The organism is Actinoplanes philippinensis, from assembly GCF_900113015.1.
GTDB lineage: Bacteria > Actinomycetota > Actinomycetes > Mycobacteriales > Micromonosporaceae > Actinoplanes > Actinoplanes philippinensis.
This window is the reverse complement of sequence record NZ_FONV01000001.1, coordinates 1-113,684: the sequence shown is the minus strand read 5'-3', so window position 1 is coordinate 113,684 and position 113,684 is coordinate 1. Positions and strand designations below refer to the sequence as shown.

Annotated in this window: 106 protein-coding genes and 1 rRNA gene (1 of these 107 running past the window's edge); 47 read left to right on the top strand and 60 right to left on the bottom strand. The window is 71.4% G+C overall.

Features of this window, described 5'->3' with window-relative positions; genetic code table 11:
• The 10 genes in view from BM290_RS49400 to BM290_RS00475 are tightly spaced (at most 19 nt apart) and all read right to left on the bottom strand, a layout consistent with a single transcriptional unit that may run on beyond the window.
• Positions 1-1,412: the 5' portion of a 2Fe-2S iron-sulfur cluster-binding protein gene (locus tag BM290_RS49400; RefSeq protein WP_239143351.1), read on the bottom strand. It extends 1,342 nt beyond the left edge of the window; 1,412 of the gene's 2,754 nt are visible here — the first part of the coding sequence; it begins with the start codon at positions 1,410-1,412; its stop codon lies beyond the left edge, outside the window.
• Positions 1,409-1,651 carry a sarcosine oxidase subunit delta gene (locus BM290_RS00515; RefSeq protein WP_093608811.1) on the bottom strand — a complete coding sequence of 81 codons (243 nt, stop codon included), beginning with the start codon at positions 1,649-1,651 and terminating at the stop codon, positions 1,409-1,411. Before BM290_RS00515 ends, BM290_RS49400 begins: the two co-directional genes overlap by 4 nt.
• Positions 1,652-1,667: 16 nt before the next feature.
• On the bottom strand, positions 1,668-2,915 hold the full coding sequence (locus BM290_RS00510) for a sarcosine oxidase subunit beta family protein (protein ID WP_093608809.1): 1,248 nt from the start codon (positions 2,913-2,915) through the stop codon (positions 1,668-1,670).
• Positions 2,900-3,862: an ABC transporter substrate-binding protein gene (locus BM290_RS00505; protein WP_093608807.1), complete on the bottom strand. Its 963-nt coding sequence runs from the start codon at positions 3,860-3,862 to the stop codon at positions 2,900-2,902. The genes BM290_RS00510 and BM290_RS00505 overlap by 16 nt, the downstream gene beginning before the upstream one ends.
• Positions 3,859-5,811 carry an ABC transporter permease subunit gene (locus BM290_RS00500; protein ID WP_093608805.1) on the bottom strand — a complete coding sequence of 651 codons (1,953 nt, stop codon included), beginning with the start codon at positions 5,809-5,811 and terminating at the stop codon, positions 3,859-3,861. Before BM290_RS00500 ends, BM290_RS00505 begins: the two co-directional genes overlap by 4 nt.
• Positions 5,811-6,848 (bottom strand): quaternary amine ABC transporter ATP-binding protein, encoded by a 1,038-nt coding sequence (locus BM290_RS00495; RefSeq protein ID WP_093608803.1) that lies wholly within the window; start codon positions 6,846-6,848, stop codon positions 5,811-5,813. The genes BM290_RS00500 and BM290_RS00495 overlap by 1 nt, the downstream gene beginning before the upstream one ends.
• Positions 6,849-6,867: 19 nt before the next feature.
• Complete coding sequence (locus BM290_RS00490) at positions 6,868-8,295, bottom strand: aldehyde dehydrogenase family protein (RefSeq protein WP_093608801.1); 1,428 nt, start codon at positions 8,293-8,295, stop codon at positions 6,868-6,870.
• Positions 8,292-9,950: a choline dehydrogenase gene (betA, locus tag BM290_RS00485; protein ID WP_093608799.1), complete on the bottom strand. Its 1,659-nt coding sequence runs from the start codon at positions 9,948-9,950 to the stop codon at positions 8,292-8,294. Before betA ends, BM290_RS00490 begins: the two co-directional genes overlap by 4 nt.
• Complete coding sequence (locus tag BM290_RS00480; RefSeq protein WP_093608797.1) at positions 9,947-10,288, bottom strand: bifunctional 3-phenylpropionate/cinnamic acid dioxygenase ferredoxin subunit; 342 nt, start codon at positions 10,286-10,288, stop codon at positions 9,947-9,949. The genes betA and BM290_RS00480 overlap by 4 nt, the downstream gene beginning before the upstream one ends.
• Positions 10,288-11,376, bottom strand: coding sequence for an NAD(P)/FAD-dependent oxidoreductase (locus BM290_RS00475; RefSeq protein ID WP_093608795.1), 1,089 nt, complete (start codon positions 11,374-11,376; stop codon positions 10,288-10,290). Before BM290_RS00475 ends, BM290_RS00480 begins: the two co-directional genes overlap by 1 nt.
• Positions 11,377-11,522: 146 nt before the next feature.
• Here BM290_RS00475 and BM290_RS00470 point away from each other — a divergent pair, with 146 nt between their 5' ends.
• From BM290_RS00470 to BM290_RS00460, 3 genes are all read left to right on the top strand, one after another.
• Positions 11,523-12,299 carry an IclR family transcriptional regulator gene (locus BM290_RS00470; protein WP_093608793.1) on the top strand — a complete coding sequence of 259 codons (777 nt, stop codon included), beginning with the start codon at positions 11,523-11,525 and terminating at the stop codon, positions 12,297-12,299.
• A gap of 96 nt (positions 12,300-12,395) precedes the next feature.
• Entirely contained in the window at positions 12,396-14,798 is a 2,403-nt protein-coding gene (locus BM290_RS00465; protein ID WP_093608791.1) for a GcvT family protein, read from the top strand.
• Positions 14,799-14,808: 10 nt separating this feature from the next.
• Entirely contained in the window at positions 14,809-15,915 is a 1,107-nt protein-coding gene (locus BM290_RS00460) for an aromatic ring-hydroxylating oxygenase subunit alpha (RefSeq protein WP_239143352.1), read from the top strand.
• 20 nt (positions 15,916-15,935) lie between these two features.
• Here BM290_RS00460 and BM290_RS00455 read toward each other — a convergent pair whose 3' ends face one another.
• Positions 15,936-16,520, bottom strand: coding sequence for a TetR/AcrR family transcriptional regulator (locus BM290_RS00455; RefSeq protein WP_093608787.1), 585 nt, complete (start codon positions 16,518-16,520; stop codon positions 15,936-15,938).
• Positions 16,521-16,604: 84 nt separating this feature from the next.
• Between BM290_RS00455 and BM290_RS00450 the strand changes: the two genes are divergently transcribed.
• Positions 16,605-17,486: an SDR family oxidoreductase gene (locus tag BM290_RS00450; RefSeq protein ID WP_093608785.1), complete on the top strand. Its 882-nt coding sequence runs from the start codon at positions 16,605-16,607 to the stop codon at positions 17,484-17,486.
• A gap of 6 nt (positions 17,487-17,492) precedes the next feature.
• On the opposite strand, the gene BM290_RS00445 is transcribed toward BM290_RS00450, so the two are convergent.
• From BM290_RS00445 to BM290_RS48000, 3 genes are read right to left on the bottom strand one after another with little or no spacing between them, the layout of a single operon-like run.
• A complete protein-coding gene (locus BM290_RS00445) occupies positions 17,493-17,864 on the bottom strand; it encodes a hypothetical protein (protein WP_093608783.1) in 372 nt (123 codons plus the stop codon).
• On the bottom strand, positions 17,864-19,402 hold the full coding sequence (locus BM290_RS00440; RefSeq protein WP_093608781.1) for a hypothetical protein: 1,539 nt from the start codon (positions 19,400-19,402) through the stop codon (positions 17,864-17,866). Before BM290_RS00440 ends, BM290_RS00445 begins: the two co-directional genes overlap by 1 nt.
• Positions 19,399-19,701, bottom strand: a complete 303-nt coding sequence (locus BM290_RS48000) for a hypothetical protein (RefSeq protein WP_093608779.1) — start codon at positions 19,699-19,701, stop codon at positions 19,399-19,401. Before BM290_RS48000 ends, BM290_RS00440 begins: the two co-directional genes overlap by 4 nt.
• Before the next feature lie 217 nt (positions 19,702-19,918).
• On the opposite strand from BM290_RS48000, the gene BM290_RS00430 reads away from it, so the two are divergent.
• Positions 19,919-22,051 carry a DUF4153 domain-containing protein gene (locus tag BM290_RS00430; protein WP_093608777.1) on the top strand — a complete coding sequence of 711 codons (2,133 nt, stop codon included), beginning with the start codon at positions 19,919-19,921 and terminating at the stop codon, positions 22,049-22,051.
• A gap of 21 nt (positions 22,052-22,072) precedes the next feature.
• On the opposite strand, the gene BM290_RS00425 is transcribed toward BM290_RS00430, so the two are convergent.
• The 3 genes from BM290_RS00425 to BM290_RS00415 form a co-directional block, all read right to left on the bottom strand.
• Positions 22,073-23,065 carry an HTTM domain-containing protein gene (locus BM290_RS00425; protein ID WP_093608775.1) on the bottom strand — a complete coding sequence of 331 codons (993 nt, stop codon included), beginning with the start codon at positions 23,063-23,065 and terminating at the stop codon, positions 22,073-22,075.
• Positions 23,055-23,639 carry a DUF5819 family protein gene (locus tag BM290_RS00420; protein ID WP_093608773.1) on the bottom strand — a complete coding sequence of 195 codons (585 nt, stop codon included), beginning with the start codon at positions 23,637-23,639 and terminating at the stop codon, positions 23,055-23,057. Before BM290_RS00420 ends, BM290_RS00425 begins: the two co-directional genes overlap by 11 nt.
• A gap of 81 nt (positions 23,640-23,720) precedes the next feature.
• Complete coding sequence (locus tag BM290_RS00415; RefSeq protein WP_093608771.1) at positions 23,721-24,116, bottom strand: thiol-disulfide oxidoreductase DCC family protein; 396 nt, start codon at positions 24,114-24,116, stop codon at positions 23,721-23,723.
• Positions 24,117-24,160: 44 nt separating this feature from the next.
• Between BM290_RS00415 and BM290_RS00410 the strand changes: the two genes are divergently transcribed.
• Positions 24,161-25,255 carry an FAD-dependent monooxygenase gene (locus BM290_RS00410; RefSeq protein ID WP_093608769.1) on the top strand — a complete coding sequence of 365 codons (1,095 nt, stop codon included), beginning with the start codon at positions 24,161-24,163 and terminating at the stop codon, positions 25,253-25,255.
• Between the two features lie 10 nt (positions 25,256-25,265).
• A complete protein-coding gene (locus BM290_RS00405) occupies positions 25,266-26,765 on the top strand; it encodes a hypothetical protein (RefSeq protein ID WP_093608767.1) in 1,500 nt (499 codons plus the stop codon).
• Here the strand turns inward: BM290_RS00405 and BM290_RS00400 are convergent.
• From BM290_RS00400 to BM290_RS00390, 3 genes are read right to left on the bottom strand one after another with little or no spacing between them, the layout of a single operon-like run.
• Entirely contained in the window at positions 26,749-27,522 is a 774-nt protein-coding gene (locus BM290_RS00400; RefSeq protein ID WP_093608765.1) for an IclR family transcriptional regulator, read from the bottom strand. The genes BM290_RS00405 and BM290_RS00400 overlap by 17 nt on opposite strands.
• Before the next feature lie 44 nt (positions 27,523-27,566).
• On the bottom strand, positions 27,567-28,367 hold the full coding sequence (gene kduI / locus BM290_RS00395; protein WP_093608763.1) for a 5-dehydro-4-deoxy-D-glucuronate isomerase: 801 nt from the start codon (positions 28,365-28,367) through the stop codon (positions 27,567-27,569).
• Positions 28,367-29,875 carry a sodium:solute symporter family protein gene (locus BM290_RS00390; protein ID WP_093608761.1) on the bottom strand — a complete coding sequence of 503 codons (1,509 nt, stop codon included), beginning with the start codon at positions 29,873-29,875 and terminating at the stop codon, positions 28,367-28,369. Before BM290_RS00390 ends, kduI begins: the two co-directional genes overlap by 1 nt.
• Positions 29,876-30,048: 173 nt before the next feature.
• Between BM290_RS00390 and BM290_RS00385 the strand changes: the two genes are divergently transcribed.
• Both BM290_RS00385 and BM290_RS00380 read left to right on the top strand, forming a co-directional pair.
• Positions 30,049-30,240, top strand: coding sequence for a tautomerase family protein (locus BM290_RS00385; protein WP_093608759.1), 192 nt, complete (start codon positions 30,049-30,051; stop codon positions 30,238-30,240).
• Between the two features lie 106 nt (positions 30,241-30,346).
• Entirely contained in the window at positions 30,347-31,132 is a 786-nt protein-coding gene (locus BM290_RS00380) for a polysaccharide lyase family 7 protein (RefSeq protein ID WP_093608757.1), read from the top strand.
• Between the two features lie 27 nt (positions 31,133-31,159).
• Here BM290_RS00380 and BM290_RS00375 read toward each other — a convergent pair whose 3' ends face one another.
• The 3 genes from BM290_RS00375 to BM290_RS00365 form a co-directional block, all read right to left on the bottom strand.
• Positions 31,160-32,326, bottom strand: a complete 1,167-nt coding sequence (locus tag BM290_RS00375) for a 4-hydroxybenzoate 3-monooxygenase (protein ID WP_093608755.1) — start codon at positions 32,324-32,326, stop codon at positions 31,160-31,162.
• A 67-nt stretch (positions 32,327-32,393) separates the two neighbouring features.
• Positions 32,394-33,380, bottom strand: coding sequence for a pectinesterase family protein (locus tag BM290_RS00370; RefSeq protein ID WP_093608753.1), 987 nt, complete (start codon positions 33,378-33,380; stop codon positions 32,394-32,396).
• A gap of 104 nt (positions 33,381-33,484) precedes the next feature.
• Positions 33,485-34,192 carry a GNAT family N-acetyltransferase gene (locus tag BM290_RS00365; RefSeq protein WP_093608751.1) on the bottom strand — a complete coding sequence of 236 codons (708 nt, stop codon included), beginning with the start codon at positions 34,190-34,192 and terminating at the stop codon, positions 33,485-33,487.
• A gap of 148 nt (positions 34,193-34,340) precedes the next feature.
• Between BM290_RS00365 and BM290_RS00360 the strand changes: the two genes are divergently transcribed.
• Entirely contained in the window at positions 34,341-35,960 is a 1,620-nt protein-coding gene (locus BM290_RS00360) for a methyl-accepting chemotaxis protein (protein ID WP_093608749.1), read from the top strand.
• A gap of 70 nt (positions 35,961-36,030) precedes the next feature.
• On the opposite strand, the gene BM290_RS00355 is transcribed toward BM290_RS00360, so the two are convergent.
• The 6 genes from BM290_RS00355 to BM290_RS00330 form a co-directional block, all read right to left on the bottom strand.
• Positions 36,031-36,651 carry a GTP-binding protein gene (locus BM290_RS00355; protein WP_093608747.1) on the bottom strand — a complete coding sequence of 207 codons (621 nt, stop codon included), beginning with the start codon at positions 36,649-36,651 and terminating at the stop codon, positions 36,031-36,033.
• A complete protein-coding gene (locus BM290_RS00350; RefSeq protein ID WP_093608745.1) occupies positions 36,629-37,096 on the bottom strand; it encodes a DUF742 domain-containing protein in 468 nt (155 codons plus the stop codon). Before BM290_RS00350 ends, BM290_RS00355 begins: the two co-directional genes overlap by 23 nt.
• Positions 37,093-37,542, bottom strand: a complete 450-nt coding sequence (locus tag BM290_RS00345; RefSeq protein ID WP_203779150.1) for a roadblock/LC7 domain-containing protein — start codon at positions 37,540-37,542, stop codon at positions 37,093-37,095. The genes BM290_RS00350 and BM290_RS00345 overlap by 4 nt, the downstream gene beginning before the upstream one ends.
• Before the next feature lie 33 nt (positions 37,543-37,575).
• The gene (locus BM290_RS00340; protein WP_093608743.1) at positions 37,576-39,972 is read right to left on the bottom strand and encodes a sensor histidine kinase; all 2,397 of its coding nucleotides are present in this window, start codon (positions 39,970-39,972) and stop codon (positions 37,576-37,578) included.
• The gene (locus tag BM290_RS00335) at positions 39,962-41,092 is read right to left on the bottom strand and encodes a hypothetical protein (protein WP_143133548.1); all 1,131 of its coding nucleotides are present in this window, start codon (positions 41,090-41,092) and stop codon (positions 39,962-39,964) included. Before BM290_RS00335 ends, BM290_RS00340 begins: the two co-directional genes overlap by 11 nt.
• A gap of 317 nt (positions 41,093-41,409) precedes the next feature.
• A complete protein-coding gene (locus tag BM290_RS00330; protein ID WP_143133547.1) occupies positions 41,410-42,966 on the bottom strand; it encodes a GGDEF domain-containing protein in 1,557 nt (518 codons plus the stop codon).
• Positions 42,967-43,113: 147 nt separating this feature from the next.
• Here BM290_RS00330 and BM290_RS47990 point away from each other — a divergent pair, with 147 nt between their 5' ends.
• Entirely contained in the window at positions 43,114-43,287 is a 174-nt protein-coding gene (locus tag BM290_RS47990; protein ID WP_177319521.1) for a hypothetical protein, read from the top strand.
• Positions 43,288-43,306: 19 nt separating this feature from the next.
• Here the strand turns inward: BM290_RS47990 and BM290_RS00325 are convergent, their stop codons facing one another.
• From BM290_RS00325 to BM290_RS00315, 3 genes are read right to left on the bottom strand one after another with little or no spacing between them, the layout of a single operon-like run.
• Positions 43,307-44,587, bottom strand: a complete 1,281-nt coding sequence (locus tag BM290_RS00325) for an MFS transporter (protein WP_093608737.1) — start codon at positions 44,585-44,587, stop codon at positions 43,307-43,309.
• 53 nt (positions 44,588-44,640) lie between these two features.
• The gene (locus tag BM290_RS00320; protein ID WP_093608735.1) at positions 44,641-46,125 is read right to left on the bottom strand and encodes a chemotaxis protein CheW; all 1,485 of its coding nucleotides are present in this window, start codon (positions 46,123-46,125) and stop codon (positions 44,641-44,643) included.
• A complete protein-coding gene (locus BM290_RS00315; protein WP_093608733.1) occupies positions 46,122-48,230 on the bottom strand; it encodes a methyl-accepting chemotaxis protein in 2,109 nt (702 codons plus the stop codon). Before BM290_RS00315 ends, BM290_RS00320 begins: the two co-directional genes overlap by 4 nt.
• A gap of 206 nt (positions 48,231-48,436) precedes the next feature.
• On the opposite strand from BM290_RS00315, the gene BM290_RS00310 reads away from it, so the two are divergent.
• On the top strand, positions 48,437-49,060 hold the full coding sequence (locus tag BM290_RS00310; RefSeq protein WP_093608731.1) for a carbonic anhydrase: 624 nt from the start codon (positions 48,437-48,439) through the stop codon (positions 49,058-49,060).
• A 45-nt stretch (positions 49,061-49,105) separates the two neighbouring features.
• Here the strand turns inward: BM290_RS00310 and BM290_RS00305 are convergent, their stop codons facing one another.
• From BM290_RS00305 to BM290_RS46975, 3 genes are read right to left on the bottom strand one after another with little or no spacing between them, the layout of a single operon-like run.
• A complete protein-coding gene (locus BM290_RS00305; protein WP_143133546.1) occupies positions 49,106-50,116 on the bottom strand; it encodes a hypothetical protein in 1,011 nt (336 codons plus the stop codon).
• On the bottom strand, positions 50,116-50,667 hold the full coding sequence (locus tag BM290_RS00300) for a SigE family RNA polymerase sigma factor (RefSeq protein WP_093608727.1): 552 nt from the start codon (positions 50,665-50,667) through the stop codon (positions 50,116-50,118). The genes BM290_RS00305 and BM290_RS00300 overlap by 1 nt, the downstream gene beginning before the upstream one ends.
• The gene (locus BM290_RS46975) at positions 50,664-50,882 is read right to left on the bottom strand and encodes a hypothetical protein (RefSeq protein ID WP_143133545.1); all 219 of its coding nucleotides are present in this window, start codon (positions 50,880-50,882) and stop codon (positions 50,664-50,666) included. Before BM290_RS46975 ends, BM290_RS00300 begins: the two co-directional genes overlap by 4 nt.
• A gap of 63 nt (positions 50,883-50,945) precedes the next feature.
• On the opposite strand from BM290_RS46975, the gene BM290_RS00295 reads away from it, so the two are divergent.
• The 3 genes from BM290_RS00295 (at position 50,946) to BM290_RS00285 (ending at position 53,712) form a co-directional block, all read left to right on the top strand.
• Positions 50,946-51,674, top strand: a complete 729-nt coding sequence (locus tag BM290_RS00295; RefSeq protein ID WP_093608725.1) for a hypothetical protein — start codon at positions 50,946-50,948, stop codon at positions 51,672-51,674.
• A 17-nt stretch (positions 51,675-51,691) separates the two neighbouring features.
• Positions 51,692-53,029 (top strand): copper amine oxidase, encoded by a 1,338-nt coding sequence (locus tag BM290_RS00290; protein ID WP_177319520.1) that lies wholly within the window; start codon positions 51,692-51,694, stop codon positions 53,027-53,029.
• A gap of 65 nt (positions 53,030-53,094) precedes the next feature.
• Positions 53,095-53,712, top strand: coding sequence for a DUF305 domain-containing protein (locus BM290_RS00285; protein ID WP_093608723.1), 618 nt, complete (start codon positions 53,095-53,097; stop codon positions 53,710-53,712).
• Here the strand turns inward: BM290_RS00285 and BM290_RS00280 are convergent.
• Positions 53,702-54,334 carry a TetR/AcrR family transcriptional regulator gene (locus BM290_RS00280; RefSeq protein WP_093608721.1) on the bottom strand — a complete coding sequence of 211 codons (633 nt, stop codon included), beginning with the start codon at positions 54,332-54,334 and terminating at the stop codon, positions 53,702-53,704. The genes BM290_RS00285 and BM290_RS00280 overlap by 11 nt on opposite strands.
• A gap of 80 nt (positions 54,335-54,414) precedes the next feature.
• On the opposite strand from BM290_RS00280, the gene BM290_RS00275 reads away from it, so the two are divergent.
• Positions 54,415-55,062, top strand: a complete 648-nt coding sequence (locus BM290_RS00275) for an NAD(P)-dependent oxidoreductase (RefSeq protein ID WP_093608719.1) — start codon at positions 54,415-54,417, stop codon at positions 55,060-55,062.
• A gap of 60 nt (positions 55,063-55,122) precedes the next feature.
• Complete coding sequence (locus BM290_RS50520; RefSeq protein ID WP_093608717.1) at positions 55,123-58,425, top strand: TIR domain-containing protein; 3,303 nt, start codon at positions 55,123-55,125, stop codon at positions 58,423-58,425.
• A gap of 16 nt (positions 58,426-58,441) precedes the next feature.
• Here the strand turns inward: BM290_RS50520 and BM290_RS00265 are convergent, their stop codons facing one another.
• Positions 58,442-60,451 carry a M6 family metalloprotease domain-containing protein gene (locus tag BM290_RS00265; protein ID WP_093608715.1) on the bottom strand — a complete coding sequence of 670 codons (2,010 nt, stop codon included), beginning with the start codon at positions 60,449-60,451 and terminating at the stop codon, positions 58,442-58,444.
• Between the two features lie 59 nt (positions 60,452-60,510).
• Between BM290_RS00265 and BM290_RS00260 the strand changes: the two genes are divergently transcribed.
• On the top strand, positions 60,511-62,280 hold the full coding sequence (locus tag BM290_RS00260; protein WP_093608713.1) for a CocE/NonD family hydrolase: 1,770 nt from the start codon (positions 60,511-60,513) through the stop codon (positions 62,278-62,280).
• 19 nt (positions 62,281-62,299) lie between these two features.
• On the opposite strand, the gene BM290_RS00255 is transcribed toward BM290_RS00260, so the two are convergent.
• A complete protein-coding gene (locus tag BM290_RS00255; protein WP_093608711.1) occupies positions 62,300-62,947 on the bottom strand; it encodes an ArsR/SmtB family transcription factor in 648 nt (215 codons plus the stop codon).
• A gap of 150 nt (positions 62,948-63,097) precedes the next feature.
• On the opposite strand from BM290_RS00255, the gene BM290_RS00250 reads away from it, so the two are divergent.
• Together BM290_RS00250 and BM290_RS00245 are read left to right on the top strand one after the other, a co-directional pair.
• Complete coding sequence (locus tag BM290_RS00250) at positions 63,098-63,289, top strand: hypothetical protein (protein WP_143133544.1); 192 nt, start codon at positions 63,098-63,100, stop codon at positions 63,287-63,289.
• 3 nt (positions 63,290-63,292) lie between these two features.
• Positions 63,293-64,675: a radical SAM/SPASM domain-containing protein gene (locus BM290_RS00245; RefSeq protein ID WP_093608707.1), complete on the top strand. Its 1,383-nt coding sequence runs from the start codon at positions 63,293-63,295 to the stop codon at positions 64,673-64,675.
• Here the strand turns inward: BM290_RS00245 and BM290_RS00240 are convergent.
• From BM290_RS00240 to BM290_RS00215, 8 genes are all read right to left on the bottom strand, one after another.
• Positions 64,630-66,375: an ATP-binding cassette domain-containing protein gene (locus tag BM290_RS00240; protein ID WP_093608705.1), complete on the bottom strand. Its 1,746-nt coding sequence runs from the start codon at positions 66,373-66,375 to the stop codon at positions 64,630-64,632. The two genes, BM290_RS00245 and BM290_RS00240, sit on opposite strands and share 46 nt — an antisense overlap.
• Entirely contained in the window at positions 66,368-68,116 is a 1,749-nt protein-coding gene (locus BM290_RS00235; RefSeq protein ID WP_177319519.1) for an ATP-binding cassette domain-containing protein, read from the bottom strand. Before BM290_RS00235 ends, BM290_RS00240 begins: the two co-directional genes overlap by 8 nt.
• Positions 68,117-68,198: 82 nt before the next feature.
• Positions 68,199-68,354 carry a hypothetical protein gene (locus tag BM290_RS47985; RefSeq protein ID WP_177319518.1) on the bottom strand — a complete coding sequence of 52 codons (156 nt, stop codon included), beginning with the start codon at positions 68,352-68,354 and terminating at the stop codon, positions 68,199-68,201.
• An 81-nt stretch (positions 68,355-68,435) separates the two neighbouring features.
• Positions 68,436-68,582 (bottom strand): hypothetical protein, encoded by a 147-nt coding sequence (locus tag BM290_RS47980; RefSeq protein WP_177319517.1) that lies wholly within the window; start codon positions 68,580-68,582, stop codon positions 68,436-68,438.
• 61 nt (positions 68,583-68,643) lie between these two features.
• The gene (locus tag BM290_RS00230) at positions 68,644-70,419 is read right to left on the bottom strand and encodes an alpha/beta hydrolase family protein (protein ID WP_143133543.1); all 1,776 of its coding nucleotides are present in this window, start codon (positions 70,417-70,419) and stop codon (positions 68,644-68,646) included.
• Positions 70,416-73,079, bottom strand: coding sequence for a class IV lanthionine synthetase LanL (lanL, locus tag BM290_RS00225; protein ID WP_177319516.1), 2,664 nt, complete (start codon positions 73,077-73,079; stop codon positions 70,416-70,418). The genes BM290_RS00230 and lanL overlap by 4 nt, the downstream gene beginning before the upstream one ends.
• A gap of 262 nt (positions 73,080-73,341) precedes the next feature.
• Entirely contained in the window at positions 73,342-74,010 is a 669-nt protein-coding gene (locus BM290_RS00220; protein WP_143133542.1) for a hypothetical protein, read from the bottom strand.
• Positions 74,011-74,610: 600 nt separating this feature from the next.
• Positions 74,611-75,168, bottom strand: coding sequence for a hypothetical protein (locus BM290_RS00215; protein ID WP_093608695.1), 558 nt, complete (start codon positions 75,166-75,168; stop codon positions 74,611-74,613).
• Between the two features lie 189 nt (positions 75,169-75,357).
• Between BM290_RS00215 and BM290_RS00210 the strand changes: the two genes are divergently transcribed.
• Complete coding sequence (locus BM290_RS00210; RefSeq protein ID WP_239143353.1) at positions 75,358-75,834, top strand: radical SAM protein; 477 nt, start codon at positions 75,358-75,360, stop codon at positions 75,832-75,834.
• Here BM290_RS00210 and BM290_RS00205 read toward each other — a convergent pair.
• Complete coding sequence (locus BM290_RS00205) at positions 75,789-76,424, bottom strand: Uma2 family endonuclease (protein WP_239143359.1); 636 nt, start codon at positions 76,422-76,424, stop codon at positions 75,789-75,791. The genes BM290_RS00210 and BM290_RS00205 overlap by 46 nt on opposite strands.
• Positions 76,425-76,641: 217 nt before the next feature.
• Between BM290_RS00205 and BM290_RS00200 the strand changes: the two genes are divergently transcribed.
• On the top strand, positions 76,642-77,955 hold the full coding sequence (locus BM290_RS00200) for a TIGR04013 family B12-binding domain/radical SAM domain-containing protein (protein WP_093608693.1): 1,314 nt from the start codon (positions 76,642-76,644) through the stop codon (positions 77,953-77,955).
• On the opposite strand, the gene BM290_RS00195 is transcribed toward BM290_RS00200, so the two are convergent.
• A complete protein-coding gene (locus tag BM290_RS00195; protein ID WP_177319515.1) occupies positions 77,898-78,512 on the bottom strand; it encodes an NAD(P)H-dependent oxidoreductase in 615 nt (204 codons plus the stop codon). The genes BM290_RS00200 and BM290_RS00195 overlap by 58 nt on opposite strands.
• Before the next feature lie 63 nt (positions 78,513-78,575).
• On the opposite strand from BM290_RS00195, the gene BM290_RS00190 reads away from it, so the two are divergent.
• Complete coding sequence (locus BM290_RS00190; protein ID WP_177319514.1) at positions 78,576-79,337, top strand: hypothetical protein; 762 nt, start codon at positions 78,576-78,578, stop codon at positions 79,335-79,337.
• A gap of 29 nt (positions 79,338-79,366) precedes the next feature.
• Positions 79,367-79,972 carry a holin gene (locus BM290_RS00185; protein ID WP_177319513.1) on the top strand — a complete coding sequence of 202 codons (606 nt, stop codon included), beginning with the start codon at positions 79,367-79,369 and terminating at the stop codon, positions 79,970-79,972.
• Here BM290_RS00185 and BM290_RS00180 read toward each other — a convergent pair.
• The gene (locus BM290_RS00180; protein WP_093608685.1) at positions 79,895-81,061 is read right to left on the bottom strand and encodes a 4-hydroxybenzoate 3-monooxygenase; all 1,167 of its coding nucleotides are present in this window, start codon (positions 81,059-81,061) and stop codon (positions 79,895-79,897) included. The two genes, BM290_RS00185 and BM290_RS00180, sit on opposite strands and share 78 nt — an antisense overlap.
• A 40-nt stretch (positions 81,062-81,101) precedes the next feature.
• Positions 81,102-81,848 (bottom strand): IclR family transcriptional regulator, encoded by a 747-nt coding sequence (locus BM290_RS00175; protein WP_093608683.1) that lies wholly within the window; start codon positions 81,846-81,848, stop codon positions 81,102-81,104.
• A 75-nt stretch (positions 81,849-81,923) separates the two neighbouring features.
• Here BM290_RS00175 and pcaH point away from each other — a divergent pair, with 75 nt between their 5' ends.
• From pcaH to BM290_RS00150, 5 genes are all read left to right on the top strand, one after another.
• A complete protein-coding gene (gene pcaH, locus BM290_RS00170; protein ID WP_093608681.1) occupies positions 81,924-82,673 on the top strand; it encodes a protocatechuate 3,4-dioxygenase subunit beta in 750 nt (249 codons plus the stop codon).
• Complete coding sequence (gene pcaG / locus BM290_RS00165) at positions 82,670-83,233, top strand: protocatechuate 3,4-dioxygenase subunit alpha (protein WP_093608679.1); 564 nt, start codon at positions 82,670-82,672, stop codon at positions 83,231-83,233. The genes pcaH and pcaG overlap by 4 nt, the downstream gene beginning before the upstream one ends.
• Positions 83,234-83,325: 92 nt before the next feature.
• On the top strand, positions 83,326-84,534 hold the full coding sequence (locus BM290_RS00160) for a lyase family protein (RefSeq protein WP_093608677.1): 1,209 nt from the start codon (positions 83,326-83,328) through the stop codon (positions 84,532-84,534).
• A gap of 16 nt (positions 84,535-84,550) precedes the next feature.
• A complete protein-coding gene (gene pcaDC, locus BM290_RS00155; RefSeq protein ID WP_093608675.1) occupies positions 84,551-85,663 on the top strand; it encodes a bifunctional 3-oxoadipate enol-lactonase/4-carboxymuconolactone decarboxylase PcaDC in 1,113 nt (370 codons plus the stop codon).
• Between the two features lie 30 nt (positions 85,664-85,693).
• Positions 85,694-86,566, top strand: coding sequence for an SCO6745 family protein (locus BM290_RS00150; protein WP_239143354.1), 873 nt, complete (start codon positions 85,694-85,696; stop codon positions 86,564-86,566).
• Between the two features lie 312 nt (positions 86,567-86,878).
• Here BM290_RS00150 and BM290_RS00145 read toward each other — a convergent pair whose 3' ends face one another.
• Both BM290_RS00145 and BM290_RS00140 read right to left on the bottom strand, forming a co-directional pair.
• Positions 86,879-87,424: a hypothetical protein gene (locus tag BM290_RS00145; protein ID WP_093608671.1), complete on the bottom strand. Its 546-nt coding sequence runs from the start codon at positions 87,422-87,424 to the stop codon at positions 86,879-86,881.
• Positions 87,425-87,975: 551 nt separating this feature from the next.
• A complete protein-coding gene (locus tag BM290_RS00140) occupies positions 87,976-89,070 on the bottom strand; it encodes a lytic polysaccharide monooxygenase auxiliary activity family 9 protein (protein WP_093608669.1) in 1,095 nt (364 codons plus the stop codon).
• 195 nt (positions 89,071-89,265) lie between these two features.
• On the opposite strand from BM290_RS00140, the gene BM290_RS00135 reads away from it, so the two are divergent.
• On the top strand, positions 89,266-89,841 hold the full coding sequence (locus BM290_RS00135; RefSeq protein ID WP_093608667.1) for a DUF2087 domain-containing protein: 576 nt from the start codon (positions 89,266-89,268) through the stop codon (positions 89,839-89,841).
• A 29-nt stretch (positions 89,842-89,870) separates the two neighbouring features.
• On the top strand, positions 89,871-90,704 hold the full coding sequence (gene nadE, locus BM290_RS00130) for an ammonia-dependent NAD(+) synthetase (RefSeq protein ID WP_093608665.1): 834 nt from the start codon (positions 89,871-89,873) through the stop codon (positions 90,702-90,704).
• Positions 90,705-90,772: 68 nt separating this feature from the next.
• On the opposite strand, the gene BM290_RS00125 is transcribed toward nadE, so the two are convergent.
• Together BM290_RS00125 and BM290_RS00120 are read right to left on the bottom strand one after the other, a co-directional pair.
• Complete coding sequence (locus tag BM290_RS00125; protein ID WP_093608663.1) at positions 90,773-91,954, bottom strand: MFS transporter; 1,182 nt, start codon at positions 91,952-91,954, stop codon at positions 90,773-90,775.
• A 104-nt stretch (positions 91,955-92,058) separates the two neighbouring features.
• On the bottom strand, positions 92,059-92,988 hold the full coding sequence (locus tag BM290_RS00120; RefSeq protein WP_093608661.1) for a LysR family transcriptional regulator: 930 nt from the start codon (positions 92,986-92,988) through the stop codon (positions 92,059-92,061).
• A gap of 112 nt (positions 92,989-93,100) precedes the next feature.
• On the opposite strand from BM290_RS00120, the gene BM290_RS00115 reads away from it, so the two are divergent.
• Genes BM290_RS00115 through BM290_RS00095 form a run of 5 tightly spaced genes read left to right on the top strand, consistent with a single transcriptional unit; the run spans position 93,101 to position 98,190 of the window.
• A complete protein-coding gene (locus tag BM290_RS00115) occupies positions 93,101-94,219 on the top strand; it encodes an FAD-dependent monooxygenase (protein WP_093608659.1) in 1,119 nt (372 codons plus the stop codon).
• A gap of 11 nt (positions 94,220-94,230) precedes the next feature.
• Entirely contained in the window at positions 94,231-95,172 is a 942-nt protein-coding gene (locus BM290_RS00110; protein ID WP_093608657.1) for a VOC family protein, read from the top strand.
• The gene (locus BM290_RS00105; RefSeq protein WP_093608655.1) at positions 95,169-96,089 is read left to right on the top strand and encodes a fumarylacetoacetate hydrolase family protein; all 921 of its coding nucleotides are present in this window, start codon (positions 95,169-95,171) and stop codon (positions 96,087-96,089) included. Before BM290_RS00110 ends, BM290_RS00105 begins: the two co-directional genes overlap by 4 nt.
• Positions 96,090-97,232: an alpha/beta hydrolase family protein gene (locus BM290_RS00100; RefSeq protein WP_093608653.1), complete on the top strand. Its 1,143-nt coding sequence runs from the start codon at positions 96,090-96,092 to the stop codon at positions 97,230-97,232. It begins immediately after the preceding gene.
• Complete coding sequence (locus BM290_RS00095) at positions 97,216-98,190, top strand: cyclase family protein (RefSeq protein ID WP_093608651.1); 975 nt, start codon at positions 97,216-97,218, stop codon at positions 98,188-98,190. Before BM290_RS00100 ends, BM290_RS00095 begins: the two co-directional genes overlap by 17 nt.
• 45 nt (positions 98,191-98,235) lie before the next feature.
• Here the strand turns inward: BM290_RS00095 and BM290_RS00090 are convergent, their stop codons facing one another.
• The gene (locus BM290_RS00090; RefSeq protein ID WP_093608649.1) at positions 98,236-98,550 is read right to left on the bottom strand and encodes a DUF3817 domain-containing protein; all 315 of its coding nucleotides are present in this window, start codon (positions 98,548-98,550) and stop codon (positions 98,236-98,238) included.
• 122 nt (positions 98,551-98,672) lie between these two features.
• On the opposite strand from BM290_RS00090, the gene BM290_RS00085 reads away from it, so the two are divergent.
• On the top strand, positions 98,673-99,227 hold the full coding sequence (locus tag BM290_RS00085; protein WP_093608647.1) for a hemerythrin domain-containing protein: 555 nt from the start codon (positions 98,673-98,675) through the stop codon (positions 99,225-99,227).
• Between the two features lie 216 nt (positions 99,228-99,443).
• Positions 99,444-100,220, top strand: coding sequence for a DUF6082 family protein (locus BM290_RS00080; protein ID WP_093608645.1), 777 nt, complete (start codon positions 99,444-99,446; stop codon positions 100,218-100,220).
• Between the two features lie 22 nt (positions 100,221-100,242).
• Here the strand turns inward: BM290_RS00080 and BM290_RS00075 are convergent, their stop codons facing one another.
• Together BM290_RS00075 and BM290_RS00065 are read right to left on the bottom strand one after the other, a co-directional pair.
• Positions 100,243-100,479: a hypothetical protein gene (locus tag BM290_RS00075; RefSeq protein WP_177319512.1), complete on the bottom strand. Its 237-nt coding sequence runs from the start codon at positions 100,477-100,479 to the stop codon at positions 100,243-100,245.
• Positions 100,480-100,925: 446 nt separating this feature from the next.
• Entirely contained in the window at positions 100,926-101,714 is a 789-nt protein-coding gene (locus BM290_RS00065) for an SAM-dependent methyltransferase (RefSeq protein ID WP_239143355.1), read from the bottom strand.
• 77 nt (positions 101,715-101,791) lie between these two features.
• On the opposite strand from BM290_RS00065, the gene BM290_RS00060 reads away from it, so the two are divergent.
• Positions 101,792-104,098: a PAS domain S-box protein gene (locus tag BM290_RS00060; protein WP_093608637.1), complete on the top strand. Its 2,307-nt coding sequence runs from the start codon at positions 101,792-101,794 to the stop codon at positions 104,096-104,098.
• 3 nt (positions 104,099-104,101) lie between these two features.
• Here the strand turns inward: BM290_RS00060 and BM290_RS00055 are convergent, their stop codons facing one another.
• Positions 104,102-104,560, bottom strand: coding sequence for a hypothetical protein (locus tag BM290_RS00055; RefSeq protein ID WP_093608635.1), 459 nt, complete (start codon positions 104,558-104,560; stop codon positions 104,102-104,104).
• Between the two features lie 240 nt (positions 104,561-104,800).
• Between BM290_RS00055 and BM290_RS00050 the strand changes: the two genes are divergently transcribed.
• From BM290_RS00050 to BM290_RS00020, 7 genes are all read left to right on the top strand, one after another.
• Positions 104,801-105,862: a sporulation protein gene (locus BM290_RS00050; protein ID WP_093608633.1), complete on the top strand. Its 1,062-nt coding sequence runs from the start codon at positions 104,801-104,803 to the stop codon at positions 105,860-105,862.
• Between the two features lie 258 nt (positions 105,863-106,120).
• A complete protein-coding gene (locus BM290_RS00045) occupies positions 106,121-107,143 on the top strand; it encodes an ABC transporter substrate-binding protein (protein ID WP_093608631.1) in 1,023 nt (340 codons plus the stop codon).
• The gene (locus BM290_RS00040; protein ID WP_093608629.1) at positions 107,140-107,940 is read left to right on the top strand and encodes an ABC transporter ATP-binding protein; all 801 of its coding nucleotides are present in this window, start codon (positions 107,140-107,142) and stop codon (positions 107,938-107,940) included. Before BM290_RS00045 ends, BM290_RS00040 begins: the two co-directional genes overlap by 4 nt.
• Complete coding sequence (locus BM290_RS00035) at positions 107,933-108,754, top strand: ABC transporter permease (RefSeq protein WP_093608627.1); 822 nt, start codon at positions 107,933-107,935, stop codon at positions 108,752-108,754. The genes BM290_RS00040 and BM290_RS00035 overlap by 8 nt, the downstream gene beginning before the upstream one ends.
• An 11-nt stretch (positions 108,755-108,765) precedes the next feature.
• Positions 108,766-109,662: a TauD/TfdA dioxygenase family protein gene (locus tag BM290_RS00030; protein ID WP_093608625.1), complete on the top strand. Its 897-nt coding sequence runs from the start codon at positions 108,766-108,768 to the stop codon at positions 109,660-109,662.
• Positions 109,662-111,020 (top strand): LLM class flavin-dependent oxidoreductase, encoded by a 1,359-nt coding sequence (locus tag BM290_RS00025; protein ID WP_093608623.1) that lies wholly within the window; start codon positions 109,662-109,664, stop codon positions 111,018-111,020. Before BM290_RS00030 ends, BM290_RS00025 begins: the two co-directional genes overlap by 1 nt.
• Before the next feature lie 301 nt (positions 111,021-111,321).
• Positions 111,322-111,552 carry a hypothetical protein gene (locus BM290_RS00020; RefSeq protein WP_093608621.1) on the top strand — a complete coding sequence of 77 codons (231 nt, stop codon included), beginning with the start codon at positions 111,322-111,324 and terminating at the stop codon, positions 111,550-111,552.
• Positions 111,553-111,615: 63 nt separating this feature from the next.
• Here BM290_RS00020 and BM290_RS00015 read toward each other — a convergent pair whose 3' ends face one another.
• Together BM290_RS00015 and BM290_RS00010 are read right to left on the bottom strand one after the other, a co-directional pair.
• Complete coding sequence (locus BM290_RS00015) at positions 111,616-112,422, bottom strand: 2'-5' RNA ligase family protein (protein ID WP_093608619.1); 807 nt, start codon at positions 112,420-112,422, stop codon at positions 111,616-111,618.
• A 28-nt stretch (positions 112,423-112,450) separates the two neighbouring features.
• Complete coding sequence (locus tag BM290_RS00010) at positions 112,451-113,056, bottom strand: hypothetical protein (protein WP_093608617.1); 606 nt, start codon at positions 113,054-113,056, stop codon at positions 112,451-112,453.
• Positions 113,057-113,610: 554 nt separating this feature from the next.
• Between BM290_RS00010 and BM290_RS00005 the strand changes: the two genes are divergently transcribed.
• Positions 113,611-113,684: ribosomal RNA gene (locus BM290_RS00005) — 16S ribosomal RNA — on the top strand; the annotation flags it as partial.

Sequence of the window (113,684 nt, the reverse complement as noted above, 5' to 3'; positions counted from 1 at the left end):
CGCTTCACGTGCTCGGCCGAGCGCATCCCGGTGCCGGTCGCGCGGGCCAGATCGGCGACCGTCACGTCCCGCTGCAGGTCCACGAACTGCGTCGCCGCGTCCCCGCCGGGCAGCGTCCAGACGGCGGCCGGCGGCGTCCCGGCCGGGTCCAGCGTCTCCGGCAGGACGATCGCGCGGGCGGTGAATCCGGCGGCGTCCGCGGCGCGCTCACCCGCTGCGGCGCCTTCGGCGAGGCAGACCCCGATATCGTACGAGCCACCCGCGGCCCCGGCTACCAGGAGGGCCTGCCGGCAGTTCCCGTCCGGACGGAACGCGCCCAGCTCCGGGTCGTAGGCGAGACGCCCGCCGGCCTGGCTGTACAGCGCGCCCACCGGGTTCCACCCGCCGGACACGAGCAGCAGATCGGCGTCGACCTCCCGCTCGGTCCCGTCCTCGTTCCGCAGGACGACCGCCGACACCCGTTCCTCGCCGTGCACCCGGGCCACCGTCCACCCGTCCGCGCCGGGCCGCAGGTCGGCGATCGCGGCGATCTCCACCCCGGCCGCGGCCAGGTCCCGGGCCGCCGCGTAGGCGCTGTCGTTCGTGGTCAGCACCACGGCCCGGCGGCCGGGCAGCACGCCGTACCGGTTCACGTAGGTGCGCGCCGCCCCGGCCAGCATCACGCCCGGCCGGTCGTTGTCGGCGAACGCGAGCGACCGCTCGTGCGCGCCGGTCGCCAGCACCACCTGCCTGGCACGGATCCGCCAGACCCGCTCCCGCGACAGGTGCGCCGGGGCGAGCGCGCCGAGGTGGTTGGTGCGCCGCTCGACCGCGACGACGTGGTTGTCGTCGTAGTAGCCGAACGCCGTGGTCCGGGTCAGCACCCGGGTCTCGTCCGCGGCGGCCAGCCCGGCGGCGACGGTGTCGACCCAGTCCAGGTGCTCGCCGGCGCCGAGCAGGCTGCCGCCGAGGCGGGGCTGGTCGTCGAGCAGGATCACCCGGGCGCCCGACGACGCGGCGGTGGCGGCCGCGGCCAGGCCGGCCGGGCCGCCGCCGATCACGAGGACGTCGCAGTGCGCGTGCGTGGAGTCGTAGCGGGCCGGGTCGGGACGGTCGGCGAGCCGCCCGTGCCCGCGCAGCGACCGTGCCACGAGACCGTCGTACAGCTCGACGGTGGTGGCCGTCAGCATCGGCTCCGGGAACGGCTCCTCGATCTGCACGATCGCGTTCGGCTCCTCGATCCCGGCCGCGAAGATCCCGCGCGGCCGGCCGAGCCGGAGGCTGTCGGCGACCCGCAGCACCCCGTTGGCCAGCAGCGCCGACGCCAGGGTGTCACCCCGGAAACCCTGGTACTCGCGCCCGTCGAACCGGAAGCTCAGCGGCGTCCCCCGGTCGACGAGCCCGCCCTGCGCGGTGCGGAACTCCTGGCTCATCCGAGCACCTCGTTCGTGACCGTGTCGCGGACCAGGTTGAACCAGCGACGGCACCCGGCGCTGTGGCTCCACCGCTCCCGGAACGGCCCTTTCGGATTGTCCCGGAAGAACAGGTACCTCGCCCACTCCTCGTCGGACAGGGCGGCCGGGTCGGCCGGGTAGGCGACGCCGGCCTGCCCGCCGTAGTGGAACTCGGACTCGTCGCGGGGCCCGCACCACGGGCAGGGGATGAGCATCATGGGTTGTCCTCGTGTCTCAGTGGGCGACCGCGGCGGCGCCGTGCTCGTCGACGAGAGCGCCGGTGACGAAGCGCTCCAGACTGAACGGCGCGTTCAGCGGATGGGGCTCGCCGTGCGCCACGGTGTGCGCGTAACACCAGCCGACGCCCGGGGTCGCCTTGAACCCGCCGGTGCCCCACCCGCAGTTCAGGTAGAGGTTCTCCACCGGCGAGAGGCCGACGATCGGGGAGGCGTCCGGGGTGACGTCGACGATGCCGCCCCAGGTCCGCAGCACGTGCGCCCGCGCGAAGACCGGGAACAGCTCCAGCGCGGCCGACATCTGCCGTTCGATGATGTGGAACGCGCCGCGCTGGCCGTACCCGTTCCAGGTGTCGATGCCGGCGCCCATCACCAGCTCGCCCTTGTGCGCCTGGCTGACGTAGACGTGCACGGCGTTCGACATGACCACCGTCGGGTGCACCGGCTCCAGCAGTTCGGAGACGAGCGCCTGCAGCGGGTGGCTCTGCAGCGGCAGGTCGATCCCGGCGGTGGCGGCCACCACCGAGGTGTGCCCGGCCGCGCTCAGCGCCACCTTTCCCGCGCCGATGTCGCCGAGGTTCGTGTGCACCCCGGTGACCCGGCCGTTGCTCACCCGCAGTCCCTGCACCTCGCAGTTCTGGATCAGGTCGACTCCGAGCGCGTCCGCGGCACGGGCGTAGCCCCAGGCCACGTAGTCGTGCTTGGCGATGCCCGCGCGCGGCTGGTAGGTCGCGCCGTGCACCGGGTAGCGCACGTCCGGGGAGATGTTGACGATCGGGCAGATCTCCCGCACCTGGGACGGGTCGAGCCACTCGGCGTCGACCCCGTTGAGCCGGTTGGCGTGCACCCGCCGCACGCTGTCGCGCACGTCCTGCAGGCTGTGCGCCAGGTTGAGCACACCCCGCTGGCTGAACAGGATCGGGTAGTCCAGCTCCTGCTCCAGGCTCTCCCACAGCTTGAGCGAGTGCTCGTAGATGCCGGCGCTCTCGTCCCACAGGTAGTTGGACCGGATGATCGTGGTGTTGCGGGCCATGTTGCCACCCGCCAGCCAGCCGCGCTCCAGCACCGCCACGTCGGTGATGCCGTGGTTCTTCGCCAGGTAGTAGGCGGTGGCCAGGCCGTGCCCGCCGCCTCCTACGACGATGACGTCGTAGGAGGCCTTGGGCTCCGGGTTGCGCCACAGCCGGTCGGGGTGCTCCGGCAGGTCGCCGCCCGGGGCGGGGCGGGACCCTACTGGGCCAGCCACGCCTTCACCTTGTCCGGGTTGGCCTCGACCCACTTCTTGGCGGCGTCGTCGGCGGACAGCTTGTCCTCGGAGATGTACTTGGCGACCAGGTTCTGGTCGTCGTTGGTCCAGGTGAACGCCTTGACCAGCTTGTACGCGGGCCCGTTGGCGTCGGCGAACTTCTTGCTGACGATCTTGTCGAGGACGTACTCGGGGTAGTCGCAGGCGATCTTCGCGGCGTCGGCGTCACAGCCCGTCTCGTACTTCGGCAGGTTGATCTTGACCAGCTTCAGCTCGGACAGGAACCACTGCGGCTCGTAGAAGTAGCCGATCAGCGGCGTCTTCTTGGCCTCCGACTGACGGAACGCGGTGATCAGGGCCGCCTCGCTGCCCGCGTACACCACCTTGTAGTTCAGCTTGAGGTTCTTGACCAGCGCCTCGTCGTTGGTGACGAACGACGGGTCGCCGTCCAGGAGCTGGCCCTTGTCACCGGACTCCGACGTCTTGAACTGCTCGGCGTACTTGTTGAGGTTGTTCCAGTCGGTGATGTCCGGGTACTGGGCGGCCATCCACGGCGCCACGTACCAGCCGATCACGCCCTTGTTGCCGGTCTCGCCCGCGGCGACCGCGGTCTTCTGCTCGTCGATGTACTTCTTGCGGAGGTCGTCGTGGCCCCAGTTCTCCACGATCGCGTCCACCTCGCCGGTGCCGAAGCCCTGCCAGGCGATCTCCTCCTTGAGGTCCTTCTTGGTGACCTTGCAGCCCAGGTTCTTCTCCGCGACGTACGCGATGACCGCCGCGTTCGCCTCGTACCCGACCCACGGGTTGACCGCCAGGTTGAAGGCGCCGCAGTCCTGCGCGGGCGCCGAGCCGCCGGCGGCCGGGGTCTCACCGATCTTCTCGCCGCCACAGGCGGTCAGGGCCAGCGCCGTGAGCGTCGCGGTCGCCGTGAGGCGCAATAGCTTCATGGATGGTTACTACCTTTCGAGGGGGAAGAGGCCCGGGCGATCCGGTCGAGCATGATCCCGAGCACCACGATGGCGGCGCCGGCCGCGAGGCCCTTGCCGTAGAGCTGTCCCTGGGAGAAGCCGGCGACCACGTCGTAGCCGAGCGCACCGGCCCCGACCAGGCCGCCGACCACGACCATGGACAGGACATAGATGAGGCCCTGGTTCGCCGCGAGGGTGAGCGACGAGCGGGCCATGGGGAGCTGAACCTTGGTGATCATCTGCCAGGCGCTGGACCCGGCGGCGGTCGCGGCCTCGGCGGTGGCGGCCGGGATGGCCCGTACCCCGTCCGCGACGATCTTGATGGCGACCGGCGCGGCGAACACCACAGCGGCGACGATCGCGGTGAACCGGGTGGCCGAGAAGAGCGCCAGGAACGGCACCAGGTAGACGAACGCCGGCATGGTCTGGCCGGCGTCCAGGACCGGGCGGACGATCCGGTCGGCGAGCCGGTTGCGGCCCATCCACACGCCGAACAGGACACCGAGGAGCATCACCATGACCGTCGCGACGATCGTCATGGCCAGCGTCGTCATGCTGTCCTGCCACAGGCCGGCGCCGATCAGCAGCGCCACGCAGACCGCCGTGGTGATCGCCGCCCGTACCCCGCCGAGCAGCACCGCCAGCAGCACCGCGACCGCGCCGACCAGCCACCACGGCGACTGGACGAGCAGGGCTTCGAGAGGGTTCAGCAGGGCGTAGGTGACCGCGTTCTTGAGGGCCTCGGTGGCCGTCGACAGGTCCTCCTGCGCCCACCGGGCCACCGCGTCGGCGCCCTTCGACAGGTCGCTGCCGATGCTCACGTCGTCGGGGAACTCGGCCGCCCAGAAGTACGTGTACGACAGGTAGCAGCAGACACCCGCGGCCACCGCGAACACGGCCAGCAGCGGCCTGCGGAAGCGGGACGGCCGGCCGGTCCGCCGGGCCCGGTCGCCGGCCGCGGTGGTGACCCGGTCCAGCACGACGGCCATCACGACGATCGCCAGGCCGGCGTTGAACGCGGTGCCCACGTCGAGCGTCTGCAGCGCCTTGATCACGGTCTTGCCGAGGCCGGGCGCGTCGATCAGCGCGGCGATGGTGACCATCGACAGTGCCGCCATGATGGTCTGGTTGACGCCCAGGACGATGGTGCGCTTGGAGAGCGGCAGCAGCACCCCGGTCAGCTTCTGCCATCCGGTGGCGCCGAGCGACTCGGTCGCCTCGACCGCCGAGCGCGGCACCGACCGGATGCCGTGCGCGGTGAGCCGGATCGCCGGCGGCATCGCGTAGATCAGGGTGGCGATCGTCGCGGACGCCGGGCCGATCAGGAAGAGCAGGGTGAGTGGGGCCAGATAGACGAAGGTCGGCATCGTCTGCATGAAGTCGAGGACCGGCGTGACCAGGCGGTGGAACCGGTCGGACAGCCCGGCCCAGATGCCCAGCGGGATGCCGATCAGCAGCGAGATGACCACGGCGCCGAGGGTGAGGGCGAGCGTGTCCATGCTCTCCTCCCACAGGCCCTGCAACCCGAAGAAGACGAAACCGGCGGCGGCGAGCACGGCCGGCTTCCATCCGGCGAAGGCCCAGGAGAGGTACGCGACGACGGCCACCACACCGAGCCAGCCGAGCACCGGGACGGGCCGCCCGTACGACGGCTGGGCGATCAGGTCCTGCAGGAACGTGACGAAGCTGTCGACCGCGGCCCGGATCTCGTTGACGAAGTACAGGAAGAACGGGCTGCTGTTCCGGTTGGCGCCGACCGTGTCGTTGACGTCGTTGAGCCAGTGGTGCAGCGGCGTGAGGTCGGCGGGGGACAGGCCGAGGGTGTCCAGGCCGCGCGTCGGGATCCAGATCAGCACCCAGGCGGCCAGGACCGCGCCGACGAGCACGGGCCGGTTCAGCCGGCGCCGGTCTTTGACGAGGGAGGGCATCAGGCGGCGGCTTCCACATCGGTCACGACGGTGAGGATCTCCTCGGCGGTGACGACGCCGAGCAGCGTCCCGTCGCGGACCACCTTGACCGGCCGGTCGGCGGCGAGCACGGTCCGCACGGCGTCCCGCACGATCACGTCCGGCCCCAGCTCCGGGCCGTCCAGCACGTCGTCCGGGCGGGGCTCGCGCATCACCCAGCGCAGGGTCAGCACCGAGGCCCGCGGCACGTCCCGGACGAAGTCGCGCACGTAGTCGTCGGCCGGCGCCCCGACCAGCTCGTCACCGGTGCCGCACTGGACCTGCCGGCCGTCCCGCATGATCAGGATCCGGTCGCCGAGCCGCAGCGCCTCGGACAGGTCGTGGGTGATGAACACCATCGTCTTGCCGACCTCGCGGTGCAGGCGGATGACCTCGTTCTGCATGTCCCGCCGGATCAGCGGGTCGAGGGCGGAGAACGGCTCGTCGAAGTAGAGGACGTCCGGGTCCACGGCCAGCGCCCGGGCCAGGCCGACGCGCTGCTGCATGCCGCCGGACAACTGGTCGGGGAAGCTGTGCTCGTACCCCTCCAGGCCCACCAGCTCGATCACCTCGCGGGCCCGGCGCAGCCGCTGCGTCTTCGTGGCGCCGCGGATCTCCAGCCCGTAGGCCACGTTGTCGATCACCTGCCGGTACGGCAGCAGCCCGAAGTTCTGGAACACCATGGAGAACTTGTGCCGCCGCAGCTCCCGCAGCCGCCGTTTGCCGGCGCCGAGGATGTCCTCGCCCTCGAACACCACCTGCCCGGCGGTCGGCTCGACCAGCCGGGTCAGGCAGCGGACCAGTGTGGACTTGCCCGAGCCGGACAGGCCCATCACCACGAAGACCTCGCCCGGCGCGACGTCGAACGACACCTCCCGGACCGCGGCCGTGCAGCCGGTCCGCTCGATCAGCTCACGCCGGGACAGCGCCTTCAGCTCGTCCGAGCGCGGCACCAGCTCCGCCTTGTGCCCGAACACCTTCCACAGGTCCCGGACCGAGATGACGGTCTCGGTGGTCATGGTGAAACTCCAAAATGGTCTAGGGCCGGAACCAGTGCTGCGGGCGGGGGTCGATGTTCTGCCAGACGTGCTTGGTCTCGCGGTACTCGTCGAGCCCGGAGGGGCCCAGCTCACGGCCGATGCCGGACTGCTTGAAGCCGCCCCACTCGGCCTGCGGCACGTACGGGTGGTAGTCGTTGATCCAGACGGTGCCGTGCCGCAGCCGTTGCGCCACCCGTTGCGCCCGGCCGGCGTCGGTGGTCCAGACCGCCCCGGCGAGCCCGTAGTCGGTGTCGTTGGCGATCCGGACCGCCTCTTCCTCGCCGGTGAACGTCTCCACGGTCAGGACCGGCCCGAACGACTCGTCGCGGACCACCGTCATCCCGGACCGGCAGCCGTCCAGCACGGTCGGCAGGTAGTAGAAGCCACCGGCCAGCGCCGGGTCGTCCGGCCGCCGCCCGCCGCAGCGCAGCACGGCGCCCTCGGCGAGACCCGCGGCCACGTACTCCTCGACCTTGGCCAGGTGCTGCGCGGAGATCAGCGGCCCGGTCTCGGCTTCCGCGTCGAACGGCCCGCCCAGCCGGATCCGGCGGGCCCGCTCGACGACCGCGTCCACGAACCGGTCGTGGATCGCCTCCTCGACGACCAGGCGCGCGCCGGCCGAGCAGACCTGGCCGGAGTGCAGGAACACCGCGGTCAGCGCGAAGTCGACGGCGGTGTCGAAGTCGGCGTCGGCGAAGACCACGTTCGGGTTCTTGCCGCCCAGTTCGAGCGCCACCCGTTTGACGGTGCCGGCGGCCGCGGCCATCAGCGTGCGCCCGGTGCGCAGACTGCCGGTGAACGACACCAGGTCCACGTCCGGGTGCTCGGCCAGCGGCGCGCCCGCTTCCGGGCCGGTGCCCAGCACCAGGTTCGCCACCCCGTCCGGCAGCCCGGCCTCGGCCAGCAGCCGGATCAGCAGGATCGCGGTGGACGGGGTCAGCTCGCTCGGCTTGAGGACGAACGTGTTCCCGGCCGCCAGCGCGGGGGCGACCTTCCACGACGTCTGCAGCAGCGGATAGTTCCACGGGGTGATCAGGCCGCACACCCCGACCGGCTCGTGCGTGACCCGGCTGATCGCGTCGGTGCGCCCGGTCTCGATGACCCGGCCGGCGTCGGTGGCCGCGATCCCCGCGTAGTAGCGGAACGCCTTCGCCACGTCCTGCATGTCGTACTCGGCCTCGACCAGCCGCTTGCCGGTGTCCAGCGACTCGGCGCGGGCCAGTTCGGCGGCGTCCCGGTCGATCAGGTCGGCCACCCGGAACAGCAGCGCGCCCCGCTCGACGGCCGGGGTGAGCGGCCACGGGCCCTCGTCGAAGGCCCGCCGGGCGGTGGCGATCGCCGCGATCGTGTCGTCACGGGACCCGTCGGCGACCGTGGTGACGAGGCTGCCGTCGGCCGGGCAGCGGATCTCCCGTTTCCCGGTCATCGGTCGCTGCCCTGCCGGAAGAACGGCACCTCGACCGGGGCGAGCGGGGTGTTGCCGAGGATCAGGTCGGCGGCCTTCTCGGCGATCATCATGACCGGGGCGTAGATGTTGCCGTTCGTCACGTACGGCATCACCGACGCGTCCACGACACGCAGGCCGTCGACACCGTGCACCCGCATGGTCCCCGGATCGACCACCGACATCTCGTCGACCCCCATCCGGGCCGTGCAGGACGGGTGCAGCGCGGTCTCGCCCTCCCGCCGCACCCAGTCGAGGATCTCGTCGTCGGTCTGCACCGCCTCGCCCGGCGACGTCTCGCCGCCGTTGAACTCCGCCAGCGCCGGCTGGTTGAGGATGGCGCGGGCCACCCGGACGGCCTCCACCCACTCGCGACGGTCCTGATCGGTGGAGAGGTAGTTGAAGCGCAGCGCCGGGTGCTCCCGCGGGTCGCGGCTCCGGATCTTCACGCTGCCCCGGGCGTCGGAGTACATCGGGCCGACGTGCACCTGGTAGCCGTGGCCGCCGGCCGGGGACGACCCGTCGTAGCGGACCGCGATCGGCAGGAAGTGGAACATCAGGTTCGGGTACGCGACGTCGTCGTTGCTGCGGACGAAACCGCCCGCCTCGAAGTGGTTGGTGGCCGCCGGCCCGCTGCGCAGGAACAGCCACTGCGCGCCGATCCACGGCCGGTGCCGCCACTTCAGGTACGGCTGCATCGACACCGGTTTCGTCGACGCGTACTGGATGTACACCTCCAGGTGATCCTGCAGGTTCTCACCGACCCCCGGCAGGTGGTGCACCGGCGTGACACCGAGCGCGGACAGCTCCGCGGCGTTGCCGATGCCGGAGAGCTGGAGCAGCTGCGGGGTGTTGATCGCGCCGCCGCAGAGGATGACCTCGCTCGCGTACACGCGGTGCGGCGCGCCGCACCGGCTCGTCGTGTACTCGATGCCGGTCGCCCGGGTGCCGTCGAAGAGCACTCTCGACACGAGTGCTCTGGTCCGTACCGTCAGATTGGGTCTCTTCATCGCCGGGCGCAGATAGGCGCCCGCCGCGGAGAGACGCCGGCCCCGCCGGATGTTGCGGTCGAAGAGGGCGAAGCCCTCCTGGCGCTCGCCGTTGACGTCGGAGGTCGGCGGATATCCGGCCTCCTCGCTCGCCGCGAGCATCGCCCGGAAGAGCGGGTTCGTGCCCGGCCCGCGCTCCAGCACCAGTGGCCCGTCGTGTCCCCGGTACGGGTCGTCCGGCTCGGCGGCCAGGCAGTTCTCCATCCGCTTGAAATAGGGCAGGCAGTGCGCGTAGTCCCACTGCTCCATGCCCGGATCGGCGGCCCAGCGCTCGTAGTCGAGCGGGTTGCCGCGCTGGAAGATCATCCCGTTGATGCTGCTGGAGCCGCCGAGGACCTTGCCGCGAGCGTGGTAGATGCGCCGCCCGTTCATGTGCGGCTCGGGCTCCGACTCGTACTTCCAGTCGTAGAACCGGCTGCCGATCGGGAAGGTCAGCGCCGCCGGCATGTGGATGAACACGTCCCACGGGTAGTCGGGACGGCCCGCCTCCAGCACCAGGACCTTGTTGAGGGGGTCGGCGGAGAGCCGCGCGGCCAGCGCCGAGCCGGCCGAGCCGCCACCGACGATCACGAAGTCGTACTTGGTCATGGCTTGGCTCCGGGGGGCAGGTTCGGTGGTTCCTTCGAGAGCTCGACGTGCACGACACCGTCGGCCACCTCGACCCGGTGGGCGCGGACCGGCAGTTTCGCCGGCGGCGCGTCGACCCGGCCGGTCCGCAGGTCGAACCGCGAGGCGTGCAGCGGGCACTCCACCTCGCAGCCCTCCAGCCACCCGTCGGCCAGCGACGCGTCCTGGTGGGTGCAGGTGTCGTCGATCGCGAAGACCTCGCCGTCCTCGGTGTGGAAGATCGCCACCGGCGGGTCGGTCTCCCACCGGTACGCCTCGCCGGGCGGTATCTCGCTGAGCGGGCAGACGGGCTGCAGCATCAGGCCTCCTGCGGAACGGAGCGCAGCTGACGGCGCCACCGGGTGAACAGTTTCGGCTGGTTCAGGCCGAGCACGGCGGACGGCTGCCCGTCCCGCTCGTAGACGGCGAGGAAACGGCGCTGCTCCGGGTCGCCCTCGACGATCCGGACGGTGTCGCCCGGCTGCCGGTGGCCGGCGAACTGGATCATCACGCCGTACTGGTCGGACCAGAAGTAGGGCGCCCGCGCGACCGGGGGGTCGGCGCCGAGCAGGGAGGCCACCGCGGTCGCCGGATGCTCCACGGCGAAGGTCCAGTGCTGCGATCCGGTGACGTCGCCGGTCGCCACCACGCCGGGGACGCTCGTGACGGCGGCCAGCCCGCCCGCCTCGGCGAGCCACTCCACGTTGGGGATCGCGCCGATCCCGGCCACCACCAGGTCCGCCTCGATCCGGGCGCCGTCGGCCAGCTGGACCGCCTCGATCCGATCGGTTCCGGTCAGCCCGCTCACCGGGACACCGGTCAGCAGGCGGACGCCGTGATCGCCGTGCAGGCGGGAGACGATCTCGCCCATCTCGGTGCCGAGCTGCCCGGACAGGGGCGTGGACAGCGACTCGACGACCGTCACGTCCCAGCCCAGCTTCCGTGCGCTGGACGCCACCTCGGCGCCGATGAAACCCGCGCCGATCACGACCAGGCGGCCGGTCTGCCGCAGCGCCTCCCGCAGGACGATCGCGTCGTCCAGGGTGCGCAGCGTGTGGACGCCGACGTGCTCGATCGGGCGGGCCCGGGCTCCGGTGGCGATCACCACGCCGTCGGCGCGGAGCACCTCGCCGGTGTCCAGGCGCACGCTCCGGGTGCGCGGATCGAAACCGGTCGCGGTGACGCCGAGCCGCCAGTCCGCGCCGAGGTCCTCGTCGTCGGGGGAGAGCGCCAGGCCGGCGGTGGTGACCGCGCCGGTCAGGAAGTCCTTGGAGAGCGGCGGGCGGTCGTACGGCCGATGAGGCTCGGCGCCGACGACGACGATCTCGCCCGCGAAGGACTGTCGGCGCAGGGCACGGACGGCAGCGAGACCGGCCAGGGACGCCCCGACAATCGCGACTTTCTCCACGCAAACGACCGCCATTCGTTGTGCAAAACGAAACAGCTCGTGAGATCCGCAACAGACTGCCCGGCACCTTGATCGATAGTCAAGAGTGCGACACCGAGCCGTCACGTCTTGCAACTTCCTGGAAATCGCTCCCCTATCGTTGCGCTATGAGCAACGAACGCGAGTCCGGTCCGGCGCTCGTCCAGTCCGTCGACCGGGCATTGAGCATCCTCGAAATCTTGGCACGGCGGCGCGGGGCCGGTGTCACCGAGATCGGCAGGGAGCTCGGCGTGCACAAGTCCACCGCGTTCCGCCTGCTCGCGGCCCTGGAGGCGCGGGGTTTCGTGGAGCAGGCCCAGGAGCGCGGCACGTACCGCCTCGGGCTCGGCGTGGTCCGTCTCGCCGGAGCGGTCACCGCCCAGCTCGACCTGAGCCGTCAGGGGCACGAGGCCTGCGACCGGCTCGCCGCCGACCTCGGCGAGACCGTCAACATCGCGATCCTCGACAGCAACCGGGCCGTCAACATCACCCAGAGCCGCGGCGCCGCCTCGGTGACCAGCCACAACTGGGTCGGCCGGCAGACGCCGCTGCACGCCACCTCGAGCGGCAAGATCCTGCTCGCCCACGCGCCGGCCCCGGTGCTGGCCGCTGTTCTCGCCGAGCCGCCCGAGCGGTTCACCGACGCCACCGTCACCGGCGAGACCGAGCTGGCCGCCGAGCTGGACCGGGCCCGCGAGCGGGGATGGGCCTTCACCGCCGAGGAGTACGAGGTGGGCCTCAACGCGGTGGCCGCGCCGATCCGGGGCGCCGACGGCGCGGTGGTGGCCGCCCTCAGCATCTCCGGTCCGGCCTACCGTCTCGACCGGGACGCCTTCCCGGCCGTCGCGAAACGGGTGATCGCCGCCGCCGGCGAGGTGAGCGCCAGGATGGGCTGGATTCCCTAGCTTTAACAATCGATGCCTTGACGGCGGTCCCGCCGTTCGATGAAGCTGTTGCGTATTCCAAGCGGTGTTGCGCTCTGTGAAACGCAAGGGACTGCCATGAACCCTCGTGTAGTCATCATCGGCGCCGGCGTCGTCGGCAGCGCCCTCGCGGACGAACTGACCGGACGCGGCTGGACCGACGTCACCGTGGTCGACCAGGGCCCGCTCTTCACCCCCGGCGGCTCCAGCTCGCACGCGCCCGGCCTGGTCTTCCAGACGAACCCGTCGAAGACCATGACCGAGCTGGCCACCTACACCGTCGAGAAGCTCAGCGCCCTCACCCTCGACGGGCAGTGGTGCTTCCGCCAGGTCGGCGGCCTGGAGGTGGCCACCACCGAGGCCCGCTGGCACGACCTCAAGCGCAAGCACGGCCTGGCCACCTCGTGGGGTGTGGAGAGCGCGCTGCTCAGCCCGGCCGAGTGCGCTTCGAGGCATCCGCTCCTCGACCCCGATCGCATCCTCGGCGGCTTTCACGTGCCCACCGACGGGCTGGCCAAGGCGGTCCGCGCGGTCGAGGCGCAGGCGCGGCGGGCGATCGAGCGCGGCGCCCGCTTCCTCGGCGAGCACACCGTCACCGGCGTCGGGCAGCAGGGCGGCAGGGTCACCGGCGTCGAGACCGATCAGGGCTTCATCCCGGCCGACGTCGTCGTCTGCGCGGCGGGTTTCTGGGGACCGAGGATCGGCGAGATGGTCGGCCTCACCATCCCCTTGCTGCCGCTGGCCCATCAGTACGCCAAGACCGGCCCCGTCCCCGCCATGGCCGGCGTGAACGACCTGGTCCTGGAGGCGAGCAGGCCCATCCTCCGCCACCAGGACCAGGATCTCTACTACCGGGAGCACGGCGACCGGATCGGCATCGGCTATTACGGGCACCGCCCGATGCCCGCCCGCACCTTCGGGGAGGCGCCGATGCCGAGCGTCCTGCCGTTCACTCCCGAGGACTTCGCCCCGGCCTGGCGGGAGAGCGTCGCGCTGCTGCCCGGCCTGGCGGACACCGCTGTCGAGGAGGGCATCAACGGCATCTTCTCGTTCACCGCCGACGGGTTCCCGCTCATCGGCGAGCACCGGGAGCTGGCCGGCTTCTGGGTCGCCGAGGCCGTCTGGGTCACCCACTCGGCCGGCGTCGCCCGGTCGCTCGCCGAATGGCTCGTCGACGGGCAGCCCGCCGTCGACCTGCACGAGGCCGACCTGCACCGGTTCGAGCAGGTGCAACTGGCGCCCGCCTACGTCGAGGAGCGAGCGAAACAGAACTTCATCGAGGTGTACGACATAGTGCACCCGTTGCAGCCGATGGAACGCCCGCGTCCCCTGCGGACCAGCCCCTTCCATCCACGGCAGGTCGCGCTCGGCGCCGTGTTCCTCGAAGGGGCCGGGTGGGAGCGGCCGTACTGGTACACGTCCAACGATCCGGCCACGGACCTGCCCGTCCGCGACGAATGGTCGGCCCGCTACTGGTCGCCGATCGCCGCCACCGAGGCCCGGATCACCCGCGAGCGGGTGGCGATGTACGACATGACGCCCCTCAAGCGGCTCGAGGTGTCCGGGCCGGGGGCGCTCGAGTTCCTCCAGCACCTGACCACCAACAACCTCGACAAGACGGTCGGCTCCGTCACGTACACCCTGATGCTCGGTTTCGACGGCGGGATCCGCAGCGACCTGACCGTCGCACGTCTCGGACCGCAGGTCTTCCAGATCGGCGCCAACGGGCCGCTCGACGAGGACTGGATGCGGCAGCACGCCCCGAACTCCGTGCGGATCCGGGACATCACCGGCGGCACCTGCTGTGTCGGGTTGTGGGGGCCGCTCGCCCGGCACGTGCTGCAGCCGCTGACCCGTACCGATTTCTCGCACGACGCCCTCAAGTACTTCCGGGCACAGCCGGCCTTCGTCGGCGAGGTCCCGGTGACCGCGATGCGGCTGTCCTACGTCGGCGAGCTGGGCTGGGAGATCTACACCAGCGCCGAGCTGGGCCTGCGCCTGTGGGACATGCTGTGGGAGGCGGGGCAGGAGCACGGGATCGTCGCGGCCGGGCGCAGCGCCTTCAACAGTCTGCGGCTGGAGAAGGGTTACCGCGCCTGGGGCGCCGACATGACCACCGAGCACGATCCGGTCTCCGCCGGGCTGGAGTTCGCGGTCCGGATGGACAAGGGCGACTTCATCGGCCGGGCCGCTCTCGCCTCGTTCCACAGCGATCGCCGCCTGACCTGCCTGACGCTCGACGATCCCGCCGCCGTCGTGCTCGGCAAGGAGCCCGTCCTGGCCGACGGCGCCCCGGTCGGCTACGTCACCAGCGCCTCCTACGGATACACCATCGGCCGCACCGTCGCGTACGCATGGCTTCCCGTCGGTCTGTCAGTGCCCGGCACCGCCGTCACCGTCGAGTACTTCGGCGAACGGCTCCCGGCGACCGTGGCGGCCGAGCCGCTGTTCGACCCGAAGATGGAACGCATCCGCCGATAGAGGTGTCATCGTGACCGCCAGTCTCATCCCCACCCTCCCCGGCCACTACTACACCGACCCCACGATCTTCTCCCTCGAACAGTCGCGGATCTTCGAGCAGATGTGGTTCTGCGCGGTCCGCGCCGCCGACCTGCCCCAGCCCGGCAGCTTCAAGTCGGTGGAGATCGGCCGGGAGAGCGTCCTGATCGTCCGCGGGCGCGACGGCTCGCTGCGCGCGTTCCTCAACATCTGCCGGCACCGCGGCGCGAAACTGTGCACCGAGGAGTCCGGCCAGGTGAAACGGGCCTTCCAGTGCCCCTACCACGCGTGGACGTACGGCCTCGACGGCAAACTCGTCGCCGCCCCCAACCTGACGAAGATGCCGGACATCGACCGCGTCGAGTACGGCCTGGTGAACGTGCACCTGCGCGAGTGGATCGGCTACGTGTGGGTGTGTCTCGCCGACGAGCCGCCACCCTTCGAGGACGACGTGATGGGCGCCGTCACCGAACGGCTCGGCACACTGGCGGCGATCGACTCCTACCGGATCGACACCCTCCAGGTCGGCCGGCGCATCACCTACGACGTGAAGGCCAACTGGAAACTCATCGTCGAGAACTTCATGGAGTGCTACCACTGCGCCACCATCCACCCCGAGCTGGTGGAGGTGCTGCCCGAGTTCGCCGACGGCTACGCCGCCCAGTACTACGTGGGTCACGGCGCCGAGTTCGGCAGCGGCATCCAGGGTTTCACCGTCGACGGCTCGGAGGGTTTCGACAAGCTCCCCGGCGTCACCGACGACCAGGACCGGCGCTACTACGCCATCACCATCAAGCCGCAGGTCTTCGTCAACCTGGTCCCCGACCACATCATCCTGCACCGGATGTACCCGGTCGCCGCCGACCGCACCGTCGTCGAATGCGACTGGCTGTACTCCCACGACGTCGTCACCTCCGGCCGTGACGTGTCCCGCTCGGTGGAGCTGTTCCACCGCGTCAACGTCCAGGACTTCGACGCGTGCGAACGCTGCCAGCCGGCGATGAGCTCCCGCGCCTACGCCAGGGGCGGCGTCCTGGTCCCCTCCGAACACCACATCGGCGCCTTCCACGACTGGGTCACCACCCGCCTCGGCGTCTGAACCGGCTGGTTCCCCGAAGATCACACCTGGCTGAGCGCCGCGCCGGCGGCGCGCAGCTCGGCGAGCGCGGCCAGCGTGTACGGCGCCAGTTCGTGGTCGTCGTCCCGGTCGCCCTCGGACCACTGGGCGAAGCCCCGCTTGAACGCGAGCACCCCGATCTCGGCGGCGAGGGCCGCGACCGGATCGGGCACCCCCCGGGTGATCAGCGCTGCCGTCATGGCCGCGGCCAGGCCGACGGACTTGAGGGCGTCGCGTTGCTGGAGTTCTTCGCTGACCGCGACGGCGGCTTTGATCCGGGGGCCGAGCTCCCGGTTCAACGGCCCCATCGCGCTTGACGCGCGGACGAGGCCGGCGCCGACCGCGTCGAGTGGCCCCGCCCCGGCCGGCGCCTCGGCGATCCCCTCGGTGAGCAGGCGGCTCAGTGTCTCCTGACCGGCCACCAGCAGGTCCCGTTTGTCGGCGAAGTGCCGGAAGAACGTGCTCTTGGTGACGCCGGCACGCTCGGCGATCTGCGTGACGGTGGTGGTGTCGTACCCCTGCTCGGTGAAGAGGTCGACAGCTGCCAGAACGAGCCGCTCACGTGCTCCGGGTTCCCACCGCGCCATGTGCCCATCATAGTGATGGGACTCTTGTCCCGTCACTCTGGTACGGTGACGGGACAAGAGTCCCATCACCTTGGGGAGTGTCCCATGCATGTCTTCGTCACCGGAGGTACCGGCCTCGTCGGCGCCGCCGTCGTCGCCGAGTTGCTCGGCAACGGCCACGCCGTGCTCGCCCTCACCCGCTCCGAGGCCTCCGCAGCGGCCGCCGCGGCAGCCGGCGCCGAACCGCTGCACGGCGCCCTCGACGACCTGGACGTGATCCGGGCCGGCGCCCGCAAGGCCGACGGGGTGATCCACCTGGCCTTCGGCAACGACTTCAGCACCGCCGACGCCGTCGCCCGGTCGGTGGCCGAGGAGACCGCCGCCATCACCGCGATCGGCGAGACCCTGATCGGCACCGGCCGCCCGTTCGTGATCGTCTCCGGCACGCCCTGGGTGCCGGGCCGCCACTCGGTCGAGACCGATCCGGTGCCCACCGACGGCCCGGTCGGAGGCCGCGGCCGCACCGTCACCACCACCCTTCAACTGGCCGCGCAGGGCGTGCGGACCTCCGCCGTCCGGCTCCCGCGCACCGTGCACCGCGACGGCGACGGAGGCTTCGCCGGGCTGCTCACCCGGATCGCCCGCGACAGCGGTGTCGCCGGCTACCCGGGCGACGGCGCCCAGCGGTGGCCGGCCGTGCACGCCCTCGACGCCGCGGTGCTGTTCCGGCTGGCCCTGGAGAACGCGCCGGCCGGAACCGTCTGGCACGCCGTGGCTGACGAAGGCGACCGGGTCAGCGACATCGCCACGGTCGTCGGGCGCCGGCTCGGCCTTCCGGCCCGCCCGGTGCCGGAGGAGGCGTTCGGTCCCCTCGGCCCGATCTTCGCCACCGACCAGCCGTCGTCCAGCGCCCACACCCGCGCCGCTCTGGGCTGGACACCGCGCCACCCCAGCCTGCTCGCCGACCTGGAGAACATCCGGCCCTGAACCGGCTCACCCCGCCGTCGGGCGTCGCGGCCGCGCGTCGATCAGCGCGGCCACGCCGTCCAGCCACCGGGCGAGCCGGGCATCGGCTGCCGCGAAGGACGGGCCGGCCGGGGAGGGCGGCGGCGCCTCCCCGGCGGCGAGCAGCCATGGCCGTATCAGGCGAGTCTGATCGGGACCCGGTAGTGGCTCCGGCAGGCGCGCTGCCGTGGCGCAGCCGCCCCGCCGCACGATCTCGGCCAGGAACGTCAGCGAGCGCGGGTGCGTGCCGAGCCGGTCGGCCTGCAGCGCGGCCGGCACCAGCGCGTCGGCGAACCGGCCCGCGCCCAGCAGCGCCGTCACGTCCTCCCGCTCGGCGTCCTCGTCGGTGCGGATCCGCATCAGCCGGTCCGCTCCGGCAGGCGCACCGACACCGGCGTCCCCGGCAACCCGGCGTCACCGTGGCTGATGTCGCCCTCGGTGAAGGCGCCTGCGGGGACCCAGAACGTGTATCCCCACGGGTTGTAGATCTGCAGCTCGTCCCCCTGGTGCCCGATGATCATCATCTGGTGGCCGGGTCCGTCGTCGCGGGTGGTGACCGGCACCGGATAGCCGTCGTCGACCGCCGCCTCGATCCGCGGCAGCAGATCGGAGCGCCCGTCCAGGCTGTCCACCGGCACGTTGCGGTAGGTCGCCCCGGTGTGCGCGCCGATCTGCTCGTTCGCGATCGCCGTGGACTGCCGGGACGTCATGCCGTCACTCCCGCGGACCTTCTGCAGCAGGTCGCGCCCGTCGTCGTACACCTGCAGCTGCTCGGCCCGCCACCGCTCCCGGAAGGCCGCCGGGTTGTCGTGCGCCGGATCGTCCGGCCGGCCGCCGGTGGTCAGCCGCAGCGCGTAGATCGGATCGACGGCGGCACGCGCGGCCACCGTCGACGCGGCCACGCACGTCGGGAGCTGCCCCTGGGACCAGCCCGGACCGGCGGCCGGGGCCGGGCCGGAGTCCAGGTCGAACGGCCCGAGCCGCGCCGCCAGCCACGGCCCGTCGTCGCCGTGCGCCGCGATCAGGCCGTCGAACGCGGCCACCTCACCCACCGGATAGCCCGCGGCCAGCGCCTTCATCAGGTACGCCCGCTGCTCCGGTGAGGCCGCCGCGCGCAGCAGCACGAGCATGGCGCGCCGATCCGCGTCGCCCAGCCCGGTCAGCGCCGCGGCCGCCCGCTCGGCCTGCGCCGGGGTGAGGACACCCAGGTCCGCCGACCGCCAGTCGCTGCCGGCCTCGGTGAGCACCACCGCGTCGAGCGCGCTCAGCGGCGCCCCGGCCATCCGCCGCCCGCGCGCCTGAGCGGCCTGATCGTGCAGGCGGGAGGCGAGGTCACGGCCCGCCTCGGTGACCGCCCGATGGCCGGCCACCCGATCGTCGATGGCTCGCACGGCCCGCTGGTGCAGCGCCGACATCCGCTCGGCGTCGTAGGTGGACGGATCCGGAAGGTGACCGAGCATGGTCATTCGCGCGGCGTTGGCCGCGACGTCGAGGAGGGCGTCGGCGGCGGCCAGGTCGGCGGCCCGCCAGCGTTCGATCACCATGGCGTACGCGCGGACGCGCCCCGGGATCGAGCCGAGCGTGTCCAGCAGCCCGTGCACCCCGGAGTGCAGCGCCTCGACCGCCTCCGCCGCCTCCACCTGGGTGTCACCGGCCCAGCCGACGGCGACTCCGCGGTCCCGCAGGCCGGCGACGATGTCCGCGGCCCGGCCGGCGATCCGGCGGACCTCGTCGAGGTTGGCCGCGATGTCGTCGAGGGTGGCCGGGTCACCGCCGAAGCCGGCCACCTCCGCTCCGGCGCGGCAGCCGGCGGTCAGGTCGTCGGTGCCCCACAGGCCGTACGCCTCCCGGATGTTGCCCTGCTCGTGCCGCAGGCGCCGCAGATCGTCGCCGGTCACCCCCGGTCACCGCTCAGCCGGCGTGCCGCCCGGTCGTCGGACCGTGCGTAGTCGTGGGCGGTCCGCTCCAGCGCGTCGGCCAGCTCGCGGGCGGCCCGTTCGAGCACCCGGAGCTCCTGCTCCAGCGCGGCGGCGAGCGCGCGGTAGGGGGCCGCTGTCGTGTGCCTGTCGAACGCCGCGTCCACGCCGAACTCCCGCTCCGGCACCAGGACCCGGTCGGCGGCTCTCCGGAGACCCTCCGCGGTATCGTCCCGCAACGCCCGCGCCGCGGCCCGCAACTCGTCCACATCGACCTGCACGGGACGGATCGTAACGCCCCTCGCATCGATCGTCGTGAACGCGCTCGGCGGCCTGCCCCGCCAATCTGTGTCGTCAGGGCGAAACGGGATCGTCCCAACGTAGACGTATTGGCGTGAGCGCCCTACAGTGTGCCCACCGATCGAACGAGGGGGTCCCGTGGCCGAGCCGCCAGAACAACGAGAACCATCGGAAGCCGAACCGCCCCGACTCCTGGTCATGCCGCCGACCGACGCGATCCCGTCGATCGTGTGGCCCGGAGCCGACGGCGCTCCCGCCTGGGCGATCCCGGTGCAGATCCCTTCCGGCACGCGCGGGTACGCGCTGTTCGTGCCCATGGTGCCGGTGGCGTCGTCGCCGGAGGGCGCGGGCGCCGTCGCCATGAGCGCGCCCGCCGGCACCTCGCCGGTCGCGCCGTCACCCGCCGTCAAGCCCGCTCCCTCCTCCACCTCTCCGGCCGCCTCTCCCTCCACCTCTCCCTCCGCCTCTCCCTCCACCTCGGACGGCGAGGCCGGCGGCGAGAAGAAGGCCGGGAATGCCGGCGGCGAAGCGGATCACTCGGGTGGGGTGAGTTCTGGGCCCGCCGACACGGGAGCGGCCGGCCCGGCCCGCCCTGCCAACGATTCCGCCACTCCGGCGACAACGCCCGGCACGCCCGGGTCCGGTGCGCCCGCGCCCAGCACGCCCGCGCCCAGCACGCCCGCGCCCAGCACGCCCGGGTCCGGCGCGCCCGCGTCCGGCGCGCCCGCGCCGGCAGAGCCGCCCGCTGACCGGCCGATTCCGGTCACGAGGCTGACGCCGCAGCACACCGGGGCGTTCGGCCCGTACCAGCCGCTGCCGCCCTCGCGCTGGAAGCAGTTCCGCGACAAACACTGGCCCGGCCCGAAACCGGCCCGCGGCCGCGCCGTCCCCGCCGCCGTCCTGGCCGGCGCGGCCGGTTTCGTCGCGTTCCTGCCGCTGGGCCGGGTCGGCATCGGCTGGTTCCTGGCGGCCCTCACGCTGACCGCCGGTGTGGTGTTCGCGGTCCGGCGGGCGGGCGACCTGTCCCGCGCGGACCGCTGGACCCGGATCGGGTGGACCGCGTCGGCCCTGGCGCTGCTGCTGGTGCCGGCGTTCCGCAACGCGTGGTGGCTGGTGACCTTCAGTGTGCTGGGCGCCCTGGGCTGCGCGGCCCTGGCGATCGTCGGCGGCAGGCAGGTCCGCTCGATCCTGTTCAGCCTGTTCGCCGCACCGTACGCGGCGCTGCGCGGCCTGCCGTGGGTGCGCAACCACCTGGAGTCGAGCGGCCGTAATCCGGGGATGGCCCGCCGGGTGGTCTTCTCGGCCGCGCTGACGATCGTGATGCTGCTGGTCTTCGGCGGTCTGTTGTCGTCGGCGGACGTCGCGTTCTCGGCGCTGCTCGACGACCTGGTGCCGGACTTCGAGGGCGGTTCGGCCTTCGAGTGGGTGTTCCTGGCGATCGTCGGCGGCCTGCTGGCGGTGTCCGGCGTCTACACGCTGTCGGCTCCGCCGGTGACGTCGGGTCTGGACACTCCGGGCCGGGGCCGGTTCGGCCTGGTCGAGTGGGCGCCGGCGGTCTCCGCGCTGGTGCTGCTGTTCGCCGGGTTCGTGGGGGTCCAGTTCACCGTGCTGTTCGGTGGCGCCCGGCACGTGCTGAAGACGTCCGGCCTGAGCTACGCCGAGTACGCCCGGAGCGGCTTCTGGCAGCTGGTGGCGGTCACCCTGCTGTCGCTGGCGGTGCTGGCGGCCCTGGCCCGCTGGGCGAAGCGTGACCTGCCGGTGGAGCGGATCGTGCTGCGGCTGCTGCTCGGGCCGGTGTGCGCGCTGAGCGTGGTGATCGTGGCGTCGGCGCTGTCGCGGATGTGGGCGTACCAGCGGGTCTACAGCTTCACCGGCGAGCGGATCTTCGTGATGTCGCTGGAGCTGCTGCTGGGCACGGTCTTCGTGATGATCGCGGCGGCCGGCATCCGCTGGCGGGGCCGCTGGATCCCGCAGGCCACCGTGGGCCTGGCCGTCGTGATGCTGCTGGGCCTGGCGGTTCTCGACCCGGAGGGCTATGTGGCGAGCCGTAACGCGATCCGTTACGAGCAGACCGGCAAGATCGACGCCTGGTATCTGCGGGCGCTCTCGGCCGACGCCACCCCGGCGCTGACCCATCTGCCGGACCCGGTGCGCCGCTGCACGCTGAGCTGGATCGCCGACGAGCTGGAGCAGCCCGACCCCTGGTATGCGTGGAACCTGGGCCGGACCCGGGCGCGCGCGGCCCTGAAGAGCCTGGGCAGCGGCGCGATCGGCAACCAGAAGGACTGCCGCCGCGCGGACCAGTTCGATCTGCCGAAGACCCGGAACTGAGGCCGGGGCGGCCCGGCCCCGTCACGCCGACGGGGCCGGGCGCCTCCGGACGGTCCGGGCGGCCCACCGGTAGAACCGGTCGGGCAGGAACACCGCGTCGTTGAGCACCATCACCGCGGAGAAGACCGGCAGGGCCATCAGCACGGCGATGCCGAGGTGCATGGCCACCAGCAGGGGCAGCACCACGTACTTCAGCTTGCTGAACACGCTGAACGGGAACGCGACCTGCACCAGCACGGTCAGGTAGCAGGCGATCATGAGGAGCGCGTGCTGCCCGTCGAGGAAGTCGGAGACGGCGGGCCAGGGCCGGAAGAGGTCCTGTTCCAGCACGTAGTGCAGCGCGGTTCCGTCGCCCCACGTCTCGCCCTGCACCTTGAAGAGCCCGGCTGCCCCGTACAGGATGCACATCTGCGCCATGATCACGAGGAGCGCGCAGTTGTGCAGGACGGTGACGGTGAACTCGCGGAAGCCCCCGGCTGGGGCGTGCCGCGCGGCCCGGCGCGCGTCGAGGGACCACCGCCGCCCGCAGGCCGTGAACATCAGGTAGACGGCGATCAGCACCAGCAGGTTGTCGCCGCCGTTGCTCATCAGCACGTTGCGGGAGTAGACCGAGATCGCCGCGACGGCGAACAGGACGGACGTCACCCGGGTCCGCCAGCCGAGCATGAAGAGCACGCCGACGAGGATCGTCGCGGCGTAGCAGACCTCGAAGTACGCCGGGTCGTCGGAGAGCGTGAACACGCTGAACCAACCGAGCTGGTCGAACATCCGGCGCGCCATCTCGGCCGTCCACGGCGCCTCGGGACCCCAGATCAGGTGCCGGTGCGGGAACTCGCGGAGCAGCGTGACGAGGAAGAGGAACCCGTTGCCGATACGCAGGAACGCGGTGGCGTACAACGACAGGGGTTTCTCGGTGAGCCGCCGGTAGGCCTCGTCGAAGAGCCGCCCGGCGGACGCCCGGACCGGCGGGGTGGCCGGCGCCGGCGCCGGGCGGATGCTCTGGTCAACTGCCATCGGACGTCACATTCCACCAGGGCAGGAGCCTGGTATAGGGCTTGTTCTCGTCGGTCGGGGTCGTCTCGCCCGGCGGCAGGATCGGGGTCGCCACCACCCTCAGCCGGATCACCTGGAAGGGCTGCGGGCTGAGCTCGGCGAGCCTGCGGGTGGCGATGTTGCGCAGGTTCTCGGCGCGCAGCAGCGAGTACTCGTCCACCGAGACCTCGTCCTCGCCGTGCGCCTCCGCGTAGGCGTTCCAGGCGCGGTGCAGCATGGCCTGGTTCGTCCGGCTGGGGTAGACGTTGTGGGTGACCGCGGCGTTGTCGGCGGCGGTGAGGTCGACCCAGTCGCCGGTCTCCCGCCGGCCGGCCGCGTCGGTCCACCCGGTCCGCCCGAAGATCTGGGTCCGGATCGGCTCCGGGTTGGGGGCGAAGAGCAGCCAGTTCTGCTCGAAGTACGGGCTGATCCACGCGTTGATCTGCGCCCGGTAGCGTTCGGAGATCGGGTTCGACGGGGCCACGTGCAGGAACGTCATCAGCACGTGGGTGAGGGCCGCGGCCGCGCACAGCCCGACGACGGCGCCCCTGAGCACGCGTTGCGGCTTCTCGCCTTGTTCTCCGTACCGTTGCCGCACGCCGGGCTCCGCCTTCCAGGACGAATTGGTGATTCGCCCTTATAACGGCGTGTCGGTCATTCGGTCGCGCTGCGCCTGCGGGAGGGAGCACGCCGCGGTGCCGCCGGGCATCATGTGGCGGTGCTCGGACACCCAGCGGTAGACCGGCCACGCCACCAGCCGCACCGGCGCCGAGCCCAGCGCGGTCCCGGCCGCCCGCCACAGCCGGCCGGCGTCCTTGAGCAGCAGCGCGATCGCGTCCGGCCCGGCCGCCCTGCGGTCGCCGACCCACTGCACGGCCTGTTCGCACTGGCCGGTGGTCAGGCCCAGGGCGTCCAGGTCGGCGAACTGCCACGGGACCAGCCGGGCCCGGGTGGGGATGCGGCGCTCGATGAACTGAGCGCAACTCGTGCAGAAGGCGCAGTCTCCGTCGTACACAAAGGTCGGCTTGGTCATGATGGGAATTTTATCCGTTTGATGGTGATGACTAGAGTCCAGGCGTGGGCGAGCGGAACGCGGCAATCATCGGCGGCGGCATCGGCGGGCTGGCAGCCGCGGTGGCACTACGGCGGATCGGCTGGCGGGTCACCGTGTACGAGAGAGCGCCCGCGTTCACCGAGGTCGGCGCCGGCATCTCGCTGTGGCCGAACGCGCTGCACGCCCTGGACCGGCTGGGCCTGCTCGGCGAGGTGCTGAGCCGGGCCCGCCGGGAGCTCGCCGGGGGAGCGAAGGATCGCCGCGGCCGCTGGCTCACCCGGGTGACCTCGGACGAGCTGGAACGCCGCTTCGGCCACCCGGTGGTCGTGCTGCACCGGAGCCGGTTGCTGGAGGCGCTTCTCGACGCCCTTCCGGCCGAGGCGTTGCGCCCCGGCGAGGAGGTCGACGACGTGCCCCGGGCCGATCTGGTGGTCGCCGCCGACGGGCTGCGCAGCACCGTCCGGGCCCGGCTGTGGCCCGGTGTCCGCCCACGCTATGCGGGGCACACCGCCTGGCGGATGGTGACCCGGCCGCTGGAGCTGGCCGAGGGCGCGGTGCTGTGGGGCCGCGGCGAACGGTTCGGCTACGCGCCGATGCAGGGCGGCGGCGTCTACTGTTTCGGCACCGCGACCGTGCCGGAGGGCGGCACCTCCGACGACGAACACGCCGAGGTGCTGCGCCGCTTCGGCGCCTGGCCGGATCCGATCCCGGCGCTGCTGGACGCCGTCGCGCCGGAGGCGGTGCTGCGCCACGACCTCTACGACCTGCCGCCGCTGCCGTCCTTCGTCAACGGTTCCACGGTCCTGCTCGGCGACGCCGCGCACGCCATGACCCCCAGCCTCGGCCAGGGCGGCTGCCAGGCGATCGAGGACGCCGTGGTGCTGGCCGACTGCCTGGCCGGAGCCGGAGCCGGGGACGACCTGGCCGCGGCGCTCGCCCGCTACGACGCGCGGCGCCGGCCCCGTACGCAGGCGATCGTCACCCGGTCGGCGCGGCTCAACACGATCGGGCAGATCGGCTGGCCGCCCGCCGCCGTGGCCCGGGACGTGGCGGTCCGGCTGGTGCCGGGGGAGGCGGTGCTGCGGGGCATGGCATCGGTGATCGGCTTTCGCGTGTGATCATGTCCGCGTGCCGGACTGGACGTACCACCCGCTGCGCCCGATCACCGCGCGCCTGCTGGGCCGCCGCCGTTCCGAACGGGCGGCGTTGCGGTTCCTGGCGACCCTGACGTCCCGGCCGGCCGGCGCACGGGCGGTGGCCGCGGTCTTCGCCCATCCGGCCGCCCCGCCCGGACTGGCGGGCCGGCTCGGCGCCACGGTCCCGGTCCGGCACGCCCGCGACGCGATCCGCGCGCTGCCCGTCCAGGGCGCCGGGGTGATCGAGATAGGCCCCGTGACCACGGCGGACGTCCCGGCGGTCCGCGCGGCGGCGACCGGCCGGCGGTGCCCGGTGTGGGCGCGCCCCGGAGATCCGGAGACGGCCGCCGCCGTCGCCCCGTACGTGGACCGGGTGGTCACCACCGAAGCGGCCGTCGTCCGGCTCACCGACCCGGACATCGAGACGGCCCGGCGCGCCCTGGCCGACCCGGACGCCGTGGTCCTGGCCACCCCCGCGCTCCTGGTGGCCGCCGGGCCGGGCTGGTTCCAGCGGGTCATCGAGGCGGAGACCCCGGCCGGGCCCGCCCCGTCGCCGCGTGACGCCGGCCCGGATCCGCGGCGCTGGCCGGCGTGGCTGTGGGCGCTGCTGGTCGGTCTGGGGATGATCGGGGGCGGCGTCGGCGCGGCGCTGATCACGCTGGGCCCGGTGCTGCTCTGGTACGACAACGACTACCTGGGCATGCGACGCGAGCAGCTCGCGGCCCTCAACGACAGACTGGTGCCGTTCCTGCAGCACGACCGGATCACCATGGCCGGCACGATGGTCGCGATCGGGATCCTCTACGCCGGGCTCGCCTGGGGCGGCCTGCGGCAGGGCTGGCCGTGGGCGCGCCGGTCGTTGCTGCTGTCCGGCGCGGTCGGGTTTCCCAGCATCCTGTATTTCCTGGGCACCGGCGGTTTCGTGGAGCCGCTGCACGCCGCGGTCACGATCGTGCTGGCCCCGATGTTCGTGCTCGCGGTGACGCCGCGTATCGGGCCGCCCCGGTGGACGCTGCTCCCGGACGGCCCCGAGCCGGAGCGCCGCCGCGCCCTGACCGGCCAGCTGCTGATGATCGTGACGGGAGCAGGCCTGCTGATCGGGGGCGTGACCGTGTCGGTGGTGGGGTTCAACGACGTCTACGTAGCCACGGATCTGGACTTCCTCGGTACCCACGCCGGGCACCTGGAGGAGGCGAACGACAGACTGCGGTCGTTCGTCGCGCACGATCGTGCGGGGTTCGGCGGCGCCCTGATCGCGGCGGCGCTGTCCATCGTCACGCTGAGCATGTGGGGCTGGCGGCGCGGCAGCCGCTGGGTGTGGTGGACGCTCGCCGGCTCGGCCACTGCCGGTTTCCTGCCGGCCGTGGCGGTGCACATGGTGATCGGCTACACCGACGCCGTACACCTGGCCCCGGTCTATGTGGGCATCACGCTGAGCATCGCGTCGCTGACGCTGTCACGCCGTTACCTGTGCGCTAAAGAGGCGGCGTGACCGGGGCGGGCGCGGCCGCGCCGAGGGCCGACGACACCTCCCGGGCCGCCGCGATCACCTCGCCGGCCCGCGCCTCGAGCCCTGCCATGTCCATGTCGAGCGCCAGCGTGGAGACCGAGATGCCGCCGAGGACCCGCCCGGTGTGGTCGAAGACGGCCGCGCCCACGCAGCGGATGCCCGGCTCGTTCTCCTCGTCGTCGATCGCGTAGCCGAGCGCCCGCACCCGCGCGAGATGCGTGAGCAGGTCCTCCTCGCTGGTCAGCGTGCGAGGGGTGCGCTGCGGCAGACCGGTGCGGCGGCTGATCGCCTGCACCTCGGTGTCGCTGAGCTCGGCCAGGATCGCCTTGCCGATGGCGGTGGTGTGCAGGGCGAGGCTCATGCCGATCCGGGAGGGCATCTGGTACGGCCGGCGCCCCTCCTGCTTGTCCACATACACCGCCTCGTCGACGCTGCGGATCGCGAAGTGGGTGGTGAAGCCGGTCGCCTCACACAGGGCGTGCAACGCGCCGGAGGCCTGGCGCGCCGGGTCGAACCGGTGCATGACCCGCCCGGCCAGGGTGAGGATCCGCGGGCCGGGCTCATAGCTGCCCAGGCCGTCGGGACGGGCGAAGCCCCAGGCGACCAGCGACTGCAGGATGCGGTGCACTGTCGACTTGGAGACACCGGTCGCCACGGCGATGTCGGTGACGCGGTGGTGCTCGGCGAGAGCCTCGAGCACCGCCAGTGTCTTGTCGATGGAGCTGCCTTCCCTGACCACCGGATCAGCCTACTGGTCGCTGTCGGGCCGGCCGGCGAGCGAGATCACCGCAGCTCGCCGATCGCCACCGGTTCCATGTCGTCGTACGCCTGGTTCTCCCCGCCCATCGCCCACACGAAGGCGTAGCTGCGGGTGCCGAACCCGCAGTGCACCGACCAGTACGGCGAGATCACCGCCTGCTCGGGCGCCACGATCAGGTTGCGGGTCGCGTCCGGCCGGCCCATCAGGTGGACGATCCGGTCGGCCTCCGGCAGGTCGAAGTAGAAGTACACCTCGGTACGCCGCTCGTGGGTGTGGCACGGCATGGTGTTCCACATGCTGCCCGGTTCGAGGACCGTCACGCCGAGCACGAGCTGGCAGCTCTGGATGCCCTTGAGGTGGATGAACTTGTAGATGGTGCGTTCGTTGGATCCGTCCGCCGACCCGAGGCGCACCGGCTCGGCGTCGTCGAGGGTCGCCTTGACCGTGGGATGGCTGGTGTGCGCGGGCGTCGAGACCAGGTAGAACCGGCCGTCGAAGCTCACCTGCCGGGCGCCGCGCCCGACGTAGAGCACCTCGCGCGACGCCAGGTCGTGCCGGGCGCCGTCCACGGTGACGGCGCCCGGGCCCCCGATGTTGACCACACCCAGCTCACGGCGTTCCAGGAAGTACTCCGAACGCAGCTGGTCCGGGCAGGGCAGGCCGGCCGTCCCGGCGACGCCGCCCACGACGAGACGGTCCTCGTGGGTGTACGTCAGCCGTACCTCGCCGGTCCGGAAGAGGTCCTCCACCAGGAACCGCCGTCGCAACTGCTCGGTGTCCATGCTCGTCACCTGGTCCGGTGCCGTAGCGGGTCGTGACTCCATCAGCGCTCCTGTCGCAGGGTGACCGGTTTCGGCTCGTCCACCGGGTCGGTGTCGAGCGAGTCGATCAGGGTGTCGCGCCCGGCCGTGCGCTCCGGCTTGAGCAGGCCGATCGCCACGTACAGGACGAGGGACGTGACCAGCGGGACGCCGACGACCATGGTCTGGCTGGTCTCCTCCAGGACCCACTTGACCACCACCCAGACGCCGAGGCCGGCCGCCCAGGAGACGATCGCCGCGGTCGGGCCGCTGCGCCGGAACCACGGGAGCAGGCCCAGCATCAGCGGGATCGAGATCGGACCCATCGTCGCGGCGACCAGGTCGACCACGATCTTCAGGACCACGCCCTGCCCCTCGGTGCTGATCGCGATGACCATGCTGATCACCACGAAGGCGAACGTGGTGACCCGGGCGAAGGTCAGCTCGGCCCGCTCGCTGAGGTTGCGCACCGCCCGGACCAGCACCGGCGCGATGTCCCGGGTGACCACCGACGAGATCACGTTGGCGTCCGAGGAGACCATCGCCATGGTGTGCGAGAAGAAGCCGGCCAGCACCAGGCCGATCACGCCGGGCGGCAGCAGGGTCTTGGCCAGTTCGACGTACGCCTGCTCGGCGTTGGCCAGACCGGGCACGATCAGCGGCGCCGCGAACATCGGCAGGAACAGGATCAGCGGCCAGACCAGCCACAGCCCGCTGGAGAGCAGGGCGGACCGTTTCGCCGCCGAGCCGGACGGCGCGGCCATGTAGCGCTGCGCCAGGTTCCACATGCCGCCGTTGTACTCGAACGTCTTGATGAAGAGCAGGGCCAGGAAGAACGTCAGGGTGTACGGCCCGCTGAACGGATCGCCGTGCCCCTCCGGCAGGTCGCCCCACATCGTCCACAGTGCCGAGACGCCGCCCAGGTGGGCGAGGAACGCGATGAACATGGCGACGCCGGCGAAGCCCTGGATGACGAACTGGCCGAAGTCGGTGAGCACGTCCGCCCAGAGGCCGCCGAGCGTGATGTAGGCGAGCGTCACCACGCCGGTGATCAGGATGCCCCAGATGATCGGCACGCCGGCGAAACCACGCAGCAGCACCGAGATCGCCACCCACTTGGCCGCGATGTCGACCACCTTGAGCAGCGCGCCGCTGTAGGCGAGCGCCTGCTGGGTGGGCAGGTTGTAGCGACGGGCCAGGTACTCCAGCGGGGACGCCACCCCGTGCTTGGAGCGCAGCCGGTTCCAGCGGGCGGCGAAGACGAACGCGCCGATGCCGACGCCGAGCCCGATGGTGAGGGCCCACCAGACGTACATGGCGAGGCCGTAGTTGTAGGCGACGGCGGCGAAGGCCACGAACATGACCGCGCTGTAGCCGGACATGTGATGCGAGATGCCGGACAGCCACCACGGGATCCGGCCGCCCGCGGTGAAGAAGTCGGCGACGTTGTGCACGCGGCTCTTGGCCCACAGGCCGATGCCGACCATCACCAGGAAGTATCCGCTGAGTATTGCCCAGTCGAGCGCGGTCACGTGAGCTCCCCTCCGGTGCATGACACGCGTTACAGGGATGTTTCGAGGGATGTTCTGCTACACGAAACGCCTTGTCAATACATGAAACACAATGAAGTCAGTCTATGCGAGAAGCCTTGACGGCGTTCCGTGTAACGGGACAATGTTCCTGTCCACGGAATCGAGGAGGGTTCATGCCCAACATCACCGTCGAACTGCTGTCCGGTCGCACCCTCGACCAGCGCCGTGAGTTCGCCGAGGCCGTCACCGCCGCGGCGGTCGGCATCCTCAAGGCCAAGCGGGCCTCGGTGCGCATCCGCTTCGACGAGATCGAGCGGGCCGACGTGGCGAACGGGGGAGTGCTGGAGTCCGACCGGGACGCTTAAGGATATTTAAGGTTCCGGAACCGGGAGATTCTTGTCCGTCGATAGTAAGACTGGTTATCTGTTAACCGTCTTGCCGATTACCCCGACGGTAAACGAGGTCATCCCCATGCGACGACGCACTCTGCTGGCCATCTCCCTGTCCACCGCCGCGGCGGGCGCTCTCGGCGCCCTCGGCATCGGCAGCGCCTCCGCCGCGACGCTCGACCCGAGCCTGCCCCCGGGCGGCAACTTCGACCTCTCGGTCTGGTCGCTGCAGCTGCCCACCGGCTCGCCCGGCAGCCCCGACACGATCTCCCCGGCGCAGCTCAAGGGCGCCAACGGCTACAGCAATCCGTCGTTCTTCTGGACCGACAAGAACGACGGCTCGATGACGTTCTGGGCGCCGGAGAAGGGCGTCACCACGCCGAACTCGAACTACGCCCGTAGTGAGCTGCGCGAGATGAACGCCAACGGCAGCGCCGCGAACTGGACGCTGGCCGGCAACCACACGCTCAGTGCCCAGCTGCGGATCGTGTCGGTGACGAAGAACGTCGCGGTCGGGCAGGTCAAGCTCGGCACCGGCGGCACCTCCACCAAGCCCCTGGCCGAGCTCTACTACCGCCCGAACGGCGACATCTACTTCGGCACCCAGAACTCACCGGACGCCAGCGGCCAGACCCTGCACAAGGTCGGCACCGTGGCGCTCGGCGTGAAATGGACCTACGTCATCAACGTCAACGGCAACAAGATCAACCTCGCCATCAACGGTACGGCCACCTCGTACACGATCCCGTCGGCGTTCAACCCGTACCGCCAGTACTTCAAGGCCGGCTCGTACAACCAGTCGTCGTCGGAGAGCACCACCAACGGCGCGAAGGTGAAGTTCTACAGCCTGACCGTCAAGCACAACTGACGCGGCGGCCGGCGCCGGGGCGCCCGCTCAGGGGAGGACCTCGGTGCCGGCCATCAGGTCGGCGAACGCCGCGGCCGCCGGCGGCGACGCGAAGAGCCGGTCCAGCCGGGCCAGCGCCAGCTTGCGGCGGAACGGGCCGGACCGCGCGTCGTCGCCCGCGTCGTGCACCATCTCCGCATACCAGCGGGAGAACTCCTGGTAGTCCCAGGTCCGGCGCAGGCAGACCGCGGAGTACTCGTCGAGCCCGGCGCCGTCGATGATCGCCCGGGCCAGCACGTAGGCGTCGGCGATCGCCAGGTTCATCCCCTTGGCGCCCATCGGGGTGATGATGTGCGCGGCGTCGCCGACCAGGAACATCCGCCCGTACGACATCGGCTCGGCCACGAAGCTGCGCATCTCCACCACCTCGCGGCCGGTGATCGGGCCCTCCGGCAGGCTCTCGTCGCCCAGGCGCAGCCGCAACTGGCGCCACGTGTGCTCGTCCGGCCACTGCCGCGGGTCGTCACCCGGCCGGTACTGCAGATAGAACCGGCTGGCCCGCGGCCCCCGGGCGAACTGGGCGGCGAACCCGTGCCGGCTGACCGCCATCAACGGGTAGCGCGGGGCGGGCGAGTCGGCGAGCACCGTGTACCACCCGATGCCGTGGTCGAACGAGTAGGTGGTCAGCGCGCCGTCCGGGATGCTGCGCCGGCTCACCCCGTGGAAACCGTCGCAACCCGCCACGTACTCGCACGTCAGCTCGTGCTCGACGCCGTCCGTGTCACGGTAGGTGACCCGCGGCCGGTCACCGCCGAGGTCGTGCGGGGTCACGTCGAGGGCCTCGAAGCGCAGGTCGCCGCCGCCCTCCAGGAACGTGCCGATCAGCCGCCGCACCAGCATCTGCTGCGGCACCAGGCGGCTCGGGCGGCCGCCGGCCAGCGCCGGCACGTCGAGCAGCCGCGGCGCCCCGTCGGTGCGGATCTCCAGCAGCGTCTCGACCGGCCCGCCGCCGGAGACCGGCCCGTCGAGACCGAACTCGGCGAAGATCTCCCCGGCGCGGTGATCGATCACCCCGGCCCGCTGACGGCCCTCGACGTACGCCCGATCGCGCATCTCCAGCACCACGCAGCCCACGCCGCGCCGCTGCAGGAAGTTGGCCAGCGACATCCCGGCGGGCCCCGCCCCGATGATCACGACCGTGGTGTCCGCCGGCATCCGTGCCTCCCCCTGACCTGACAGTCCACAAGGGATCCTAGGCGTGGACGCCGGCGGATCGATCGGCCTACTGGACCGGGTTCCAGCCGTCGGCGCCGGCCAGGTACTTCTGCGCCGTGTAGTTGGCGGCCGTGGACGCGCTCATCTGCGGGCGGTCCGAGGTGCCGGCGCTCGCGCCCGCGCCGGTGTTGGCGTACTCGTTGAACCGGCACGTCTTCCACGACCAGCCGCTCATGTCCTGCCAGGCGCCGGCCTGCCGGACGTGGGCGCCGATCGTCGACTCCCGCACCAGCACCTGCCCGATCGCGTCCGCGGCGTTGCCGGCGTGCCAGCAGCGGCCCAGGGCGACGGTCTTCGCGGCGGCCGAGCTCTTCAGGGTCGAACGGGTGATCAGGATGCCGTACGGGTTGCTGTCGTCGGTCGCGGCGGCCGTGATGTAGCCGTTGTTCGAGCTGCTGCCGATGTTGAGCGACTCGATCGTGGTGCTGTCGATGACCACCGCGCCGTTGCCGTAGATGAAGTCGACCGCGCCGGAGATGTAGGACTTGTAGACGTACTGCCGGATCTGGGACGAGCCGGTGCCACCCCAGGACAGGAAGGTGTCCTGGTATCCCTTCATCTGCACGTTGCGGTAGACCTGCCGGTCGCCCGCGGCGTACACGGCCAGCGCCTGGCTGCCCGCCCCGTACGTGTTCTGCATGGTCAGGCCCTTGATCGTGCTGTTCGGAGCCAGGTTGTAGACGGTGGCGCTGCCCGCGGTCCCGGCGGTCGACTGGGGCTTGTTGCCGGTGATGATCACGTCGCCGGAGTTGCCGGTCGCGCCCTGCAGGGTGATGCCGGACTTGCTCGCCGGGATCTGCACCTGACCCTGGTAGGTGCCGGCCTTGATGGTGATCACCCCGCCGGTGGACGAGGCGGCGACCGCGGCCTGGATCGTGGTGTAGTTGCCGGACCCGTCCGCGGCGACGGTGAACGAGGTGGCGGCGCGGGCCGGTGCGGGGACCGCGGCCAGCGCCGCCGCGATCGCGACGGCGGCGGTGACGGAGCGTTGCATGGGGGACGTCCTTTCCTCACCAGGCCGCGACATGGGGGATGCGACCTGTAGGTAAGCGCTTTCCTTGGAGACCCGTCCGACGGTAGGTCCGGCATAGTCCAGTGTCAATGCAAGGCGTGCAGGGGCAGGCTGTCGGCGCGGCGGCACTCGGCCAGCAGGCGGCCCAGTCGGCCGTCGTCGTCCCGGAGCGGGCTGCCCTCCTGGCGGGCGAAGTAGCGCTCCACGAAGTCCGCGACGATCGCGCTCCGGATCCGGTCCGGCGCCGGGCTCACCACCTCGTCCGCCTCGACCACCAGCAGCAGCAGGTCGGCCAGGCGGCCGCCGCCCGGGGACAACTGGGGCATCAGGTAGGGGATAGGCAGTCGGCGGGCGCCGAACCCGGCGTAGAGCCGCAGCCGCGCGTCGTCGTCGCCGTAGTCCGGGCCCCCGGCGCCGGAGTGGGCCGCGCCCGGATCCCCGGCCTCGGCGAAGACCGCGTGCGGCCCCAGCTCGGCACGCCATCGTGGCGCGGCTTCGGCGACGAGCAGCCGGCCGATCCCGGCGCCGCGCAGGTCGGGCCGCACGGCGAAGTAGCAGAGCAGCGCGGCCCGGATGTCGGCGAACCACTCCAGGAACAGCGCGCCGACCGGCTCCCCGTCCGGCGTGACGGCGATCGCCCCGCGCAGCTCGTCGGCGGCCAGCACCCGGCGCAGCCGGTCCAGGGGCTCCCGCTCGGCCGCCACGAAACTCGGCGCGATCACCGTGTCGTACAGCGTGATCAGGGTCTTCTCGTCCGGTTCGCCCCGCAGAAAACGAATCGATACCTCTGTCATGACGTGTCGCCTTCCCGGCCGGGTGGATCGCCGGTCGGGTTGACCAAGGCTGTACCGGCGCTTGAGCCGCCCATGAGGTTGACGGCTCAAGCTTTCATTGTCGCCGGAAATCGCTGCGACCGGGGGTACCCAACATCCGGAGGAATCGATGTCATCGGAGTCAGCCAGCACGCTCGGCCGCTGGGGCCTGCACAACGTCTCCACCACGGGCAAGATCCTGGCGCTGACCGGGATGGCGGGCCTGGTCTGCGTGACCGTCGGCAGTGTGGGCATCCTGCGCCTCGGTGAGGTCGACGAGGTCGGCGGCGGCATCTACGACACCGACCTCCGGCAGATGGACCAGCTCGCGCAGATCGACGGTGAGGTCAACGAGTACCGGGCGAGCGTGTTGCGGCACATCGTGACCGACGATCCGGCCGACTCCCGCGCTCTGGAGAGGGAGCTGACGGAGCTCCGGGCGAGCATCACCGAGCGATGGACCGCCTACGCCGCCAACCCGGCCGAGCCCGCCCAGCGGGAGATCCAGAAGCGGTTCGCGTCTGCCGTCGACGAGTTCTTCACCGCCGCCGAGGGCGACGTGCTGCCCGCGAGCCGGGCCGGTGACGCCGTCCGCAGCGCCGAGATGGAGGACACCCGCTTCGACCCGGCCTTCGACAAGACCAGCGACGCCCTGACCGGGCTGGAGGAGATCGAGTCCCGGGAGGCGGCCACCGCGGCGGCCACCGCCGAGGACACCTACCGCAGCGCGCGCAACCTGCTGATCGCGGTGATCGTGGCCGGGCTGCTGCTGACCACCGTCTTCGGGATGTACATCGCCCGCAGCCTCACCCGGCCGCTGGCCCGCTGTGTCGCGGTGCTCGACGCGATCCGCGGCGGCGACCTCACCCAGCGGACCGGCCTGACCGGCAAGGACGAGGTCCGGCGGCTGGCCCGGGCGCTGGACGCCTCCACCGAGGCCACCGCCGCCATGATCCGCCGGGTCGGCGAGAACGCCACCCAGGTGGCCGCCGCCTCGCAGGAGCTGTCCGCGGTCGCCACCCAGATGTCGGCGACCGCTGAGGAGACCTCCGCCCAGGTCGACACGGTCTCGTCGGCGGCGGGCCAGGTGTCGGAGAACGTGCAGACCGTCGCCGCCGGCGCGGAGCAGATGGGCGCCTCGATCAAGGAGATCGCCGGGAACGCCGCCGAGGCCGCGAAGGTCGCCGCCGCCGCCACCGAGACCGCCGGGCGTACCAACCTGATCGTCACCCGCCTCGGCCAGTCGTCCACCGAGATCTCCGAGGTGGTGCAGCTGATCAACTCGATCGCCGCGCAGACCAACCTGCTCGCGCTCAACGCCACCATCGAGGCGGCCCGGGCCGGCGAGATGGGCAAGGGCTTCGCCGTGGTCGCCACCGAGGTCAAGGAGCTGGCCCAGGAGACGGCCAAGGCGACCGGCGACATCGCGGCACGGGTCGCGACCATCCAGGAGGAGACCGCCGCGGCGGTCGCGGCGATCGGCGAGATCACCGCGGTCACCGCCCGGATGGACGAGTACACCGCGACCATCGCGGCCGCCGTGGAGCAGCAGAGCTCCACCACCACCGAGATGGTGCGCAGCGTGACCCAGGCGGCGACCGGCGCGGGCGACATCGCCGGCAACATCAACGGCATGTCCACGGCGGCGGGCGCCACCGCGACCGGCGCCACCGAGACCGGCGCCACGGCGGAGAACCTCGCGATGATGGCCGCCGAGCTGCAGCGCGAGATCGCCGAATACCGGGTCTGAGAGACACAGGACCAGCAGGGGTACGCCGACGGGCGGTGACCGGTGTCGAGCCGGCCACCGCCCGTCGGCGTCACCGTGCCTCCGCCCGTGCGGCCTTGTCCAGCGCCTGTTCGAGGACCAGCAGCAGCGCGTCCCGTACCGAGGCGCGCTTGCGGGCGTCGAAGGTGGCGATCGGCACCCGGTCGTTGACGGCGAGCGCCCACCGCACCTCGGTGAGGTCGTGCGCGATGTGCCCGTGAAACTCGTTGACCGCGACGGCGAACGGCAGCCCGGCCCGCTCGAAGTAGTCGACCGCCTGGAAGCAGTCGTCGAGCCGGGAGCTGTCCACCACGACCAGCGCGCCGAGGGCGCCGCGGACCATGCTGTCCCACATGAAGCCGAAGCGGTCCTGCCCCGGCGTGCCGAACAGGTAGAGCTTCAGGCTCCGGTCGATGGTCACGCAGCCGAAGTCCATGGCGACCGTGGTGGTCGTCTTCTCACTCCGGTCGCGGGGCCGGTCGACGCCGATGGCCACCGCGGTCATCTCGGCCTCGGTGGTCAGCGGGGCGATCTCGGAGATCGTGCCGACGGTGGTCGTCTTGCCGACGCCGAAGCCGCCGGCCACGATGATCTTGACCGGGATCGGTGGCCCCTCCCGGGGCGGGGCGTATCCGCCGGCCACCGGGGCGTCAGGAAAGTGCGCGTAGTCCATGCATCACTCGCAGGATGGTGTCGGAGGACAGCGGGCTCAGGGTGTCCGTGACGTGCACGTCGAGATATCCGGCGGCGCGCAGGTCGGCGACGAGGATCTTGGTGACGCCCAGGTGCAGGCGGAGGCGGGCCGAGATCTCGGCGACCGAGATCGGGTCGATGCACAGCTCGACGATCGCCTGCATCTCCGGCCCGAGCGAGGCCAGCGGCGGCCGGCCCGCCCGTGGGTCGTACGGCCGGAGGGTGACCTGGGTCTCGAGGTCGATCTCACGGTCGACGGCGTTGACCCGGCCGGCCGTCAGGACGAACGGCCGCAGCGACGCCTGGCCGGGCTGCTGCCGGCTCGGGGACCCGGCCGGCGTGGCGCCGGACGGATTGGCCCGCAGGTACGGGGGGATTCTCCCGATCGGTTCGGGACCCGGTGTGCCGCGCGGGTCGTCGTTCAACTCTGGGCTGCGCTCTTCAACTCGGCGATCAACCCGGGCGTGAGCGACGCGCCGGCCCGGGCACCGAAGAGGGTCATCTCGTAGGCCACGGTGCCCAGGTTCGCCGACCGGCTCGCCACGACGCCCAGCTGCGAGCCCCGGCTGATCGTGGTGATCACCAGATAGCCCTCGGCGATGTCCACCACGACCCGGTTCAGGCCGCCCAGCCGGTACCATTCGGAGGCGCCGGCGGCCAGGCTGACCATGCCGCACACCACCGCCGCGAGACGGTCGGAGTCGGCCCGGTCCCGTTTCGACGACCGTGCCATGAGCAGGCCGTCCGAGGAGACCACGACGGCCTCCTGCACCCCGGACGTCCGGGTGGCGAACGATCCGAGAAGCCAGTTGAAGGTCTTCACCTCGGCGCTGAGATCCATGGTGCCGTGGTGCGTGTGGATGGTGTCCATGGTGGTGCCTTCTTCACTGTCGGTGGAGAATCTTCACTGTCGGTAGGGGATGGTGTTGTCGTGAAGCGCACGGGCCACACCCGACTCGAGCTGTTCGACGAGGAGGCGGGCGGCGTCCGCGTCGGTGTCGGTCAGTTGCGCGGCGATGGCCGGCCGATCGGCGGGCTCCGCGGACAGGTGCGACCCGGGGACCCGGCGCCGCAGGCCGTTCGGTGAGGACGGGGCCGCCGGTGAGGACGGGGCCGCCGGTGAGGGCGGCGCGACCGGTGGAGTGGTTGCCGGAGGCGGCATCTGCACGACCGGCGGGGCGGCCGGCAACTGCGGCGCCACGTCGAAGCCGTTCCAGGTCAGCGGATCGCTCATCACGTCACTGACCCGCGAGATCGCCTCCCGCACGTTGGGCCGCCGGCCGCCGTCGACGTACGGCACCGGATCCGGGCGGTACGCGCTCGGGGCGGGCCCGGCGGGAACGGTGACCGGCGGCATCATCGGCGGTGCGGACTGCGGAGTCGCCCATTCGACGGCGACCGGCGCCCGGACCGGGATCTGCTCGCTGACCAGCAGCTCGCTGGCCAGCATGTCGCCGGCGAGCAGCGCGCTGCTGATGCTCACCTGCACGGTGACACCGCCGCCCGGGGTGTGCGACAGCTCGACGGCCATGCCGTGCCGCCGGGCCAGCCGGCCCACCACGAACAGGCCGAGCACCTGGGTCGGCACCAGGTCGAGCCGTTCCCGCCGGGCGATCCGGGCGTTCTCCTCGTCGAGCCGGTCGTCGAGCATGCCGATGCCGTGGTCGGCGATGGTCAGCTGGGCGCCACCGGGCACGGCGCGGGCGCTGACCGTCACCCGGGTGTGCGGCGGCGAGAACGTGGTCGCGTTCTCCAGCAACTCGCCGCAGATCAGCACCATGTCGCTGACCAGGGAGGGCGCCACCAGCAGATCGAGCGGGACGTTCACGTCGACGCGGGTGTACTCCTCGATCTCGGCCAGGGCCAGGCGCACCGTGTCGATCAGCCGGACCGGGGTGGAGTGGCTCTCCTCCCGCTCGGCCCCGGAGATCACGACGAGGCTGTCGGCGCTGCGGCGCAGCCGGTTGGAGATGTGGTCCAGCCGGTACAGCTTGGCCAGCCGGTCCGGGTCGGTCTCCTCGTTCTCCAGCTCGTCGATCAGGTCGACCTGGCCGCCGACGAGGTTCTGGGTACGCCGTCCGATGTGGCCGAACATCTCCGCCACGTTGCGCCGGCTGAGAACCTGACGTTCCACCAGCTGTGTCGCCGTGGTCTGCACCCGGGCGAAGACCCGTGCCAGGTCGCCGATCTCGTCCTGCGAGTCCAGGTCGAGCACTTCCAGGTGCACCGGCTCGACCGTCTCCGTCTCGTCGTCGGCGATCCGCTGCAGCTCGGTCTCGCCGGCCTCGGCGACCCGTTCGGCCGCGCGGCTGAGCCGGGTCAGCGGCACCGCCACCGCCCGGGCCACCAGCGCGACCAGGGCCAGGACGGCGAGCAGCACCAGGAGCACCAGGGCGCCCATGCCGTACGCGATGGTCAGCTGCTGCCTTCGCTGGTCGGCGACCGCCGCGGTCACGTCGTCGACGATCCGCTTCTTGGCGAAACCGCCGACCGCGCTCAACGACCGTAGTTTCGGGAACAACGTGGCCAGCGGCTGCGTGGCCATCGTCCGTTCCGGGTCCAGGGCGAAACGGGCGTCGAAGTCGGTGCTCAGGCGGTCCTGCAGGGCCTTGATCGCCAGGTCGTTGAGTTCGCGCTGGTCCGGCTCGGCGAAGGCGTCGAACCGCTCGGTGAAGGTCTTGAACCGGGCGCCCACCTCGCGGTACTCGACAGCGAGCCGCTCGACGTCGCCGGCGGCCATCATCGCGAGCAGAACGCTGCGCTCGTTGCCCTCCTCGTCCAGCCGCAGCAGGGCGTCCAGGGCGATCAGCTGCCGGCCGGTGGAGGTCCCGGCGTCGGCGTCGGCGTCGAGCGCGAGCGACTCGATGATCTTCTCGAGCACGGGGTCGAAGGCCGTGATCACGCCGACCGGTCCCACGGTGCGCTCGCGCACCTTCTGCCGGATGTCCTCCAGCCCGTCCAGTGCGGCGATGTCGTCACGCAACTCGGCGGGCAACAGGTCGCCCACGTCCCGCTGAACGTCGCGCACCCGGTCGGTCACTGCGGCGGTCTGCAGGGCCACGTCGTCCTCGCCGACCACGTCGAGCAGGTAGCCGATCGACAGCAGCCGCTCGCGCTGCAGGTCCTCCAGGAGCGGGCCGACCCGTCCGGCGATGCTGACGACCGTGTTGACGCCGTCGGCCTTCTCGGCGTCGGCCACCAGGCCGCGGACCGTCGGGATCACCAGGGCGATCATCGCGGCCAGTGGGATCAGGACCAGAAGGGTCAGCTTGGCGCGGATACGGAGCCGGCTAAGGAACACTGATCCGCCTCCGCAGCGTCTGGTCCTGGCCGGCCTCCGGCCGCGAGTCGGGGCCGGGCCAGGCGCCGGCCGGGGCGTGCGCCGGGGCGTGGCCCGGTGTGCCGGAGTTCCGTGCGGCCCGGGTCCGCCGGATCCGGCCCGCCAGGGACAGTCCGACCGGGATCAGGGCCGCCAGCACGGAGACCACCAGGATGCCGATCGCCGTCAGACGGCGCTGGTCGAGCGTGGAGATCCGGTCGTCGAGGCCGAGGCCGATCTGGGTCAGCAGGGCGGCGGACAGTTCGGCGGCGGCGGTCTGCAACTCGCCGCGGGCCAGGGTGACCTGCTCGGTGTTGACGCCGTTGCGTGCGGAGGCCAGCGGCAGCAGGTTGTCCACGGCCCGGTTGTAACGGTCGAGCCGGCTCAGCAGCGCGCTGCCCAGCCCCTGGGTGCCGGACTCCTCCACGGCGAGCCGGATGTCGTCGGAGAGGTCACGGGCGTTGCTGGCCAGGCCGGACGCCTCGGTGTTGATCTCGATCAGCGCCGCGGGCCGCTCGGAGGCGGGCAGCTTGGACAGCGTCAGCAGCAGGTTGGTGTACCGGGACGCCGCGACGATGCTCTCCGGAAGCTCCTGCGCGGCGCCGTCGCCGAGGTAGAAGAGGTCGGCGCTCGGGTCACGCACCAGCTGGGAGCTGTTGCGGACCTTGTCCATCAGCGCCAGCAGCAGGTCGTTGACAGTGCCGTAGGCGGCGATGATCTCCTGATCGGTGCCGTCGGCCGGCAGAGCCTCGATCTTGGCGCGCAGCCCGGCCCAGCGGTCCTGGGCGCTCAGCCGCTCGCCGAGATCCCGGTCCACCGCGGCGACCGCGGCGACGGCCCGTCCCAGGTCCGCGGGGGCCGCCGGGTCGTCTCCGAGGGCCGCGGTGCCGGCGTTGGTGAGCGCGATCTCCAACGGTCCCAGCTCCTGGATGTACCGGATGCCGTCGCGTTCGAGCGAGGCGAAGCGGGACTGCTCGTCGACCGACTGCCACACCATGACGAACAGTGCCGTCACCGACATGGCCAGCAGAATCGGAAGGAGCAGCCGTGCCGCGGCGCTGATCGGGCGGCCGCGCTGGTGCTGGTGTGCCCTGACGGTCATCATCACTCGCTCTCCGGACAGCATCGGAAACGAACACCGGCGTTGCCCTTGAACAGTTCCGGTCCGGGGCGGCCGCACGGGTTCGTCGAGTGAACGTACGACTACGAGACCGCATGGAGTGACGGCAACTCGACCGATTGTCACCGCGCATTGGCCGGTAGATGAAAACGTTCGGCTACTGGTGAGCTTAGTCACTTTTCAAGAGATCAGGGGAGGCGTACGGTGGCGCACTCTCCCTGAAACCACCTGCGAAGACACTCCGGAGCGAGAATCACGGCCGATCCGGGGGAGCGGCGGCTGCCGGCGGTGGCCCGACGTCATCGGCGGGCGTCGTCGTGCCCATCGGCCGTCCGAGAATGATCAGGCTCCCGCCGGGCCGGCGGATCCTCGTCCGGCGTGGCCGTGGCGTCCGAGGCCAGGCCGGGCCGCCACGCCTGCCACCCGCTGCCCCGCCGCTTCAGGTCGTACATGGCGGTGTCGGCGCGGTGCAGCAGTCCGTCCGGCGTGACCTCGTCCGGCTCGCTGACCGCCAGGCCGATGCTCGCCGACGCGCTCATCGGCCGGCCGGCGACGATGAACGGGCCGGTGATGGCCTGGCTCACCCGCTCGGCCACGGCCACCGCGTCCGCCTCGCCGTCGACCGGGCGCACCAGGACGGCGAACTCGTCGCCGCCCAGCCGGCCCACCAGGTCGTCGTCGCGTACCGCGCCTCGCATCGCCGTCGCGACCGCGACCAGAAGGCCGTCGCCGACCTGATGCCCCAGCGTGTCGTTGATCCGTTTGAAGCCGTTGAGGTCGACCAGCAGCACGGCGATGCTCCGGCCCGCACGCGCCGACCGGCGCAGGGCGCGCGACAGCTCGTCGTGCAGCCGGGCCCGGTTCGCCAGGCCGGTCAGCGGATCGGTCTCGGCGGTCTCGGTGATCTCCTCCTGCACCACCAGCTGCCGCAGCACCACCAGGCCGGTGATGCCGGCCCCGCCCAGGACCAGGCCGGCCCACGGAAACACCCGGCTCTCCCGCAGCGCCGCCGCGGCGAGCAGCCCGTAACCCAGGCCGATGCCCAGGAACGGCAGCTTGCCGCCCACCCCTCGCCGGCCGGGATCGACCACCGCGACCGGCAGGACCGCCTGCCGCCACAACTCGATCCCGGCGCACGCCACCAGGAAATGGCAGGTGAGCCACACCCCGAAGTCGAACGCCGTGCGCTCGAAGACCTCGACGTGCGCCTGCGAGTACCCGAGCCGCACGTCGCCGATCAGGATGGTGACGGTGGCGCCGCCGATCATCGCGAGCGCGCGGCGGGAGATCTGCCCGGTGCCACGCAGCAGCACCCGCGCCAGCCCGAACAGCACGAGCAGGTCGGCGACCGGATAACAGGCCGCCGCGAGCACCAGCCCGGCCGACACCTGCGAGGTCTCCATCGACGGCCCGATCACCAGGTACCAGAGCAGCATCGACGCGCCGAGCACCACGGTGCCGGCGTCGAGCAGTGTCTTCCACGCCTCGCGCCGGGCCATCGTGCGCACCGGGGCCAGCACCATCGCCACGAAGAGCAGGAGCATGACGGCGATGTGCAGGACATCGCCGACCTGCGGGAACGCCTTGGTGCCGGTCACCGCGAAGGTGAGCGAGACACCGAGGGTCAGGCACAGCGCCGCGGTCATCACCCACGAGAAGCGGCGGGTGAGCCGGTCGATGCCCGGCACACGTGAGGCCCGTACTCCGAAGATCACCGCGACGACGTCGAACCAGAGCATGCCCGGGCCGGCGATCCGCGCGACCGAGTCCGCCCCCGCGCCCGCCGACGCCACGACGCCGGTCATCGTCGCGGCCCAGATCGCGGCCTGGGCGGCCACCAGCTTGCTCCCGGTCAAGGGACAGGCCTCTCGCCTCGACGATCCCTGCCGTCTGTCCCTTCGACCGGTCGCCGTGACTCCTGAGCCGCGACGGCCGCCGGGGGCTTGCCCGACCCCTGATCCCGGCTTGAGGCTGTGCAGAGACGGCGCGCCCATGCTTCTCGCATGACTTCTTCGACGCAGCTCACCAAGACCGCCACCACCGCCACCGGCACCGAGCGGATGCCCGAGCCGGACATCCGGGCGCTGTGGGAGCCGCTGTTGGAGCTGCTCAACGGCTCCCCGGCGCCGGTCCCGGCGCGGACGGCCACCCGTCAGGTCAGCCGGCCGGCCCGCTGAACACCGGGGACACCCCTGCTCACACCCCGCTGGCGACCCGGGCGTCGGCCAGGTCCTCGGCCGGGACGTGCCTCTCCAGGAACCGCCGGGCCAGCCGGGTCGACGGGTGGATCCCGATCGTGGCCGCGACGATGATGCCGGCGATCACCAGCCAGCCGGTGGCGCCCCAGTTCATCGCCAGGAACGTGTACACCGCCGGCGCCCACACCTTGCCGAGCGTGGCGCTCAGGTTCGCCGTCCCCTGGTAGGCGCCCCGCTGGCGCGGGTCCATCAGCTCCGCCTCGAACGTCCAGTCGGCGGCCGACAGGTAGAGCTCGGCCCCGGTCACCGTGACGTGCCCCAGCCAGACCAGCGCGATCGTGATCCAGCCGACGGTGTCGTGGGTGGCGAGCGTGATCAGGCAGGAGATCACGAAGAAGACCGACGAGACCCGGACCGCCCGCAGCGCGGTGGACAGCCCGTCGACACCGCGCGCCGCCGCCATCGGCAGGAAGATGCACATCACCGTGTTCGTGGCGAACAGGAAGGCCAGCAGCACCCGCGGCGCGTCGGTCTTCTCCACCAGCCACAGCGGGATCACCGTGTTGAGCAGCACCTGGTTGGTCCAGAACACCCCGCCGAAGAACGTGGTGAGCAGCCAGCCCGGATTACGCAGCGGACCCGGCCCGGGAATCCTGGTCCGGCGCTGCGCCGGGGTGCGGTTGTCGTGCGCGGCCCGCGGCAGCCGGGTGACCGCGGCCGCGTTGACCAGGAAGACCACGGTGGTGAACCAGGGCAGCGCGTGCAGCACGTCGTTGGAGTGGAACGCCAGCGCGATGCCGCCGGTGAGCGAGCCCAGCGTGAAACCCAGGTTGAGCGACGAGTACATGTAGGCCCGCGACCGCACCCGCTCGTCGGGCGGCAGGACGTCGATCGTGTACGCCCCGTGCGCCGCCTGGCCCAGCGCGCCGATGACCTCCATGCCGACGGCCATCGCCACGAACCCGCGGAAGTCGGTGATGAACGGCCACAGCCCGAACATCGCCGCCTGCCCCGCCGCGCTGACCGCCCACATCCGTTTCGGCCCGAACCGGTCGACCAGCTTGCCCATCGGCAGCGCGGCCAGGAACGCGGCGACCCCGGCGCAGGTCAGGCCCAGCCCGACCTGCGCCGCCGTCAGCCCGACGATCTGGGTGAAGAACACCGCCGAGCCGGTCATGAACGCGCCCTCGCCGAGCGCGAACAGCAACGACTGCACGGACAGCCGCCCGGCCAGCGGGGACGGGGGACGCAGGTGACGCAGGACGGCGCTCGGACTCACCCGGCAAGTCTCCGGACCCGGCACCCGTCTGTCGCCTCATTTTCGGCGGGGCCTCAGAGCCGGCTCCCTCCCGCGCCGGCCTTCTCCCCCGCGAAGTGCTCGGCGGCGAGGGCGACCAGGTCGACGTACGGCAGGAGCCGATTGTCCTCGGGTGTCCCGATGCTGACCAGCCGCCGGTCCCGGCCGCCACCGACGGCGGTCTCCGGCTCCTCCCAGACCGACTGCTCGATGGCCCGCAGGTCGGGCACCACGAGCCCGACGGTCGTGTCGCCGGTGAGGGTCACCAGGAGAACCCGGTCGGCGTCCGGTGCCGGCGTGTGTTCGCGCCCGAGCAGGGCAGGGAGATTGACCAGCGGGATCGTCTTACGACGGTGGGTGAACATGCCGATCACCGACCCGCCGTCGAGGCTGAGCCGGACGGCGGGGAAGGGGAGGATCTCGTCGATCTGCTCCAGCGGCGTGGCGGCGTCCATCCCGGCGTGGTAGGTGAGGAACTTGCGGACGCTCGTGACGACCCGGTGCTCGTCCCGGTCCGCGGCGCCGGGTGGCGGCGGGCCGTTGTCTGCGGCGTGCGGGTCCAGCCGGATGTTCAGCGTGCCGAAGGCGGCGAGGTCGCCGGTCTCCCGCAGCGCCCGGCCGTCCAGGACCAGATGCTGCCGCCCGTCGGTGGTGAGCAGCCCGGCCAGCAGAGCGCGGTCGGGGCTCGTCACCGCGGGGACCGCCAGGATGTCCTCCGCGGGCACGGTGGAGATCTCGGTGACGTCGGTCGCGGTGAGCACGATGAGCCCCCGGGGCAGGGAGACCACGACACCGCGGCGAGCGCCCGACGCCGTCTGCCCGGGCAGACCGAGCAGTGCGAGCGGATCGATGGCGGGGACGGCGTGGCCGTCGAGGTGCGCCACCCCCCGGCAGATCGGGCCGTCCAGCGGCGAGGAATGCAGGCGGAGGTCGGGCACGACCGAATGCACATGGGTGACGTCGATGGACAGGCCGGTGCCGTCGCACTCGAACATCAGCAGGGTACGGCGGGGTCCCTGCCGTTGCCCCCGGACGGTCTCGCTCGCGGCGGAACGCTGTGCCGGATCCGCGATGGCGGGGATGCCGGGCATGTCCACGATGGTGGCGGCGTCCAGCAGCGCGATGACCGCCTGGTCGTCGGCGCGCTCGAAGGTGTGCGAGAACAGGGCCGGCCCGCCCCCGCCCATCCGTACCGCGAGCAGAGACTCGGCCGCGACGTGGGTGGAACCCTCGATGGCGTCGGCGAGCAGTCCGAACAGCCGTCCCTCGCTGGAGACGACGATGATGACCTCGCCCGTCTCCACCGCGGAGGGCCGCCCGGCGAGCAGGCACGGATCGATCACCGGGATCACCGTGTGACGCAGGTTGACCGCCCCGAGCAGCCCGGGGCCCGCGGAGGGCAGCGCACTGAACTCGGATGGCCGGACGATGACCTCCCGGAGTTCCTCCAGAGGCAACGCCATGCGCAGTTCGCCGGTGCGGAAGACGCCGTAGAGGGTGGAGACCGCGGCCGTGCTCACGACTGATCGCTGTTGCTGCTGACCAGCTCGTTGATCAGCTCGGCCACCTGGTGCGACACCGTCTGCTGCTCCTCCGTCGAGGCGGCGATCCGGCGGATGGTGTCGCTCGTCTCGGCGACGTTGGCCAGGATGTGCCCGAAGGAACTCTGCGCGCGCTGGCTGACGGTCGCGCCCTGACTCACCCGGCTGGCCGACTCGTGGATCAGCTGAGTGATCTCCCGCGCGGCGGCGGAGGACCGCTCGGCCAGTTTGCGGACCTCGCCGGCGACGACGGAGAAGCCGATGCCGTGCTCACCGGCGCGGGCGGCCTCGATGGAGGCGTTGAAGGCGAGCAGATTGGTCTGCCCGGCGATCTCGCCGATCACCGTGACGATCGCCGCGATCTGCTCCGACGACTTCTGGATCAGCTCGATCGCGTCGATCGACTTGCGCAGCTCCTCGTAACCCTCCTGGGCGTTGTGGTGAGTGGTGTCGGCCAGCGTGGTGGCCTGCGTGGCGGCCTCGGTGATCTCGTCGATCGCCGCGGTGAGCGCGGTCACCGAGGTCTTCATGTCGCGGGTCTTGCTGGCCAGCTGGTGCTCCAGCACGACCTGGTCGGTGATGTCGTAGGCGTACTTGACGACCTTGTAGACGTTGTCGTGCAGGTCCCGGATCGGGATGTAACTGGCCCGGATCCACACCTCCCGGCCGTACTTGCCGACTCGCTGGAACCGGCCGCTGTGGATCTCGCCGGCGGCCAGCCGGTGCCAGAAGTCGCGGTACTCGGGCGAGACGATGTACTCCGGCGGGCACAGCGTCGAGTGGTGCTGGCCGACCAGCTCCCGTGCGGTGTATCCCACGGTCCGCTGGAAGTTGTCGTTGGCGGCGAGGATGTTGCCGTCGAGGTCGAACTCGATGACCGCCTGGGCGAGGCTGATCGCGGTGTCCTTGCCCTCGAACTCGGCGGTGCGCCGTTTCGCGGCCGTGACGTCGATGGCGAACTTGATCACCTTCGCCGGCCGGCCGTCCGCGTCCAGGATCGGGTTGTAGGTGGCCTGCAGCCACACGTCCTCGCCGTCCTTGGTGATGCGCTTGTACTCCCCGCCCTGGAACTCGCCGCGGGCCAGCCGCTCCCACAGCAGCAGATAGCCCGCTCCGGAGGCCTCGGCCGGGTCGACGAACATCCGGTGGTGGTGCCCGACGATCTCGTCGAGGCTGTAGCCCATGGTGTCGAGGAAGTTCTGGTTCGCGGTACGGATGGTGCCGTCCAGGTCGAACTCGATGACCGCCTGGGACCGGCCGATCGCGGCCAGCTTGCCCTCGAACTCGGCGGTGCGGTGTTGTTCCTCGGTGATGTCCGCGGCGAACTTGAAGACCTTGAACGGCTTGCCGTCCGCGCCGAGCACCGGGTTGTACGAGGCCAGCAGCCACACCTCCCGGCCACCCTTGGCCATCCGCTTGAACTCGCCGGAGACGAACTCGCCGCGCGTCAGCTTCTTCCAGAAGTCGATGTAGTCGGGCTGGTCGCTCGTGCCCGCCGGCATGAACATGCGGTGGTGCCGACCGACGATCTCGTCGAGGGCGTAGCCCATGGTGTCGAGGAAGTTCTGATTCGCGTCCAGGATCGTGCCGTCCAGGTCGAACTCGATCATCGCCCGGGACCGGCTGACCGCGGCGATCTTGCCCTCGAACTCGGCGGTCCGCTGCCGGTCGGCGGTGATGTCGGTGGCGAACTTGACCACCTTCACCGGCTTGCCGTCGGTGCCGAGGATCGGGTTGTACGTCGCTCGCAACCAGACCAGCCGGCCGTCCTTGGCCACCCGCGTGTACACCCCGGCCTGGAACTCGCCGGCGCCGAGGGCCCGCCAGAACTCGCGGTACTCGGCGCTGTGCCCCTCACGCTCCGGCATGAACATCCGGTGGTGCTGCCCGACCACCTCCTCACGGGTGTAGCCCATGGTCGCGAGCAGGTTCTCGTTGGCGTCCAGGATCGTGCCCGTCAAGTCGAACTCGATCACTGCCTGTGACCGGTTGAGGGCTGCCACCTTGCCTCGGTCGTCCTCCGCCTGGCGAAGGAGGGCCTGGTGGTCGTCGGCCTCGGTCGGATTGACCCTGGAACTGGGCATGCACTCTCCGCATCCTCGTACTGAACGTGCCCGTAATTCGGCCGTGGGTGGCGGCGGTGAAGGAAATCCGCGTGGCGCAGCACCCGGCGGCCGGAAGTCCGACGTATGGCGGATGTCCTCACTTCTGGCGGCCACGTGCCGACCTTCACGGCCGGAGCGGGCCGTCGGGAACCGGCGTCCTCAGTCCTTCTCAGTCAGGAGTCCCCATGCCGACACACGACAACCGATCGCCGTGGGCGATGCTGCAGGCCGGCAACGCGCGTTATGTCGAGGGACGCAGCAACGCCCAGGTGCGCCGGAGCCCGGAGCGCCGGTCGGAGCTGGTCGGCTCCCAGGCGCCGTCCGCGATCGTGCTCGGCTGCGCCGACTCGCGAGTGCCGGTCGAGATCCTCTTCGACCAGGGGCTGGGCGACCTCTTCGTGGTTCGCACGGCCGGGCACGTCGTCGACTCCGCGGTCCTCGGCTCGATCGAATACGCGGTGCAGATCCTGGCCGTACCCTCGATCGTGATCGTCGGTCACGACGGGTGCGGCGCCGTGGCCGCGGCGATCGCCATGGTCGATCAGGGCATGGTGCCGCCCGGCAGCATCCGCGAGGTGGCCGAGCGGATCGCCCCGGACGTGGTGCGGGCCCGGCTGGCCGGCGCCGGGACCTTCGAGGAGACGGTCGAGCAGCATGCGTGCCACACCGCGGAGCTGCTGTCCGAACGGTCGGCCCTGATCGCCGACGCGGTCCGCGCCGGCCGGCTGACGGTGACGCCCACGCGGTACTCGCTCAGTTCCGGACGGGTCACCGAGGCCGTCCCGTTGCGGCAGCTGTTGCCGGTGTGATCCGGCGGCCGGCGCCTCAGCGCGACTGAGGCGCCGGCGCGCTGATCAGTCGTTGTCGTTGGCGAGCATCTCGTACGCGTCGGCGGGCAACTCGCCGTCGGTCTGCGCCGGTGGCGGCTGTACGGCGGTCCGGCCGTAGTCGGAGATCCGGATCGTCAGCGGCGCCTCCGGCTCGATCGGGTCGGCCGGCTGCGAGGCCATCCGCTGCTCGGGCATCGTGACCGTGAACTCGGTGAGCCGGCCCTGGTCGTCGAGGGTCGCCCGGAACGGCAGCGTCCGGGCACCGACCCCGTATAGGTAGGTCGGGTCGGAGAAGAGCTGCTCGATGATCGGGTCCTTCCGGGTGCCGTCGAGCGTCCCGGTGATGACGTCGCCGGAGCGCTGCGCGGTCGTCACCGCGCCGACCAGAGCGACCGCTCCGGTGGCGTCGGGCTGGCTCGTCGTCGGCAGCGTGGCCATCACGTCCAGGTGGCTCAGCGACTCGTCGGCGGCGGCCGCGGTCACCTTCTTCTCGTCGGCGCGTACCCACCTCGTGCCGTCCAGCTGGTCGAAGATCTTCTCGGCCGCCTGGAGCTCGGGCCCGCTGCCGTGCTGGCGGAAGTACGTGCGGAACGCCTCGCGCTGCTCGGGGTTCCCGTAGATCAGGTAGCGCAGGTAGTAACCGGATCCGGTCCGCAGCAGCATGTACGTGTCGGTGTGCTCGACCAGCACGCTGTCCGGCAGGTGCACCGCGGCGCGGCGGATGTCGGCGACCATGTCCGCGCCGGTCCGGCTGAACGTGTAGTCGCCGTCGGCCAGGCCGGCCACCGAGTCGTGCAGCGCCTGCATCGCGTCGCCGGTGGCCGCCGGCGGCAGGGCGTCCTTCTTGTCTCCGGGAGTCAGCACGGCCACCCCGGTCGTCACCAGCACGACCGCGGCCGCCGTCACGGCGGCGGCCACCAGCCGGCGGTTGCGGCGGACGCGGCGGGCGACCTGCAGCACGGCGGCCGGGGGCAGCGGCTCGGTGGATCGGGCCATCTCGTTCATAGCTGTCCTCAGGTGATCGTGAGTGGGCATCAGTGGCTCCATCGGGCGGTGATCGGTCCGGCGCCGCCGTCCCCCGGGGACGGCGTCTCGTCGGAGAGGACGACTCGCAGCTTGCGGAGGGCGCGCGAGCAGGTGGACTTGACCGTGCCGAGGCTGACCCCGAGGGCCTCGGCGGTGTCCCGCTCCGAGCAGTCGTCCAGGTAACGCAGCACCACGATGGTCCGCTCCCGGATGGTCAGCCGATCGAGGGCGGCGAGCAGCGCCCCGCGGTCCTCGACGGTGTTCTCCGCGGTGGCGGGCAGGTCGGGCACGTCGCCGACCGGCTGTTCGTGACGCTGATGGGCGGTACGCCACCAGTCGGTGACCGCGTTGGTCACGGCACGGTGCACGTACCCGTAGGGATCGTCGTGCTCGATGTGCCGCCATCGCTGGTAGGCGCGGACGAGCACCGTCTGGACGATGTCGCGCGCCTGCTCGTGGTTGCCGCAGAGCAGCTCCGCGTGCGCGACGAGCCGTCCAGAACGCTGCGCCACGAAGTCGATGAACGTCTCGTCGCTGTGACGGCGGCGTCTGATCTTCATGCTGGGTAGACGTAGCCGGCGGCACAAAGGTTGAGAAGCGCCGGCACGTTCGTCCCGCCGTCGTCGTCACGGAGCCGGCGGTAATCGTCGTGGATACCGGTCTCCGAGGCCGAAAATAAATCTTTCGCGGGTGTCCGGACATTGGTCGTCATGATGACCAGCATTTTCCTTGGGCGGACCCATTCTGATTCGAAGAACGTCGACGTCGTCTTCACAGGAATCTCATTCCGCTTCCGTAGGGTCCCGCCGAACTGTCAATCGGCAGAGGAAGGCGGAACGTGATTCATCACAGAAAATGGGGCTGGGGCCTCGGCGTCGCGACGGCCTCGGCGGTCACGGCGTTCGGTGTCGCCTCGTGGCAGGCGAACGCCGCACCGGCCACGCCCACCCCGACGGTCGCCGCCGAACGGGCCACGGTGTCCGACCCGCAGCCCGTCCCGGAAGCCGCCACCGGCAGTGGGAACGACGCGCTGACCAGCAGTGAGGTCCAGCGGGCCCGCGCCATCGCGCTGACCCCGCAGCTCGCCGCGGACGCCGAGGACGTGACCGGGAAGGCCGGACCGGAGTACCTGTCGGCCGAGGTGGACCCCGAGGCCGGCGGCCGGGAAGCCGAGCTGTACTTCTACGACTACCGGTCCGAGAAGCTGTTCAAACAGGTCGTCGACCTGAAAGCCGGCAAGCTCGTCAACTCGTTCTCCGCCGCCGGCATGCAGCCGCCCGCGTCCGAGCAGGAGTCGCGGACCGCTCTCGAACTGCTGATCGCCGACCCGGCCGGCGACACCCTCGAGGAGTCCTACCGGGCCGCGACCGGAAAGGCGCTGAACGGCATCGAGGGACTGGTCCCCACCGCACACGTCTACACGGCCGGGCCCGCCGACAAAGGCGCCGAGAAATGCGGCCGGAACCGTTGTGTCCAGCTGATCGTGGCGACCGCCGACGGCCGGTTCCTCAGTGCCGGCGAGTTCATCATCGACCTCTCCGGGCGCACGGTCGCCCGCCTCAAGTGAGCGGGGAATCCGGCAGCATGACGTACCGAAAGATCGCCGGCGCCGCCGCGCTGCTGACCGCGGCGGCGCTGGGCCTCACCGTTCCGTCGCCCGCCCGGGCGGCCGCGTCGGCGACCACGTGCGGCAGCGCTGCGACGGTGAAGGAGACGCTGCCGAACGGCACCACATGGCAGCTCTGCTGGCGCATTCACGACAAGGCCGGGCTGGTCCTCACCCAGGTGTACGTTTCGACGAAACTCCAGCCGGAACCGGTGCAGGTGCTGGACTCGATCCGCCTCGCCCAGTTGCACGTGCCCTACGACACCGGTGACGTCGAGTACGACGACCTCACCGACATCGGCATGGGCGGCTACTCCCTGGAGAGCCTGGACGGCGACGACTGCAAGGGCGGCTCGGCACGTCAGGGCTCGGACGGCTCCGCGGAACCGGCCCAGCGCAAGGTGCTCTGCGTCAGCGCCGAGCCGTCCGGCCTGGCCTACCGGGCCCGCGAGGAGAGCTGGGGCGAGAACGGCCCGGAGCCGGGCACCCTCTACTCCCGGCAGGGGCACGACCTGGTGCTGCGTACGATCAGCAAGCTGTCCTGGTACGAGTACGTCACCGAGTACCGGCTGCACGACGACGGCCAGATCTCGGCCCGGCTCGGCGCGACCGGCGACCTGGCCCCCGGCTTCGAGGCGGACGCCGCCCGCGGCTGGCCGGTCGGCTCCGGCGACGCCTACAAGGCGGCGATGCACTACCACAACGCGTTCTGGCGGGTCGACTTCAACCTCGACGGCAAGGGCGGTGAGAAGGTCCAGCAGTACGACACCAAGCTGGACGGCCAGGGCGAGATGACCGCCAAGGTGAAGACCACACGGACCGACATCACCACCGAGGGCGCCTTCTCCAAGGTGGACCAGCGCTGGTGGCGGCTGGCGAGCCGGTCGAGCGCGAACGCCGATGGGCATCCGCGGTCGTACGAGCTGGTCACCGGCGCCAACGACCGCTACCAGGGTCATCCGGAGACCAAGCCGGACGTGACCTTCAGCGAGAAGAGCCTGTGCGAGAAGTGGGCGAGCGGCAACGACTCCGACCCGGAGTGCCCGCCGGACATCCGTACCGTCGTCGACTTCGTCAAGGACAAGCAGACGCTCACCGACCCGGTGATGTGGGTGCGGGTGGGTTTCCACCACGTGCCGCGCGACGAGGACCAGAGCCCGATGCCGATGCACTGGCAGGGCTTCGACCTGGTGCCCCGTGACTTCACCGCGATGAACCCGCTGACGCCGGACGGCCGTACCGGGCAGAACGGCAACCCCGAACCGTCGGCCGAGCCGGAGCCCTCCGGGGTCCAGCCGTCGGGTTCGCGGGGCTGAGCAATCGCCGGTCCGGCCTCCGCCCGGGGGCCGGACCGGCACAGGTACGTCGGAAGGAACGCCATATGATCCGCCGCCTGGCCGCTGTCCTCAGCCTGCTGGCCGTGGGCCTGGCCGTGTTCCTGCTGCGCGACGCCGGCGCGGACGCCGAGGTGAACGCCGGGGTGGACGCCGGCACACCCGATCGGAGGCCCGTGGCCGGGGAGCCGCCGGGCGGCGCCGACCGGCACTACGCGCGGATGATGCGCGAACACCACGACCAGGCGGTACGGATGAGCCGCACCCTCCTCGCGAAGGGCGGGGCGCCGGAACGGATCCGCCTGATCGCCGAGTTCATCGAGCACGACCAGCAGCGGGAGATCGACCAGATCGACGCCTGGCTGACCGCGTGGGGCAGTCCTCCGGCGGGCGACCCGGCGGCCACCGCCGGATCCGGGCCGGACGCGGCGTCACACGGCATGCTGACCGCCGCCCAGCTCGCGGAACTCGACCGGGCGGACCCGGCGCGGGCCCCCACCGTCTTCCTGCGGCTGATGATCGAGCACCACCGGGGCGCCATCGTCATGTCCCGGTCGGTTCTCGACCTGCCGGCGGGCAACGCCTACATCCGCAGCCTGGCCAAGCACGTCATCAACGAGCAGACCGCCGAGAACGAGGCGATGACCGCCCTGATCACGGGCTGAGCGCCGGCGCGTCGGCCGGCTCGCCCCGCGGCGCCGTCAGACGCGCGCCCAGCTCCGAGGCGAGCAGGGCATCGGCCGCGTCGTCGACCAGCGTCTCGCCCTGCTCCCGGGTGATCCGCCGCGCCGTGATCAGGGCCGCCGTGCCCTGCATGGTGGCGGCGAACAGCAACTTGAACCGGGTCCGGACGCCGTCGTCGAGAGCCGCGCCGGACACATCCACCATCGCGCCGTCGAGCACCTGGAAGAAGCGCATCGCGGCGTCGTGGACCGGCCCGCTGGACTGGCTGGACTTGGCCGCGAACATCAGCTCCATCAGCGCGGCATTGTCCACGGCGAAGTCGACATAGGCGCGCCCGAGGGCCCGCAACCGCTCGCGGACCGGCCCCGGGACGGCCAGGGCGGCCCGAGCCCGGTCGGTGAACCGGTCGAAACCCTGCTCGGCGAGAGCGTCCAGCAGCGCCTGCCGGTCGATGAAGTGGCTGCGGGGCGCGCCGTGGCTCACGCCAGCCTGCCGGGCGAGCTCGCGCAACGACAGCCCGTCGGAGCCCTGCTCCCGCAGCATCGCCTCGGCCTGGTCGAGCAGGACCGCCCGCAGGTTGCCGTGATGGAAGGGCCGCTTCATGGCACCAGCATAACGACGTCTAGACGGTGACTAGATTCTAGACGTTGACTATTTTCTAGACACTGCCTAGTTTGAGTGGCATGAACGAGCGGAAGACCTTTCTCGTGTTCGGCGCCTCCGGGCAGACCGGCCGGCACTTCATCGCCCTGGCGCTGCGGGAGGGGCATGCGGTCCGGGCGTTGGCCCGGCGGCCCGACAAGATCACACTGGACAGCCCGGGCCTGACGGTCCGTCGCGGGTCCATCGACAACCCCGCCGACTGGGCGGACCTGGTGCCGGGCGCCGACTACATCGTCGCGATGCTCGGCGACAAGGAGACCCAGAAAACCAAGATGATCAATACCGCTTTCGTACGGGAGCTGGTCCCGATCATGCGCCGGCACGGGGTCACGCGCTTCCTCTACCAGGCCGGTGGACTGAGCCGGGTTCCGGGCCGACGACTCTCGCCGCTGCTCTGGGCCTTCCGCGCGACAGTGGCCCGGAGCTTCGAGGGCCAGCACCGCGACAACGAGGCCGTCATGCGATACCTGACGGAGGAGGCCGCCGACCTCGAGTGGATGGTGCACCGGGCCGGCATCGGCTCGGACGGCCCGTCCAAGGGCACGCTGGAGCGCTCGGCGGACCGGATCAGCATCGCCACCTTCCGGGACTGCGCCGACTACAGCTACCGCACCGTCATGGACGCCGGCGCCGTGCGCACCTGCGACGCGAGCAGCTACCGCAGGTGAGCCCCGGCAAGCGGGCGTGCACAATCTGTCGGCGGTGACATCGGACGACAGGACCAGGGCATGCGCTTCAACGGCTTCATCTCGTACAGCCACACCGCGGACGGCGAGCTGGCGCCGGCCGTTCAGCGTGGACTGCACCGGCTCGCGAAGCCCTGGTACCGCCGTCAGTCACTGTGGATCTTCCGCGACCAGACCGGCCTGTCGGTGACACCCGGCCTGTGGTCGTCGATCCAGAAGGCGCTGGACGGCTCGGAGTGGTTCGTGTTCCTCGCCTCGCCGGCGGCGGCCCGGTCGCCGTGGGTGGACCGGGAGATCAGGTACTGGGTCGCGACGAAACCGGCCGGCCGGATCCTGCCCGTGGTCACCGGCGGCGAGTGGCGATGGGACGCGGAGGCCGGCGACCTGTCCGCGGACTCGACGGCCGTGCCCGGCGCCCTGCGCGGTGTCTTCGCCGAGGAGCCGCTCTTCCTGGACCTGCGCTGGGCGCACGACGAGCGGAACCTCGACCTGCGCGACTCCCGGTTCCGGGACGCGATCGCGGAGCTGGCCGCACCCATGCACGGCGTCAGCAAGGACGAGCTGGAGAGCGAGGATCTCCGGCACCACCGGCAGAGCCGCCGGCTGCGCCGGGTGGCGGTGGCGATCGTCGCCCTGCTGACCGTGGTGGCGTCCGGGACCGCCGTGCTCGCGGACCGCAACGCCGACCGGGCGACGGCTGCGGCGGTGGAGGCCCGGCGCCAGCAGCGGGACGCCTCGTTCCAGCGTGGTGAGGCCGAGCGGTACGCCGAGGAGGCTCGCAGCCACGAGGAGAACGCGCACACGCAGGAGGCGCGGGCCCGCGCCGCCACCGTCGAACGCCGGCGGCAGGAGGAACGCGCCCGGGAGCAACAGGCCGCGGCGCGGCGGGCGGCGGCCGAGGCGGACCGGCAGGAGAAGGCCGCCCGCCGTCAGCAGGAGCTGGCCAAACGTGCCCAGGCGCTGGCCCGGCAGCAGGAGGCGGTGGCCCGGGAGCAACGCGAACTGGCACGGCAGTCGTCGCGGGAGGCGACTGGCCAGCGGATCATCGCGGAGCAGCAGCAACGCCTCGCCGAGGAGGCCGCGGCGGAGACCGAACGGCAGCGCCGCAACGCCCAGCAGCAGCAGCGGATGGCCGACCTGGCCGCGGCGGAGGCCCTCCGGCAGAGGACCATCGCCGAGCAGAACGAGCGGAAGGCGGAAGCGGCTGCCGAGGAGGCCCGCAGACAGGAGGCCAACGCCGAGGAGCAGAAGAAGGTCACCACCGGGCGGCGCCTGATCAACCAGGCGAAGGCGACGCTCGACAACGACCCGGTGACGGCGTTGCGGCTGGGCATCGCCGCCCAGCGGATCCAGCCGGGCACCGAGGCCCGCACCGAGCTGGCCGGAATCGTAGCCGCCACCCGCCGGGCCGGCACGATGAACGACACCTGGTCCGCCGCCTACGGGCCGGGCGACGTCATCGCCGTCGTCGAGTCCGGTTTCACGGCCGCCCTGTGGAGCGTGGCCGACCGGGCGAACCCGGTCCGGCTCGCCCCGCTCGACGGCTTCCTCCTCACCGCCCAGCCGGTCTTCAGCGGGGACGGCCGGATGCTCGTGATCTCCGGTGGCTTCGAGCTCGCGCCGCATCTCTTCGACGTGTCCGATCCGGCACATCCGGTGCTCGCCGGAGTCGTGCCCGTGGAAGGGGGCAACTGGACCACCTTCAGCCCGGACGGCCGGACGCTCGGGGTCGTCGACTACGACGGCGCGTGGTCGCTGTGGGATGTGTCCGACCCGGCCCGGCCCGCTCTGCTCACCCGGCAGACCACGGGATATCCGGCGCCGTTGGGGTTCACTCCGGACGGCCGTGGCGTGGTGACCGCCGGCGCGCCCGGAACCGTCTGGGACATCACCGACCGCACCAACCCCACCGAGGTGGGCACGTTGCCCGGCAGCTGGGTGCAGGTCGTCGTCCACCCGGTCCGGCCGCTGCTGGTCACCAACGACGAGGAGGGGAACCAGGTGGTCTGGCGACTGGACGATCCGGCGAGGCCACGGCGGGGCGACACGGTGGCGACGCGGTCCCGTGCCGTGGCGTTCAGCCCGGACGGCCGGACGATGGCCAGCAGCGACGACGACGGGACGGCACGTCTCTGGGACCTCACCGACACGCTGGTGCCCATGCTCGACCTCAACGACCAGGCCGGTTCCGCGAGCGCGATGTCGTTCAGCCCGGACGGCCGGACGCTGGCCACGGTCGGCGGCGCCCGTACGCTGAGCCTGTGGAACGCCGCGGCGCACGGTGAGCCGGCGGCCGTCGGCCAGGCGGACCGGCCCGCCGGACGGACGGTGACGGCGGCCGTCACCCCGGACGGGCGGCGGCTGACCACCGTGCACGCTGACGGAACGGCGACGGTGTGGGACGTCTCGGACCGGACCCGCCCGATCGAGCGCGCCACCGTGCGCGTCCATGACGGGAGCATCGGCACGGCCGCCGTCAGCCCGTCCGGCGGCCTGATCGCCGCGAGCGGGCTGACGGAGCAGGCGGGGGTGACGATCACCGACGTCAGTGATCCGAGCGCGCCGAGAGCAGCCGGGAGTATGCCCGGCGGGGGAGCGAACGGCCGGATGGCGTTCAGTCCGGACGAGCGCACGCTCGCCATCGACAGCGGGACCTACCTCGTCACGCTCTGGGACCTCACCACGCCGTACCTGCCGTCCCTGGTCTCCCTTCTGAACGGCGTGGATTTCGTCGAGGCCGTCACCTACAGCCCGGACGGGCGCACCATCGCGGTGGGTGAGGGGAAGTCGGTCGTTCTCTGGGACGTGACCGACCAGAAGAAGCCGGTGCGGGGCACGACGCTCAAGGGACACGGGGACGCCGTGCTCGCCGTGGCGTTCAGCCCGGACGGGCGCATGCTGGCGACCGGCAGCGCCGACCGGACCGCGGCGGTCTGGACCCTCACCGGCCGGCCCCGCCGGCAGGCGATCCTGACCGGCACCCGGGCCGTGGTCCGGTCGGTGGCGTTCGGGCCGGACGGGCGAACGGTGACCACCGGATCCGGGGACGGCTCGGTGGCGTTCTGGGACGTGGGCGAGCCGTCCGGGCCGGTCCGGATGACGGCGATGCGACGTGCCTCGCTGGGGTCGGCGTTGCTGGTGCCACATCCGGACGGGCGGACACTGACGGCCACCGGTGGGGAGACCGGGAGCCGGCGTGCCGTGCTGTGGGACTACTCGTCGCTGATCGCGCTGCGGGACGAGCCCGCGACGGTCGCCTGCGCGGCGGCGGGTGGCGGCTTCACGGCGGACGAGTGGGCCGCCCACATCCCGGAAGCGGCGTACCGGCCGACCTGCCCGGGGTAGCGGCGAGCCCGGGACGTCACCGTCGTACGGTGCACGAGGTCACGGCGGTCGCGGCCGGGTCGCTCTCCGACCTGATCTCGACCGGCACCGTCCGCACGTCCTTGACGTAGACCTCGACCGAGGCCGGCTGACGGCCCGCCACCCCGACGACGGCCCGGGGCAGCACCGCCCCCGGCGCCGAGATCCGGAAAACGTCGGCGTCCCGGCCGGTGTTGCGGATCGGGATCGTGCACCGGGCCCAGCCGGACGGCGCGGGGCGAGCGCCGGCCGGCGAGGCCCGCACCCCGCGGGGGGACGGCCCGGCGCCGTCGAGCGAGCGCACCGCCACGTCGTACGAGAGCACGCCGTGCCGGTCCCGTTGCCGGTCGAGGATGTAGAAGTGCAGCCGGTTGGCCGTGTCGGTGAACTCGAACCGGCTGCCCGAGCCGGTGCCGGCGTGGAACAGAGCGTCGGAGAGTTGCCGGTAGTCGCCGATGGTCATCTTCTGTGGCGTGCCGTCCGGCAGCACGAAGTCGACCTTGTCGATGTCCTGCGGGTTGGCGTCGATGGTCCAGATGAACGGTGCGGCGTCCGCGTCCTTCGTCTTGGCCAGCAGTACGCCGGAGTCCGGCGTGAACGAGTCGAAGCCCATCCGGTCGACCACTTCGAGCGTGTAGTTCTGGTATCCGCCGCCGTCGCAGTACGGATCCGTCGCCGGGTTGCAGGAGGGGCCGCGGTCGCCGCCGTCCAGGGTGACGTTGATGCCGGCCAGCCGGTGTCCGCCGGGGCCGGCCGCGCGCGCCGTCACGCGGGTCACCACGACGCCGGACCGGGCGAGCGCGTCGCGGGACAGCTTCAGCACCGCCGCGTCGTCGATGATGCCGAGCTTCATCTTGTTGCGCAGCATGTGCTGGGCGCCCATCGAGGAGCCCCCGGTTCCGGGGATCAGCCACCGGCTGTGCGGGCCGCCGGGTCCGTTGAACGTGCCGCGGCTCAGCATCTCCCACGGCCCGCTGTAGTCGCGGCGCGCCGGCACGGAGTACGGGTTGTTGTAGTTGTCGCCGATGCCGAGGATGTGGCTGAACTCGTGCGCGTACGTCGACATGCCCGAACTCTCCGCCTGCAGTGAGCTGCCCTGGGTGGCGTTCGGCCAGATGTTCGCCGAGGCCTGCCAGGACGTCCACTCGACGTAACGGGTCGCGTTCCAGTTCGGCAGCGACACGTCCGGCGGGCCGAACTCCTCGCTCACGTCCTCCTTGGTGGTGAACTTCATCGGGCCGAACTCCTGCCAGGTGGCCGACTCGTCCTGGCCGGCCGAGAGGAAGAACACGAAGTCGTACGAGGCTGCCTCCTGCTCGCCGACCGCCGCGATCCAGGCCGCCCGCGCGTCGGTCCGCAGGTCACGCCCGCACACGTCGCCGGCCGGGCAGCCCAGTCCGCGCTGCATGGAGTTCTCGACGCCGTACTCGTGACTCCGATGTGGCATCTGATAGACGCCGAAGGCGCTCAGGTCGATGCCGAAGCGCCCGTTCGAGTCCTCCATCCAGTACTCGTGGATGGTGTGGCCGCGGTTGAGCGTCCCCGGCTTGTTCAGGAAGTCCCGGTAGAACGCCGGCACTTCGGACCGATCGAGATTCTGTACGCCGGACGGGTTCCCGTAGATCGTCGAGTTCGCCGGCTGCGTGACCACGAACGGCTGGTTCGGGTAGTCGACCAGCACCAGCGCCCCGTTGAAGGTGCGTTCCGAGCCGCGTACCGCCGGGTCGGCCCAGTCGGCGCCCGGCACGGCCCGGTAGTCGTCCCAGGTCATCGTGTCCGGCATCTCGTACCGCTGGGGGTCGATCGGCTGCGGCGTGCCGGCCGGGCCGCCCAGGGTGACCGCCTCGTCGACCTGCCAGGGCTGGGTCTGCGGCCAGTGCCGCATGCGCCACGGCGTGTCCGGATCCCCGGCCGGCGGCGCGGCCGTCGCCGGTGCGGCGTTGACGGCGCCCGCCACCAGAAGCGTCGCCACGGACAGTGCCGAGAACAACCGTCGCCCCGTCGTCATGGCGTCATCCTGGCAAACTTATCGAGATCGCTCAATGGACGGTCGATATTGGAGGTCGGATGAATCTACGCGGACGAGCCGCGGCCGCCGCCGGCACGCTGATCACGGTGGCCACTCTCGCGGTAGGGGGCCCGGCGGCCGCCGCCGCTGCCTCGCCGCCGGGCGTCACCCACGAGGAGAACCCCCGCGTGCCGGAGGGCGCGGTGTGGACGGAAGCCTACTTCCCGTCCGCCGATGACAGCGGCGTCGAGCTGCACGCCGACGTCCTGCGGCCGGCGCACCTGCCGGCGCACGCCCGGACGCCGGTGATCCTCGCCGTCGGCTCGTACTTCAACCACGCGGGCCAGACCGGGCCGGAAGGGTGGACCCGCACCGGCCCGTCCAGCCGCTTCGCCGACTTCACCAGCGGCGCCGATCTCTTCGCCCGCGGCTACACCTATGTCATGGTCGATCTGCGTGGCTTCGGCGGGAGCACCGGCTGCCTCGACTGGATCGGCCCGGGCGAGCAGGCGGACGTGACGGCCGCGATCCAGTGGACGGCGACACGCCCGTGGTCGACCGGCCGAGTCGGCATGTACGGCAAGTCGTACGACGCCACCACCGGCCTGGTCGGCAACAACCTGCGCCTGCCGGCGTTGAAGGCCGTCGTGGCGCAGGAGCCGGTGTGGAACATGTACAACTACCTGTTCAGCAACGGGGTTCCGCGGCCCAACGTGACCGGCACCCCGAACGCCTACAACGGCATCGCCACCATGACGCCGCTGCCCGACGACACCGCCCGCTACCGGGCCAACGCGGCCTACGAGCAGAGCCACCCCGAGTGCCTGGCCGACAACCTCACGAACAACAACAATCCCGACCGGTACTCGTCCTACTGGCGCGCCCGCAACCTCGCCGCCCAGGCCCGGGGCACGAACACGCCGCTCTTCGTCACGCAGGGCTTCATCGAGAACAACACCAAGCCCGAGGACATGCAGGAGTTCCTCGACAACCACCACGGCGTCGAGCGAGGCTGGGTGGGGCAGTGGGAGCACGTCCGCGGCAACGAGACGAACGGCCAGGGCCAGTTGCTGATGGGCCGCGCCGGCTTCTTCGACGAGGTCATGCGCTTCTACGACCGCTACCTGAAGGGCATCCGCCCGGCGGTGCACGACCCGGCCTACGCCGTCGAGGACAACACCGGCGCGTGGCGCGCCCAGCCGACCTGGCCGGCGCCGTCGTCCCGTACCAGCGCGGCCCTGGCCGACGGCCGGTACGTCGACGACGGCATCGGCGCGACCCTGGCCGCCCCCACCGCTGACGGGTGGGACATGGAGCACTACACCGACCCCGTGCCACCCGCCGCCCGTGCCCTCGCGCCGACGTCGAGCTATTTCACCTGGTCCACACCGGTCCGGTCACGGCTGCGGATCACTGCCACACCGCAGATCACGCTGCACGCGAGCGCGCCGGGCAACGTCATGGCGCGGCTGTGGGACGTCGCCCCGGACGGAACCGCGGTGATGTTCGACGAGAACGTGGCCCTGATCGAACGAGCGGGCCGGGTGGCGTTCGACCTGAAGTCCACGGACTGGACCTTCGAGCCGGGCCACCAGCTGGGCGTACAGCTCGGCACGATCGGCAGCGGCAACTGGCGCGACACCCCGAGCGGCAACACGATCGAGATCACCCGCGCCCGGATCGGCCTCGCGGTACAGAACCCCCGCCTCGACGTGCCCACCCAGGGCGATCGGTCACCGTTCCTCGACACCTACCTGAGGCAGAACACCCGCACCCTCACCGGCATCGGCGAGGGCACCTTCCCGCTCACCCTGCGCCACCGCTCCTGACGAGCCGCCGCCGGAGGGACTAGGGCGCGGCGGCGCCGCCGGCGGTCGGCGTCTCGTCAGCGCCATCCGCCCCCGGCGCCGCTGTGCCCCGGGGGTGGATGGCCACCAGGAGCTCGAAGGCGGGTGCGCCGGGGGTGCTGGCGGCCCGGAAGCGCTCGATCACGGCGAGCAGGGCGTCCCGGAACTCCCCGGCCTGCCGGGGCGCCATCCCGGCGGTGGTGTAGCTGATCACCATCCGCTTGTCGTCCGGAGCGTCGCGGTTCATCACCGCCGCGCCCGAGTCCAGGCCGGCCAGGATGTGAGTCTGCACCTCGGCGAACAGGGTCGTCACCAGCTGGCTCATCTGTTCCGGCGATTCGGCCGGTGCGCCGGCGCCGGGTGCGCCGCCGCGTTGAAAGGTGATGCTCTCCTGGCCGGCGCCGTAGTGCTTCTCGATGATCCCGTTGACGACCTGCGTCGTGCGGACCTCCAGCAGGCCCTGCTGCTCCAGCAAGCCGAGGTGGTAGTAGATCTTCTTGGGCGGCATCGTGATGGCGCCGGCGAGCTCCTTCGCCGTCCAGGTCCGTGCGTAGTCGCCCATCAGAAGTTCGAGGATCGCCAGTCTCGCCGGATCGGCGAGCGCTTTGAGCGTCTCGACGTCGTGAACGATACGGCGACCGTCGGCCATGGACGAATCCTCTGCAACAGTGAGCTTTCGCCACCCAGGATAGGTGACGTCGTGATGCCCTTCGACGACTGGGCCGACTCGAACGCTTGACTCATTTAGATCGTCTCGTAAAATTTGGACGTTGCCCTGCGCCTGCGATCGGGAGTGCACATGCTAATCGAGCCATGGCTGCTCCTCCATGCCGCTGAGCTGGCCCGACATGCCACGGACCACTTCCTCGCCGTGGCGAACGGGCTGGAGCACCAGACGCACCTGTTCCTCGAGGAGATCACCGCCGGGATCGATGGCCCCGACGTGGACGGGCGATGGGTCGATGGTGGCTGCCACGAGCCGGGCTCCTGAGTCGTGTCGCTAAGACCCAGCCGTTACACCGTGGTCGGCGACACCGTCCTCCGCCACCCGGCCGGGCACCTGGTGCGCGCGGTGCTGCATACCGCCACCGCCCGGGTTCACCTGGTCGATCTGGATACCGCGGCCCGGCTGGACACCGCCGCCACCGGCCACGACCCGGGGGCGGCGCAGACCGCCCACGACGGTCGGCTCGCCGCGGCCGGCCTGCTGGTCGACGACAGCCGCGACGAGGCGGCCGAAGTGCTTGAGGCCGGCCGTCGCGCAGCCCGTGACCAGGGCGTGCGCGACTTCGTGGTGATGCCGAGCGGGTATTGCAACATGGGCTGCGACTATTGCGGGCAGCGTCACGAACGAACCGTGGTGACCCGTGATCACCGGTCCGCGCTGGCCGAGCGGGTCGATCGGGCGGCGAGGTCGGGCCGCTACAACCGGATCGGCGTGAGGTGGTTCGGCGGCGAGCCGCTGATGGCCTTCGCTGTCCTGCGTGACCTGTCCCAGCGCTTCGTGGCCAGCACCGCCGCGGCCGGTATCGGTTACGACGCCAAAGTCGTCACCAACGGAACCCTTCTGGACGCGCGCAAACTCCGGGCGCTGCACCTGCAGTGCCGGGTCAGCACGATCGAGGTCACCCTCGACGGTCCTGCCGAGGCGCACGACGTCACCCGGCCGATGAAGAACGGTCACGGGTCGTTCCGGCAGATCACCGCGGTCATCGCCGCAGCACTGGCTGTCGAGGAGCTCTCGGGCCTGCGGTTCGTCATCCGGTCGAACGTGGGCACCGGAAACGCCGGGCTGGCCGAACCGTTCGCGGCGGCGCTGGCCGACGCCGGTCTCGCCCACGATCGGGTGGGCTGCTACCCGGCGCCGGTCCATCCCTGGGGCAACGACGTCACAGCGGTGGCTCTGTCGCAGGCGGAGTCGGCCGCGGCGGAGATCGAATGGTTTGCCGCCTATCAACGTCATGGCCTGCGGTTCTCGCTGCTGCCGTCCCGGCCGCGTCCGGTTGTCTGCGCCGCGGTGACCCGGCACAGCGAGGTCATCGCGCCCGACGGGCGCATCTACAGCTGCACCGAGCAGCCCCTGGTGCCCGTTCACGCCGATGCGCCGGTGGGTCAGGTCGGAGTGCTGGACGCCGACGCGCTGCGCCCGCCCGGTGCGTTCGACGACTGGTTCGAAGCGGTGGCCGCCGGCGAGACCGGCTGTCGCGACTGCACGATCCTGCCGCTGTGCGGTGGGGCCTGCCCCAAGCTCTGGCGCGAGGGAACACCGCCGTGTCCGTCGCTGCGCACCAATGTGCGCCGGCGGCTCGACCTGTTCGCCATCGCCGCCGGCTACACCCCGGTGCCTCCCCGCCACCTCTCCATCAGCTCCGCATAGGCGCCGGATTCGGCTAGCAGCTGCCGGTGCGGGCCGAGCCGGGCGCCGTCCGCCTGCACCATCAGCACGCGGTCCGCTCGGGCGGCCGACGCGAGCCGGTGCGCGATCACGATCAGCGTTCCGGGCCGGGCAGCGAATGCCGCCTCGGCCACCGCCTCGGAGGCCGGGTCCAGATAGCACCCGGCCTCGTCGAGGATCACCAGCCGGGCCGGGGAGAGGTGGACCCGGACGAGGACCAGCAGCTGCCGTTCGCCGCTCGACAGCTGGGTGGCTGGATCCGTGATCTCGCCCGCGAGGCCGCCGAGCCGCTCGACGAGCCGGGATGCCCCGAGCAGCCGGATGGTCTCGTCGATGGCCGGTGGCTCGGCATCGGGGTTCAGATAGCAGAGGTTGGCCAGTACGGTGCCGGCGAACACGTAAGCCTCCTGCGGCACCAGGGCGACCCATCGGGATCGCCGGCGATCGTCGAGTTCATCGACCGGGACGCCGTCGAGGCGGACCCGCCCGGTCCGCGGACGCTCCAGCCCGGCGAGCAGGTTGGCCAGGGTGGATTTGCCGATCCCGCTGGCGCCTACGACGGCGAGATGCTCGCCCGCGGCGATCTCCAGACTGAGGCCGGCCAGCACCGGCTCGGCCGTCGCCGAGTAGGCGAACGTGAGACGGTCGACCGTCACCGCGATTCCGCCGGTGGCCGGCATCGCGGAATGCCCCGCCGCAGTCTCCGCGGTCCGGGCCGGTACGGTGCCCGATGCCTCGGCGAGCCTGGTCAACGCCGTGCCGAGCTGGGTGACGTAGGCCGAGACCGTGCCGGTGACGGCCTGCACCGCCGGCAACAGGTAACCGGTCAGATAAAGCGCGGCGCCGACCAGCTCACCGGTGCTGATCCGGCCGCCGGCGACCAGTTGCGGGCCGGCCACCAGCAGGGCGAACAGCGGAACGTATCCCCCCACGGTCACCATCGCGATCCGGAATCCGGCGGTCCTCGCCGCGGCCATGGTGGTCCGTCGCACCTCACGACCGGCCTCGTCGATCGCCGCGAGGCACTGCCCGGCCGCGTCGAGAGCGGCGACGTCCCGGGCGGCCAGCAACGACTCGCCGATCCGCGCGGTGATCCGTTCGTCGGCGAGCACCACCATGCGGCGGCGCCGCGACAACACGCGCAGCGACAGCGGGAAGACGGCCAGCACCAGCACCAGCGGTGCCAGGAACACGAGCAGGGACAGTCTGAGCGCGGCCAGGCCGGCCGCGGCGGCCAGCACCGACACGGCCAGCGGCCGGGCGGTTCGCAGCAGCGCGGCCACCAGCGAGCGGACCGACTCGACCTGACGCGTCAGCCGCGTGACGGTGGCGGCGTCGACGCCTTCGGGCCGTCCGTACCGGTCGGTGGCCCGCAGCAGAGTGGCCGACACCAAGCGGCGCACCAGGTGGTCACGCAGTGGCTCCACCACCGCCGCGAGGTGTGGGAACACGGCGCGCTCCGCGGTGGCGCGCACCAGGTGCAGCACCGCCAGCAGGCCCAGCCAGGCGAGGCCGATCCCGGGCCGGCCGGCGAGGAAACCGTGGTCGATCGCGGTCGCGGCCACCGCGCCGGCGGCCAGAGCCGGCGCCGCCTCCAGCACGGTGAGACCCGCTATCCGCACCATCGGGGCCCGAGATCCGGCGAGACCCGATCTGAGCAGCAGAACACCCGGGCTAGCCATGGGTCACCTCCGGCATCGTGCCGAGCGCCGGCCGGCCGGCCGTGTCCGCGAACAGGTCCCGGTATCCCGGGTCGAGCCAGAGATCGGAGTGCCGCCCGGCTGCCCGTACCCGCCCTCGGTCGAACCACACCACGTGATCGCAGGCCGCCGCGGTGGCCGCCCGGTGAGCCACCACCACCCGGGTACGCCCGGCGAGCAGCGTGGTGATCGCCCGGCCGACCTCGTCCTCGGTGACCGTGTCGAGCCCGGACGTCGCGTCGTCGAGGACGTAGACCCGGGCCGGCCGGACCAGCGCCCGGGCGAGACCCAGCCGCTGGCTCTCCCCGCCGGACAGCGGCGCCTGGGCCAGAGGTGTGTCGTACCCCTGCGGCAGCCGTCGGATGAAGGTGTCGGCGCGAGCCGCGCGGGCGGCGGCGAGCACGTCGGCGGACGTCAGATCGTCCCGGCCGAACCGGATCGCGTCGTGCACTGTCGTCCCGATCAGGGTGGGCCGGTCGAAGGCGTAGGTGACGGCGCGGCGCAGGTCGGGCAGTGGCACCTCGGTGACCGCGACCCCGTCGAGCAGGACCCGGCCGGCGTCCGGATCGATCAGCCGGCCGACCAGCGCGGCGGCCAGGCTCTTACCCGCCCCGCTGGGCCCGACGAAAGCGGTCGCCACACCGGGACGCAACTCCAGGTCGAGTCCGTCCAGGACCGAGTCCGTTCCCGGCCGGTCGATCGTGACGCCCTGCCACGACACCGCCCCGGGGCCGGCGGGCAGCACACCGGCGCCGCCGGCCGGAGCCGGTGTGCTGATCATGTCGGCCAGCCGGGCGGTGCCGGCCCGCACGTGGGCGATCTCGGCCAGCGCGTCGATCTGGCTCAGGGCCCCGCTCGCCAGCGCCAGATACCCCCAGACCGCGATCAGGTCGGTCGGAGCGATCCGCCCGGCGGTGATCCCGAGTCCGGCTACAGCCAGCGTCAGCACCTGAACCAGCGGCACCAGCAGTGCCAGCTGCCACACCACCCGGCGCTGGCGCCGCCACAGCGCGGATCCGGCGGAGTTCAGCGCGGGGAGGGGAGCCAGGACCCGGTCGATCTCGGTGCGCACCGTGCCCGAGGCCCGGACGGTCCGGGCGCCGGCGAGAGCGCCGACCAGCGTGTCGGCGATGCCGGACTGGATGCTCAGATACGTCGACTGGGCCGAGGTCATGCCCCGCATGAAGCGCCGGGCGGTGACCACTCCCACGGGCAGCGCCAGGGAGAAGACCAGCCCGGCGTAGATGTCGATCGTCCACAGGACGATCAGGGCGATGACCGAGCCGAGCAGTCCGGTGCAGACGGCGATGAAGGTGTACGGCAGGCTCGCGGTCGAGGTGCCCTGTGCGACGCGTGCGGTGGCTTCGCCGGGCGCCAGCGGCATCCGGTCGCCGAGCCGCAGCAGATGTCCCACGACGCGGGTCTGCAGCCACACCGCGCTGCTCGCGACCATCGTGGCGGAGAGCATCCCCATGATCAGCTCGGTGGCGGCGAGGACGGCCACGGTCCATGCCAATGCCGCGACCGGGCCACCGAGCCTGTCGAGCTGGTCCGGCCGGCCGGGCCCGGCCGTCAGATCATGCAGGGCGGCGGCCAGCAGGGCCGGTGCGGCCAGCCCCAAGGCCAGTCTCAGCAGGAGCATCAGCGCCAGCAGGCTGAGCCGCCCCGGCGTACGGGCGGCGACGGCCCGGATGAGTCGTGGACGGGTCGGGTCAGCGGGCACGGCGGCTCCTCGGGATGCGATGGCGGGACACGGCCGCCGGGGCCGGACGGCGTTCATCCGGCTCCGGCGGCCGAGGCCGGTCCTAGAACGGGTTGGACGTGATGTCGCAGGTGATGTCGCAGCTGTATCCACACGTCAGCAAGCAGCTGTTCGTGCATCCCTTGTCCAGCTCGATGATCAGTTGTGCCGACTCGCCGGCGAGCAACTGCAGAGCGTCGAGATCCAGATCGAGATCCATGTATTCACCTCCTGTCGGGCATCGTGCGGTCGCCGGTCGCGGTCCTGCCGCGACCGGCGCACGGTCCTTTCCCGACACTGATCAGCCGGTGTTCAGGCAACTTGCCGCGCAGGTCGACCTGCAAGAATCCATGCAGGTCACGGTGCATCCCTTGTCCTGCTCGATGATCAGTTGTGCCGACTCGCCGGCGAGCAACTGCAGGGCGTCGAGATCCAGATCGAGATCCATGTGTTTCACCTCCTTCCGCGCTCGGGCGTGTGGTGCGGGCCAGCCGACGGTTGCGGCCGGTTCAGGGCGCCCAGCTCCCGGCCGGCTCCAGGGCGGCCGGGTCTTGGCGGACGGGATCTGCGAGGAAGGCCAGCAGCGAGGCGGTGACCGGGTCGGCGAGGCTCGCCCGCAGCACGGAATGACCGCGGCCGGGTGCCTCCAGGTAGCGCACGGACCGGCCGGCGGCGCTCAGACGGCCCGCCAGCGCACGGCTGTGCGACACCGGGATCGCCTCGTCGAACTGCCCGTGCGCGAGCAACACCGGGACCGTGACCCGGTCGATCACCGCATCGAGATCGGCGGACCGATCGCTGAGGCCGCCGAGCCGGTCGATGAGATTGCGGACCGCCGGCCCGGCTTCGGGGTAAAGTGCCGCGGCCGAACGGAACGGCGCGATCGCGGCGCAGCCCGACCACGCCTGCGGTTCCTTCGCCGCCGCGAGCAGGGCCAGGAACGCCCCGTAGCTGGTGCCGTAGACGACAGGACGCGCGGCGTGCGGGGCACGCCCGGCGCGTAGGCCGTGGGCGAGGGCCAGGACATCGGCGACGTCCGGATCGCCCCAGGCGCCGTTTATCGCATCGGCGTGAGCCGGTCCGTAGCCCGTGCTGCCGCGCTGGTTCGGCGCCACCACCGTGAGCCCGGCCCGGACCATCAGCTGGAAGAACGGATCGAACGCGAGATCCCAGTGGGCGTCCGGCCCGCCGTGCAGCGCCAGCACCACGCCGGGGCTGCCGCGCCAGTCGGGCCCGTAGACCACGGCCTCGATCGGGCCGGCCGCCCCGGGCAGTCGTTCGACCCGGGCGCCGGACCAGCCCGCCGCACCGGCCGGCTCGCCGGCCGTGCGCAGCGCGGCGGCCCCCGGCGGCAGCCAGGCGAACCGGCATGGCTGGCCGGGCGCCGAGAAGGGCAGCCACCAGCCGTCCGGCGAGCACCCGCCGACCGGGGCGAGCACGCCGGGCGGTACCGAGATGGTGCCGGCCACACCGGTCGACAGGTCGATCCGGTGCAACTCGGAGCGAACCCCGCGGACCACGGTGAGCAGTGCGACCCGCCCGCCGGGATCCATGGCGATCGGCCTGGTCACGCCGGGCAGGCGGGTTCCGCCCGGCATCAGCCGGGCGGGACCGGTGGCGGACACCACCGCCAGCCGGTGCTCCGGCCCGGCTGGGGCGGCCCCGGCCGGGCGTGCGACGGAAAGACCCAGCAGGACGTGTTCGCCCCCGGTGGTCAGCAGATGCGCGGGGGTGCCGCTGAGCGGATCTCCGGCGGCGAGCAACGGCGTACACCGGCCGGTTGCCGGGTCCAGCCGGACGACGGTCGGCACGCCGTCCATCAGCACAGTCACCGCCAGGTGCGCGCCGCTGACCCCGGCGCCGCCGGCACGGCCGGGCAGCCGGCCCACCTCGCGCCGTACCCCGTCCGCCAGGACCGCGCTGACCAGAGTGCCGTCGCCGAGCGGCGACAGGACGGTGGCCAGCCAGCCCGAACCGTTCGGCGCCGGCAGGAACCGCAGGGGCCCGCTGTCGCCGTCGAGGGGCGTGCTGCGCCCGTCCGGGTGGACCAGGGTGACGGTCTGCTCGCCGGGCCGATAGCCGCAGTGCAGGGTCCGCCCGTCCGCCAGCACCACGAGCTGTGTCTGGCCGGCCTCGCCGGACGCGGCGACGGTGGTGGTGCGCCGTGGGCCGTCCGGGGTCAGCTGCCACAGCTCGAGCGACTGCGCCCCGGTGTGGTCGGTGGCCCGGCAAGCCGCGCGGCCGCCATCGGTGGAGAAGCGGACGACGCTCCGGGAGAGGATCATGCCGGCACCGTCCACGGACGCGGGCCGCCGTGGCCGAGACGCAGCAGGAACGCCAGGTTGCCCGCGAGGCCCACCTGATAGTCGGTGCTGAACCGCTGGCCCGTCTCGTCGGGCAGCACCATCAGTCCGCCGCGGTCCGCGTGACGGGCATACATGGCGGCGGCCAGATCGTCGGCCCGATCCCGGAACGGTGAGCCCTCCGTACCTGCCATATCGGCCACGTCCAACAGGAACTCCCCGTTCCCGGCCAGGCCGTGGCACACCGACGGTGTCGCCGTCCAGCGGGTCCGGTGCACCGCGTCGGCGGCCGCCGTGACCAGATCCCACACCTGCGGATCTCTGGTGTGCGCCCAGAGACGCACCAGGAACGTCCCGACCCCGGAGGATCCGCTGCACAGGTGGTAGCGCATGCCCGTGCCCGGTGGGCTGGAGCGGTCGGGGCGCCAGCGCGCCCCCCACGGTCCGAGTTCCGCCGCGCGGATCAGGGTGGACCCGGCCCGTTCGGCGGCGGCGAGGTAGGCGGGCCGGCCGGCATCGAGACCGGCGGCGAGCAGGAACGTGCCGACGCCGGCGACGCCGTGGGCGTACCCGAAGTGACGCAGACCAGCCAGGTTGGAGTCGAAATCGTCCGGCACCGGCCAGAACACGTCCTCGTCGAGATACTCGGCGGCCTCCAGCAGGCCGTCGGCGCATTCCACGGCCCGGTGCAAGAACTCCGGCCGGCCGGTGGCCCGCCAGAAGTGCAGCTGGGTCAGGCCGGCTCCGGCCGCACCGTGAAAGAGGTCCGGGTTCGGCCACCGAACGGGTACCGCCAGCGCCAGTTCGACGGCGGCCCTCTCGAGCGCGTCGTCCTCCAGATGCCGGCCGGCGTCGAGCAGGGCCCAGGCGGTGCCGGAACGGCCGAAGGTCAGGCCGGGCAGCGGGTTCGGGGTGCGGCCGAGCCGCGCGGACGTCCAAGCCGCGACCCGGGCGACGGCGTCGTGCAACGCCGGGCCGGCAAGTATCCGGCTGGCCGTGGTGAGCGTGCTGAGCAGTCCGGCCGAGCCGTGCTGCACGTTGCCGGGCTCGGTGCCGGCGCCGAACGGCGTCGACCGGCCCAGCCGCTTGTCGTTGCCGGTGTCGATCTCGAGCAGGAGCTGAGCCAGCCCGTCCCGCACGAGATGATCACGGATCGCCGCGTCCCATCGCGCTGGGGGCGCCGCTGCCGGCGCCGGCGTTTCGGTAAATTTGTGCCGGACCCGGGCCGTGTCCCACCGAGCGGCCGGATCGGGAGCACACAGCCCGGCGATGACCGGAGCCAGGCGCCGTGCGGCTTCATTGTGCGGTGCCTGCAGGCCCAGCACCGTCGCCATCCGCTCCGCCGCCGGGCGGACGACCGGGTCGTCCGGGGCGAAACCGGCGTTGACCCCGGTCACCAGATAGAAGAGGACCGCACCGAGGGCGAAGTGATCCGCTTCGCGCGGGGGCGCGGGGGCGAAGTTCCGGGCGGCGAGGTACTCCGGGGCGGCGTACCCCGGAGTATGGCTCAGGAAGACCCACTCGCCGGGCCGGACCGCCAGCTCGGGATCGATCAGGCGCACCGTCAGATCGGCGTCGACCATCAGATTGTTCGGGCTGAAATCGCGGTAGACCCAGCCGCGCCGATGCACCTCGTCCAGCAGGTCGCACAGCCGCTCGGCCAGGGTGATCACCTGCGCCACCGGGAGCCCGTCCGTGCCGTACGCGTGGCTGCGCTCCTGCACCCACGAGGCGAGACTGAGGCCGGGGACGAGGGTCTCCACCAGGAAGGTGTGCCCGTCCTGATCGAAGATCTCGATGAGGTCGGGGCCGAGCCCGGCGAGCTGGGTCAGCGTCACCGCCTCGGCCCGCAGCGTGTCACGGGCGTCCTGGCCGGTATGTCCGCCGCCGACGTGCGCGCGAGCCTGTTTGATCACGACGTCGGCGTCGGTGTGCCGGTCCGACGCGCGGTAGACGCCTCCTCCGGAAGAGTGCTGGATCGCCTCCCGTACGACGTAGCGGTCACGGATCAGCACCGGCCGGGACGCCGTGCCGGTCGGTTCCGGACCGGGCAGCGGCAGGTCCGCCCAGGGCGGCGGGGTGAAGGCGGGGCGGCGGGCGTCCTCCATGGTCGAGCCGTCCGGCCGGCGCAGGCGCACCTGGTACGAGCCATCGTTGGTGAGGACGCTGACCCCGTCGAACGCGCCGAACCGGTAGTGCACGATGCCGCCGCGGCGCACGGGGCGATCGGAGAGGATGGCCGGGCCGGGCAGCCCCGCGGTGACCTGGTCGAGTTCCCCGGCGAGCGCGCGGAACTGGTCGTCGTCGTGCGGGTAGGCGGTGATGAACTTGCCGCACTGCGCCCGGTCGTACCGGGTCCCGGTCAGCTCCAGCACGTGCTCGGCCCGTCCGGCGAACTTGAACGCGCAGCCGTTGCGGATGAGCACCTGCGCGGCCCGGTGCAGGACCTCCGGGGCGGACAGCGGGGTGGCCGACAGATGCAGCTTCCAGCCCTGCACCCGCGCCGGGGTGTCCTCGGGGCGCACCCGGCACCAGAACTCGTCCTCGGTGACGTTCCACTGCGCGTGCGGCGGCTGCGCGGCCAGCACCAGCTCGACGAGGCCGCGCAGCGGAAAGCTCGTCGGCATGCCCTGGTCCAACATCGTTCCTCCATTAGACATCACGCTTCAGGACGACGTCTGAATATTCTTGGACGACTGAGATCGTGTCAAGTCCCCGGTGTCGCGCAGTACGCGGCGGCTCAGCCTGGTCGACGCGATTCCATTCCACGGAACAGCGAACGCCGGACCGGCCAGGTGCGGCCAGTCCGGCGTTTCACGGGTCATCAGGCTTGCTGCCCGGCTGACCACCGACGCCCTCGGTTCATCGTCACGGCCGGTGAGGCACGGCCGGCCGGCGACGTCGTCAGCGGGTGATCGGGTCGGCCCAGGTTGCCCGCAGGAGGCCGACCAGGCCGGTGTTCGCGGATCGCTGCGCCGCCGACAGGCGCGACTCGGCAGCCCGCGCGTCATCGGCGAGAGCCGCGGCGGTGGCGGCAGTCTGCTGAGCCTCTTCCTCGGCCTGTGCCGCGGCGGCAGCGGCCTGCTCGTAGCGTCGCCGGGACTCGAGCACCCGCGACTCCCACCCGAGCGGCACCACGGCGGGGTTCGGCGTGGATTCCGCCGTGCTGTTCGCGTGCCGCCAGATCAGGTTGAGTTCGTCAACGGACAGCTGTCCACGTTGGTATGCGTTCAGAGCGGCGCGCTGCACGAGCTGAGGAGTTCGGCCGGCCGCCTCGGCATGTCTGAGCACCTGCCGGTGGCGCTGCTCCGCGATGTCGCGTGTCGTGGCAGCCCACAGGGCCCGGTCATGTGCCTGGTCGGCTTCGTCCAGCGCCCGCCGCGCCGCCTCAGCGGCCGATTCGACCTCGGCGGCCGCCACGTCCACCTCGTCGGTGATGAAAACCGGACCGCCGTGTTCCGCCTGCCTGTCGGCGATGTCGCGTTGACGGCGGGCAGCGATCCCCAGCAGCACGACAGCCAGCAGCAAGGTGGCCTGAATCGAACTGAAGACGAACATGGCAATCGTCGACACCGCTGTCCCTTTCCGCCGCCTCGCGAATGGTCGCATGCACCGCTCTACCCGCGTTGCCGCCCTCGAACGGCGTACGGCGGAACATGCCCCACTGGGCAGCGGAAAACACCTCGGACGGCCCTCTCGGCCACAGGTCCTTGCCGGCGCTGATGGTCCGCCTGTTCGGCGCGGTTCCGTGCCTGGTCAGGAGCGAGCGGCGGTGCGGTGGCCGTGGTGGTGGAAGACCGTCCAGCAGAAGATGCCGATCATGATTCCGCCGCCGATGATGTTGCCTGTGGTTACCGGCGCCAGGTGGTGCAGGAGGAAATGGGACCAGGTCAGGTCCGCGAAGTCGACGGCCTGACGCTGCCAGTTTCAGCATTGCGCTGCAAACGACCCGCGACCAGGTCATTCAGGCCGCGAACGTCATCGACTTGATCGGCACCATTGAACGCGCCGTCCTGGACCAGTTCATGCCCGCCCGCCGGCTCCGCGTCAGTCCCCGAGCAGTAATACGACCACTATCGAGATACGCGTACAAAAGACTCCGCACCTACCAGGCAACCATCGAGATCAACAATCTTGACGCCTGCCGACGGCCCGTAACTCAACGGCCTTGGGCTAAAGGGGTTCGATGACATAGCCGAATTGGGCGATCGAGCCGGCCCGGTCGATCTCGTCGAGGACATCAGGGGCGAAACTCGGTAGCGGCGGGTCATCGGACCGTCTGCGCCAGCCCGCCATGCGGACCGACTTCACCTCCAAGTCGATCTCGCCGTTCTCGGTGTGGAAGCCGCCGTCCCGCTCGAACAGCAGGATCAAAGGTTCGAAGGGGTCCTCCAGTTCGTAGGGGAGATCGGCGTCGAGCGTTGCCCGGACGGCGGCCCAGTGGAGGATGAAGGGCAGTAGACGTTTGACGCTGCGGCTTCCACGGGTGTTTGCCCGCGCCAGAACGTCGTCGATCAGGTTCTGATCGGCACGCACGGTGGAGTCCACGCACGCTGCTATGTCGAAGAAGGGGACCGGGGAGTCGCACCCGTAGACTGCTGCCCAGCGCGCTGCGCGACGGAAGTATTCCTTCAGGAGTACCGCCTTGGACCAGGCCTTGTCGCCGTGACGTTCCCAGTTGATGCCGCTCAGGTGGCTGGCCATGGTGAGTACGGCTTCGTCGGGTGTCATCTGTTCAATCCTCGCAGAGCGGCGGCAATGACCTCATCGAGGTTCGAGAGATCGGCGGCCAGGCGTAGATGAGAACCATCGAGGCCGAAGAATCGCCAGTGCGCCAGCGGCGCTTCGGGCCGGTTCGGCGAGAGCGCCGAGGAGACCGCTCAGTACATTCGTGAGGCCGGTGCCACCCGGGTTCTCGTGTTGTGGTCGTTCTACTCACCCGACGCTGCTGCGCTGGCGGAGGAGTTGGCGCAGATCCGGGGACTGGCCGACGGCCCGAACGGGACGCATCTCGCCGGGGGAGTGCACGCTACCGCCGAGCCGGTGCAGACCCTCGACGCGGGCTGGGACATGGCCGCGATCGGCGAGGGCGACCCGACCGGCATCACCGGTCTGGCCTACCGCGACGCCACGGGCAACCTGATCCGGACCGGCAAGGCAAAACAGCGCGACCTACACGACTTCCCCGGCTTCGCTCTGACGTGGGACAGGTTCAACGCCCTGGAGGTCGCCAGGGGTTGCATCTACGCCTGCCGGTTCAAACGCCAACTACTACCTATCAGGGATTCTGCGGCGAGATTTGGCGCGCCGAGCCACACGGCGGCTACGGATCAGCTTCGCAGCAGCGAAAATTACTCTATGCCAGGGTTGGAGGTCAGCAGCCAGGTGAGAGGCTGAGGTCCGGCAGGGTCGGGTTCGTACTCGCCGACGTCGTTCAGAATGTGCCGGTGGACGGTCGCTCCACCGTCGCGCTCGACGACCCAGTATCGCGGAATGCCCGCTTTGGCGTACTCGGCCTTCTTGATGATCCGGTCAGTGACTTCGGACCCGCCGGAGACTACTTCGACGGCAAGCAGCAGCCCGGACGTGCCCGCGTAGCTTGAGCGAGCGCGACGCGGGGGCATGCCTTTGGCCCACACCGTCAGGTCGGGAACGCGGCCACCGCCGACGTCGATGCCGCAGTCGGCGGCGAGTTGCTCGGCTTCATAGCCATGGCTGGCGAGCCAGAGGATCATGCGCGTCACCAGTAGCGCGTGTTCCGGGTCCGCGGGGGGCCTGATCGAGAGCACTCCCTCGGGACTCAGCTCGTATCGGTGGTTCTCGTCGGCGGCTGCCATGCTGGCGACATCGTCCAGGGTTACGTGCGTCGGCATCTTCGCGCCGAAAGCCTGAGCGCTCACCGTGCCCTCTCTGCGATTACCGAAGCCGACCCCAGCCCTCGTGTCGTCCACGATACCTGCGCGCTGACCGTCGGACGGGATCGACATGTGCACCGTGTGCGAGGTTGTGTCCGCCCGAATCCTGCCGCGCGGGCTGCTGATCGTCGGCCACCTCGACGTCGTGCAACTGGACGGCCGGGCCGTGACCGACGTCCGGCGCCGTATTACCCTCACCTGGTGCTGTGGCCGAGGCTGCGGCGGCTATGCCGAGTGGCGGAGGCGGCCTCGGCTGTGGCGCGGATCTCGCGGCTGACAAAATCGCCGCATGAGTGGTCCCGAACTGGTCCTCGTGCTGCGCTATCGCAAGGCGGTGACGTACGGCTTCCACGTGCTGCTCGGCGCGCTGGGCCAGCACGAGACCGCGACCCGGTACGAGGTGCGCTTCGGTGAGAGCGTCGAGGAGACCGCACAGCACATCAGGGAGGCCGGCAACGTCCGTACTCTCGTCCTCTGGTCCTTCTACTCGCCGGACGCGGCAGCGTTGGCCGAGGAGTTGAGTCAGATCCGCGAGCTGGCCGACGGCCCGAACGTGACGCATCTGGCCGGGGGAGTGCACGCCACCGCCGAGCCGGTGCAGACCCTGGACGCCGGCTGGGACATGGCCGCGATCGGTGAGGGCGAGTCGACGCTGCTCAGCCTGGTCGACGCGAAGGGTGACCCGACCGGGATCACCGGCCTGGCCTACCGCGACGCCACCGGCGCGGTGAAGAAGACCGGCAAGGCGAAGCAGCGCGACCTCAACGACTTCCCCGGCTTCGCCCTCAAGTGGGACAAGTTCAACGCCCTCGAAATCACCAGGGGCTGCATCTACGCGTGCCGTTTCTGTCAGACGCCGTTCATGTTCTCGGCGAAGTTCCGGCATCGCAGTCTGGAGAACATCCGCTGGCACGTCGACGAGATGCGGCGGCGGGGGCTGCGGGACGTCCGGTTCATCACGCCGACCGCGCTCTCCTGGGGCACCCAGAGCGAGGAGCCGGACCTGGCCGCCGTCGAGGAGATGCTCGCGTCCTGCAAGGAGGGGATCGGCCCGGACGGCCGGGTGTTCTTCGGCAGCTTTCCCAGCGAGATCCGGCCCGAGCATGTCAGCCGGGAGGCGTTGCGGCTGGTCAAGAAGTACTGCGCGAACAACAACATCATCGTGGGCGCGCAGTCCGGGTCGGACCGGGTGCTCGGGGCGGCCAAGCGGGGGCACGGTGTCGAGGAGGTGCGACGGGCCGCGCGCCTCGGGATCGAGGAGGGCTTCCGGATCAACGTCGACATGATCTTCGGGATGCCGGGGGAGAACCAGGACGACGTCGGTGACTCGCTGGCGCTCGCCCGGGAGCTGGCCGATCTGGGCGCCCGGATCCACGCGCACACGTTCATGCCGCTGCCGGGCACACCGTGGCGGGACGCGCCGCCCGGTGACGTCGACCCGGAGACCATCCGCGAGGTGGACCGGCTGTCCCGGCGCGGCGCCCTCTACGGCCACTGGCAGAAGCAGCGCGAGCACGCCGCCCGGCTGGCCGCGGCCGCCGAGGCCTACCCGCGCCCGGGCCGTTCCCGCACGATCCTGCCGATGGCGTCGGACTCCTGCTGAACGGACCGGCCCAGTTCGGCCGCCCGTTCCAGATGCCGGGCCTTGAGCGCCGGCCAGTCCGCCCCGGCGGTCGCCGACCCGCCGAGCACCACGAACTCGGACGTCTCGGCCCGCGCGCCGATCCGGTCGTCCAGCATGACGGCCCGCATGGCCTGGTGATGCCCGCGGACCTCGAGTTCCTCGACCGTGTAGCCGGCGGTGCACAGCACGATCGCGCGGCGGGCCGGCCGTAGCCGCATCGGCTGATAGGCCCATCCGACCGTCCACACCCGGTCGAACCAGCCTTTCAGGATCGCCGGGCAGTCGGCCCACCACACCGGATACACGAACGCCCAGACGTCGGCCGCTTCGAGGCGTTCCTGTTCGGCGGCGACGTCCGCCGGCAGCGGGTCGGTCGGCTTCCGCGTGTGCTCGGCCGCGCTCATGACGGCCGGAAAACCCACGTCATAAAGATCGGTCAGGGTGTACGCCGGAAGCGCGCTCCGAAACGAGTCGAGCACCTCCCGCGTGAAGCTGTCCGGCGAGGGATGGGCGTAGACGACATGAACCCGGCTCACCACTCGATCCTCGCATCTTCCGCTCCGTTCGGTAATGATGCCCTCACCTATCGAGGAGGTGCGATGCGGCCGGTTCTGCGCAGGCTCGACGAGATCGGCACGGTCCTGAGCGGACGGGGCGACACGATCGCGCTGCTCGGGCTGGGTTCGTGCGGCGCCCAGCCGGCCCGCCTGGACGACCATTCCGATCTGGACTTCTTCGTGGTCGTCGAGGACGGGGCGGCCTGGCGCTACCTGGACCGGACGGACTGGCTGGAGACGCCCGGCCCGGTGACGTATCTCTTCGCCCACCAGCGCGGCGGCCGCCGGGCCCTCTATGCCGACGGGGTTCTCGTCGAGTACCGGGTGCTGACCGTCGCCGACCTGGGCCGTACCCCGTTCTCCGGAGCCCGGGTGGTGTGGCAGCGCCCGGACGCCCCGGCGGGCCTGGCCACCTCCGGCGCACCGGTGCCGCGGCCACCGTTCGACACCGAGGACTACCACCTCAACGACGCCCTGGTCAGCCTCTACATCGGCCTGCACCGGGAGCTGCGCGGCGAGCGCCTGGCCGCGGCCCGGCTGATCCAGCACCGGGCCGTCGACGCGGTGATCGCCCTGCTGCGCCTGGGCGGCGGCGAGCCGCCGTACCGTGATGCCTTCGAACCGGCCCGGCGCATCGAGCGCGCCTACCCGGTGGAGGTGCTGCCGCTCGCCGCGATGGTCCCCGGGTACACGGGCAATGTGGCGGCGGCGCGTTTCACTTTCGCGTGGCTGGAGAAGCGGTACGCCGTACCGTCCGGGATCGGGATCGCCCTGCGGGAACTGATCCGTTCGGTCGATGCCTGATGATCTCCGAAACGAGGAATGTCGATCCCATGGCTGAGGTCGTTCCGAAGTGGCGTGCCGTCGTCCTCGACTTCGTCGAGCGGGCCGGCTGGTCGGCCGGTCAGGTGTTCTTCGCGACGCTGCTGGCCGGCGGGGTCGGGTCGGTCATCGACCTGCCCTGGAAGTATTCGCTGACCCTGGCCGTCAGCGCGTTCGTGTCGTCGGTGATCCTGACCGCCGTGCAGTACCTGTCGAAGCTGACGAACCTGGCGTTCTGGCCCGACCTGCTGACCCGGCTGTCCAAGACGTTCCTGGCGTCGCTGTCCGGTTCGATGGTCGCCGGGGTCTTCGACATCACCACGTTCGACTGGGAGAGTGCCCTCAACGTGGCGTTCCTGGCGACGGTGGCGTCGCTGGCCAAGGGCCTGCTGGCGCGCGAGCCGGCCGCGGCGAACGGACAGGTCCCGCCCGGGGCCAGCCCGTCCACGCTGCCGATGGGCACCTATCGGGAGGCCGTCGACCACGCCCCGCCGCCGCCGACCGTGGCGGCGACGAACCCGCCGGACGGCGCGGCCGGCTCAGTACCCGATGGGCAGGCCGGCGTAGTTCTCGGCGAGGCCGGTGGCGCCCGCCCGGCTGCCGGCGACCCAGCGTAGCTGCGACAGCTGCAGCTCGGCGTCGAACGGGTCGCCCGAGGTGTGCAGCATCGTCGTCATCCACCAGGAGAAATGCGTGCAGCGCCAGACCCGGCGCTGCGCGTCGCCGGAGTACGCGTCGGCGTACCGCGGATCGTTGTCCTTGATCGTCGCGATCAGAGCCCGGCTGAGCAGCGCCACGTCGGCGATCGCGAGGTTGAGGCCCTTCGCGCCGGTCGGCGGGACGATGTGCGCGGCGTCGCCGGCCAGGTACAGGTTGCCGTGCCGCATCGGCGTCTGGACGTAACTGCGCATCGGCAGCACGCTCTTGTCGGTGATCGGGCCCGGGGTGAGCTTCCAGCCGTTCTGCCCGTGCCCGAGCCGTTTCGACAGCTCGTCCCAGATCCGGTCGTCGGACCACGACCGCGGGTCGGTGCCGTTGGGAACCTGCAGGTAGAGGCGGCTGACGCTCGCCGAGCGCATGGAGTGCAGGGCGAAGCCGTCCGGGTGCCAGGCGTAGATCAGCTCGTCGGTCGACGGCGCCACATCGGCGAGGATCCCGAACCAGGAGTACGGGTAGACCTTCTCGTGGACCGTCGGGGAGGGCACCGCGGAGCGGCTCGGACCGAAGGAGCCGTCGCAGCCGGCGATCACCATCGCGTCGAGCCGCCTCGTCGCACCGTCCTTGCCGGTGAAGGTGACGTGGGGGGAGAGCTCGACATCGTGCAGGGCCACGTCGGAGACCTCGTAGTGGATCTCCTGGCCGCCGGCGCGACGGGCCGCGATCAGGTCCTTCTGCACCTCGGTCTGCCCGTAGACCCAGACGCTGCGGCCGGTCAGGTCGACGAAGTCCAGATGGTGCCGTTCGCCCGGCCACTGCAGGTAGATGCCCCGGTGCTCGTCGCCCTCGGCCCGGATCCGGGCACCCAGCCCGGCCGCCTCCAGCAGTTCCACGCTCGAATGCTCGAGGATGCCGGCCCGGATGCGGGCCGCGACGTACTCCTCCGACCGGGTCTCCAGCACGACGGACTCGACCCCGCCCTGGGCGAGGAGGTGGGAGAGGAGCAGGCCGGCCGGGCCGGCGCCGATGATGGCGACCTGGGTACGCATGCCCCCAGCGTTGTGTCCCGCCCGGCCGGGACACAAGACCCTATTTCCACTGAACGGAAGGACCCGCCAGGGTACGGCTGATCCCGTGCGCCGCCACCTGCAGCGCCGACACCAGCCGGGGAAGCTGCCGCCGCAGATCGGGCACCACCATGCCGAGCGCCGCGACCACGGTGTCGCCGTTGCGCACCGGCACCGCCACCGAGCACGCGCCCAGGCTCATCTCCTCGCCGGTGGTGGCGTAGCCCTCGGCCCGCACCCGCCGCAGCTGCTCCAGCAGGCGCGCCGGCTGCGTCACCGTGTACGCCGTGATCCTGGTCAGGCGCTGCAGGACCTCCGCGCGCACCTCCTCCGGCGCGTAGGCGAGCAGCACCTTCCCGACCCCGGTGGCGTGCATCGGCAGCCGGGACCCGACCCGGCTGACCACCGGCACCGACACGTGCCCGGCGAGCCGTTCCACGTAGAGCACCTCCAGCCCGTCGCGGACCGCCAGATGCACGGTGGCCAGCGTCGTGCCGTAGAGATCGTGCAGAAACGGCGAAGCGGCCTGGCGCAGGCCGCTCTGCACCGGGGCGAGCAGGCCCAGCTGCCAGATCCGGCGGCCGATCACATACTCCCCGTTCGGCTCACGGGCCAGCGCGCCCCACCGGTGCAGCTCGCCGACCAGCCGGTGCGCGGTGGCCAGCGGCAGGCCGGTCCGGCGGGCCAGATCGGTGAGGGACAGGCTGCGGTGCTCGCCGTCGAAGGCGCCCAGGATGTCCAGCGCACGCGAGGTGACGGTGGCGCCCACTCGGCCCCCCTTCCGCTCAACGGAAGAACTTTATCGCCGACGGCCGTCCGACCGCCTAGCGTCCGGAGCGTGAACATGGAGTCGTCACAAGCTGACATCAACCGGGAGATCGCGGCCGCCGCCCAGCAGCCGGGCGGGCCCCAGCCGAAGATCGACTACCCCCCGTACCGCAGCAGCCTCCTGCGGCATCCCAAGCAGCCGGCCCACCTGGTCGACCCGGAGTCGGTCGAGCTGTGGGCGCCGGTCTTCGGCCACCGTGACGTCGCCGACGACGAGGCCGACCTGACCATCCAGCACGCCGGCACCCCGCTCGGCGAACGCATCGTGGTCACCGGCCGGGTCCTCGACGGCGACGGCCGCCCGGTCGCCGACCAGCTCGTCGAGGTGTGGCAGGCCAACGCCGCGGGCCGCTACCGGCACCAGCGCGACCAGCACCCGGCGCCGCACGACCCCAACTTCACCGGCGTCGGCCGCATGCTCACCGGCCCCGACGGGACGTACCGCTTCCAGACGATCAAGCCGGGCCCGTACCCGTGGCGCAACCACGTCAACGCGTGGCGGCCCGCGCACATCCACTTCTCGATCTTCGGCACCGACTTCACCCAGCGCCTGGTCACCCAGATGTACTTCCCCGGCGACCCGCTCTTCCCGCTGGACCCGATCTACCAGTCGATCACCGATCCGAAGGCCCGGGACCTGCTGATCGCCCAGTACGACCATGATGTGACCACCCCCGAGTGGAGCACCGGGTACCGCTGGGACATCGTCCTGACCGGCACCCACCGCACCCCGCTCGAATCGGACATCGAGGAAGACAACGCATGAGCGCCGTTCCCGGCCAGACCGTCGGCCCGTTCTTCCACCTGGGCCTGGCGTACGACGGCATGAACGAACTGGTCCCGCCCGGCCACCCGAAGGCGATCCGCCTGCACGGCCACGTCTACGACGGCAGCGGCGCCCCCGTGCCCGACGCGGTCCTGGAGATCTGGCAGGCCGACCCGCAGGGCCACATCCCGCGCCGGCCCGGCTCCCTGCGCCGCGACGGCTGGACCTTCACCGGCTGGGGTCGCGCCGCCACCGGCCCCGACGGCCACTACCAGTTCGCCACCCTCGAACCGGGCGCCACCGACACGGGCCGCCCCCCGTTCTTCGCCGTCACCGTCTTCGCCCGGGGCCTGCTCGACCGCCTCTTCACCCGCGCCTACCTCCCCGACGACGAGGCGGCGCTGGCCACCGAGCCGCTGCTCACCGCGGTGGACCCGGCCCGGCGCCCGACGCTGATCACCACCCGGGAGCCGGACGGCCTGATCTTCGACGTCCACCTGCAGGGTCCCGGCGAGACCGTCTTCCTCACCTACCCCCGCCTCCGCGACGCCTGGTCCTGACGCCGGCACCACGCGGCGGGGGAGCGGTGGGCACGGTCGGTGAGGCGGAGGATGATGTCGGTCGAGACGGGCGACGACCTCGGAGGTACGCCGTGAGCGATCTGTTGTGGCCCGGCGACGACCGGGCCGGTGACCTGTTCACCGATGCGGCCGTCCTGGCCGCGATGGTGCGTGCCGAAGCCGCCTGGCTGGCCGCGCTGGTCCGGCACGGTGTCGCCCCGGCCGAGGCCGCCGACGACCTGGCCGGCCTGATCGGCGCCGGCGACGTGTCCCTGGTGGCGGCCGGCGCCGAGTCCGGCGGCAACCCCCTGATCCCGCTGCTGAAACTGCTCCGCAGCCGGCTGGAGTCGCGCAACGCGGCCGCCGCCCGATGGCTGCACAAGGGCCTGACCAGCCAGGACGTCGTCGACACCGGCCTGGTCCTGTGCCTGCGGGACGTCACTGCCCGGGTCCGTGACGACCTGGCGCTCCAGATCGCCGCGCTGGTCCGGCTCGCCGACGGGCACCGGGACACGCCGATGCCGGGGCGGACCTTGACGCAGTACGCCGTACCGATCACTTTCGGTCTTAAGGCATCGACCTGGCTCACCGGAGTCCTGGACGCGCGGGACCGCCTCGCCGTGACCGCCACCCTGCCGGCGCAGATCGGCGGCGCGGCCGGCAGCCTCGCCGCGCCGGCCGCCCTGGCCGGCTCGCCGATCGTCGCCCGCGAGCTGGCCGAGACCACCGCGGACATGCTCGGCCTCCCGGTCCGCGAACCGTGGCACACCGCCCGCGCCCCGCTCACCGGACTCGCCGACGCCCTGGTGACCTGCACCGACGCGTGGGGCCGGATCGCGAACGACGTGCTCGTCGGCGCCCGCCCGGAGGTCCACGAGCTGTCCGAGGGCGCGGTCCCCGGCCGGGGTGGCTCGTCGGCCATGCCGAACAAGCAGAACCCGGTCCTGTCGATCCTGATCCGCCGGGCCGCGCTGGCCGCGCCGTTCCTGGCCGCGACCGTGCACGCCGCCGCCGCGGCCGCCGTCGACGAGCGTCCGGACGGCGGCTGGCACGTCGAGTGGTCCACGCTGCGCACGCTGGCCCGGCGCACCGTGACGGCCGGCGCCCAGACCGCGGAGCTCCTGGCCGGCCTGCAGGTGGAGACATCGTGGATGACCGCGAACCTGGCCGCCGCACGCCCCGGCATCGACGCCGAACAACGCGCGATCACCCCGGGGGCGGCGCACGGCGAGCCCTACCCCGGCACGATCGAGCAGATCATCGACGCGGCGCTGGCCCGGGCCGGGAGCACTCCGCGATGACATCCGAGGAGAGGCATTGCTGACCGCCACCACCTTCACCGACGCGCCCGGCCGGCCGCTGCTGCTGCTCGGCCCGTCCGTCGGGACCAGCGCCGCGACCCTGTGGGCGGCGTGCGCGGACCGCCTGTACGGCCGCTACCACGTGGTCGGCTGGGACCTGCCCGGCCACGGCGCGAGCGCCCCGGCGACCGGCCCGTTCACCATCGCGGACCTGGCGCGGGAGGTGCTGGCGCTGGCCGGCCGGATCCGTCCCGGCGAGGCGTTCCACTACGCGGGCGACTCGATCGGCGGCGCGGTCGGCCTGCAACTGCTGCTGGACGCGCCGGACCGGGTCGCCGCGGCCGCGCTGCTCTGCACCGGCGCGAAGATCGGCGAACCCGCGATGTGGCACGACCGGGCCGCGCTGGTCCGGGCGGAGGGCGTCGAGTCGGTGGTGGCCGGCGCCCGTGAGCGCTGGTTCGCGCCGGGCGCCCCGCCCCCGGCGGCCGAGTCGCTGGTGGCGGCGCTGCGGGCGACCGACGCGGAGAGCTACGCCCGGGCGTGTGAGGCACTCGCCGAGTTCGACGTGCGGGACCGGCTGCCGGAGATCGCCGCCCCGGTCCTCGCCGTGGCCGGCGGGCACGACAGGCCGACCCCGCCGGACAGCCTCCGCGCGATCGCCGACGGTGTCCTGCACGGCCGCCTGGTCGTCCTCGACGGTGTCGCCCACCTGGCCCCCGCGGAGAGCCCGGAGGTCGTCGCGTTCCTGCTGGACCAGCACTTCGACGAGCAGCGGTCGGCCGGCATCGCGGTGCGCCGGGAGGTGCTCGGCCCGGCACACGTGGACCGGGCCACCGCCGGGACCACCGCGTTCACCCGCGACTTCCAGGACATGATCACCAGGTACGCCTGGGCCGAGATCTGGACCCGTCCCGGCCTGGCCCGCCGCGACCGTTCGCTGATCACGCTCACCGCCCTGATCGCTCTCGGACATCACGAGGAGCTGGCGATGCACGTACGAGCGGCCCGCACCAACGGCCTGTCCGACGACGAGATCAAGGAGCTGATCCTGCAGACCGCGGTCTACTGTGGTGTGCCGGCCGCCAACACGGCGTTCCGTATCGCCCAGAAGGTCCTGGACACCCCCTGAGGCGAGGCCCGCTGCGGCACAATGATCGTCGTGAATCCCGCACGCCAGATGTGGCGGATCGTCGAGCCACTGCACGCCGTCCTCTACTACGCGCCCGAGGTCTACGACGAGGCGATGCAGCTCGGCTACCCCGTCGACGTCCGCTGGCCCAGCTATTTCGCCTGGCGGGCGGCCCCGCTGGGGGCGGCCGGGCCGGCTGCGGTGTCGTCGGCGTTCTACAGCTTCAGCCCGCGGATGGTCGCCGAGCACGTCCCGGCGGCGTGGCGGGTCAGCGCGCCGGCGGCGGTCCTGGAACGCCGGTGGCCGGCGATCGACCGCGCGTTGCGGGCGTTGCTCGGCGACACGGTCGACGGCCCGGAGGTCGCCGAGGCGGCAGCCCTGGCCCGCCGTGCCGCGGAGGCAGCCGACACGACGGGCCGCCCGCTGGCCGCCGCGAACCGTGACCTCGGCTGGTCCGGCGCCCCGCACGTCGACCTGTGGCAGGCCGCGACGCTGCTGCGCGAACACCGCGGCGACGGCCACATCGCGGCCGCGCTGACGGCCGGGTTCGGCCCGTGCGAGCTGCTGGTGTCGTTCGCCGCCGCCGGCGCCGCCCCGGCCGAGGTCTTCGCGAGCCGGGGCTGGACCACCGAGGAGTGGACCGCCGCCCAGGACTCCCTCACCGTCCGCGGCTGGCTGCACCCCGACGGCACACCCACCGAGGCCGGCGCCGCCGCCCGAGCCGACCTCGAATCCCGCACCGACACCCTGGCCGCCGCCCCCTGGCGCGAACTGGGCCCGGCCACCGGCCGTTTCGCCCAGCTGACGGGCCCGCTGGCCGCCCGGATCGCCGCCTCCGGCCTGCTGCCCAAGCAGAGCACGCTGGGCATGGGCGCCCCCGCCCGGGCTCCCGGCCAGCAGTGACGGCGCCCCAGGCCTGATACCCGGCCGCTCGCCGCCGGATGGATCGGGCCGGGGCCACGGCGCCGCCCTCCCGGCCGATGCCGCTGACGGACCGCACGGATGGCCTGCGTGCGTCCGACGAGGCAGGCGATCCGGTCCGGCTGACGACCTTTTCCCGGTACGGCCACGAGGAGGAACCGTGAGCTACCCCGCGACAGGGCGACCACTCGCGGCCGCCCGGCGACCGCCGGGCGTATGCGGTGGCCAAGGTCCGAGGCCGCCGGTCGCTCGGACCCGAGTGGCCACAGCCGGCAGGGCCACCCGAGTAGTTTCTCAGCCTCGGAACCGGGTGCGGCGGGCGTAGGAGCGGGTGGCCACGGCGAGGGACACGACCCAGACCGCGAACTGCCCGATCCCGTAGACCCCGGTCCATGGGCTGAAGATGACGTCCGGTGAGTTCCACTGGACCACCGTCAGCACCACCGCGAGCAGCGCATACCCGCCCAGTGCGACGACCAGCCCATACCCCGGCACGACGAGCAGCAGTCGGGGCACCCGGGAGCCGCCCCACGGTGTCCAGGCGGGGAAGACGAGCCCCCAGGGCCGGATCAGGGCGAAGGCGAGAACAGCCGGCAGGGCGGCGAGCGCGGTGAGTGTCCACAGATAGGTTCCGCCGCCGTCGGCGTGCCAGACGTGGAACCGGTCGGCGTCGGCGAACAGCGGGATCCCGGCGGCCCACACCGCGTGCAGGGGCATGAAGCCCGCGGTGGCGGCGAGCGCCGCGATCCGTCCGGCCAGCACCGCTCGCCGGCCCGGTTGCGGCGCCTCGGGTCTGTTGATGACCACAGCCGTGTTCCCGATCTCCCCGTGAATGCTCATGGACGCATTCTCGTCGTAACGGTCGGTTCCGCGCCGTCCCTCTCCGGCCGGCTCCGGGAACTGCCGCCACGCAGCGGCGACAGCCCGGGAAACCGGCCGGGGTCCGGACAGGCCGGGGTCCGGACAGGCCGGGCGGCCGCACCGGATGCCGGCCGGGATCCGGACAGGCCGGGATCCGGACACGGCTGGGCGGCGGCACCGGACCGGCCGAAGCCGCGTTCGGTGCCGCCGCCGGCGCGCTCAGCCCCGGGACGGAGCCGGGACCGGGGAGTCCCGGTGGACCGGGACCAGCCGATCCCGGCGGGGAACCGGGACCGGAGCGGCCCCGGCGGGGACCGGGACCAGGTCAGCCCCGGTGGGGAACCGGGACCTGAGGGGTCGGGGAGCGAGGTGGGGCTGCCTCGGTCCCCTGTGGAGAGGCACTGCGTGGACGGAGCCGTGCCACGCGGGGGTTATCTGCCTCCGTTCTGCGGTGGGGGGACGGCGTAGGAGTTTGGGAGCGCTCCCACCTTAATCGCACTGTAACAAAAATGAATCGATGAGGGGAGATGTCATGTGGTGGCGGTACAGGTGATCGTGGGCGTCGATGCGGTGCCCGAGCCGAGGAACCCGAAACTGGTGCTGGCTCCGGCCGCGACACCGCCGTTGTACGACACGTTCGTCGCCTGGGCCGTGTTGCCGTTCGTGGTCAGGGTCGCGTTCCACGTCTGGGCGATCGGCGCCGTGCCGGGGTAGGTGAGAGTCACCGTCCAGCTCTTGATGGCGGCGCTGCCCGCGGTCACCTTGACCTCGCCCTGGAAGCCGCCGGACCACTGTGACGTCACCGTGTGGGTGGCGGCGCAGGAGCCGGTGACCGGCGGGGTGGAGGTGCTCGGCGAGACCGAGGTGGACGGCGACGGCGAGGAGGGGTTGGAGGGGGAGGGGGACGACGGGTTCGACGGCGACGGGTTGGTGGTGCCGCCGAAGTTCACGTCGCTGCAGAAGTAGTACGACTGGTCCGCGTGGCTGGCCTGCCAGATCGTGTAGAGCATGGCCCGCCCGGACCGCCCGGACACGCCGGCCGGGATGTCGATCTGCACACCGTTGGACAGCTGCTGCGTCCACTGCGCGGCCGGGGTGTTCGGCACCGACTTGATCAGTTCCAGGTCGGACCACTTGAGCGGGGTGGTGACCGGGTTGTAGCCCGGCTTGGTCACGTAGATCCGGATGTAGTCGGCGCCGTGCCGGGCCCCGTCGAACAGGGACAGGGTGAACGAGTTGCCGATCGAGGTGGCCTTCCAGTCACCGGGCACGTCCATGCTGTTGTAGCGTCCGGCCACGGTGTGCCCGGCGCTGCACAGCTGCCCGTCGGGGACGGCCGTCTCGTGCTGGCCGGCCACACCCTCGCGGAACAGGCCGTTCCAGTTCCACATGGCGTTCGGGTCGGCCTGCCACGCCTGCCAGCACATCGGGTCGGAGGTGGCCATTGTCGGATCCTGGAACTTCGATCCCCAGCGTTCGAAGCAACCGTAGTTGCGCGAGGCCGGGCCGACCACGTTGCCGTGGGCGGCGGCCGGGCCGCTGTGCGCGGCGAGGACGGCGAGCGTCGCGGCCAGCGCCGCGACCACAGCGGAGATCAACAACTTGATGCGTACGGGTTTGAGCATCTGAACTCAGCACTCCTGAGCTCGGGGCCGTCGCGTCGACGACCCGCCTGCGGTGGATGTGCGCGCCGAGCTGCCCAGGCTCGCGCGCGCCGCGTGGCTCCGGCGGCAGTGCTGGGCACAGCCTGGACCATCGATAGAGTTAAGTCAATGTGAAAATCGGGTGCCGCGGGGCGGGGGCGTGCCTACGGTGTGGGGATGTCCGTTGAAGCCGCACACGCCGCCGGCCTGCTGATGCTGCTGTCCCACCCGATCCGCTGCCGGGCCTTCGCCGAGCTGGCGCGCCACGGCAAGGACGGTGTCACCATCTTCGAGATGTCGATCCACCTGGACGTGCCGCAGGCCGAGGCCGCCGAGCTGCTCGGCCGTCTGGTCGGCGCCGACGTGGCGACCGGCTCCGGCAACGGCTACTACCGGGTGCGTGACGGGGTGCTGCGCGAGGCCGCCCAGGCTCTCGACCGGACCCAGCCGATCGCCCCGCTGCTGTCGGAGTATCCGCAGCTCAAGTCGTTCTTCTCGCACGGCCGGCTGACCAGCCTGCCGCCCACCCTGAGTGAGCGTGCCCAGCAGATGGCCGAGTTGTTCGCCCGGTTCCTCGCGGTCGACGGCGTGCTCAGCGAGGCCGAGGTCAACGACCGCATCGCCGCCGCCGCCGACGACGTCGCAGCGGTCCGCCGGATGCTCGTCGAGTCCGGCTGGCTGGAACGCGACCGGGCCGGCACCTCCTACGGCTCGGCCCGCCGGCTGCCCGCCACCGCGGTGAGCCCCCGGTAGTGTCCGGCCGCGTCGCCTAGGGTGGGTGGGTGGCGAATCTTCGCGAGCGGATCCTCGCTGAGCTGGGTGTCCAGGCGGTCGTCGAGCCGGCGGAGGAGATCCGGGCCCGGGTCGGATTCCTGAAGGACTATCTGCGGTCGACCCCGGCCGGCGGTTACGTGCTGGGCATCAGCGGGGGACAGGACAGCACCCTGGCCGGCCGCCTGTGCCAGCTGGCGTGCGAGGAGCTGCGGGCCGAGGGCGGTGACGCCGTGTTCGTCGCGGTGCGCCTGCCCTACGGGGTCCAGGCGGACGAGGTGGACGCGCAGGCGGCTCTCGCGTTCATCGGCCCGGACCGGTCGATCGAGGTCGACGTGAAACCGGGCGCCGACGCGGTGGGCGCCGCGGTCGCGGCCGGGCTGGGCGACGGGCTGCGGGATTTCGTCCGCGGCAACGTGAAGGCCCGGGAGCGGATGGTCGCCCAGTATGCGATCGCCGGGCAGCTCGGCCTGCTGGTCGCCGGCACCGACCACGCCGCGGAGGCGGTGACCGGGTTCTTCACCAAATACGGGGACGGCGGCGTCGACGTCACCCCGCTGACCGGCCTGACCAAGGGGCAGGGCGCCGCGCTGCTGCGGGAGCTGGGCGCGCCGCCGAGCACCTGGCAGAAGGTGCCGACCGCGGACCTGGAGGACGATCGCCCGGCGCTGCCCGACGAGGTGGCGCTCGGGCTCACCTATCGCGAGATCGACGACTACCTGGAGGGGGCCGAGGTCACCGCGGAGGTGGCGGCCCGGGTGGAGCGGATGTTCCTGGCGACCCGGCACAAGCGGGCGCTGCCGGTCACCCCGCTCGACCGCTGGTGGCGCGCGCCAGGCGTCTGACAGTCGCCGCCGGCGCGAGTCCGTGTCCGGTCCGGGCGGTGACGGGTGGCCGTACCGGAAAAGGGTCCTCAATCGTGGGTGACGTCGAGCGGGCCCGCAGTGCGCGGGATGATCGCGAGCGATGCCGCCGCGAGGATCGCGGTGAGGATGCCGAGGACGCCGAGTGCCGGGCGGAGGCCGCCGAAGGCGCCGGCCAGCGCGGTGATCAGGATCGGCGAGAGGAACTCGCCGACGAAGAGGGTGCCGGTCCAGAGGCCGGTGCCGCGGCCGCGTTCGGCGAAGGACAGGCCGTTGGTGGCCCACGTCACCAGGACCGGGAGCAGCAGGCCGGTGCCGGCGCCGGTGAGGACCGCGCCCACGGTGATCACCGGGACCGCGCCGCTCGACCAGATGACCAGCAGGCCGGCGGCGGACAGCCCGAACGCGACCGGCACGAGCTGCCGCGGGGTGCGGCCGGAGAGCTTGGCGAACGAGCCGGCGGCGAGCGCGGTCGCCAGCGACATCAGGGCGCTGAGCGCGCCGATCGTGGCGGTGGCGGTGACGCCGGCCTCGTCGAGGACGAACGACAGCTCGACGATCAGGGCGTAGAAGACGATGCCGCCGGCCAACGTCACCAGGCACGGAACCCGTAGCTGACGCCAGGGGGCCGGCGGCAGCTCACGGTTCGCCGTGGCCGGGGGCTGCCAGATCAACAGCGCCATGGGTACGGCCAGCAGCGCCGCCGCGAGGTAGAGCCAGAACGGCGTGCGCCAGCCGGACGAGCCGAGCGCCCCGCCGGCGGCGAGGAACACCGTGGCCGACACCGACGCGAGCAACGTCTGCAACCCGAGGTACCGGCTGCGCCGCGGCCCGGACCAGTAGTCGGCGATCAGCGTCGTGCAGCATGTCATGATCGCGGCCTCGCAGAGTCCGACGAGGACCCGGCTGCCGATGATCGCGCCGAGGGTGTCCAGGTAGAGCGGCGCGGTCCCGAAGATCGTGTAGCCGGCCATCGCGAGGATCAGCACCCGTTTGCGGTCGATCCGGTCGGCGATGAACCCGGCGAACGGCGCGGTCAGGCCGATGATCAGGGCCGGGACGGTGAGGACGATCGGCACCAGCACGTCGGCGCCGGGCGTGCCGGCGAAGTGGGCGGTCATCTGCGGCAGCACGGGCGCGATGAGGACGGCGCCGAGGACGGACAGGCAGCTGCCGGCGAGCAATAGGACGAGTTGCGGGAGTCCGGCTCGGCGCTGGAGAACAGCGGGCATGGAAGGCCCTTCATCGAGAGTGGTCCAGGTCACGCGCGGTGGACCTGACTATCGGCGGGCGCCCGCCATCAGCGGAAGACGGATCCGCTGATGGTCCCCATAACTCAGGCTGATGGGCGCAGCTCCGCGGCGGCCTCCAGCAGGACGTCGCGCAACCACATGTGTGCCGGGTCGTTGCGGTGGATCGGGTTCCACCAGAACGCCTCGGCCACCGGGACCACCTCGAACGGGCAGTCCAGCATCCGGGTCCCGGCGACCGGGCCGACCAGCCGGGCCAGGCGCTCCTGCAGCAGCGCGACCCGCCGGGTGCCGGCGACCAGGAACGGCATCTGCGCGAACCCGTCGACGACCACCTCGATCCGCGCCTCGATGCCGAGCATCCGCAGCTGCCGGGCGGCCGGGGCGAACGCGGTCGGCCGGTCGAAGATCACCACCCACGGCAGTTCGCCCAGCAGGTCCAGGGTGAGCGCGTCACCGACGTCCGGATGGTCGCCGGACACCACGCACACCCAGCGGTCGGTGTAGAGGTCCAGATAGGGCAGTCCGGTGACGAACCCGTGCGGGATGATCAGCCCGTCGGCGCTGCGCAGTGTGTCGGCGGCGTGGTCCACCGCGTACGGCGTGGTCTGCTGCAGCCGCAGCCGGGCGCCCGGGGCCTGCGCCGCGAACCGCCGGGCGATCAACGGCCCGAGGATCGTCGCCGCGTAGTCGGAGCTGACGACGGTGAACTCCCGGTCCAGCCCGGACGGGTCGAACTCGGCGGTCGCGTCGAAGACCCGGCGCACCCCGGCCAGCGCCGGCCCGGTGAGGGCGGCGACCCGGGTGGCGAGCGGGGTCAGGTCGTACCGGTTGCCGACCCGGACCAGCAGCTGATCACCGAAGTGCCGCCGCAGCCGCCCGAGCGCGCCGCTGACCGCCGGCTGGCTGACCCCGAGCCGTTCCGCGGTCCGGGTCACGTTGCGCTCCCGGAGCAGAGCGTCGAGAGTGACGAGCAGGTTGAGATCGAGGTTAGCCAATATCCGGTCGACGGCCACCCGGTCACTATAAGTCTCGCCTATGGCCGCGATCACCAACTTGAGCTTCCCTGATGACCCATGGCCACCGGACAGTGGTCCCAGTCACAGGGGTAACAGAAGGGAAACCGCCGTGCCGGCAGTTCGTAATGTTCTGGTCATCGGTGGCGGTGCGGCGGGGGCCGCCGTGGCCATCCTGCTCGCTGATGGCGGCGTCACGGTCGACCTGGTCGATGTCCAACCCGATGTGGCCGCCGCCGGCTCGGGCATCACCCTGCAGGGCAACGCGTTGCGCGTGCTGCGCGGACTCGGTGTCTGGGAGCGCGCGGCCGCCGAGGGATATGCCTTCGACATGCTCGGCATGCGCGCCCCGGACCCGGCCGGCACCCTGATCGCCGAGTTCACCGGGGTCCGCACCGGCGGCGAGGATCTGCCCGTCACCCTCGGCATGTACCGGCCCACGCTCGCCAGGATCCTGGTCGACCGTGCCTCGTCGGCCGGGGTGGCGATCCGTTTCGGCGTGCGACCCACCTCCCTGGACGGCACCGCGGTCACGTTCAGCGACGGCACGGCCGGCGCCTACGACCTGGTGATCGGCGCGGACGGGCTGCGCTCCTGGACCCGGCGGCAGCTCGGCATCGACGTCGAGCCGCAGCCGGTCGGCATGGGCATCTGGCGCGCGTTCACCGGACGGCCGGCGAGCGTGACCCGGACCGACCTGGTCTACGGCGGGCCCGCCTACATCGCCGGCTACTGCCCGACCGGGGCGGACACGCTCTACGCGTACCTGGTCGAGGACGTGCGGGACCGGTCCGGCCTGACCCCGGAGGAAGCCCTCGCCACGATGCGGGAGCTGGCCGGCGCGTACCACGGGCCGTGGGACGAGATCCGGGAGAACCTGACCGACCCGGCCCGCGTCAACTACACCGCCTTCGAGAGCCACGTCATCGACGGCCCCTGGAACCGCGGCGGCGTGGTCCTGATCGGCGACGCCGCGCACAGCTGCCCGCCCACCCTCGCCCAGGGCGCCGCGCAGGCCCTCGAGGACGCGTCGGTGCTCGCCGAGCTGCTGCTGCGCGACGACACGCTCACCGACGGGCTGTGGCAGGAGTTCACCGCCCGCCGCCTCGACCGCGCCAGGACGGTCGTCGAGGCCTCCCTGCAAATGACCCGCTGGCTGCTCGCCCGCGAGCGCGGCGACGTCCCCGGACTGATGGCCCGCGTCGCCGACCTCGTCGCCACGCCGGCCTGAAAGGAACCCCGATGACCGACGAACGCCTCATCACCCACCTGCGCCACGTCGACCTGGCCGTGCCGGACTACGACCGGCAGCTCGATTTCTACACGACCATGTGGGGCCTGGACGCCGAGACCACCGACGAGGGCATCGCCTTCCTGGCCGCGGCCGGGTCGCCCGAGCAGTACTCGGTGCGGCTGCGCAAGGCCGCCGAGAAGCGGCTCGACCTGATCGCCTTCGGCGCCGCGAACCAGGCCGACGTCGACGCGCTCGCCGAACGTCTCGGCCGGGCCGGCGTGCGGCTGATCAACGAGCCGGGCAGGATCCAGACCCCGGGCGGGGGGTACGGCTTCCGCTTCTTCGACAACGACGGCCGTACCGTCGAGGTCTCCTCCGACGTGGCCGTCCGCCGGCACCGCAAGCTGGCGGAGGGCGAGTCCGTCCCGGTCAAGCTCTCGCACGTGGTGATCAACTCGCCGAACCCGGAGGCGACCGTCGCCTTCTACGACCGGCACCTCGGCTTCGCCCTCTCGGACACCCTGATGCACCCGCGGATGGGCTCGATGATGTGGTTCTTGCGGACCAACCGCTGGCACCACAGTCTCGCCGTCGCCCGCGGCCCGCACGTCGCCCTGCACCACGCGTCGTTCGAGATGCGCGGCATCGACGAGTACATGCGCGGCACCGGCCGGCTGCTGCGCGGCGGCGTCGAGAAGGTGTGGGGGCCGGGGCGGCACATGGCCGGGAACAACACGTTCTCCTACTTCCTCGACCCGCACGGCAACACCATCGAGTACACCACCGAGCTGGAGGAACTCGACGAGGACACCTGGCACCCGCACCTCTACGACTTCTCCGACCCGGCCGTCAGCGACCAGTGGGGGACCGCGAACCCGATGAACGAGTTCGTCGCCAGGCAGTCGTTCAACGACGTCGACCGCGGCATCTTCGTCGCCCCGCCGGTATGAGACTGGCGACCTTCCGGCACGAGGGCCGGAACCGGACGGGACGGATCGACGGAGACCGGGTGCTGCCGTTCCGCGGCGATCCCACCATGCTGGAGATCATCTCCGGTTCTCCCGTGGAGACCACCGATCCGGTCGACATGGCCGCCGTGCGTCTGCTGGCGCCGCTGCAACCGGCGACGCTGCGCGACTTCGTCGCCTTCGAGGAGCACGTCGAGGGCGTCCGGCGCAGCATCGACGGCTCCGGGGGAGTGCCCGAGGCGTGGTACGACGCGCCGGCCTTCTACTTCACCAACCCGCACCGGATCTACGGGCCGGACGACGACGTCCCGTTCCCGGCCCGGTCGGTGAACCGCGACTTCGAGCTGGAGGTCGCCGCGATCGCCGGGCCGGGCAACAGCATCTTCGGCTACACGATCCTCAACGATTGGTCGGCCCGTGACCTGCAGAAACGCGAGATGCAGGTGAACCTGGGCCCGGCCAAGGGCAAGGACTTCGCGAGCAGTCTCGGCCCGTGGATCGTCACCGCCGACGAGCTGGCCGCCCACCGGGACGGCGACGGCTTCCTGGACCTGTGGTGCGACGTCACGGTGAACGGCGTCGAGGTCGGCCGTGACCTGCTCAGCAACATGGGCTGGACCTTCGAGACCATGATCGCCCAGGCCGCCCGGGACAGCCGGGTCGTGCCCGGTGACGTGCTCGGCTCCGGAACCGTCGGCAACGGCGGCTGCCTGGCCGAGCTGTGGGGCCGCAACGGCCGGCAGGATCCGCCACCGCTGCGCGACGGCGACGTGGTGACGCTGACCGTCGAAGGTCTCGGCCACCTCAGAAATCGCGTCGTCTCCGCAGCCGAGACCGCATCGCTTCCGCCGGCACGCCGCCGTGACCCGGCTCGGGCCCGCGCAGAAAGGCAGCACTGAATGTTCGAGTACTTCCCGGGCAACTACGTCTGGAACCTGGGCGTCGTCGCCACCCTGAACAGCGGCGGCCTGATCGACGAGGTGGACCGCGCGTGCCGCCCGATCAGGGAGCTCGCCGCGCAGGGCTCCGACGTGGGCACCAAGGAGTTCATGGCCTCCTGGGCCGCCGTCGCCGAGGACCTGGCAGCGCAGGCCGCCGCCGACGAGGCCGCCGGGCACACCCGTACCGCCGGGCAGAAGTATCGGCGGGCCACCAACTACCTGGCCCAGGCCGAGCGGATGCAGAGCGCCACCTCGCCCGGCCGCAAGGCGTTCTACCAGCGGCTCCTCGACCTGCAGCAGAAGGTGTTCGACCTGATCGACCCGAACACCACCCGCGTCGCGATCCCGTTCGAGGGCGCCCTGCTCCCGGCGTACTTCACGAAGGCCACGGACGCGCCGGCGCCGACGATCATCCTCTGGAACGGGCTCGACTCGACCAAGGAGCACATGTACGCGTCGGGTTTCGCGCACGAGCTGGCCGCCCGGGGCATCAACACGCTGATGGTCGACTGCCCCGGCAGCGGCGAGGCGCTGCGCTTCCTCGGGCTGACCTCCCGCGTCGAGACCGAGGACTGGGCCGCGGCCTGCGTCGACTACCTGCTCACCCGCGACGACGTGGTGCCCGCGCGGATCGGGCTGGTCGGCTGGTCGCTGGGCGGCTACTACGCCCCCCGGGCGGCCGCCTTCGAGAAGCGGCTCGCCCTCTGCGTCGCCTGGGGAGCGAACCACGACTGGGGCGCCGTGCAGAAACGCCGCCTGGACCGCGAGGGCGAGAACCCGGTCCCGCACTACTGGGACCACGTGCTCTGGGTGTGGGGCGAGAACGACCTCGACACGTTCATCAAGAAGGCCGAGGCGGTCAACCTCGACGGGGTCGTCGAGCGGATCACCGTGCCGTTCCTGATCTGCCACGGCGAGAACGACAGGCAGATCCCACTGGAGTACGCGCATCGCTCCTACCGCCAGGCGGTCAACTCGCCCCGGCGCGAGCTGCGGATCTTCACCCCGGCCGAGGGCGGCGCCGAGCACATCGGGCTCGACCACTTCGCGCACGTGCAGACGTACATCGCCGATTGGATCCTCGATGTCCTCCAGGACTGACTCCGGGATCGGCCCCTCGTCGTTCTCCAGGACCGACCCGGAAGGCGCCATCGCCGCGGCCGCGCACCGCTGCTCCAACTGGGGGCGGTGGGGCCCTGACGACGTACGCGGCACGATGAACTTCCTGACCCCGGAGAAGCGCCGGCAGGGCGCATCGCTGGTGCGCCGCGGGGTGTCGTTCTCGCTGTCCCAGTCGTTCGACGCGAACGGCCCGCAGAAGGGCTGGCGGCGCCGCACCAACCCGGTGCACACCATGCTCGACACCGGCACCGACGCGGCCGCCGGCGTGCAGGGCTTCCCGCACGGCATCGGCGGCGCCGACGACGTGATCGCCATGCCGCTGCAGTGCTCCACCCAGTGGGACGGGCTCGGCCACATCTTCGATCACGGCCACGCCTGGAACGGCCGCCGCGCCGCCGACGTGGTGACCAGCCTCGGCGACGGGTTCACCGGCATCGAGACGGTCGCCGACGTGATCGCCGGCCGAGGGGTGCTGCTCGACTTCGGTGACCTGCCGGACGGCTACGCCATCACGGCCGGCGACCTGACGTCGGCCGCGGAACGCCAGGGCGTGACGATAGGCCGGGGCGACATCGTCCTGGTACGCACCGGGCAGCTGGCCCGCGCCCGCCGCGACGGCTGGGGCGACTACGCCGGTGGGCCCGCCCCCGGCCTGTCGTTCAGCACCGCCGACTGGCTGCACCGGACCGAGATCGCCGCGATCGCCACCGACACCTGGGGCTTCGAGGTGCGGCCCAACGAGTTCGACGACGCGTTTCAGCCGCTGCACCAGGTGGCGATCCCGCACATCGGCCTCTTCCTGGGCGAGATGTGGGACCTCGACGCCCTGGCCGCGGACTGCGCCGAGGACGGCGTCTACGAGTTCTGGCTGACGGCGGCCCCGCTGCCGATCACCGGCGCGGTCGGCTCCCCGGTGAACCCGATAGCGGTGAAGTGACGTGTGGGGGCGCGTCGGGTGACACGCCCCCACCGCCGGCGGAGCTCAGGCGGTGGCGGCCACCGGCTCCGCCGCCGGGCGGCGCTTGGCCACCCAGCGCTCGAAGATCAGAGTGGTGAGCGGTGGGATCGACGCGCCCAGCCCGAACAGCACCCGCCATGGCGACCAGCGCTCGGCCCGCGCCACCCACAGCGTCGCGACCAGGTAGATCACGAACAGCGTCCCGTGCACCGGGCCGAACAGCTTCACCCCGGCCTCGGTGGTCTCCGTGACGTGTTTCAGGAACATGCCGACGAGCAGGCCGGTCCACGAGAACGCCTCGGCGATCGCGGTGATCCGGAAGAACCGGAACGGTTGCACCCTGACACTCCCCTCACATGGCTTCCCGCAGCGTACGACCGGGAAGATGTGCGTTTCCTGAGGGATGACCCGTCCGTTTTCGGGTATTACGGCCCTTGTTCGAGAGAGATCAAGGGGGAGCCGTGCCGGACATTGTGGAGATCATCAAGGAGCAGCACGCTCAGGTCGAGGACCTGCTGACCCGCGCCGAGAAGGGCGACGGCGACAGCGCGGCCCTCATGCAGGAGGTGGCGCGGCTGCTGCTGCCCCACTCCGAGGCCGAGGAGTCGTTCGTCTACCCGGCCATCCGCGACCTGGCCGCCGAGGCCGGCGAGGAGGTCAAGGACGGCGCCGTTGAGCACCACCAGGTCGAGGAGATGCTGCAGAACCTGCTCCGCGGCAGCAGTGACGACCCCGGCTTCGACGGCACCGTCGCGGCGATCGCCGGCGAGCTGCGCCACCACGTCCAGGAAGAGGAGGAGGACCTCCTCCCGATCCTCGCCGAGCGCCTCGACGACGCCGAGCGCGAGGAGATGGGCCGCCGCTTCATCGAGGCCACCACCGGCGCCGCCCTGCCGTCCGAGGGCGACCACGAGGCCACCCGGCGGGAGCTGTACGAGAAGGCCAGGGAACAGGAGATCCCCGGCCGCTCCCGGATGAACAAGCAGGAACTGGCCGAAGCAGTAGGCGATTCCTGACCGGGCGGGCGGGGCGGCGATGCCCGTCCCGCCCTCACGAGGAATTGATCAGCCATATGGCGGTCGGCGTGTTGTCGGAATGCCATAGTGCAGGCTCCGGTCTTTCGCAATCACTCACCGAAATTCATTCATCGGCCGAACGTGGCAGAGTTCGGCGGCGCCCTGTCACTATGTTGACAAAAGGCCGCGCGGGTGGGTGCGAAAGGTGGTCCGGTCATGAAGGACGACATGGAGGCGCCCGAATCCTGGATCACCATGAGCCGTGTGTTCTGGTGGATGTTCGCGGCCCTTGTCGGCACCGCTCTGACGCTTGCCACCGGGGTGGGGATGGCGGTCCTGCTGGGGCGTCAGGGGAATGCGGCGGACTGGGCCATGTGGAGCAACGTCGGCCAGACCTTCGGCGTCCTGAGCTCGATCATCAGCGGGCTCGCGCTGGTGGTTCTGGTCGGCACGGCGCGGACGCAGTTCCAGGAGATGCGTGAGCAACGCCGCGAGCTCGAGCGGCAAAGGCGTCTGCACGTGCAGCAGGGCTCGGAATTGCAACGAACCGCCGAGGCTCATGTCGGCCTGCTTCACTTCCGGATTCTCAAAATGGCCATCGACGATCCCTCGCTGGCCGAGGTCTGGCCGGAGTTCGGACCGGATGTGACGCCCGAACGAAACCGGCAGCTGCTTTACGCGAACCTCATCTACCAGCTGCAGCGAATCGGCCTCATGGTCAAGGACGACAGCCAGCAGGAGATGCTGGAGACGATGCGGTATCTGTTCACCAGCCCGATCATGCGGGAGTACTGGCGGCTGACCGAATATGCCCGTTCCGGGTTGCCGCAGGACAGCGACGAGATCCGGCTCGCGCGGAAGGTCGACCGGCTGTGGCGCGACTACGAGGCGGTCGCGAGCAGCGAACGTCGCAATGGGCGGGTGCCGCCCGAGTCCGGGCCGTTGCGTCCGGTGTCCGTGGTGGACGACAGGAAGGAAGCGGAGGCCGCGTGATCGGCGGCCCCGCCTCGCTGTTTCAGGCGGCCGGGATGTCCCCCTTGGCGGCGACGAGGGTCGCCCGGGACACCTTCACGATGCGCTCGTAGTCCGCGACGCCGGCGTCCGAGGGCAGCAGGCCCCGCAACTCGTCCGTCATGTCGGTGCCGATGACGGCGAAGTCGCCGTCGCTCAACTCGAAGATGTCCGGGCAGGTCGCGTTCGACATGCTGCCGCGTTCCCGTGGCGAGGTGCCCAGACGACGGACGATTTCCACTCTTGCTCCCGAGCTCGTACCGGAGGGTCATACCCCCTCGCAATACCGTAAACGACAAAAAGATGCCATAGCCGTTAAAGGCGTGATGTCGTATTAATGTCGTCGAGGAGCACGGGTCGACAAACCTACCAACACACCCGGGGAAGGGTGACGACCGCCTCCCGTGGGCGGGCGTGGATGGCGTGCCGCGTCCCGGCGTACGCCGGATAATCGGGGGATGGGGCAGGCGTCGATACCGGAGCGGATGCGCCCGTGCCGCCGCTGTGGGCACCCCACGCGGGTGGACCGGATGGTGCAGGGTTATGGGCGCAACTGCGCCGCCCTGCTGGGGCTGATCGGCGGCACGGTCGACACCGGGCATTCCGGGCCGGATCTGTTCGATCTGCTCGAGGTGGAGCCGGAGGACAGCTGTGACGGCTACGACCGGCCGGCCGATGCCGGGATCGCTATCTCTCGCCGACGCCGGCCAGGGTCAGGAATCGTTCCGCGCCGGTGACCGGGCCGTCGTCGGGCCGCCACTGCGGGCCGGGGACCAGGCCGGGCTCGACGAGGGTCCAGCCGTCGAAGAGCCGGGCCACCCGGTCGGCGTCGCGTACCACCAGCGGGGTGCCGGTGCGGCTGTAGAGCTCGGCGAGCCGGTCGGTCGGCTCGGGGTCGCTGCTCGGTATGGCGTGGGAGATCGCCAGCAGGCTGCCCGGCGCCGCGGCTTCGAGGTATCCGTCGAGCGCCGCGTCGAGGTCCGGCCCGTCCGGCAGGAAGTGCAGCACCGCGACCATCAGGATGCCGATCGGCCGGTTGAGATCGAGCAGGTCGCGGGCCGGTGAGGTGGCGAGCACGGCGGCCGGGTCGCGCAGGTCGCTCTCGATGACGGCGGTCTGCTCGTCGTCGCCGAGCACGTGCCGGGAGTAGAGGACCGCGCTGGGGTCCCGGTCGACGTAGACGACGCGGGCGCCGGGGGCTGCCGCGCGCGCCACCTCGTGCACGTTGTTCTCGGTGGGGATGCCGGAGCCGAGGTCGAGGAACTGGCGGATGCCCCGGCCGGCCGCGTACCGGACGGCCCGTCGCAGGAAGTCCCGGTTGGCGCGGGCGATCTGCGGGATCTCGGGGAGGATCTCGGCGGCGCGGGCGGCGACGGCCCGGTCGGCGGCGAAGTTGTGATTCCCGCCCAGCAGGGCGTCGTAGATGCGGGCGGCGCTGGGACGATTCGGATCGATAGGCAGCGGTACGGTACTCACCAGGCCAACTTTTCCCTAAAATGGCAAGCTCATACCGAAATATCGGTATCGAAGTACCTTTGGGGTGGGAGGCATCGGTGGAGTCAACCGGCATCCCGGGGCTCCTGCTCGATGCCGCCCCGGACGCGATCATCGTGAGCCGCTCGGACGGCACGATCACCATGGCCAACCGCCGCGCCCACGACATGTTCGGGTGGAGCGCGGAGCGCCTGGTCGGGCGTTCCGTCGACGACCTGGTGCCGGAGGAGGCGCGCGTCCGGCATCCGCGGCACCGTCTGGCGTACCTCTCCGGTGCTCATCAGCCTCTGCGGCGGATGCCGCTGCGCGGCCTGCGCCGGGACGGCAGCGTCTTCCCCGTCGAGATCTCGCTGTCCGCGGTGGCCGCGCCGGACGGGGAGACCTACGTGACCGCGGTGCTCCGCGACGACACGGTGCAGCGTGAGGCCGCCCGCACCCGCTCGCTGCTCGCCTCGATCGTGCAGTCGTCGCACGACGCGATCGTCACCACCGACCTGGACGGCCGGGTGCTGTCGTGGAACCCGGGGGCCGAGGCGCTGTACGGCCACTCCGCCGCCGACATGATCGGCCGGCACGTCGACGAGATCGTCCCCGACGACCGGCGCTCCGACGAGGAGCAGGTCCGGCTGCTGGTCCGCCTCGGCGGCCGGGTGGACCGTTACCGCAGCGTCCGGCTCACCGCCGAGGGCGCCACGATAGCCGTCTCCGCCCTGGTGTCGCCGCTGCTCGACGAGCGGGGCCTGATCATCGGTACGACGAGCATCTGCCGCGACATCAGCGACCGGGAGCGGGCCGAGGCGCGGGTGCAGGCGATCCTCGACGCCGCGCCGGACGCGGTGCTCGGTGTCACCGAGGGCGGTGACGTGGTGCTGGTCAACGCCGAGGCGGAGCGGTTGTTCGGCCATCCCCGTTACGACCTGCTGCACATGCCGGTGAAATTGCTGCTGCCGGACGGGCTGCCGGCGGTGTCGGCGGTGTTGCGCACCGGCGGCGACAGCACTCCGCTGGACACCGAGCGTTCCGCGGAGGAGCCCGATCAGCGCTGGGCCACCCGGCGGGCCGCCCGGCGCGGCGGGGTGGAGATCCCGGTCGACATCGCGTGCAGCGCCCTGCACACCGACAGCGGCGTGGTGATCGTCGCGGTGGTCCGGGACGTCTCGGACCGGCTGGCCGCCGAGGAGGAGCGCCGCCGGCTGCGGGAGGAGGCCGACCGGCAGCGCCTGGAGGCGCGCATGCAGCAGGCGCAGCGGCTGGAGAGCCTGGGCCAGCTGGCCGGCGGCATCGCGCACGACTTCAACAACCTGCTCGCGGTGATCCTCAACTACGCGTCGTTCATCGTCGAGGACGCGGCCGGCACGCCGCCGGCCGTCGACGCCGAGCAGATCGCCCGGGCCGCCCGCCGGGGCAGCGACCTCACCCACCAGCTGCTGGCCTTTGCCCGCCGGGAGGTGATCCGCCCCCGCCCGCTCAACCTGAACACCGTGGTCACCGAGGTGCACCAGATGCTGGAGCGGTCGCTGGGCGAGCACATCGCCCTGACCGTGCGGACGACGGCCGGCCTGCCGTCGGTGATGGCCGATCCCGGCCAGCTGGAGCAGGTGCTGGTCAACCTGGCCGTGAACGCCCGCGACGCGATGCCGACCGGCGGCCGGCTGACCATCGACACCGCCCTGGTCGACGTGGACGTCGAGCACGCCGCGGCCCGGGCCGGGCTGCCCACCGGCCGGTATGTGCGGCTGCGCGTCTCCGACACCGGCGCCGGCATGCCGAAGGAGGTGATCGACAAGGCGTTCGAGCCGTTCTTCACCACCAAGCCGAGCGGGCAGGGCACCGGGCTGGGCCTGGCCACCGTCTACGGCATCGTCACCCAGGCCGGCGGGACCGTGCAGATCTACTCCGAGCCGGGCATCGGCACCACGTTCACGATCCTGCTGCCGGCCACCGACGTCGAGGCCCGTTCGGAGACGGTCGACGACACGGTGGCCGGGCTGGCCGGGCACGGCGCGACGGTGCTGGTGGTCGAGGACGAGAGCGCGCTGCGCGAGGTGACCTGCCGGATCCTGCGGCGGGGCGGCTACACGGTGCTGGCCGCCGATGGCGGCGACGAGGCGCTGCGCCTGGCCGCGACGCACAGCGTCGACGTCCTGCTGACCGACGTGATCATGCCAAACATGCTGGGCAAGGACCTGGCCGAGGCGATCCGGTCCCGGTGGCCGGGGACCAGGGTTCTCTTCATGTCGGGGTACGCCCAGCCGGTCCTCACCACACACGGCACCCTCGCCGCCGACGTGCATCTGCTGGAGAAGCCGTTCACCAGCGCCGAACTGATGCGGGCGCTGCACGACGAACTCCGTACCCCGCCGTGATGGTCAGCCCTTGACGAACAACCCGATGCAGCCGCAGATCGCCAGGGTGGCGGTGAGCAACAGCAACGTGACGGCGGCCACGGCGCCCGGGTAGCGCTGCGGGGGGACGCCCAGAGCGCCGCGCAGGAACGACAGCATCGGCGCCCGGTACTCCAGCTCCACGGTCCGGCCGGGCACCGCCAGCACCGTCGTGTCCGCGGCGCCGAGCCGGGACCGCGGCAGGCAGGGCACGTGGACGTGCACGTGGTGCTCGCCGAGGGCGACCGACTGCACGACCCGCCCCCAGTACGCCGGAACACCCTGCCCGTCGATCTCCAGCACCGGCGCGTAGAGCCGCAGCAGGACGGCCAGCGGAGCGTGCCGCAGGGTGACCGCGATCGCCGAGCCGTCGTCACGGCGTGACGAGTCGACCGGCGGGAACCCCGGTGAGGAGGGCCGATACGGCGGCGCGACGGTGGCCATGGCCCGCGCAGAATATGTCGGGGAGCGGCCCCCGGAAAACCCCGTGACGTTCCGGTGTGGGGAGCGCCCGGCCACTCCGTTCGGCGGAATACCGTGGCAGGAGCGCCGACCTGCCCCACGACCTTGCACGATGGTCGTACCGTCTGGGGCGACAAGCGCACCCGACCAGCGCTTTCTCAGCGTTCGTACAGCGGGCGTTGCTAGGTTTCACCAGGCACGTATTCGAAGCGGGAGAACATCGTGGTCTTCAAGAAGTTGCTCGGTGCCCTGGGAGTCGGTGGGCCGAGCGTCGACACTGTGCTGTCGAACCCGAGCACCTACCCGGGCGCTCCGCTGACCGGCAACGTCAACCTCGTCGGCGGCACGCAGGACGCGGACATCGAGCACATCACCCTCGGCCTGGTCACCCGGATGGAGGTGGAGGGCGGCGGCAGCGACTACTCGACGGTCGCCGACTTCCTGCGGGTCCCGGTCACCGGTCCGATGCGCCTGCACACCGGCCAGCAGCTGTCCATCCCGTTCCGCATCGACATGCCGTGGGAGACGCCGATCACCACGGTCTACGGGCAGACGCTGCGCGGCATGGTGATGGGCGTGCGGACCGAGCTGGCGATCGCGCGGGCCGTGGACAAGGGCGACCTGGACGCGGTGCACGTGCACCCGTTGCCGATCCACCAGCGCATCCTCGACGCGTTCTCCCAGCTCGGCTTCCGGTTCAAGTCGGCCGACCTGGAGTATGGGCAGATCTACGGCGTCCACCAGACGCTGCCGTTCTACCAGGAGATCGAGTATTTCCCGCCCCAGCAGTACGCTCACGCGATCAACGAGGTCGAGCTGACCTTCGTGACCAGCCCGCACCAGGTCGAGGTGGTGCTGGAGTTCGACAAGCGCGGCGGCCTGTTCACGCAGGGCCACGACACGTATGGGCGGTACACGGTGTCGCACGCCGACGCCGACACCACCGACTGGCGTCAGGTCGTCGACGGCTGGGTCCGCCAGTCGGTCGACCGCCGCAAGTCGATGCCGGGCTTCGGTCAGCCGCAGCCCGGTTACGGCCACCCGCAGCCGGGTTACGGGCATCCGCAGCCCGGTTACGGCCACCCCCAGCCGGGTTATGGTCACCCGCAGCCCGGTTACGGGCACGGCGGGCACGGCCATCACGGCCACTACCGTCAGCACGGCCACCACGGCTCGGGCATGGGCGGCATGGCGATGGGCATCGCCGGTGGTCTCGCCGCCGGCTACCTGGCCGGTGAGGCGATCGACGAGATCGGCGACGCCTTCGAGGACTTCGGCGAGTAAAGAGCCTGGTCGGAGGGGCGGGAGCGGTTGCTCCCGCCCCTCTTTCGTCTCCTAATCTCTACTCACTCTATGGGAAATGTATGTGGCCTGGGTCACAAAGTGGCTGACGTGAGCGAGCCGTCGCTTTACGTTGCTGACAGCCCTTTCCCTGACCCCGCCGGCGCTCTGCCGGCGCGCTGAAACCTGCCTCGTGAACACCGGCGGCCGCCGCGGCCCGCCGGTCGATGACATGCGCTCTCCCTCCCTAAGGAGCCTCCGATGACAACCCGCAGATCCGCTCTCGCCGCCGCCCTGGCCGGTGTCCTCGCCGTCTCCGGCCTCGCCGCCTGCGGTGGATCCGGCGAGCCCGCCGCGGGCGACCAGGTCAAGGAGCTGCGCTACCAGGGCAGCGTGGGCGCCGTGACACTGCCCGAGCTGGCCGCCGACCTCGGCTACCTCGGCGACCTCAAGCTCAACTGGATCGGCAACACGATCAGCGGCCCGCAGGACATCCAGGCCGCCACCACCGGCGACACCGACTTCGGCGGCGCCTTCAACGGCGCGATCGTCAAGCTCGCCTCGTCCGGCGCCCCGATCACCGCGGTCATCGGCTACTACGGCGTCGACGACGTCACCTTCAACGGCTTCTACGTCCTCGACGACAGCCCGATCAAGACCGCCAGAGACCTGATCGGCAAGAAGATCGGCGTCAACACGCTCGGCGCCCACTCCGAGGCGATCACCAAGACCTACCTGGCCAAGGCGGGCCTCACCGACGACGAGATCAAACAGGTCGAGCTGATCGTGGTCCCGCCGGTCAACACCGAGCAGTCGCTGCGCGCCGAGCAGATCGACGTCGCCGCCCTCGGCGGCACGCTGCGCGACAAGGCCCTCGACCGGGGCGGCATCCACGCCCTCTACACCGACTACGACCTGCTCGGGAAGTTCACCGCGGGCAGCTACATCTTCCGCGACGACTTCCTGAGGAAGAACCCGGACACCGTCAAGACGTTCGTCTCCGGCGTCGGCAAGGCCATCGAGTGGTCCCGCACCACCCCGCGCGACCAGGTCGTCGCCAAGCTCAAGGAGATCATCGCCAAGCGCGGCCGCCAGGAGGACGACAGCCAGACCCAGTTCTGGAAGAGCTACGGCGTCAACGGCACGGGCGGCGTCATCGAGGAGCGCGAGTTCACCACCTGGATCGAGTGGCTGGACCGGGCCGGTGAGCTGAAGAAGGACATCAAGGCCACCGACATCTTCAGCAACGAGTACAACGCGTACGCCACCGGCGGCGCCGCATGACCGCCAAGATCCGCTTCGAGAACGTCGGCAAGACCTTCGACGCCCGCGGCCGTACGGTGACCGCGCTCCAGGACATCAACCTGGAGGTCCGTGCCGGCGAGTTCCTGGTCATCGTCGGCCCCAGCGGCTGCGGCAAATCCACACTGCTCGACCTGCTCGGCGGCCTCAGCGAGATCTCCACCGGCCGGATCCTGGTCGACGGCAAGCCGGTCACCGGCCCCGGCCTGGACCGCGGCATCGTCTTCCAGCAGTACGCGCTGCTGCCGTGGCGCACCGCCCAGGGCAACGTCGAGTTCGGCCTGGAAGCCAAGGGCGTCACCCGCCGCGAGCGCGCCGCCAGAGCCCGTGAACACCTCGACCTGGTCGGCCTGGCCGGCTTCCACGACCGCTACCCGCACGAGCTGTCCGGCGGCATGAAACAGCGCGTCGCCATCGCCCGCAGCCTCGCCTTCGACCCGGACGTGCTGCTGATGGACGAGCCGTTCGCCGCCCTGGACGCGCAGACCCGCGACGGCCTGCAGGACGAACTGCTGCGCATCTGGGAGAAGACCGGCAAGACCATCGTCTTCATCACCCACGGCATCGAGGAGGCCGTCTACCTCGGCCGGCGGGTCGCCGTCCTGACCTCCCGGCCCGGCCGGATCAAGCAGGTCGTGGACGTGCCGATCGACGCCCGCTCGGCGACCGAGGACCTGCGCTCCGACCCCGAGTTCGCCAGGTACCGCCACGAGATCTGGACCCTGCTGCGCGACGAGGTCGACCGCGCCCGCAACGAGGAGCTGAAGGTCAATGTCTAGCATCAGCATCCGCAGCGTGCCGGTGGCCCGCCCGAAACCGGTCCCGCGCGGGGCGGTCAGAGTCGCCCGGGCGGTCGTCACCCGTACCCTCGCCATCGGTCTTCTCGCCGCCGTGTGGGAGATCTTCCCGCGCCTCGGACTGGTCGACGCCACCTTCCTGCCGCCGCTCTCCGAAGTGCTCGTCGCCTGGTGGGATCTGGCCGTCTCCGGCCAGCTGTGGAGCCACACCGAGGCCAGCCTGGTCCGCTCGGCCGCCGGCTTCGGCCTGGCCATCCTCATCGCGGTCCCGCTGGGCCTGCTGATCGGCTGGTACAGCCCGGTCGCCAACCTGCTGAACCCGCTGCTCGAACTGTTCCGCAACACCGCGGCCCTGGCCATCCTGCCGGTCTTCGTGCTGATCCTGGGCCTGGGCGAGACCTCCAAGATCTCCATCATCCTGTACGGCTGCACCTGGCCGATCCTGCTGAACACGGTCAGCGGCGTCCGTACCGTCGATCCGCTCCTGATCAAATCGGCCCGATCGCTGGGCCTGGGACCGATCCGGCTCTTCCAGAAGGTCGTCCTGCCGGCCGCCGTGCCCACCATCTTCACCGGCATCCGGCTGGCCGGCGCCGCCTCGATCCTCATCCTGATCGCCGCCGAGATGGTCGGCGCCAAGGCCGGTCTCGGCTACCTCATCAACTACGCGCAGTACAACTTCGCGGTCCCCGACATGTACGCCGGGATCATCACCATCTCCGCCATCGGCCTGCTGGTGAACCAGCTCCTCATCGTCACCGAGCGCCGGTTCTCCACCTGGCGCACCACCCACTGAAAGGGATCCCCATGAGCATCACCGTCACCCGCATCGGCGGCCGCCTCGGCGCCGATATCTCCGGCATCGACCTCAAGCTCCCGATCGAGCCCGGCGACGCCTCCGACATCCACGACGCGCTGGTCGAGCACAAGGTGCTGGTCTTCCGCGGACAGCATCTCGACGACGAGCAGCACCAGCGGTTCGCCTCGCTCTTCGGGGAGCTGACCCTGGCCCACCCGACCGTCCCGTCCGTCGACGGCCAGGCCAACGTCCTCGAGGTGGCCGGCGGCCCCGGCGCCCGCGCCAACGCCTGGCACACCGACGTGACGTTCGTGGTCGCCCCGCCCAAGGCCACCACGCTCCGTAGCCTCGTCATCCCGCCGTACGGCGGCGACACCCTGTTCTCCAACACCGCCGCCGCCTACGCCGACCTGCCCGAACACCTGCGGCTGCTGGCCGACCGGCTGTGGGCCGAGCACTCCAACGAGTACGACTACGCCGAGCACCCGCAGTTCCGCTCGGCCGAGGTCGACGAGTACCAGAAGGTCTTCGTCTCCACCCGCTACCGCACCGCGCACCCGGTGGTCCGCGTCAACCCCGACTCGGGCGTGCCCAACCTCTTCATCGGCAACTTCGTCACCGGGATCGTCGGCCTGTCGCGCACCGAGGGCCGCGACATCCTGCGGCTGCTGCAGCACTACGTGACCCGCCCGGAGAACACGCTGCGTCACAAGTGGCAGGTCGGCGACATCGTCGTCTGGGACAACCGGTCCACCCAGCACTACGCCGCCGACGACTACGGCGACCTGCCCCGCAAGCTGCACCGCGTCACCGTCGCCGGCGACGTCCCGGTCGGTGTGAACGGCGAGAAGTCCCGGATCCTCGAAGGCGACGAGGCCACCCACTACACCCCGCAGGTGCAGTGATGACCCGTCCCGGCCGGCTCCACCTCAACGCGTTCCTGATGAGCGTCGGCCATCACGAGGCGTCCTGGCGGCTGCCGGAGAGCGACCCGTACGCCGATCAGAGCGTCGAACACTTCAAGAACCTCGCCCGGATCGCCGAGCGCGGCAAACTCGACTCGCTCTTCCTGGCCGACGGGCCGGTCCTCTGGGACCAGGTCGGCCGCCGCCCGTCCGGCGCCCTCGAACCGACCCTGCTGCTCACCGCCCTTGCCGGGGCGACCCGGCACATCGGGCTGATCGCCACCGCGTCGACCACCTACAACGAGCCGTACAACCTGGCCCGCCGCTTCGGCTCGCTCGACATCATCAGCGGCGGCCGGGCCGGCTGGAACATCGTCACCACCGCCGGCCTCGACGCGGCCCGCAACTTCAACCTCGACCACCTGCCCGCCCACCGGGAGCGCTACGAGCGGGCCGCCGAATTCGTCGACGTGTCGCTCAAACTCTGGGACTCCTGGGACGACGACGTGATCGTCGCCGACAAGGAGACCGGCGTCTGGGGCGACGACACCAGGATCTACCCGCCGGCGCACCGGGGAACCTACTACTCGGTCGCCGGGGCGCTCAACGTCCCGCGCTCCGCGCAGGGACACCCGGTGCTGGTCCAGGCAGGCTCGTCGGAGAACGGCCGCAACTTCGCCGCGCGGTACGCCGAAGCCGTCTTCACCGCACACCAGACGCTGGCCGACGCGCAGGAGTTCTACGACGACCTGAAACGTCGCGCCGCCGAACACGGCCGCGACCCCGACCACATCAAGATCCTGCCCGGGATCGTGCCGATCATCGGCCGCACCGTCGCCGAGGCCCAGGCCCTGGAAGCCGAACTGGAACGCCTCATCCGCCCCGAGTACGCGCTCACCCAGCTCGCCGGCCTCCTCGGCATCGACGCGTCCGAGCTGTCCCTGGACGAGCCACTACCCGCGCACCTGCCCGAGGAGGAGCAGATCGAGGGCGCCAAGAGCCGGCGCACCCTGGTCGTCAACCTCGCCCGCCGGGAGAACCTCACGGTCCGCGCACTGATCGCCCGCCTCGGCGGCGGCCGCGGCCATCTCACCTTCACCGGCACGGCGGCCCAGGTCGCCGACAAGATCGAGCAGTGGTACGAGAACGGCGCCGCCGACGGCTTCAACATCATGGCCCCGGTCCTCCCGTCCGGACTGGAGGCCTTCGTCGACCAGGTGATCCCGATCCTGCAGGACCGCGGCCGCTTCCGCACCGAGTACACCGGCCGCACCCTGCGCGAACACTACGGCCTGCCCCGTCCCGCCAACCGCAACACCGCACCCCGCACCACCGGCACGGGCGCGCTCACCCGATAACAGCAGCGCGCCCGCTCCCCGGGCCCGGCGGCGGACGCCCGTCCCCACCGCGTCCGCCGCTTGGCCGGGGACGTGGGCGTTCCTCCCCACCGCGTCCGCCGCTTGGCCGGGGGACGTGGGCGTCCCTCCCCATCACGTCCGCCGCTTGGCCGGGGGACATGGGTGTCTCTCCCCACCGCGTCCGCCGCCGGCCACCCCAGCCGGGGCAGCTGCGACAGATCCACGGGGCGGTGACGAAGGCGGGGAGGGTGGGACGGGGTGGTTGCGGCCGGGGTGGCGGTGGCCGTACAAGAGATAGGTCTTGATCTTTGAACGCGCCGCTCAGGCCGCGCTCGGACGCTTCTGGCTCGCCACTGTCGCGTACTCGGTGACGCAGTCGCCGGTCGTGCCGGCGGCCGGCGTGTTCCAGCGGGAACGCGGCACCACGCCGTCCGGCGCCGCCTTCCCGCTCAGCGCCTTCCCGCTCAGCGCGCCGGTCCTCGGACGGCTCGCCGGCACCCACGGCAAACGCCGCATCCTCCTCGTGCCCTGACCTGACCGTATGAGCGTCGGCGCCCTCTCACCGCCGACCTGCCCGTCATGATCGCCGGCCGCCTCATCCGGGGCCTGGGCGGCGTCGTCCTCCCGTCGCTGGCCGCGTCGGCGCCGGCTCGTCCTTCGCTTCGTCCGGCAGGCGGGAACGGCTCGGCTGCCCCAAGGGGAACCGCCTCTCGACGACGAACGCCTCCCCGGTCGTCGTGGTGTGGACGATCTCCGAGACGGTGAACTCGCCGTTCAGAGACATGCCGCGATGCGCCTTCCAGCACTCCGGGCCGCGGCTCGACGTGCGCGGATGCAGGATCGTCGCGTGCGGCGGGAAGCCGGAAGTCACACCTGGCCCTTCTGTCGTGGCCGGTCTTCCGCTGGTGGCCGCTCCTTCGGTGGTGGCTGGTCCTTCCGCGTTCGCTTGCCTTCCGCTGGTGGCCGGTCCCGCGGTGGTGGCTGGCCCTTCGGCGGTGGATGGCCCTTGGTTGATGGCTGGTCCTTCGGCGGTGGCTGGCCCCTCGGTGGCCGGTCCGAGGAGCCGGTGTCGGAGCTGTGCCCATGTGCCGTCGACGTCGTGGACCGCGACGAACACGCCGCCGTGCCTCTCATCCAGCGTGATGACCTCACCCAGGCGCAGCCGGAACGGCGCCGTCTCCGCTATCAGGTCCGCCACCTTCGATGGGTCCAGGATTCGTACCCCCGCGGGCTTCTCTCCCCGCCCCGGGGTGTCCGGCGGTCTCAGGAGCGCTTCCTCGGGGTAGACCAGCGTCACGTGTGCTGGAACGACCGCGGCCATGACCGGATCCCAGGCCCGCCGCCAGTCCTCCAGGAGCGCGGCCGGCGTGCCGGTCAGCAGGATCGTCAGGTGGCGTCTCATCGGCGGTCCTCGTGGATGGTCCGGCTGATCAGAGTTCGGCGGGGGCGGACTGGCGGCGGGCTTCGGTGACGTCGGCCATCAGCTCGTCCCAGCGGGAGTCGGGGCGGAAACGGGCCAGCTGAACCGTGGCGGCCGCGCGGGCTGACGTGTACTCCCACCAGGCGGCCACCCGGACCGGCCACAGGCCGACCCGCATCGCGCCGGCGATGAAGCAGCGGTGCGCCAGGAGGGTGGCGGCGAGCATCTCCGGGTCGAGCTCGACAGCCGGGTCGTCGATCGCCTTCCCGAGAGCACGCACGTCCCGGTGCATCTCCGAGTAGGCGATCATGCCGGGCATCGCGGGCACCAGCAGCTCGTCCTCCGGGTCGACCAGATCGTCGGCGTACGTGGGGGCGAAGACCACGTCGTCGACCGTGAAGATCAGCGGCAGCGACTCTCGTCTGCGCTTGATGTCGACCTGCACGGCGGGCGCCCCGGTCGGGACCATCACCTCGTACGCGTCGAGGACGTCCCGGAACATGATCCGTGCCGTGTCGTCGATCGCGGGCACCCGCACCGTGACGATGCCGGGGACCGCGGAGACGTCTGTTCCGGGTATCTCGGCGATCAGGTCGGCGAGCTCGTCAGTGCGCATGCGTTCGTTATATGCCTTCCACGCACGTCCCACATCTCGCTGTCCACAGGCCGATGCAGCGGTGACGAAATGACCGGCTTTGTCGGGCAGAACGCCGCTGACCTGAGCGTTTTAGCCCGACAGGATGATGTGACGCCCGTCGCGGCCCCCCGATTTGGAGTTGCCGGGGTGGACGAGTAATGTTTACCGAGCCGCCAGGGAGACGGGCGAGCGAGCGGGACCCGGTTCAGGGGCCCGGCGCGGCCGTCCTGGAGGAACCCAAAGCATTGATCAAGCGGTCTTGGTGATCGCGTGGTTTGGTGTGTTTTTGTTGTGGTGAATTCGGTTGCGAAACGCGGATTTGACACGGCGGAAACGGCGGGTAGAGTAGAGCGAGTGCCCCGGAGGGCGGGCCGCGGAATGCGGAACGTTTTGATGGTGTGCGGTTGTTCTTTGAGAACTCAACAGGGTGCTTGATAAGCCAGTGCCAATTATGGCAATACCCCGGCCTATCTACGGATGGGTTGGAGATTCCTTTGGCAACTTTTTGTTGCCGGGACGCTTTTCCAAAGATTTTGTTGGAGAGTTTGATCCTGGCTCAGGACGAACGCTGGCGGCGTGCTTAACACATGCAAGTCGAGCGGAAAGG

Excerpts from the sequence above, each read along its gene's own strand:
- pcaG (WP_093608679.1), top strand. The coding sequence starts at position 82,670 with ATGAGCGCCGTTCCCGGCCAGACCGTCGGCCCGTTCTTCCACCTGGGC.
- BM290_RS00305 (WP_143133546.1), bottom strand. The coding sequence starts at position 50,116 with ATGCCCACTCACGATCACCTGAGGACAGCTATGAACGAGATGGCCCGA.
- BM290_RS00250 (WP_143133544.1), top strand. The coding sequence starts at position 63,098 with ATGCTAATCGAGCCATGGCTGCTCCTCCATGCCGCTGAGCTGGCCCGA.
- BM290_RS00370 (WP_093608753.1), bottom strand. The coding sequence starts at position 33,380 with ATGCAACGCTCCGTCACCGCCGCCGTCGCGATCGCGGCGGCGCTGGCC.
- BM290_RS00280 (WP_093608721.1), bottom strand. The coding sequence starts at position 54,334 with ATGAAGCGGCCCTTCCATCACGGCAACCTGCGGGCGGTCCTGCTCGAC.
- BM290_RS00335 (WP_143133548.1), bottom strand. The coding sequence starts at position 41,092 with ATGACCGTCAGGGCACACCAGCACCAGCGCGGCCGCCCGATCAGCGCC.
- BM290_RS00300 (WP_093608727.1), bottom strand. The coding sequence starts at position 50,667 with ATGAAGATCAGACGCCGCCGTCACAGCGACGAGACGTTCATCGACTTC.
- BM290_RS00240 (WP_093608705.1), bottom strand. The coding sequence starts at position 66,375 with ATGGCTAGCCCGGGTGTTCTGCTGCTCAGATCGGGTCTCGCCGGATCT.
- BM290_RS00110 (WP_093608657.1), top strand. The coding sequence starts at position 94,231 with ATGACCGACGAACGCCTCATCACCCACCTGCGCCACGTCGACCTGGCC.
- BM290_RS00365 (WP_093608751.1), bottom strand. The coding sequence starts at position 34,192 with ATGACAGAGGTATCGATTCGTTTTCTGCGGGGCGAACCGGACGAGAAG.
- BM290_RS00455 (WP_093608787.1), bottom strand. The coding sequence starts at position 16,520 with ATGGCGCGGTGGGAACCCGGAGCACGTGAGCGGCTCGTTCTGGCAGCT.
- BM290_RS00185 (WP_177319513.1), top strand. The coding sequence starts at position 79,367 with ATGGCTGAGGTCGTTCCGAAGTGGCGTGCCGTCGTCCTCGACTTCGTC.
- BM290_RS00255 (WP_093608711.1), bottom strand. The coding sequence starts at position 62,947 with ATGGCCGACGGTCGCCGTATCGTTCACGACGTCGAGACGCTCAAAGCG.
- BM290_RS50520 (WP_093608717.1), top strand. The coding sequence starts at position 55,123 with ATGCGCTTCAACGGCTTCATCTCGTACAGCCACACCGCGGACGGCGAG.
- BM290_RS00135 (WP_093608667.1), top strand. The coding sequence starts at position 89,266 with ATGTCCGTTGAAGCCGCACACGCCGCCGGCCTGCTGATGCTGCTGTCC.
- BM290_RS00315 (WP_093608733.1), bottom strand. The coding sequence starts at position 48,230 with ATGCCCAGTTCCAGGGTCAATCCGACCGAGGCCGACGACCACCAGGCC.
- BM290_RS00515 (WP_093608811.1), bottom strand. The coding sequence starts at position 1,651 with ATGATGCTCATCCCCTGCCCGTGGTGCGGGCCCCGCGACGAGTCCGAG.
- pcaH (WP_093608681.1), top strand. The coding sequence starts at position 81,924 with ATGGAGTCGTCACAAGCTGACATCAACCGGGAGATCGCGGCCGCCGCC.
- BM290_RS00125 (WP_093608663.1), bottom strand. The coding sequence starts at position 91,954 with ATGCCCGCTGTTCTCCAGCGCCGAGCCGGACTCCCGCAACTCGTCCTA.
- lanL (WP_177319516.1), bottom strand. The coding sequence starts at position 73,079 with ATGTTGGACCAGGGCATGCCGACGAGCTTTCCGCTGCGCGGCCTCGTC.
- BM290_RS00190 (WP_177319514.1), top strand. The coding sequence starts at position 78,576 with ATGCGGCCGGTTCTGCGCAGGCTCGACGAGATCGGCACGGTCCTGAGC.
- BM290_RS00215 (WP_093608695.1), bottom strand. The coding sequence starts at position 75,168 with ATGACACCCGACGAAGCCGTACTCACCATGGCCAGCCACCTGAGCGGC.
- BM290_RS00290 (WP_177319520.1), top strand. The coding sequence starts at position 51,692 with ATGACGTACCGAAAGATCGCCGGCGCCGCCGCGCTGCTGACCGCGGCG.
- BM290_RS00285 (WP_093608723.1), top strand. The coding sequence starts at position 53,095 with ATGATCCGCCGCCTGGCCGCTGTCCTCAGCCTGCTGGCCGTGGGCCTG.
- BM290_RS00030 (WP_093608625.1), top strand. The coding sequence starts at position 108,766 with ATGAGCATCACCGTCACCCGCATCGGCGGCCGCCTCGGCGCCGATATC.
- BM290_RS47985 (WP_177319518.1), bottom strand. The coding sequence starts at position 68,354 with ATGGATCTCGATCTGGATCTCGACGCTCTGCAGTTGCTCGCCGGCGAG.
- BM290_RS00430 (WP_093608777.1), top strand. The coding sequence starts at position 19,919 with ATGCCGCCGACCGACGCGATCCCGTCGATCGTGTGGCCCGGAGCCGAC.
- BM290_RS00480 (WP_093608797.1), bottom strand. The coding sequence starts at position 10,288 with ATGCTGCAGCCCGTCTGCCCGCTCAGCGAGATACCGCCCGGCGAGGCG.
- BM290_RS00140 (WP_093608669.1), bottom strand. The coding sequence starts at position 89,070 with ATGCTCAAACCCGTACGCATCAAGTTGTTGATCTCCGCTGTGGTCGCG.
- BM290_RS00015 (WP_093608619.1), bottom strand. The coding sequence starts at position 112,422 with ATGAGACGCCACCTGACGATCCTGCTGACCGGCACGCCGGCCGCGCTC.
- BM290_RS00205 (WP_239143359.1), bottom strand. The coding sequence starts at position 76,424 with ATGTCGATCCCGTCCGACGGTCAGCGCGCAGGTATCGTGGACGACACG.
- BM290_RS00375 (WP_093608755.1), bottom strand. The coding sequence starts at position 32,326 with ATGCCGGCGGACACCACGGTCGTGATCATCGGGGCGGGGCCCGCCGGG.
- BM290_RS00415 (WP_093608771.1), bottom strand. The coding sequence starts at position 24,116 with ATGACCAAGCCGACCTTTGTGTACGACGGAGACTGCGCCTTCTGCACG.
- BM290_RS00500 (WP_093608805.1), bottom strand. The coding sequence starts at position 5,811 with ATGCCCTCCCTCGTCAAAGACCGGCGCCGGCTGAACCGGCCCGTGCTC.
- BM290_RS00180 (WP_093608685.1), bottom strand. The coding sequence starts at position 81,061 with ATGCGTACCCAGGTCGCCATCATCGGCGCCGGCCCGGCCGGCCTGCTC.
- BM290_RS00010 (WP_093608617.1), bottom strand. The coding sequence starts at position 113,056 with ATGCGCACTGACGAGCTCGCCGACCTGATCGCCGAGATACCCGGAACA.
- BM290_RS00055 (WP_093608635.1), bottom strand. The coding sequence starts at position 104,560 with ATGGCCACCGTCGCGCCGCCGTATCGGCCCTCCTCACCGGGGTTCCCG.
- BM290_RS47980 (WP_177319517.1), bottom strand. The coding sequence starts at position 68,582 with ATGGATCTCGATCTGGATCTCGACGCCCTGCAGTTGCTCGCCGGCGAG.
- BM290_RS47990 (WP_177319521.1), top strand. The coding sequence starts at position 43,114 with ATGACTTCTTCGACGCAGCTCACCAAGACCGCCACCACCGCCACCGGC.
- BM290_RS00505 (WP_093608807.1), bottom strand. The coding sequence starts at position 3,862 with ATGAAGCTATTGCGCCTCACGGCGACCGCGACGCTCACGGCGCTGGCC.
- BM290_RS00040 (WP_093608629.1), top strand. The coding sequence starts at position 107,140 with ATGACCGCCAAGATCCGCTTCGAGAACGTCGGCAAGACCTTCGACGCC.
- BM290_RS00380 (WP_093608757.1), top strand. The coding sequence starts at position 30,347 with ATGCGACGACGCACTCTGCTGGCCATCTCCCTGTCCACCGCCGCGGCG.
- BM290_RS00025 (WP_093608623.1), top strand. The coding sequence starts at position 109,662 with ATGACCCGTCCCGGCCGGCTCCACCTCAACGCGTTCCTGATGAGCGTC.
- BM290_RS00045 (WP_093608631.1), top strand. The coding sequence starts at position 106,121 with ATGACAACCCGCAGATCCGCTCTCGCCGCCGCCCTGGCCGGTGTCCTC.
- BM290_RS00360 (WP_093608749.1), top strand. The coding sequence starts at position 34,341 with ATGTCATCGGAGTCAGCCAGCACGCTCGGCCGCTGGGGCCTGCACAAC.
- BM290_RS00465 (WP_093608791.1), top strand. The coding sequence starts at position 12,396 with ATGAACCCTCGTGTAGTCATCATCGGCGCCGGCGTCGTCGGCAGCGCC.
- BM290_RS00035 (WP_093608627.1), top strand. The coding sequence starts at position 107,933 with ATGTCTAGCATCAGCATCCGCAGCGTGCCGGTGGCCCGCCCGAAACCG.
- BM290_RS00265 (WP_093608715.1), bottom strand. The coding sequence starts at position 60,451 with ATGACGACGGGGCGACGGTTGTTCTCGGCACTGTCCGTGGCGACGCTT.
- betA (WP_093608799.1), bottom strand. The coding sequence starts at position 9,950 with ATGACCAAGTACGACTTCGTGATCGTCGGTGGCGGCTCGGCCGGCTCG.
- BM290_RS00490 (WP_093608801.1), bottom strand. The coding sequence starts at position 8,295 with ATGACCGGGAAACGGGAGATCCGCTGCCCGGCCGACGGCAGCCTCGTC.
- BM290_RS00275 (WP_093608719.1), top strand. The coding sequence starts at position 54,415 with ATGAACGAGCGGAAGACCTTTCTCGTGTTCGGCGCCTCCGGGCAGACC.
- BM290_RS00355 (WP_093608747.1), bottom strand. The coding sequence starts at position 36,651 with ATGGACTACGCGCACTTTCCTGACGCCCCGGTGGCCGGCGGATACGCC.
- BM290_RS00230 (WP_143133543.1), bottom strand. The coding sequence starts at position 70,419 with ATGATCCTCTCCCGGAGCGTCGTCCGCTTCTCCACCGATGGCGGCCGC.
- BM290_RS00450 (WP_093608785.1), top strand. The coding sequence starts at position 16,605 with ATGCATGTCTTCGTCACCGGAGGTACCGGCCTCGTCGGCGCCGCCGTC.
- BM290_RS00495 (WP_093608803.1), bottom strand. The coding sequence starts at position 6,848 with ATGACCACCGAGACCGTCATCTCGGTCCGGGACCTGTGGAAGGTGTTC.
- BM290_RS00345 (WP_203779150.1), bottom strand. The coding sequence starts at position 37,542 with ATGGACACCATCCACACGCACCACGGCACCATGGATCTCAGCGCCGAG.
- BM290_RS00260 (WP_093608713.1), top strand. The coding sequence starts at position 60,511 with ATGAATCTACGCGGACGAGCCGCGGCCGCCGCCGGCACGCTGATCACG.
- BM290_RS00470 (WP_093608793.1), top strand. The coding sequence starts at position 11,523 with ATGAGCAACGAACGCGAGTCCGGTCCGGCGCTCGTCCAGTCCGTCGAC.
- BM290_RS00105 (WP_093608655.1), top strand. The coding sequence starts at position 95,169 with ATGAGACTGGCGACCTTCCGGCACGAGGGCCGGAACCGGACGGGACGG.
- BM290_RS00080 (WP_093608645.1), top strand. The coding sequence starts at position 99,444 with ATGAAGGACGACATGGAGGCGCCCGAATCCTGGATCACCATGAGCCGT.
- BM290_RS00425 (WP_093608775.1), bottom strand. The coding sequence starts at position 23,065 with ATGGCAGTTGACCAGAGCATCCGCCCGGCGCCGGCGCCGGCCACCCCG.
- BM290_RS00145 (WP_093608671.1), bottom strand. The coding sequence starts at position 87,424 with ATGAGCATTCACGGGGAGATCGGGAACACGGCTGTGGTCATCAACAGA.
- BM290_RS00200 (WP_093608693.1), top strand. The coding sequence starts at position 76,642 with ATGAGTGGTCCCGAACTGGTCCTCGTGCTGCGCTATCGCAAGGCGGTG.
- BM290_RS00310 (WP_093608731.1), top strand. The coding sequence starts at position 48,437 with ATGCCGACACACGACAACCGATCGCCGTGGGCGATGCTGCAGGCCGGC.
- kduI (WP_093608763.1), bottom strand. The coding sequence starts at position 28,367 with ATGGAGTCACGACCCGCTACGGCACCGGACCAGGTGACGAGCATGGAC.
- BM290_RS00445 (WP_093608783.1), bottom strand. The coding sequence starts at position 17,864 with ATGCGGATCCGCACCGACGAGGACGCCGAGCGGGAGGACGTGACGGCG.
- BM290_RS00095 (WP_093608651.1), top strand. The coding sequence starts at position 97,216 with ATGTCCTCCAGGACTGACTCCGGGATCGGCCCCTCGTCGTTCTCCAGG.
- BM290_RS00385 (WP_093608759.1), top strand. The coding sequence starts at position 30,049 with ATGCCCAACATCACCGTCGAACTGCTGTCCGGTCGCACCCTCGACCAG.
- BM290_RS00100 (WP_093608653.1), top strand. The coding sequence starts at position 96,090 with ATGTTCGAGTACTTCCCGGGCAACTACGTCTGGAACCTGGGCGTCGTC.